This is a genomic window from Prosthecodimorpha staleyi, from assembly GCF_018729455.1.
Classification (GTDB): Bacteria; Pseudomonadota; Alphaproteobacteria; order Rhizobiales; family Ancalomicrobiaceae; genus Prosthecodimorpha; species Prosthecodimorpha staleyi.
This window is the reverse complement of sequence record NZ_JAHHZF010000002.1, coordinates 496,605-610,999: the sequence shown is the minus strand read 5'-3', so window position 1 is coordinate 610,999 and position 114,395 is coordinate 496,605. Positions and strand designations below refer to the sequence as shown.

96 protein-coding genes and 1 tRNA gene (1 of these 97 only partly in view) are annotated in these 114,395 nt (G+C 69.1%); 63 read left to right on the top strand and 34 right to left on the bottom strand.

Annotation, left to right across the window (positions count from 1 at the left end):
• Both hemF and KL771_RS05795 read right to left on the bottom strand, forming a co-directional pair.
• On the bottom strand, nt 1-583 hold the 5' portion of the coding sequence (gene hemF / locus KL771_RS05800) for an oxygen-dependent coproporphyrinogen oxidase (protein ID WP_261967587.1). It extends 311 nt beyond the left edge of the window; the window shows 583 of its 894 coding nt (coding positions 1-583); the start codon lies at nt 581-583; the stop codon falls past the left edge of the window.
• A 58-nt stretch (nt 584-641) separates the two neighbouring features.
• Complete coding sequence (locus KL771_RS05795; RefSeq protein ID WP_261967586.1) at nt 642-1,115, bottom strand: tRNA (cytidine(34)-2'-O)-methyltransferase; 474 nt, start codon at nt 1,113-1,115, stop codon at nt 642-644.
• Nucleotides 1,116-1,464: 349 nt separating this feature from the next.
• Here KL771_RS05795 and petA point away from each other — a divergent pair, with 349 nt between their 5' ends.
• The 7 genes from petA to KL771_RS05760 all read left to right on the top strand — a co-directional run bounded on the left by petA (nt 1,465) and on the right by KL771_RS05760 (nt 9,423).
• A complete protein-coding gene (gene petA, locus KL771_RS05790; protein ID WP_054358473.1) occupies nt 1,465-1,998 on the top strand; it encodes a ubiquinol-cytochrome c reductase iron-sulfur subunit in 534 nt (177 codons plus the stop codon).
• 24 nt (nt 1,999-2,022) lie between these two features.
• Nucleotides 2,023-3,270 carry a cytochrome b gene (locus KL771_RS05785; RefSeq protein ID WP_261967585.1) on the top strand — a complete coding sequence of 416 codons (1,248 nt, stop codon included), beginning with the start codon at nt 2,023-2,025 and terminating at the stop codon, nt 3,268-3,270.
• 26 nt (nt 3,271-3,296) lie between these two features.
• Nucleotides 3,297-4,178 (top strand): cytochrome c1, encoded by an 882-nt coding sequence (locus KL771_RS05780; protein ID WP_261967584.1) that lies wholly within the window; start codon nt 3,297-3,299, stop codon nt 4,176-4,178.
• A 274-nt stretch (nt 4,179-4,452) separates the two neighbouring features.
• Nucleotides 4,453-5,505 (top strand): hypothetical protein, encoded by a 1,053-nt coding sequence (locus tag KL771_RS05775; protein ID WP_261967583.1) that lies wholly within the window; start codon nt 4,453-4,455, stop codon nt 5,503-5,505.
• Between the two features lie 149 nt (nt 5,506-5,654).
• Nucleotides 5,655-6,530, top strand: a complete 876-nt coding sequence (locus tag KL771_RS05770) for an S-methyl-5'-thioadenosine phosphorylase (RefSeq protein WP_261967582.1) — start codon at nt 5,655-5,657, stop codon at nt 6,528-6,530.
• A 113-nt stretch (nt 6,531-6,643) separates the two neighbouring features.
• On the top strand, nt 6,644-8,764 hold the full coding sequence (locus tag KL771_RS05765; protein ID WP_261967581.1) for a methyl-accepting chemotaxis protein: 2,121 nt from the start codon (nt 6,644-6,646) through the stop codon (nt 8,762-8,764).
• 131 nt (nt 8,765-8,895) lie between these two features.
• Nucleotides 8,896-9,423: an adenine phosphoribosyltransferase gene (locus KL771_RS05760; RefSeq protein ID WP_261967580.1), complete on the top strand. Its 528-nt coding sequence runs from the start codon at nt 8,896-8,898 to the stop codon at nt 9,421-9,423.
• A gap of 28 nt (nt 9,424-9,451) precedes the next feature.
• On the opposite strand, the gene epmA is transcribed toward KL771_RS05760, so the two are convergent.
• Nucleotides 9,452-10,495 (bottom strand): EF-P lysine aminoacylase EpmA, encoded by a 1,044-nt coding sequence (gene epmA, locus KL771_RS05755; RefSeq protein ID WP_261967579.1) that lies wholly within the window; start codon nt 10,493-10,495, stop codon nt 9,452-9,454.
• 122 nt (nt 10,496-10,617) lie between these two features.
• Between epmA and efp the strand changes: the two genes are divergently transcribed.
• Nucleotides 10,618-11,184, top strand: a complete 567-nt coding sequence (gene efp, locus KL771_RS05750; RefSeq protein ID WP_261967578.1) for an elongation factor P — start codon at nt 10,618-10,620, stop codon at nt 11,182-11,184.
• A 96-nt stretch (nt 11,185-11,280) separates the two neighbouring features.
• On the opposite strand, the gene KL771_RS05745 is transcribed toward efp, so the two are convergent.
• A complete protein-coding gene (locus KL771_RS05745; protein WP_261967577.1) occupies nt 11,281-14,754 on the bottom strand; it encodes an indolepyruvate ferredoxin oxidoreductase family protein in 3,474 nt (1,157 codons plus the stop codon).
• 217 nt (nt 14,755-14,971) lie between these two features.
• Here KL771_RS05745 and KL771_RS05740 point away from each other — a divergent pair, with 217 nt between their 5' ends.
• On the top strand, nt 14,972-17,272 hold the full coding sequence (locus tag KL771_RS05740) for a heavy metal translocating P-type ATPase (RefSeq protein ID WP_261967576.1): 2,301 nt from the start codon (nt 14,972-14,974) through the stop codon (nt 17,270-17,272).
• 77 nt (nt 17,273-17,349) lie between these two features.
• On the opposite strand, the gene KL771_RS05735 is transcribed toward KL771_RS05740, so the two are convergent.
• The 7 genes from KL771_RS05735 to KL771_RS05705 form a co-directional block, all read right to left on the bottom strand.
• The gene (locus tag KL771_RS05735; RefSeq protein ID WP_261967575.1) at nt 17,350-17,931 is read right to left on the bottom strand and encodes an HXXEE domain-containing protein; all 582 of its coding nucleotides are present in this window, start codon (nt 17,929-17,931) and stop codon (nt 17,350-17,352) included.
• Between the two features lie 93 nt (nt 17,932-18,024).
• Nucleotides 18,025-19,008 carry a WD40 repeat domain-containing protein gene (locus tag KL771_RS05730; RefSeq protein ID WP_261967574.1) on the bottom strand — a complete coding sequence of 328 codons (984 nt, stop codon included), beginning with the start codon at nt 19,006-19,008 and terminating at the stop codon, nt 18,025-18,027.
• 305 nt (nt 19,009-19,313) lie between these two features.
• On the bottom strand, nt 19,314-20,306 hold the full coding sequence (locus KL771_RS05725) for a CobW family GTP-binding protein (RefSeq protein ID WP_261967573.1): 993 nt from the start codon (nt 20,304-20,306) through the stop codon (nt 19,314-19,316).
• A gap of 97 nt (nt 20,307-20,403) precedes the next feature.
• The gene (locus KL771_RS05720) at nt 20,404-21,342 is read right to left on the bottom strand and encodes a metal ABC transporter substrate-binding protein (RefSeq protein WP_261967572.1); all 939 of its coding nucleotides are present in this window, start codon (nt 21,340-21,342) and stop codon (nt 20,404-20,406) included.
• 111 nt (nt 21,343-21,453) lie between these two features.
• Nucleotides 21,454-22,323: a metal ABC transporter permease gene (locus KL771_RS05715; RefSeq protein WP_261967571.1), complete on the bottom strand. Its 870-nt coding sequence runs from the start codon at nt 22,321-22,323 to the stop codon at nt 21,454-21,456.
• Nucleotides 22,324-22,333: 10 nt separating this feature from the next.
• A complete protein-coding gene (locus KL771_RS05710; protein WP_261967570.1) occupies nt 22,334-23,080 on the bottom strand; it encodes a metal ABC transporter ATP-binding protein in 747 nt (248 codons plus the stop codon).
• A 21-nt stretch (nt 23,081-23,101) separates the two neighbouring features.
• Nucleotides 23,102-23,521: a hypothetical protein gene (locus KL771_RS05705; RefSeq protein WP_261967569.1), complete on the bottom strand. Its 420-nt coding sequence runs from the start codon at nt 23,519-23,521 to the stop codon at nt 23,102-23,104.
• Between the two features lie 361 nt (nt 23,522-23,882).
• On the opposite strand from KL771_RS05705, the gene KL771_RS05700 reads away from it, so the two are divergent.
• Nucleotides 23,883-25,268: an FAD-binding oxidoreductase gene (locus KL771_RS05700; protein ID WP_261967568.1), complete on the top strand. Its 1,386-nt coding sequence runs from the start codon at nt 23,883-23,885 to the stop codon at nt 25,266-25,268.
• A 138-nt stretch (nt 25,269-25,406) separates the two neighbouring features.
• On the opposite strand, the gene KL771_RS05695 is transcribed toward KL771_RS05700, so the two are convergent.
• Nucleotides 25,407-26,948 (bottom strand): bifunctional metallophosphatase/5'-nucleotidase, encoded by a 1,542-nt coding sequence (locus KL771_RS05695; protein WP_261967567.1) that lies wholly within the window; start codon nt 26,946-26,948, stop codon nt 25,407-25,409.
• 327 nt (nt 26,949-27,275) lie between these two features.
• Here KL771_RS05695 and hemH point away from each other — a divergent pair, with 327 nt between their 5' ends.
• The 3 genes from hemH to KL771_RS05680 all read left to right on the top strand — a co-directional run bounded on the left by hemH (nt 27,276) and on the right by KL771_RS05680 (nt 29,962).
• Nucleotides 27,276-28,298 (top strand): ferrochelatase, encoded by a 1,023-nt coding sequence (hemH, locus tag KL771_RS05690; RefSeq protein ID WP_261967640.1) that lies wholly within the window; start codon nt 27,276-27,278, stop codon nt 28,296-28,298.
• A gap of 192 nt (nt 28,299-28,490) precedes the next feature.
• Nucleotides 28,491-29,429, top strand: a complete 939-nt coding sequence (locus KL771_RS05685) for an SPFH domain-containing protein (protein WP_390866531.1) — start codon at nt 28,491-28,493, stop codon at nt 29,427-29,429.
• A 77-nt stretch (nt 29,430-29,506) separates the two neighbouring features.
• The gene (locus KL771_RS05680; protein WP_261967566.1) at nt 29,507-29,962 is read left to right on the top strand and encodes an NfeD family protein; all 456 of its coding nucleotides are present in this window, start codon (nt 29,507-29,509) and stop codon (nt 29,960-29,962) included.
• A 55-nt stretch (nt 29,963-30,017) separates the two neighbouring features.
• On the opposite strand, the gene KL771_RS05675 is transcribed toward KL771_RS05680, so the two are convergent.
• Nucleotides 30,018-31,055 (bottom strand): KpsF/GutQ family sugar-phosphate isomerase, encoded by a 1,038-nt coding sequence (locus KL771_RS05675; RefSeq protein WP_261967565.1) that lies wholly within the window; start codon nt 31,053-31,055, stop codon nt 30,018-30,020.
• A gap of 259 nt (nt 31,056-31,314) precedes the next feature.
• Between KL771_RS05675 and KL771_RS05670 the strand changes: the two genes are divergently transcribed.
• Nucleotides 31,315-33,147: an outer membrane beta-barrel protein gene (locus KL771_RS05670; RefSeq protein ID WP_261967564.1), complete on the top strand. Its 1,833-nt coding sequence runs from the start codon at nt 31,315-31,317 to the stop codon at nt 33,145-33,147.
• 94 nt (nt 33,148-33,241) lie between these two features.
• Here KL771_RS05670 and galU read toward each other — a convergent pair whose 3' ends face one another.
• Nucleotides 33,242-34,117, bottom strand: coding sequence for a UTP--glucose-1-phosphate uridylyltransferase GalU (gene galU, locus KL771_RS05665; protein ID WP_261967563.1), 876 nt, complete (start codon nt 34,115-34,117; stop codon nt 33,242-33,244).
• Nucleotides 34,118-34,534: 417 nt separating this feature from the next.
• On the opposite strand from galU, the gene KL771_RS05660 reads away from it, so the two are divergent.
• On the top strand, nt 34,535-35,773 hold the full coding sequence (locus KL771_RS05660; protein ID WP_390866539.1) for a lytic murein transglycosylase: 1,239 nt from the start codon (nt 34,535-34,537) through the stop codon (nt 35,771-35,773).
• Between the two features lie 72 nt (nt 35,774-35,845).
• A complete protein-coding gene (locus KL771_RS05655; RefSeq protein WP_261967561.1) occupies nt 35,846-37,267 on the top strand; it encodes an SGNH/GDSL hydrolase family protein in 1,422 nt (473 codons plus the stop codon).
• A 173-nt stretch (nt 37,268-37,440) separates the two neighbouring features.
• Here KL771_RS05655 and KL771_RS05650 read toward each other — a convergent pair whose 3' ends face one another.
• On the bottom strand, nt 37,441-38,859 hold the full coding sequence (locus KL771_RS05650) for a glutamate synthase subunit beta (protein ID WP_261967560.1): 1,419 nt from the start codon (nt 38,857-38,859) through the stop codon (nt 37,441-37,443).
• 89 nt (nt 38,860-38,948) lie between these two features.
• Entirely contained in the window at nt 38,949-43,721 is a 4,773-nt protein-coding gene (gene gltB / locus KL771_RS05645) for a glutamate synthase large subunit (RefSeq protein WP_261967559.1), read from the bottom strand.
• 706 nt (nt 43,722-44,427) lie between these two features.
• Here gltB and KL771_RS05640 point away from each other — a divergent pair.
• The 3 genes from KL771_RS05640 (at nt 44,428) to KL771_RS05630 (ending at nt 46,464) form a co-directional block, all read left to right on the top strand.
• Nucleotides 44,428-45,483, top strand: a complete 1,056-nt coding sequence (locus KL771_RS05640) for a threonine aldolase family protein (protein ID WP_261967558.1) — start codon at nt 44,428-44,430, stop codon at nt 45,481-45,483.
• A gap of 135 nt (nt 45,484-45,618) precedes the next feature.
• Nucleotides 45,619-46,083 carry a type III secretion system chaperone gene (locus KL771_RS05635; protein ID WP_261967557.1) on the top strand — a complete coding sequence of 155 codons (465 nt, stop codon included), beginning with the start codon at nt 45,619-45,621 and terminating at the stop codon, nt 46,081-46,083.
• A gap of 42 nt (nt 46,084-46,125) precedes the next feature.
• A complete protein-coding gene (locus KL771_RS05630; RefSeq protein WP_261967556.1) occupies nt 46,126-46,464 on the top strand; it encodes a hypothetical protein in 339 nt (112 codons plus the stop codon).
• Nucleotides 46,465-46,635: 171 nt separating this feature from the next.
• On the opposite strand, the gene KL771_RS05625 is transcribed toward KL771_RS05630, so the two are convergent.
• On the bottom strand, nt 46,636-47,091 hold the full coding sequence (locus KL771_RS05625; protein WP_261967555.1) for an Hsp20 family protein: 456 nt from the start codon (nt 47,089-47,091) through the stop codon (nt 46,636-46,638).
• A gap of 536 nt (nt 47,092-47,627) precedes the next feature.
• On the opposite strand from KL771_RS05625, the gene KL771_RS05620 reads away from it, so the two are divergent.
• Nucleotides 47,628-48,569, top strand: a complete 942-nt coding sequence (locus tag KL771_RS05620; RefSeq protein WP_261967554.1) for an alpha/beta fold hydrolase — start codon at nt 47,628-47,630, stop codon at nt 48,567-48,569.
• Nucleotides 48,570-48,581: 12 nt separating this feature from the next.
• On the opposite strand, the gene hisN is transcribed toward KL771_RS05620, so the two are convergent.
• Together hisN and KL771_RS05610 are read right to left on the bottom strand one after the other, a co-directional pair.
• Entirely contained in the window at nt 48,582-49,370 is a 789-nt protein-coding gene (hisN, locus tag KL771_RS05615; RefSeq protein ID WP_261967553.1) for a histidinol-phosphatase, read from the bottom strand.
• Between the two features lie 384 nt (nt 49,371-49,754).
• Nucleotides 49,755-50,570 carry an N-formylglutamate amidohydrolase gene (locus tag KL771_RS05610; protein WP_261967638.1) on the bottom strand — a complete coding sequence of 272 codons (816 nt, stop codon included), beginning with the start codon at nt 50,568-50,570 and terminating at the stop codon, nt 49,755-49,757.
• A gap of 272 nt (nt 50,571-50,842) precedes the next feature.
• Here KL771_RS05610 and cpdR point away from each other — a divergent pair, with 272 nt between their 5' ends.
• The 6 genes from cpdR (at nt 50,843) to KL771_RS05580 (ending at nt 56,963) form a co-directional block, all read left to right on the top strand.
• Nucleotides 50,843-51,205, top strand: coding sequence for a cell cycle two-component system response regulator CpdR (cpdR, locus tag KL771_RS05605; RefSeq protein WP_276326420.1), 363 nt, complete (start codon nt 50,843-50,845; stop codon nt 51,203-51,205).
• A gap of 208 nt (nt 51,206-51,413) precedes the next feature.
• Complete coding sequence (locus KL771_RS05600; protein WP_261967552.1) at nt 51,414-52,544, top strand: TRAP transporter substrate-binding protein; 1,131 nt, start codon at nt 51,414-51,416, stop codon at nt 52,542-52,544.
• Between the two features lie 148 nt (nt 52,545-52,692).
• A complete protein-coding gene (locus KL771_RS05595; protein WP_261967551.1) occupies nt 52,693-53,358 on the top strand; it encodes a TRAP transporter small permease subunit in 666 nt (221 codons plus the stop codon).
• Complete coding sequence (locus KL771_RS05590; protein WP_261967550.1) at nt 53,355-55,118, top strand: TRAP transporter large permease; 1,764 nt, start codon at nt 53,355-53,357, stop codon at nt 55,116-55,118. The genes KL771_RS05595 and KL771_RS05590 overlap by 4 nt, the downstream gene beginning before the upstream one ends.
• A gap of 9 nt (nt 55,119-55,127) precedes the next feature.
• The gene (locus KL771_RS05585) at nt 55,128-56,459 is read left to right on the top strand and encodes an amidase (RefSeq protein ID WP_261967549.1); all 1,332 of its coding nucleotides are present in this window, start codon (nt 55,128-55,130) and stop codon (nt 56,457-56,459) included.
• Between the two features lie 429 nt (nt 56,460-56,888).
• Nucleotides 56,889-56,963 (top strand) — tRNA-Val (locus KL771_RS05580).
• Nucleotides 56,964-57,140: 177 nt separating this feature from the next.
• On the opposite strand, the gene KL771_RS05575 is transcribed toward KL771_RS05580, so the two are convergent.
• On the bottom strand, nt 57,141-57,710 hold the full coding sequence (locus KL771_RS05575) for a TetR/AcrR family transcriptional regulator (protein WP_261967548.1): 570 nt from the start codon (nt 57,708-57,710) through the stop codon (nt 57,141-57,143).
• A 331-nt stretch (nt 57,711-58,041) separates the two neighbouring features.
• Here KL771_RS05575 and KL771_RS05570 point away from each other — a divergent pair, with 331 nt between their 5' ends.
• The 13 genes from KL771_RS05570 to KL771_RS05510 all read left to right on the top strand — a co-directional run bounded on the left by KL771_RS05570 (nt 58,042) and on the right by KL771_RS05510 (nt 73,754).
• Nucleotides 58,042-59,139 (top strand): hypothetical protein, encoded by a 1,098-nt coding sequence (locus tag KL771_RS05570; protein ID WP_261967547.1) that lies wholly within the window; start codon nt 58,042-58,044, stop codon nt 59,137-59,139.
• A gap of 58 nt (nt 59,140-59,197) precedes the next feature.
• Nucleotides 59,198-60,508: a TRAP transporter large permease gene (locus tag KL771_RS05565; protein ID WP_261967546.1), complete on the top strand. Its 1,311-nt coding sequence runs from the start codon at nt 59,198-59,200 to the stop codon at nt 60,506-60,508.
• Between the two features lie 8 nt (nt 60,509-60,516).
• The gene (locus tag KL771_RS05560) at nt 60,517-61,065 is read left to right on the top strand and encodes a TRAP transporter small permease (protein WP_261967545.1); all 549 of its coding nucleotides are present in this window, start codon (nt 60,517-60,519) and stop codon (nt 61,063-61,065) included.
• A gap of 38 nt (nt 61,066-61,103) precedes the next feature.
• Nucleotides 61,104-62,147, top strand: coding sequence for a phosphotransferase family protein (locus KL771_RS05555; protein ID WP_261967544.1), 1,044 nt, complete (start codon nt 61,104-61,106; stop codon nt 62,145-62,147).
• Nucleotides 62,144-62,620 carry a hypothetical protein gene (locus tag KL771_RS05550; RefSeq protein WP_261967543.1) on the top strand — a complete coding sequence of 159 codons (477 nt, stop codon included), beginning with the start codon at nt 62,144-62,146 and terminating at the stop codon, nt 62,618-62,620. The genes KL771_RS05555 and KL771_RS05550 overlap by 4 nt, the downstream gene beginning before the upstream one ends.
• Before the next feature lie 35 nt (nt 62,621-62,655).
• Nucleotides 62,656-64,275: an AMP-binding protein gene (locus KL771_RS05545; protein WP_261967542.1), complete on the top strand. Its 1,620-nt coding sequence runs from the start codon at nt 62,656-62,658 to the stop codon at nt 64,273-64,275.
• Between the two features lie 227 nt (nt 64,276-64,502).
• A complete protein-coding gene (locus KL771_RS05540; RefSeq protein ID WP_261967541.1) occupies nt 64,503-65,705 on the top strand; it encodes an acyl-CoA dehydrogenase family protein in 1,203 nt (400 codons plus the stop codon).
• A gap of 58 nt (nt 65,706-65,763) precedes the next feature.
• On the top strand, nt 65,764-66,768 hold the full coding sequence (locus tag KL771_RS05535; RefSeq protein ID WP_261967540.1) for a DUF7064 domain-containing protein: 1,005 nt from the start codon (nt 65,764-65,766) through the stop codon (nt 66,766-66,768).
• Between the two features lie 76 nt (nt 66,769-66,844).
• Nucleotides 66,845-67,813 (top strand): ABC transporter permease, encoded by a 969-nt coding sequence (locus KL771_RS05530; protein WP_261967539.1) that lies wholly within the window; start codon nt 66,845-66,847, stop codon nt 67,811-67,813.
• Nucleotides 67,814-67,929: 116 nt separating this feature from the next.
• Complete coding sequence (locus tag KL771_RS05525; RefSeq protein ID WP_261967538.1) at nt 67,930-68,955, top strand: sugar ABC transporter substrate-binding protein; 1,026 nt, start codon at nt 67,930-67,932, stop codon at nt 68,953-68,955.
• A 76-nt stretch (nt 68,956-69,031) separates the two neighbouring features.
• Nucleotides 69,032-71,155 carry an ABC transporter permease gene (locus tag KL771_RS05520; protein ID WP_261967537.1) on the top strand — a complete coding sequence of 708 codons (2,124 nt, stop codon included), beginning with the start codon at nt 69,032-69,034 and terminating at the stop codon, nt 71,153-71,155.
• Nucleotides 71,152-72,261 carry a strictosidine synthase gene (locus KL771_RS05515; protein WP_261967536.1) on the top strand — a complete coding sequence of 370 codons (1,110 nt, stop codon included), beginning with the start codon at nt 71,152-71,154 and terminating at the stop codon, nt 72,259-72,261. The genes KL771_RS05520 and KL771_RS05515 overlap by 4 nt, the downstream gene beginning before the upstream one ends.
• Nucleotides 72,258-73,754, top strand: a complete 1,497-nt coding sequence (locus KL771_RS05510; protein WP_261967535.1) for a sugar ABC transporter ATP-binding protein — start codon at nt 72,258-72,260, stop codon at nt 73,752-73,754. Before KL771_RS05515 ends, KL771_RS05510 begins: the two co-directional genes overlap by 4 nt.
• A 26-nt stretch (nt 73,755-73,780) precedes the next feature.
• Here the strand turns inward: KL771_RS05510 and KL771_RS05505 are convergent, their stop codons facing one another.
• Both KL771_RS05505 and KL771_RS05500 read right to left on the bottom strand, forming a co-directional pair.
• The gene (locus tag KL771_RS05505) at nt 73,781-74,431 is read right to left on the bottom strand and encodes a response regulator (protein WP_261967534.1); all 651 of its coding nucleotides are present in this window, start codon (nt 74,429-74,431) and stop codon (nt 73,781-73,783) included.
• On the bottom strand, nt 74,428-75,828 hold the full coding sequence (locus KL771_RS05500) for an ATP-binding protein (protein ID WP_261967533.1): 1,401 nt from the start codon (nt 75,826-75,828) through the stop codon (nt 74,428-74,430). Before KL771_RS05500 ends, KL771_RS05505 begins: the two co-directional genes overlap by 4 nt.
• 306 nt (nt 75,829-76,134) lie before the next feature.
• On the opposite strand from KL771_RS05500, the gene KL771_RS05495 reads away from it, so the two are divergent.
• The 7 genes from KL771_RS05495 to KL771_RS05465 are packed head-to-tail and all read left to right on the top strand — an operon-like array spanning nt 76,135 to nt 82,730.
• Entirely contained in the window at nt 76,135-77,148 is a 1,014-nt protein-coding gene (locus KL771_RS05495) for an AAA family ATPase (RefSeq protein ID WP_390866537.1), read from the top strand.
• Nucleotides 77,145-78,095: a DUF58 domain-containing protein gene (locus tag KL771_RS05490; RefSeq protein WP_261967531.1), complete on the top strand. Its 951-nt coding sequence runs from the start codon at nt 77,145-77,147 to the stop codon at nt 78,093-78,095. The genes KL771_RS05495 and KL771_RS05490 overlap by 4 nt, the downstream gene beginning before the upstream one ends.
• Entirely contained in the window at nt 78,082-78,573 is a 492-nt protein-coding gene (locus KL771_RS05485; RefSeq protein ID WP_261967530.1) for a hypothetical protein, read from the top strand. The genes KL771_RS05490 and KL771_RS05485 overlap by 14 nt, the downstream gene beginning before the upstream one ends.
• On the top strand, nt 78,570-79,691 hold the full coding sequence (locus KL771_RS05480) for a VWA domain-containing protein (protein WP_261967529.1): 1,122 nt from the start codon (nt 78,570-78,572) through the stop codon (nt 79,689-79,691). The genes KL771_RS05485 and KL771_RS05480 overlap by 4 nt, the downstream gene beginning before the upstream one ends.
• Entirely contained in the window at nt 79,688-80,605 is a 918-nt protein-coding gene (locus KL771_RS05475) for a VWA domain-containing protein (protein WP_261967528.1), read from the top strand. Before KL771_RS05480 ends, KL771_RS05475 begins: the two co-directional genes overlap by 4 nt.
• On the top strand, nt 80,602-81,462 hold the full coding sequence (locus KL771_RS05470; RefSeq protein WP_261967527.1) for a hypothetical protein: 861 nt from the start codon (nt 80,602-80,604) through the stop codon (nt 81,460-81,462). Before KL771_RS05475 ends, KL771_RS05470 begins: the two co-directional genes overlap by 4 nt.
• Before the next feature lie 20 nt (nt 81,463-81,482).
• Nucleotides 81,483-82,730 carry a hypothetical protein gene (locus KL771_RS05465; RefSeq protein ID WP_261967526.1) on the top strand — a complete coding sequence of 416 codons (1,248 nt, stop codon included), beginning with the start codon at nt 81,483-81,485 and terminating at the stop codon, nt 82,728-82,730.
• A gap of 40 nt (nt 82,731-82,770) precedes the next feature.
• Here KL771_RS05465 and KL771_RS05460 read toward each other — a convergent pair whose 3' ends face one another.
• Nucleotides 82,771-83,400 carry a nucleoside/nucleotide kinase family protein gene (locus KL771_RS05460; RefSeq protein ID WP_261967525.1) on the bottom strand — a complete coding sequence of 210 codons (630 nt, stop codon included), beginning with the start codon at nt 83,398-83,400 and terminating at the stop codon, nt 82,771-82,773.
• Nucleotides 83,397-84,005 (bottom strand): TolB family protein, encoded by a 609-nt coding sequence (locus KL771_RS05455; RefSeq protein WP_261967524.1) that lies wholly within the window; start codon nt 84,003-84,005, stop codon nt 83,397-83,399. Before KL771_RS05455 ends, KL771_RS05460 begins: the two co-directional genes overlap by 4 nt.
• 155 nt (nt 84,006-84,160) lie before the next feature.
• Between KL771_RS05455 and tal the strand changes: the two genes are divergently transcribed.
• Nucleotides 84,161-85,114 carry a transaldolase gene (tal, locus tag KL771_RS05450; RefSeq protein ID WP_261967523.1) on the top strand — a complete coding sequence of 318 codons (954 nt, stop codon included), beginning with the start codon at nt 84,161-84,163 and terminating at the stop codon, nt 85,112-85,114.
• Nucleotides 85,115-85,203: 89 nt separating this feature from the next.
• On the opposite strand, the gene KL771_RS05445 is transcribed toward tal, so the two are convergent.
• Nucleotides 85,204-87,927: a hypothetical protein gene (locus KL771_RS05445; RefSeq protein ID WP_261967522.1), complete on the bottom strand. Its 2,724-nt coding sequence runs from the start codon at nt 87,925-87,927 to the stop codon at nt 85,204-85,206.
• Nucleotides 87,928-88,362: 435 nt separating this feature from the next.
• Here KL771_RS05445 and KL771_RS05440 point away from each other — a divergent pair, with 435 nt between their 5' ends.
• The 3 genes from KL771_RS05440 to KL771_RS05430 all read left to right on the top strand — a co-directional run bounded on the left by KL771_RS05440 (nt 88,363) and on the right by KL771_RS05430 (nt 91,231).
• Nucleotides 88,363-89,406, top strand: coding sequence for a DUF4399 domain-containing protein (locus tag KL771_RS05440; protein WP_261967521.1), 1,044 nt, complete (start codon nt 88,363-88,365; stop codon nt 89,404-89,406).
• A complete protein-coding gene (locus KL771_RS05435; RefSeq protein WP_261967520.1) occupies nt 89,403-89,885 on the top strand; it encodes a DUF4399 domain-containing protein in 483 nt (160 codons plus the stop codon). The genes KL771_RS05440 and KL771_RS05435 overlap by 4 nt, the downstream gene beginning before the upstream one ends.
• Nucleotides 89,886-89,956: 71 nt before the next feature.
• Entirely contained in the window at nt 89,957-91,231 is a 1,275-nt protein-coding gene (locus tag KL771_RS05430) for an SUMF1/EgtB/PvdO family nonheme iron enzyme (RefSeq protein ID WP_261967519.1), read from the top strand.
• A gap of 55 nt (nt 91,232-91,286) precedes the next feature.
• On the opposite strand, the gene KL771_RS05425 is transcribed toward KL771_RS05430, so the two are convergent.
• Both KL771_RS05425 and KL771_RS05420 read right to left on the bottom strand, forming a co-directional pair.
• Entirely contained in the window at nt 91,287-92,435 is a 1,149-nt protein-coding gene (locus KL771_RS05425; RefSeq protein ID WP_261967518.1) for a PQQ-dependent sugar dehydrogenase, read from the bottom strand.
• Nucleotides 92,436-92,639: 204 nt separating this feature from the next.
• Nucleotides 92,640-93,218 (bottom strand): thermonuclease family protein, encoded by a 579-nt coding sequence (locus KL771_RS05420; RefSeq protein WP_261967517.1) that lies wholly within the window; start codon nt 93,216-93,218, stop codon nt 92,640-92,642.
• Nucleotides 93,219-93,462: 244 nt separating this feature from the next.
• On the opposite strand from KL771_RS05420, the gene ykgO reads away from it, so the two are divergent.
• The 3 genes from ykgO (at nt 93,463) to KL771_RS05405 (ending at nt 95,499) form a co-directional block, all read left to right on the top strand.
• The gene (gene ykgO, locus KL771_RS05415; RefSeq protein ID WP_054358400.1) at nt 93,463-93,588 is read left to right on the top strand and encodes a type B 50S ribosomal protein L36; all 126 of its coding nucleotides are present in this window, start codon (nt 93,463-93,465) and stop codon (nt 93,586-93,588) included.
• Nucleotides 93,589-93,716: 128 nt separating this feature from the next.
• Nucleotides 93,717-94,496 carry a tetratricopeptide repeat protein gene (locus KL771_RS05410; protein ID WP_261967516.1) on the top strand — a complete coding sequence of 260 codons (780 nt, stop codon included), beginning with the start codon at nt 93,717-93,719 and terminating at the stop codon, nt 94,494-94,496.
• A 10-nt stretch (nt 94,497-94,506) separates the two neighbouring features.
• Nucleotides 94,507-95,499, top strand: coding sequence for an alpha/beta fold hydrolase (locus tag KL771_RS05405; protein WP_261967515.1), 993 nt, complete (start codon nt 94,507-94,509; stop codon nt 95,497-95,499).
• 68 nt (nt 95,500-95,567) lie between these two features.
• Here KL771_RS05405 and KL771_RS05400 read toward each other — a convergent pair whose 3' ends face one another.
• From KL771_RS05400 to KL771_RS05385, 4 genes are all read right to left on the bottom strand, one after another.
• Nucleotides 95,568-96,644 (bottom strand): DUF2336 domain-containing protein, encoded by a 1,077-nt coding sequence (locus KL771_RS05400; RefSeq protein ID WP_261967514.1) that lies wholly within the window; start codon nt 96,642-96,644, stop codon nt 95,568-95,570.
• Between the two features lie 153 nt (nt 96,645-96,797).
• A complete protein-coding gene (locus KL771_RS05395) occupies nt 96,798-97,067 on the bottom strand; it encodes a DUF2312 domain-containing protein (protein ID WP_054358396.1) in 270 nt (89 codons plus the stop codon).
• A gap of 187 nt (nt 97,068-97,254) precedes the next feature.
• Complete coding sequence (locus tag KL771_RS05390) at nt 97,255-97,560, bottom strand: DUF1244 domain-containing protein (RefSeq protein WP_054358395.1); 306 nt, start codon at nt 97,558-97,560, stop codon at nt 97,255-97,257.
• Nucleotides 97,561-97,625: 65 nt separating this feature from the next.
• Complete coding sequence (locus KL771_RS05385) at nt 97,626-98,510, bottom strand: N-formylglutamate amidohydrolase (RefSeq protein WP_261967513.1); 885 nt, start codon at nt 98,508-98,510, stop codon at nt 97,626-97,628.
• 110 nt (nt 98,511-98,620) lie between these two features.
• Between KL771_RS05385 and KL771_RS05380 the strand changes: the two genes are divergently transcribed.
• The 4 genes from KL771_RS05380 (at nt 98,621) to pyk (ending at nt 102,597) form a co-directional block, all read left to right on the top strand.
• Complete coding sequence (locus KL771_RS05380; RefSeq protein ID WP_261967512.1) at nt 98,621-99,520, top strand: DMT family transporter; 900 nt, start codon at nt 98,621-98,623, stop codon at nt 99,518-99,520.
• A gap of 236 nt (nt 99,521-99,756) precedes the next feature.
• Entirely contained in the window at nt 99,757-100,254 is a 498-nt protein-coding gene (locus tag KL771_RS05375; protein WP_261967511.1) for a DUF1036 domain-containing protein, read from the top strand.
• Between the two features lie 219 nt (nt 100,255-100,473).
• On the top strand, nt 100,474-100,860 hold the full coding sequence (locus KL771_RS05370; RefSeq protein ID WP_261967510.1) for a hypothetical protein: 387 nt from the start codon (nt 100,474-100,476) through the stop codon (nt 100,858-100,860).
• Nucleotides 100,861-101,157: 297 nt separating this feature from the next.
• Nucleotides 101,158-102,597: a pyruvate kinase gene (pyk, locus tag KL771_RS05365; RefSeq protein WP_261967509.1), complete on the top strand. Its 1,440-nt coding sequence runs from the start codon at nt 101,158-101,160 to the stop codon at nt 102,595-102,597.
• A gap of 102 nt (nt 102,598-102,699) precedes the next feature.
• Here the strand turns inward: pyk and KL771_RS05360 are convergent, their stop codons facing one another.
• From KL771_RS05360 to KL771_RS05350, 3 genes are all read right to left on the bottom strand, one after another.
• Nucleotides 102,700-104,484, bottom strand: coding sequence for a DUF882 domain-containing protein (locus KL771_RS05360; protein WP_261967508.1), 1,785 nt, complete (start codon nt 104,482-104,484; stop codon nt 102,700-102,702).
• 324 nt (nt 104,485-104,808) lie between these two features.
• Nucleotides 104,809-106,776 carry a L,D-transpeptidase family protein gene (locus KL771_RS05355; protein ID WP_261967507.1) on the bottom strand — a complete coding sequence of 656 codons (1,968 nt, stop codon included), beginning with the start codon at nt 106,774-106,776 and terminating at the stop codon, nt 104,809-104,811.
• Between the two features lie 102 nt (nt 106,777-106,878).
• Nucleotides 106,879-108,489, bottom strand: coding sequence for a sigma-54-dependent transcriptional regulator (locus KL771_RS05350; protein WP_261967506.1), 1,611 nt, complete (start codon nt 108,487-108,489; stop codon nt 106,879-106,881).
• Between the two features lie 238 nt (nt 108,490-108,727).
• Here KL771_RS05350 and KL771_RS05345 point away from each other — a divergent pair, with 238 nt between their 5' ends.
• The 6 genes from KL771_RS05345 (at nt 108,728) to KL771_RS05320 (ending at nt 114,345) form a co-directional block, all read left to right on the top strand.
• Entirely contained in the window at nt 108,728-110,575 is a 1,848-nt protein-coding gene (locus tag KL771_RS05345; protein WP_261967505.1) for a M3 family oligoendopeptidase, read from the top strand.
• A 55-nt stretch (nt 110,576-110,630) separates the two neighbouring features.
• Nucleotides 110,631-111,104: a hypothetical protein gene (locus KL771_RS05340; protein ID WP_261967504.1), complete on the top strand. Its 474-nt coding sequence runs from the start codon at nt 110,631-110,633 to the stop codon at nt 111,102-111,104.
• A gap of 109 nt (nt 111,105-111,213) precedes the next feature.
• Nucleotides 111,214-112,104 (top strand): heme-dependent oxidative N-demethylase family protein, encoded by an 891-nt coding sequence (locus KL771_RS05335; protein ID WP_261967503.1) that lies wholly within the window; start codon nt 111,214-111,216, stop codon nt 112,102-112,104.
• Nucleotides 112,105-112,205: 101 nt separating this feature from the next.
• A complete protein-coding gene (locus KL771_RS05330; protein ID WP_261967502.1) occupies nt 112,206-112,430 on the top strand; it encodes an AbrB/MazE/SpoVT family DNA-binding domain-containing protein in 225 nt (74 codons plus the stop codon).
• Nucleotides 112,427-112,867: a type II toxin-antitoxin system death-on-curing family toxin gene (locus KL771_RS05325; protein WP_261967501.1), complete on the top strand. Its 441-nt coding sequence runs from the start codon at nt 112,427-112,429 to the stop codon at nt 112,865-112,867. Before KL771_RS05330 ends, KL771_RS05325 begins: the two co-directional genes overlap by 4 nt.
• 98 nt (nt 112,868-112,965) lie before the next feature.
• Nucleotides 112,966-114,345 carry an ABC1 kinase family protein gene (locus KL771_RS05320; RefSeq protein WP_261967500.1) on the top strand — a complete coding sequence of 460 codons (1,380 nt, stop codon included), beginning with the start codon at nt 112,966-112,968 and terminating at the stop codon, nt 114,343-114,345.
• Nucleotides 114,346-114,395: the final 50 nt, after the last annotated feature.

Here is a 114,395-nt window from a genome sequence, read left to right as displayed (position 1 = left end):
GGAAGAAGTATTCGTCGCACCAGGCCTTGTAGCGCGGATAGTCGGCGCCGTGGGCCTGGCAGGCGGCCTCCATGGCGGCATGGAAGGCGATCGTGTCGGGATCGTCCTGGGTCCGCCGCCGGTCGAGCACCGGCGTCAGATCCGCGCCGCCGCCGAACCAGCGCCGGGTCGTCACGACCATGCGGGTGTTCATGTGGACGGCCGGGACATTCGGGTTGTGCAGATGCGCGATCAGCGAGATGCCGCTGGCCCAGAAGCGCGGGTCCTCGGCGGCACCGGGGACCTGGCTGCGGAATTCCGGGCTGAACTCGCCATGCACGGTCGAGCAGTGCACGCCGACCTTTTCGAAGACGCGGCCCTTCATGATCGACATCACGCCGCCGCCGCCGTCCTGGCCGCTGTGGTCGGTGCGCTGCCAGGGCGTGCGCTCGAAGCGGCCGGCCGGCGCGTGCGCGCCAGCGGCGAACGGGCCGTCGAATGTGTCCTCGATCTCTTCGAAGGCCGCGCAAATGCGGTCGCGCAGGGTCTCGAACCAGGCGCGGGCAATCGTTTTTTCGGTCTCGATAGTGGCGGGCAGGGACAAGGACGACCTCTTGCGGGCTCGGGCGGGAACGGCGCGCGACGGCGGGCCGCCGCCGACACTACTCCGCCGGGCCGGTTGCGGGAAAGCCGCCTGTCTGGCGCAGGGCCTCGCTCAGAATCATGCCGGCAGCCACCGCGACATTGACCGAGCGCATGCCGGGGATCATCGGGATGACGACCCGCGCCTCGGCCAGATCGTGCACGGCATCCGGCACCCCGGCCGATTCCCGGCCGAGCATGAGCCAATCGCCGGGCCGATACGCGAATTCGGTATAGGGCATGGCGGCGCGGGTGGTGACCAGGACGAGGCGTCCGCCGGCCTGCCGGCGCCAGGCCTCGAAGGCTGCAAAGCTGTCGTGGCGGGTCAACGTCGCGGCCGGCAGATAGTCCAGCCCGGCGCGACGCAAGCCCTTGTCGGTAATGACGAAGCCGGCCGGCTCGATGAGATCCACCGCAACGCCGAGACAGGCGGCGAGGCGCAGAATCGAACCCGTATTCTGTGGGATGTCGGGCTGGTAGAGGACAAGGCGCATGGGGTCGTCTCCGAATGCGGACAGGCATGCCGATGTCCTGGCATTCGTCAATGGCTGTCGGGATTTAGGCTTTCATGTTGCGGTGCCGCGACGTGGTCGTAAATCCGGCCGATTGCTGCTTTCGGCGTGCTGGACAATCTTCGGAAGTAGTGCCAAAACACCGCGCGACCGGCCGAAGCTGCGCCAAGGCACGCCGTTTCCTGCCGATCTCGGCGCCCGCCTGCGCCCGTCCGCCTTCTTCCGAAGAACCGCCTTCCGGGCACCCGGTCGCGCGGTTGTCGCGGCAGAGGCGGGTCGAACGGGGCGGAACGGCGAGACGGGTCGGCCGCATGTTCGAGAGGATCCGATCTTGGCTAACACCCACACGGCAGAACCGACCCGCCGCGACTTTCTCTACATCGCGACCGGCGCCGCCGGCGCGGTCGGCGCCGCGTCGCTGGCCTGGCCCTTCATCGCCCAGATGAACCCCGACGCCTCCGCCCTGGCGCTGGCCTCCCTGGAGGTCGATGTCTCGGCGATCAAGCCGGGCCAGATCGTCACGGTGAAATGGCGCGGCAAGCCGGTCTTCATCCGCAATCGCACGCCGGAGGAGATCGAGGCGGCCCGCAAGGTTCCGCTCGGCGAACTCAAGGATCCGCAGACCGACGAGGCGCGCGTCCAGAAGGGCCGCGACAATTGGCTGATCGTGGTCGGCGTCTGCACCCATCTCGGCTGCGTGCCGCTCGGCGGCGTCGGACAGCGCGGCGAATATAATGGCTGGTTCTGTCCCTGCCATGGCTCGTCCTACGACACGTCCGGCCGTATTCGTAAGGGCCCGGCGCCGTATAACCTGCCCGTTCCCTCCGTCCAGTTTCTGTCCGACAAGGTCGTCAAGATCGGCTGATCGCCGGCTTCGGGAGACGAGATCATGCAGGGTCATTCGACCTATACTCCGAACAACGGCTTCACGCGCTGGCTCGAGCGGCGGCTGCCGATCATCAGCTTGGCGCACGGCCAGGCGATTGCCTTTCCGGTTCCGAAGAATCTCAACTACTTCTGGACCTTCGGCGCGATCCTGATGGTCATGCTGGTCTGCCAGCTTCTGACCGGCATCGTGCTGGTGATGCACTACACGCCGCACACCTCCCTGGCTTTCGCCTCCGTCGAGCACATCATGCGCGACGTGAACTGGGGCTGGCTGCTGCGCTACATGCATGCCAACGGCGCGTCGATGTTCTTCATCGCCGTCTACATCCACATGTTCCGCGGCTTCTACTACGGTTCCTACAAGGAGCCGCGCGAAGTCCTCTGGATCCTGGGCGTGCTGATCTTCCTGGTCATGATGGCGACCGCCTTCATGGGCTACGTGCTGCCGTGGGGCCAGATGAGCTTCTGGGGCGCCACCGTCATCACCAACCTGTTCTCGGCCTTCCCGTTCGTCGGTGAGCCGATCGTGACCTGGCTCTGGGGCGGCTTCTCGGTCGACAATCCGACCCTCAACCGCTTCTTCTCGCTGCACTACCTGCTGCCCTTCGTGATCGTCGGCATCGTCATCCTGCACATCTGGGCGCTGCATGTGGTCGGGCAGAACAATCCGGCCGGCGTCGAAGTCAAGTCGCTGCAGGATACCGTGCCCTTCACCCCCTATGCGACGCTGAAGGACAGCTTCGCGGTGGTGTGCTTCCTGATCGTGTTCGCCTGGTTCCTGTTCTACGTGCCCAACTTCATGGGTCACCCGGACAACTACATCGAGGCGAACCCGATGGTGACGCCGGCTCATATCGTGCCGGAATGGTACTTCCTGCCCTTCTACGCGATCCTGCGCGCCATCCCGTCCAAGCTCGGCGGCGTGCTGTGCATGTTCGGCGCCATCGCGGTGATGTTCATCGTGCCCTGGCTCGACACCTCGCGCGTCAAGTCGGGCGCCTACCGGCCGCTGTTCAAGCAGTTCTTCTGGGTGTTCGCGATCGTCTGCGTCGGCCTGGGCTATCTCGGCTCGCTGCCGGCGGAAGGGACCTACGTGCTGTGGGCGCGCGTGCTCACCGCCTACTACTTCCTGCACTTCCTGGTGATCCTGCCGGTTCTGGGCCTGATCGAGACCCCGAAGCCGCTGCCTGCCTCCATCAGCGAGGCGGTGCTCGGCAAGGCGGGTGCCGCGGCGGCGCACAAGGCCTGACACGAGCGATCACGGAGACGAGACCCATGAACATCCATCCTCGTATCGCTCGCTCCCCGATCGCCGGCGCCCTGCGCGCCGTCGCGATCGTGGCCGGCCTCGCGCTGATGTCCGGAACCGTGATCGCCGCGGAAGAAGGCGCGGCGGTGCATCATCCGGAGATCACGGCGCAGAAATGGTCCTTCGCCGGGCCGTTCGGCCGGTTCGACAAGGGCCAGCTGCAACGCGGCTACAAGGTCTACAAGAACGTCTGCGCCAACTGCCACTCGATGAAGTATGTCGCCTTCCGCAACCTCTCGGACGAGGGCGGCCCCGGCTTCACCGAGGAGCAGGTCAAGGCGATCGCTGCGGAATACAAGGTCACCGACGGCCCGAACGACGACGGCGAGATGTTCCAGCGTCCCGCCCGCCCGGCAGACCGCTTCCCGTCGCCCTTCCCGAACGAGCAGGCCGCGCGTGTCGCCAACGGCAACGCGCTGCCGCCGGACCTGTCGCTGATGGGCAAGGCCCGCGCCGCCCATCGCGGCTTCCCGGGCTTTGTCTTCGACATCTTCACGCAGTACCAGGAGTCCGGTCCGGACTACGTCTACAGCCTGCTGACCGGCTACGGCGATGCCCCGCACGGTCAGGAATGCGGCGCGGGTCTGAACTACAACAAGGCCTTCCTGGCGGGCGCCTGCATCGCCATGGCCAAGCCGATCGAGGACGGCGTCGTCGACTACACCGACGGCACCCCGGCGACGGTCGAGAACTATGCCCGCGACGTGTCGGCCTTCCTGATGTGGACCGCCGAGCCCAAGCTCGAGGACCGCAAGCGGACCGGCTTCAAGGTCATGGCCTTCCTGCTCGTCTTCGCGGGCCTGCTGTGGTTCACCAAGCGCAAGATCTGGGCGGACGTGGCGCACTGATCGCCCGCCATCCTGCCGACATGGGAACGGGGCCTTCGGGCCCCGTTCTGCGTTTCCGGGGTCCGATCGGGCGGGCAGGGGGGCCGGTCGCCACTTAGCGCCCCGCGCGGTCCGGTTTCGGGGCGGTCCGCCGAGTTTATTTTTGAATGTGTTTCGTTGCTGTCGTCTCGTTGAAACATTGAAATGAAGACGTAGCGATACTGAAACTCGATAGTGATAGACTTTCTCATCGGCAAGACTAAAAGGCTCTCAACCAATCACGGAGCCAGTCTCGATGTTCGTCCGGTCTCTTGGTCTTTCCTGTTCCTTTCTGTCGTCTCTCCTCATCGTCGTCACCGGTGCGCGGGCAGCGGAAGTCCGCCATGCCGCGCCCGAGCCGGCGGAGACGCTGACCATCCCGGACGTGGTTCCGGCCCTGCCGACCAAGGTCAGCTTCCAGAGCAAGCTGTCGACCGACAGCTACAACCTGATCGATGGCTATCTGTGGAAGCCGGTCGGCGCCTCGGCGCAGGCCAAGGTGCCGCTGGTCATCGTGGCCCATGGTCACACCGGCATGTTCTACTGCGGTTCCAACGCCGCCTATGCGGTCGAGGTGTCGGGCAACTGCAACGTCACGATCCAGTCGCAGTATACCAGTCTTGCTCGTGAGCTGACCGCGGCCGGTATCGGCATGATGCTGGTCAACAGCTTCACGCCGGCGCGCAACGACCGCATCCTGCAGCTGCATGTCAACCAGACCGGATGGGACATCTATCCGCTGGGCCTGAACGAGGACAAGACCAAGCGCGATCCGCTGATCTCCGATCACGCCTCGCGGCCCTACGATCTGGCCGGTGCGGCGGCGGCGGTGGCCACCGTGGCGCCCTGGGCGAACAGCACCAAGCTGGTCGCGCTCGGCTATTCCCACGGCGGCAGCGCCGCCATGGCGCTCGCCCTCAGCAATCATCCGGTCAATACCAGCCCGCTGAACGGTGGCCGCCAGTTCCTGCGCATCTTCGCCACCTATCCGGGCTGCGCGCTGGGCGGCACCAACACCTACTACAAGGCTTCCGCCGCGGTGACGCCGCTCAGCATCGGCACGGGCAGCGCCGACACCTCCGTGCCGCCGGGGACCATGCCCGGCACGCCGTCCGACAAGGGCGCCTGCCGCGAGCGCTACGAGGCTGCCAAGACGGCCGCGGTCGCCGGTAGCGGCCTGTTCAAGATCGACTGGTGGAACTACACCGGCGCGACCCATTCCTGGGAGACCGCGCAGGGCCCCGAGAACGAGGCGGCCCGCGCCCACTGGCGCGCCAAGGTGATCGCCTATGCGGTCTCGGTGAAGTGAGGCAGAGACGGCCGTCCCGTCGCCCCTTGCGCGGGGTGACGGGATGGTCGGCCTTAAGCCTTTGAATCCGCGGCCGTCCGATCGGCGGGCCGGCTTCCGCTGCGCGCCGAAACGCTCTAACCTCGCGGTCTCGACGACGGGAGGGCGCGATGGCGAGGTCTGTGATCGGGGTGATCGGCGGCTCGGGGCTCTACGACCTGCCCGGGCTGGAGGATGCGCACTGGCAGCGGGTCGAAAGTCCCTGGGGCGAGCCGTCCGACGAGCTGCGCTTCGGCACCATCGCCGGGCGGCCGATCGTGTTCCTGCCCCGGCACGGGCGCGGCCACCGCGTCTCGCCCTCCGACATCGACTACCGCGCCAATATCGACGCCCTGAAACGCGCCGGCGTGACCGACATCGTCTCCGTCTCCGCGGTCGGCTCCTATCGCGAGGACCTGTCGCCCGGCACCTTCGTGCTGGTCGACCAGTTCGTCGACCGCACGGTGCGGCGGGCCTCGTCCTTCTTCGGCAAGGGCTGCGTCGCCCATGTCGCCTTCGGCCATCCGACCAGTCCCGGTCTGATGGACCGGCTGGCGGCGGCGGCCGAGGCAGAGGCGATTCCGGTGGTGCGCGGCGGCACCTATGTCTGCATGGAGGGGCCGCAATTCTCGACGCTGGCCGAAAGCCGCGCCTACAAGGCGCAGGGCTTCGACGTGATCGGCATGACCAACATGCCCGAGGCCAAGCTCGCCCGCGAGGCTGAGATCCCCTACGCCACCGTCGCCATGGTCACCGACTACGATTGCTGGCACCCGGACCACGATCACGTCGACGTGGCGCAGGTGATCAAGGTGCTGACCGACAATGCCGACAAGGCGCGCCGCCTGGTCGCCCGCTTCGCCGCGGACTTCCCGCTCGAGCACCCGCCCTGTCCGGTCGGCGCCGACCATGCGCTCGATTTCGCCGTCATGACCGCGCCGGACAGGCGCGACCCCGCCCTGGTCGCGCGCCTCGACGCCGTCGCCGGTCGCGTCCTCGGCCGTTGACGGCAGGCGCCGGCCGGACCCGCAAGACGAGAAAAATCGAACGGAATTGTGGTTTTTACCGATTTGGAAACGACCTCTCTGCAACCTTGGCGACGGGACAGAGGGGGTATCGCATGGTGGATCGCGGTCACGGCACGCGCCGGGGAATCGGGCTCAAGGTCAAGCTGCCGCTGGTGATCGTCGGCCTCGGCCTGTTGGCCTCGGCGACGATCGGAGCGATCGGCTATTTCGAGGCTCGCCAGGGGCTGACGGATGCGGCCGAACGCAATCTCGCCTTCGTGGCCGAGACCCGCGCCAAGGCACTCGACAGTCGGCTCTCCACCATCGTCGGTACCGCCGGCGCGATGGCCGACAGTTCCGCGGCCCACCATGCCGCCGGCAAGCTGGCCGACGCCTTCTCGGTCGCCTCCGTCGACCTGGAGAAGGTTCTGAAATACTACCAGACGCCGGGTACCAAATCGGCGCGCGCGGCACTGGACGGCGCCGACAACCCGACCATCTATTCCTGGAACCACAAGGAGGTGCACGGCACCTTCAAGGCGCAGCGCGACCAGCTCGATCTCGACGACATTTTCGTGGTCTCGCCAAAGGGACAGGTCGCCTATTCGGTGACCAAGTCGACCGAGTTCACCCGCAACGTCAATGAACCGGGCTTTCCGAATGCCGGATTGCGCCGCGCCGTCGAGGCCGCCCTGGCCGCCAAAGGCAAGCCGGTGCTGAGCGACATCGATGCCAGCCTGCCGGAGCCGGAGCGCATGGTCTATGCCGCCCGGGGGATCGGCGAAACCGCCGAAGAGGGGGTGCTGGTCGTCTCTTTTCCGGCCTCGAAACTGCTGGCCGATGCGGTCAATCGTGGGGTCTCGAGCGCCGTGCTCGGTCCGGACGGCAAGCTGAGGCTCGGTGTCGGCGTCGCTGCCCTGGACGGCGCGGTCGCCGAGACCGTCGCGGCGGCCCGGACGGCGGGTCGACCGATCGGCTTTGCTACGGTGGCAGGCACCGGAGCCTCGGGTTTCGCGGCCTGGCGTGCGGCCGAGACGCCCGGCGTCGCCTGGACGCTGGTCTCCGTCCAGGACGCCGAGACGGCGCTGGCCGCGGTCACCACGATCCGGGATCGGATGATGGTTGCGGCCGCGATCGTGCTCGGAATCCTGGCCCTGGTCGGCCTCTTCGCGGCGCGCATGGTCACCGGGCCACTCGGCGGACTGGTCGGCACGCTCGACCGGATGGCGGCCGGTGAACTCGACATCGAGGTCGCGGCCTCGCGCCGGCGCGACGAGATCGGCGATATCGGCCGTGCCGTGGAAGGCATCCGCACGCGCCTGGCGACGGATGCCCGCGAGCGCGAGCGGATGGCCGCGGAGGCCGCGCGGCAGGAGGATGAGGTTCGCCGGCGCATGCTCGGCGGGCTCGCCGAGGATTTCGAACGGGCCGTCGGGCGCGCCATTGCGGAGGTTTCGGACGGCGTGCGCGGCATCGGCCGTTCCGCCGACGCGATGGCCCGGCTCGCCCAGGCGGCGCGCGGCCGCTCCGAGACCGTCGTCTCGGCCGCCGATCAGGCCGGCCGCGAGGTCGAATCGGTCGCCGCCTCGACCGGCGAGCTGGATCGCGCCATCCGCGAGATCGCCGAACTGATCCACAGCACCAACCGGATCGCCGAGGAGGCGGGCCGGCGCACGGTCGAAACCAACGGCATCGTCGGTTCGCTGTCCGGCTGCGCGGTCAAGATCGGCGAAGTCGTCACCCTGATCGAATCGATCGCCAGCCAGACCAACCTGCTCGCCCTCAACGCCACCATCGAGGCCGCACGCGCCGGCGAGGCGGGACGCGGCTTCGCGGTCGTCGCCTCGGAGGTCAAGGCGCTGGCCGGCCAGACCTCCAAGGCGACCGAGGAGATCGCCCGCCAGGTCGCCGAGATCACTTCCGCGGCCAATGCGGCCGCCGGTGCGATCACCGACATCCAGGGACGGGTCGGTGCCATCACCGAGGCGGTATTGCGGGTTGCCGGTGCGGTCGAGGAGCAGTCGGCCGCGACCAGCGCGATCGCCACCGGCGCAGCCGGTGCGCGCACCGGCACCGGAGCAGTCGGCCGCGAGGTCGAGGCGGTTCGTACCGATGCGACCGAGACCGACAAGGCGTCGAGCCTGCTCGTCGAAGGCGTCGAGACGCTCGACCGGCAGACGCAGGGCCTGCAGACGCGGGTGCGGTCCTTCGTCGAGCAGATTCGCGCCGCTTGATCCGACCGCGCCGGCCGGGGACAATCCGCCCCGATCCAACCGCCTGAGTCTGGAGCCCTTGCCTGCCGACCGGAGGGTTCCGGCCGGCGGGACGGGCTTCGGGCCGCGCCCTCGGCCGAACGGGACTGTTCATGGACCTCCGCGACGCGATCCGCACCATCCCCGACTATCCCAAGCCCGGCATCCTGTTCCGGGACATCACGACCCTACTCGGCGATGCGCGCGCCTTCCGGCGCAGCGTCGACCAGCTGGTCGCCCCCTGGGCCGGCGGCAAGATCGACAAGATCGCCGGGATCGAGGCGCGCGGATTCATCCTCGGCGGCGCCGTCGCCCACCAGCTCTCATCCGGCTTCGTCCCGATCCGCAAGAAGGGCAAGCTGCCGCACACCACCGTCCGGATCGCCTATTCGCTGGAATATGGCCTCGACGAGATGGAGATGCACGAGGACGCCGTCGCCGCGGGCGAACGGGTCATCCTGGTCGACGACCTGATCGCCACCGGCGGCACCGCCACCGCCGCCGTCCAGCTCCTGCGCCAGATGGGCGCGGAGGTCGTCGCCGCTTGCTTCGTGATCGACCTGCCGGATCTTGGCGGGGCCGACAGGCTGCGCGCCATGGGTGTGGACGTGCGCACCCTGGTTGCCTTCGAGGGGCATTGAGCGGGGGCGGCCTCCGCCTGCCTTATGTTCAATCCGACACCGGCACCCACATCACGTCCTCGACCCGGTTCGCCCCGGTCGCCAGCATGACCAGACGGTCGAAGCCGAGGGCTATGCCGCTGGTGTCGGGCATGGCGGCGAGGGCGGCGAGGAAGCCCTCGTCGATCGGATAGCGCTCGCCGTAGAGCCGCTGCTTCTCGTCCATGTCGGCCTCGAAGCGGGCGCGCTGCTCGGCCGGATCGGTCAGTTCGCCGAAGGCGTTGGCGAGTTCGACGCCGCAGACATAGAGCTCGAAGCGCTCGGCAACGCGCGGATCGCCGGGCTTGCGGCGGGCGAGCGCGGCCTCGCTGGCCGGATACTCGCACAGAATGGTCGGTCGGCCGATGCCGAGATGCGGCTCGATGCGGCTGACCAGAATGCGGGAATGGATGTCGGTCCAGCTGTCGTCGGCGGCGATGCGGATACCGGCGGCCTCGGCCGCGGCGGCCAGTGCCGGCCGGTCCGGCTCGCCGTCCGGCGCGATGGTCGCGAGGAGATCGATGCCGGCATGGCGCGCGAAGGCGTCGGCGACGGTCAGCCGCTCGGGCTCCGCGGCCGGATCGGCCTCGCGCCCCCGATAGCTCCAGTTACGCAAGCCAGTGATGCCGGCGGCGAGCCTCAGGAGCGCCGCGCAATCCTCCATCAACCGCGTGTAGGGCACGCCGGCGCGGTACCATTCCAGCATCACGAATTCCGGGTGGTGCAGGGCGGTGCGCTCCCGGTTGCGCCAGACCCGGGCGAAATCGAAGATGCGGGCCTCGCCGGCGGCGACCAGCTTCTTCATGGCGAATTCGGGCGAGGTGTGCAGGTAGCGGCGATGCGGGGCGCCGTCCGGGCCGATCAGGTCGGTGGCGAAGCCGTGCAGATGGGTCTCGTTGCCGGGTGAGACCTGCAAGGCCGCGCATTCGACCTCGGTGAAATCCTCGGCCGCGAACCAGTCACGGACCGCCGCCGTGATCCGGTTGCGCGCCAGGAGACGCGGCCGGCGGTCGGCATGGCGGGCTTTCTGCCACCAAGGCGAGGCGTCTTCCATCGAACCACTTCCCTTCTCGGCGCGAAAATGTCAGAGAAACGCCCGAAAGACCCGCTCGCCCGGCGAGACCGGGGTCTCCGGCTATTGTCCGGACCTAACCGAAACCATTCCGAGGTCGCCCCGTGAAGGTCAATGCTCAAGCGCTCCGCCGCGGCAATGTCGTCGAACTCGACGGCAAGCTCTATGTCGTTCTCTCCGCCGAGAGCTTCCATCCCGGCAAGGGCACCCCGACGACGCAGGTCGACATGCGCCGGATCGCCGACGGCGTGAAGGTGTCCGAACGCTGGAAGACCACCGAGCAGGTCGAGCGCGCCTTCCTGGACGAGCGTCCCTTCACGTATCTCTACGAGGACGCCGAAGGCTACACCTTCATGAACATGGAGAGCTTCGAGCAGATCGCCGTGCCGAAGGACGTGATTGGTGACGGCGCGGTCTATCTGCACGAGAACATGGAAGTCCAGCTGTCGCTCTATCAGGGCGTCCCGGTTTCGATCGAACTGCCGCAGCGCGTGACCCTCGAGATCGTCGACACCGAGCCGACCATGAAGGGCCAGACGGCCTCGTCCTCCTACAAGCCCGCGACCCTGTCGAACGGCGTGCGCACCATGGTGCCGCCGCACATCTCGACCGGTACCCGCGTGGTCGTGATGACCGAGGACGGTTCCTACGTGGAACGCGCCAAGGACTGATCGGCCGCGCCGCCGCCGTCCTGCCGATCCCGGATTCGTGTCTTCGATCCGGTCCTGCCGACGCGGGACCGGATCGATTGCATTCGGCCGGCGCCGCTACTCGGCGGCCGCCGTCAGGGGCGTCGGGGCGGGATTGCGGAAGGCCGAAAGACGCGCCGCCTGCCCGTCCTCGAACTGCCTGACGTTGGCCGCCTTGACCGGGCCGAAGCCACGGATCGTCGCGGTCGCCTCCAGGAGCGCGACGGCGGCGGCGTGGTTCGCCGGCGTCAGAGTGCGGGCGATCTCGTCAAGGAGCGCCTCGTGCTCGGCGAGCAGCCGGCGTTCCATGCGCCGCTCCTCGGTCCAGCGGAACGGGTCGAGGAGCCCGCCGCGCAGCGATCGGGCGACGGCGAGCAGCCCGAACACCCGGAACATCCAGGCGCCGAAGCGCATCTTCGCCGGCCGGCCGGTGGCCGGATCGGTTCGGGCGAGAAGCGGCGGTGCCAGATGCACCTCCAGCCGGTCCCAGCTCTCGAAGGCGGCGCCGAGCTGTTCGACGAGCCGGCCGTCGGCATGCAGCCGGGCCACCTCGTACTCGTCCTTGACCGCCATCAGACGGAACAGCGACACGGTCGCGGCCTCGGCGAGGCTCGTGCGGCCGGGCATAACTCGGGCCTCGGCGGCCCGGATCGCTTCGATCCGCTGCCGGTAGCGCGCCGCATAGGCGGCGTCCTGGTAGGCGGTCAGATGGTCGACGCGGCGCGCGATGCGCTCGTCGAGGCTTTCCGACAGCCGCCGGTGATCGAGGCTGCCGGCGGCGGGCCGCATCTGGGCCTCCAACGCGCCCGCATCGACGGCGGCCTGCCGGCCGAGCCGGAAGGCCGCCAGGTTGAAGGCGACGGCGGCCCCGTTCAGGGCGATCGCCTCCTCGATCGCCTGCCGGCCGAGCGGCACGCGGCCCATCTGCCAGGCGAGGCCGAGCATGAACAGGTTGGCGCCGATGCTGTCGCCGAGCAGCGCGGTGGCGAGCCGCGTCGCCTCGGTGAAGCGGCTGAGGCCCGGCCCGGCGCGCTCGCGGATCGCGCGGATCAGCCGTTCGGTCGGCAGCGAGAAGTCGGCCCGCCGGGTCGCGTCGCCGGTGGTGGTCTCATGCGTGTTGACCACGACCGCCGTCCGCGCGGGGGCGATCGCCGCCAGCACCTTGGGCGAGGCGGTGACGACCAGATCGCAGCCGATGATCAGGTCGGCGCCGCCGGCGGCGATGCGGATGGTGGTGATGTCCCCGGGCGTCGGGGCGAGGCGGATATGGCTCGTCACCGCGCCGCCCTTCTGGGCGAGGCCGGCCATGTCGATGATGCCGATGCCGCGGCCCTCCAGATGCGCCGCCATGCCGAGGATCGCCCCGACCGTGACCACGCCGGTGCCGCCGACGCCGGTGACGATCACCGCATAGGTGCGGTCGAGCGTCGGCAGGTCCGGCTCGGGCAGGTCTGGCCCGTTGGCTCCCGTCGTCGCCAGCGCCCGCTTCGGCTTGGCGCCGTGGACGGTGACGAAGCTCGGGCAGAAGCCCTTCACGCAGGAGAAGTCCTTGTTGCAGCTCGACTGGTCGATCTGCCGCTTGCGGCCGAACTCGGTCTCGACCGGCGCGACCGCGACGCAGTTCGACTGCACGCCGCAATCGCCGCAGCCCTCGCAGACCAGTTCGTTGATGAACACGCGCTTGTCGGGATCCGGGAAGGTGCCGCGCTTGCGCCGGCGCCGCTTCTCGGCCGCGCAGGTCTGGTCGTAGAGCAGCACGGTCAGCCCCGGCATCGCGGCCAGCTCGCGCTGCACGCGGTCGAGCGCATCGCGGTGGTCGATCGTCGTGAAGGGCGGGAAGCCGGTATCCGGCGGATACTTGTCCGGCTCGTCGGTGACCACCGCGACCCGGACGGCGCCCTCGGCGGCGACCTGGCGGGCGATGTCGGCGATCGTCAGGCCACCGTCATGGGCCTGGCCGCCGGTCATCGCGACGGCGTCGTTGTAGAGGATCTTGTAGGTGATGTTGACGCCGGCGGCCTTGGCGGCCCTGAGTGCCATCGAGCCGGAATGGTTGTAGGTGCCGTCGCCGAGATTCTGGAAGATATGGGTTTCCTTCGAGAAGGGCGCCTCGCCGATCCAGTTGGCGCCTTCCCCGCCCATGTGGGTGTAGCCCTCGGTGGCGCGGTCCATCCACTGGGCCATGAAATGGCAGCCGATGCCCGCATAGGCGCGATGGCCCTCGGGCACCCGGGTGGAGGTGGAATGCGGGCAGCCGGCGCAGAAATAGGGCGTGCGCAGCGCGACCGGCTCGATCGCCGCCAGCACGCGTTGCGCCTCGGCGAGCCGGGCGACGCGGGCGCGGATGTCGGCATCGTCGGCATGGCACAGGATGCGTTCGCCGATCGCCACCGCGATGTCGTTGGTGTCGAGCGCACCCTTGGACGGGAACAGCCAGTGCCCGGCCTCGTCGCGCTTGCCGACGATCTGGGGCGCGGCGCGACGGCCGTAGAGCTGGTCCTTGATCTGGGTTTCGATCAGCGCGCGCTTTTCCTCGACCACGATGATCAGGTCGAGCCCCTCGGCGAAGCGGGCGAGGCCGGTCGGCTCCAGCGGCCAGGTGCAGGCGACCTTGTAGAGCCGCAGGCCGAGTTCGCCGGCGCGGACCTCGTCGATGCCGAGATCGTCGAGCGCCTGCAGCACGTCGAGCCAGCTCTTGCCGGCCGCCACCACGCCGATGCGCGGCGCCCGGCCGCCGGCCATCACGATCCGGTCGAGCCGGTTGGCGGCGAGCCAGGCGAGCACCGCCGGCATCTTGTCCTCGTGCAGCCGCGCCTCCTGGGCGAGCGGATGGTCCTGCGGCCGCAGATGCAATCCGCCCGGCGGCAGGGCGTGGCCGGCCGGTACCACGGGGGCGACGCGGTCGACGCGGCCGTCGACGACCGCGGTCGATTCGACCGTGTCCTTGACGCATTTCAGCCCGACCCAGACGCCGGCATAACGCGACAGCGCCCAGCCATAGAGGCCGAAATCCAGGATCTCCTGCACGCCGGCCGGGTTGAGCACCGGCATCATGGCGTCGACCATGGCGTATTCGGAATGATGCGCCGTGGTCGAGCTCTCGCAGGTGTGGTCGTCGCCCATTAGGGCGATGACGCCGCCATGCGGCGAGGTGCCGGCCAGATTGGCGTGGCGGAACACGTCGCCGGACCGGTCGACGCCCGGTCCCTTGCCGTACCAGATGCCGAAGACGCCATCGAAGCGGCCCTGGCCGCGCACTTCCAACTGCTGCGAACCCCACAGCGCGGTGGCGGCAAGGTCCTCGTTGATGGCGGCCTCGAACTTCACGTCGGCGGGGGCCAGCACCTTGACGGCGCGGGCGAATTGCTGGTCGAGCCCGCCGAGCGGCGAGCCGCGGTAGCCGGTCACGTAGCCGGCGGTGTTCAGCCCGGCGCGGCGGTCGCGTTCCTTCTGCATCAGCGTCAGGCGGACGAGCGCCTGCGTGCCCGAGACGAAGACCCGCTCGGCCGAGAGGTCGTATTTGTCGTCGAGTGTGACCGCATTGCGCGGCATGCTGTTTCCTCCCGGAACGTTGCCGGCAGCCCGGGCGTTTTGCTCAGGCTGTCATGCGTGGTAGCCGGGCGTCAACGCGCACCAGACGCGGGGCGGTCGCGCGCATGAGGACAATCCCGCATGGGTCTCGTGCGGAGGCGACGCTTGCCCCTTGACCTTGCCCCGAGGGGAAACCTTACCTGGGTGAGCGGACCCGAAGACCAGACAGGAACCGTCCATGACCGCGCCCGCCCCAGCCCCCGCCGTCGTCCCGCCGTCCGGTGCCGGCGCGCGCGACCGGTCCGCCGACCCGGTCGTGCTCGACCTGACCGGCATGACCTGCTCGGCCTGCGCGGTGCGCATCGAGAAGGTGCTGTCGCGCGTGCCCGGCGTCAAACAGGCGACCGTCAACCTCGCCCTTGAGACGGCCGAGGTGCGGGCACCGGGTGTCGAGGGGGCCGCGCTGGTGGCGGCGGTGGAGCGGGCCGGCTATGGCGCGACGCTGCGCGCCGAGGCCGCCCGGGCGCGGCGGCAGGCCCTGGAGGCGGCGACCGCCGAGCGGCGCGCGGAGGAGCGGCGCACGCTCGTGGTCTTCGCCATCTCCGCGGTGCTGACGCTGCCTTTCGTGGTCGGCATGGTGCCGATGGCCTGGGGGGCGCATGCCCACTGGCTGACCCCGACCCTGCAGCTGGCACTCGCCACGCCGGTCCAGATCATTGCCGGCTGGCGCTTCTATGTCGGCGCCTTCAAGGCCCTGCGCGGCTTCTCCGCCAACATGGACGTGCTGGTCGCGCTCGGTACCACGGCCGCCTATCTGTTCTCCGTCGCCATGATCGCCACCCATGGCGAGCACGCGGCCGGCCATCTCTATTTCGAGGGTTCGGCCACCATCCTGACCCTGATCCTGGCCGGCAAGCTGATGGAGGCGCGCGCCCGGCGTGCGGCCTCGGCCGCCGTTGCCAGCCTGATGGCCCTGCGGCCCGATACCGCCATCCGGCTCGCCGGCGATGTGCAGGAAACCGTCTCGATCGACGATCTCCGCGCCGGCGACCGCATCCTGGTCAAGCCGGGCGAGCGGGTCGCCGCCGACGGCCTGGTCGAGGAGGGGGCGAGCGAGCTCGACGAATCGCTGGTCACGGGCGAGAGCCTGCCGGTCGCCAAGGGGCCCGGCGACAAGGTCACGGCCGGCACCATCAACGGCTCGGGCGCCCTGACCGTGACGGTGCGCGCGGTCGGCGAGGACACCGTGCTGGCACGCATCGCCCGGCTGGTCGAGCAGGCGCAGATCGCCAAGGCGCCGGTGCAGAAGCTGGTCGACCGGGTCGCGGCGCTGTTCGTGCCGGTGATCGTGGCGGTCGCACTCGCCACCTTCGCCGGCTGGGTGCTGGTCGGCGCCGACACGGAGGCCGCCTTCGTGGCCGCCGTCTCGGTGCTGGTCATCGCCTGCCCGTGTGCGCTCGGTCTCGCCACCCCGGCCGCTCTGGTCGCCGGCACCGGGGCCGCTGCCAAGGCCGGCATCCTGATCAAGGATATCGAGGCGCTGGAACGGGCCCATGCGGTCGATGTGGTGGTGTTCGACAAGACCGGCACGCTGACCGCCGGGCATCCGGCCGTGACCGATGTGGTCGTGTTCGGCGGACGGGGCGACGACATGCTGCGGCTGGCCGCCAGCGTCCAGGCGGCGAGCGAGCATCCGCTCGCCAAGGCCATGGTGGCGGCGGCCTTCTTCAAAGGCCTCGTGCTGTCGCCGGCGCGTGAGGCCCGGGCGGTGACCGGGCGCGGCGTGACGGCGGTTGTCGACGGCCGCCGCGTCGCGATCGGCAATGCCGCCCTGATGGCCGAACTGGCCGTCGACACGCGCCTCTATGCCAAGGAGTTGGCCCGGCTCGAGGCCGAGGCCAAGACGGTGGTGACGGTCGCGCGCGACGGCGAGGCGGTCGGGCTGATCGCCATGGCCGACCCGATCCGCCCGGACTCGCGCGCCGCCGTGGCCGCCCTGCAGGCGCGCGGCATCGCCTGCCGCATGCTGACCGGCGACGCCGCCCCGGTCGCCGCCGCGGTCGGTGCGGCGCTCGGCCTGGACGGTGTCGAAGGCCCGGTGCCGCCCGAGCGCAAGGCCGCGGCGATCGGGGCGATGCGCCGGGACGGGCGGATCGTCGCCATGGTCGGAGACGGCATCAACGATGCGCCCGCGCTCGCCGCCGCCGATGTCGGCATCGCCATCGGTACCGGCGCCGACGTGGCCCTGGAGACCGCCGGCATCACCCTGATGCGGCCCGATCCGCGCCTCGTGCCGGCCGCCTTGGAGATCGCGCGGGCGACCTGGGCCAAGATCCGGCAGAACCTGTTCTGGGCCTTCGCCTACAATGTCGTCGGCGTGCCGCTCGCCGCCCTCGGCTATCTGACCCCGGCACTGGCCGGCGCCGCCATGGCGCTGAGCTCCGTCTCGGTGGTCACCAATGCGCTGACGCTGACGCGCTGGAAGCCGACCTTGACGGATGGCGACCCGGCGAAGGGCCCGCGGCCCGTCGCAGACTGAGCGGGCTGTGCCGGCCGACGCGCAGCGTTGCGTGTCCGGGGGGAGCGGCGTTCAGGGCTGGCGCGCAAGGCGCGCTGTCAGGGATTGCGCGCCTTGCGGGCGCGGCGCAGCGCGTTGAGGGCGATTGCGGCATGGATGGCGAGCGCGATGCCGAGGCCGGCGAGATGTTCGCCGATCCCGGCCGGCGTGCGGAACAGGGCGAGGCCACCGATCGGCAGGAACAAGAGGATCGCGGTGACCAGGCCCGGATTGTAGGCCTTGAGCCGGACCGCCATGGCGATGTGGCTGACGGCGTTGACCACCATCAGATAGGCCGCCGCCAGGCCCCAGCCGGGTGCCGCCAGCACGGCCCCGTAGAGCGCCGCCAGATTGATCCCCCAGACGCCGGGCAGGTTGATGACCAGTACGTCGGTTGTGGTCAGCGCCTCGACGCCGCCGAACACCCGCTCGTTGACGAAGCGGCGGAACCGGTCGCCGGCATGTTCCTCGACCTGATGCAGCATGTAGGCCGGCCCGGCCAGCAGCACGAGCCCGATCGCCGCGGGCAGCAGCGGCTGCAGCACCAGCGCGGACAGCCCGAAGATCACGCCCGAGGCCAAGGCGGCGGCGACCCAGTGGGCGGCGATCCGATCGACGAGGCGTGACGCGACATCCGGCATGGGTGGCTCCCGACGCAGGCGTCCAGACGCGAAATCCGGGACGGACCGTCATGCTGCCGCAAAGCCGTTACGGAATGGTACCGAGCGCGAGCGTCACGCGGCGCCGATGTCGACCAGCCCGGCCGCGCCGCTCTCCGTGCCGATGGCGAGCGTCATGCCGTCCGGGCTCCAGGCGAGTGCGGAGACCGGCTCGCCGCTCGGGTGGCGCATGGCGACCTCGGCCTGGTCGCCGAAGCGGACCGCTAGCACCATGCCGTCCTGGTAGCCGATCGCGACGACCTCCTCGGTCGGGTGGCAGGCGACCTGGGTGGCGAGCTTCGGATAGGGGCCGAGCTGCAGGGGCGGCTTGCCCATCGGCCCGTCCTTGGCGCTGAACGGCCAGAGGATGGCCGCATTGGCGCCGGCAGTGGCGAGCCAGCGGCCCTTCGGGCTCCAGGAGACCGACTTCACCTTGGCCGGATAGCCGGTCATGCGCATGTGCTTGCCGTCCTCGATGCGCCAGCCGTGCAGGGCCATCTCCTGCATGGTGGTGACCAGGAAGCGGCCGTCCGGCGAGACCGTGATGCCGGTATGGGCGCCCTTCCAGCCGAGTTCGGCCGGGGCGCCCTTGGCGGTCACCCAATGCAGGATCGCCTTGTCGACCGTCGCGGTCGCCAGCCGCAAACCCTTGGGCAGGAAGGCGACGCCGCCGACCGCCTTTTCGTGCGGGAACTCGACCACCTTGCCGTCGGACAGCCGCACCCAGGCCATCCGTCCGCTGGCGAAGGCGACCGCGCCCTGCGGCCCGCAGGCGAGCTGGTCGATCCACTTGCCCTTCTTCTCGAACAGAAGCGTGGTCGCGCCCTCGGCATCGGTCGCCATCACGCGGCCGTCGTCGCCGGCGGTGATCAGCGATTTGCCGTCGGGCGCCGGCACGGCCGCCAGGATGCCGCCGTCATGGACCTGGACGGCGCGCAGATCCGCCGCGTCGTTGCCGAGATGGACGGAACCGTCACCAAGCGCGAAGGCCGTGCGCCCGCCGAGAGGGGTGACGGCAACCACATAGGCGGGGAGGGCAAGAGGGGTCAGACGGGGCAAGGCGGGGATCCGGGCGGTGGGGGATGCGGTTGGGTCGGGGGGAGGCTGGCGGGTCGGCGGAGGCTGGTAGGTCGGCAGCGGCGGATGGAATCCGGCGGGCGGATGATGCCGCGCCGGCCCGTGCCGTCTGCCATCCCCTTTTGGCCTCTTCGGGGCGTCAGGACAACGCCCGGCAGCGGCATGGCGGCACCGGATCTCGTCTTTTCGCGCCGGCCGTCCCGATCCGACCCCGTCCGGCGCGAACCGATCCGGGGCGGAGGAGTGGCCGTCGCGAGCCGAATGCCGGCGTCAGTGGGGCCGACACGTCAGGCGGCGATCCGGCAGGCTTCGAAGCCGGTCCGCAGGCCGGCCCAGTCCAGATCGCGACCGATGAACACCAGCCGGCTCTCGCGCGGCTCGTCGGCCTTCCAGGGGCGCTGGTGGTCGCCCTCGACGATCATGTGCACGCCCTGCACGACATAGCGGTCCGGATCGTCCTTGAAGGCCAGGATGCCCTTGAGCCGCAGGATGTTGGGGCCCTGCGCCTGGGTCTCGCGGTTGACGAAGTCGAAGAACTTTTCCGGGTCCAGGTCGCCCGCCTTGAGCGAGATGGAGCGGACGTCCTCGTTGTGGTGGTGATGGTCGTCGACCAGGAAGTCCGGATCGACCGACAGGATGCGGGTGAGGTCGAAGGCGCCCTTGTCGAGGATCTCGCCGAGATCGACCTTGCAGCGCTCGGTCTCGATGACGCGCGCATAGGGGTTGATGGCGCGGATGTCGCTGCGCACGCGGGCGAGCTGCTCGGGCGTGACCAGATCGACCTTGTTGAGCAGGATCACGTCCGCGAAGGCGACCTGGTCCTCGGCCTCCGGCGCATCGTCGAGCCGGCTGGCAAGGTTCAGCGCATCGACCACGGTGACGATGGCGTCGAGCCGGGTGCGGGCGCGCACGTCGTCGTCCATGAAGAAGGTCTGCGCCACCGGCGCCGGGTCGGCGAGACCGGTCGTCTCGATCAGGATGCCGTCGAAGCTGCCCTTGCGCTTCATCAGGCCTTCGATGATGCGGATCAGGTCGCCGCGCACGGTGCAGCAGATGCAGCCGTTGTTCATCTCGAAGACTTCCTCGTCGGTGTCCACGACGAGGTCGTTGTCGATGCCCACTTCGCCGAACTCGTTGACGATCACGGCGTATTTCTTGCCGTGGTCCTCGGTCAGGATTCGGTTGAGGAGCGTCGTCTTGCCGGCGCCGAGATAGCCGGTCAGCACGGTGACGGGGATGGGGGCGGTCGCGGTTGCGGAGGAGATGGGCGCAGCAGACATGAGCTTTGGCCTCTTCGGCAAATGGAGCGAGCCCCGGACGGGCCGGGGCTCGAAGGTCGGTCATGCGAAGCGTCCGGCGTACCGGTCCGGTCGGGCCTCAGGCCCCGGCCATGGCGGCAGTCAGGAGCTTCACGTTGTGGCGGACCATATCGATATAGGTGGCCGCCGGTCCAGTTTCAGGGGAGAGCGAGTCGGAGTAGATCGACCCGCCGAGCCGGATGCCGGTCTCCTTGGCGATGCGCTCCACGATGCGGCCGTCGGTCATGTTCTCGATGAACACGGCCTTGACCTTCTCCTTCTTGATCTGGCGGATCAGCTTGGCCACGTCCTTGGCAGTCGCCTCGGCTTCGGTCGAGATGCCCTGCGGCGCCAGGAAGGTGATGCCGTAGGCGCCGGAGAAATAGCCAAAGGCGTCATGCGAGGTCAGCACGCGGCGCTCGGAGGCGGGGATCTTCTCGATCGCGCCTTTCACGTCGGCCTCGAGGGTCTCGAGCTTGGCCAGATAGGCGCCGGCATTGGCCTCGTAGGTCGCCTTGCCGTCCGGATCGGCCGCGATCAGGCCGTCGCGGACATTGGCGATATAGGTCTTGGCATTGGCGACCGACTGCCAGGCATGCGGGTCGGTGGCGCCGTGGTCGTGCCCGGCATGGGCGTCCTTGCCCTTGGCCTTGGCCTTTGGGTCGTGATCGTGATCGTCGTCGTCATCGGCCATCTCGCGCGGTGTGATGCCGGTGGTGGCAGTGACGATCGGGGCCTTGGTGCCGGAGGCCTTGACCAGGCGCTGCATCCAGCCTTCGAAGCCGAGGCCGTTGACGAAGACGACCTTGGCGCCGGCGACCGACTTGGCGTCGGCCGGAGTCGGGTTGTATACATGGGCGTCGCCGTTCGGACCGACCAGGATCTTGACGGCGACCCGGTCGCCGCCGACCTGGCGCACGAAATCGCCGAGGATCGAGAAGGTGGCGACGACGGGGATCGGATCGGCGGCGCGGGTCGGGCCGGCGCCGAGCGGCAGGACGACGAGGGCAGCAGCCATCGAGGCCGCTGCGCCGAGGACGGAGCGACGAACAATTCCAGTCATGGGTACCTCCGATATGCGAAGCGCCTGGGCGTCCGGGCGGGGCCTTCGGGCGGGCCCGGAGGGGTGTCAGGCTTCCAGATGCCGGGCCGGCAGAAGGTGACGGATCGCCCCGCCGGCACGGCCGAAGACGAGCGACAGGGCATAGGCCCCGCCGGCGACGAGGATGATGGCCGGCCCGGAGGGCAGGCTGAGGTGATAGGACAGCAGCAGCCCGCCGATGCTCGACAGTCCCGCGATGACGACCGAAATGCCGATCAGGCCGCTCAGGTCGTTGGTCCAGAGCCGCGCGGCGGCGGCGGGCAGCATCATGATGCCGACGGCGAGCAGGGTTCCGAGGGCGTGGAAGCCGCCGACCAAGTTCATGACGACGAGCGCCATGAAGGTGAAATGGACGCGCGCCCCGGCATGTGAGACCGAGCGCAGGAAGGCCGGGTCGACGCATTCCAGCACCAGCGGGCGCAGGATGACGGCGAGCGCGATCAGGGTGCCGGTGCCGACGCCGGCGAGCAGCAGCAGCGTCTGGTCGTCGAGCGCCAGCACCGAGCCGAACAGGACGTGCAGCAGGTCGACATTCGAGCCCCGGGCCGAGACGATGACCACGCCGAGGGCGAGCGAGATCAGATAGAAGGCGGCGAGCGTCGCATCCTCCTTGAGCACCGTCGCCCGGGCGACCGCCCCGGCGCCGAGCGCCACGGCGAGGCCGGCGACCAGGCCGCCGATGGTCATGGCGGGCAGCGACAGGCCGGCGAGCAGGTAGCCGATCGCCGCGCCGGGCAGGATGGCGTGCGCCATCGCGTCTCCGGTCAGCGACATGCGGCGCAGCATCAGGAAGACGCCGATCGGCGCGGCGCCGAGCGACAGGGCGAGGCTGCCGACCAGCGCCCGGCGCATGAACTCGAACTCGGCGAAGGGCTCGATCAGGAGGTCGTACAGCATCGCGGTTCCCTCAGGCCGCCGTGTCGCGGGCGCAGATATGCGCCGCGTCGTCGAAGGCCTCGATCATGCGGCGCGCCGCGAGCAGGTTTCTCGGCGTCAGCACCTCCGCGGTCGGTCCCCAGGCGACCACCTCGCGGGCGATCAGGACGGTCTCCGGGAAGCTGCGCCGGACGGTGTCCATGTCGTGCAGCACGGCCGCGACGGTACGCTTCTCGTCGTGCCAGCGGCGGATCAGGTCGAGCAGGTCGGCGGCGGTCTTGGCATCGACCGCATTGAAGGGCTCGTCGAGCAGGATCAGGGACGAGTCCTGCAGGAGGAGGCGGGCGAACAGGCAGCGCTGCATCTGCCCGCCCGACAGCGTGCCGATGGCGCGGCGCTCGAAGCCCTCCAGACCGACCGCCCGGATGGCATCCTCGATCCGGCCGCGCTCGCCCCGGCCGATCTGCCCGAAGGCGCCGACCTTGCGCCACAGGCCCATCGAGACGAAATCGTAGACGCAGAGCGGGAAGCTGCGGTCGACCTCGGCCAGTTGCGGCAGGTAGGCGATGTCGTGCGGGGCGATGCCGTCGAGCCGCATGCGACCGCCGAGCGGTTGCAGCATGCCGACGATGCCCTTAAGGAGCGTCGACTTGCCGGCGCCGTTCGGTCCGACCACGGCGATCAGCGCACCGGATTCGATCGCGCCGGTCAGGTGGTGCACGGCCGGATGGCGATCGTAGCCGAGCGTCAGGTCCTGGAATTCGATACGGGCGGCCAAGGCGGTTCTCCGCGGCTGCGATCAGGAAAGGGCCCAGGCCACGCCGGCCCAGATCAGGACGGAGAGGGCCAGCGCCACCGCCAGGCGGATGCCGAGCGACAGGCGCAGGAGCGAAAGAGACGGAACCGCCGCATGGGCATGGCGGGCGCCGAGCGCGACCGGCGTGCCGTCGGGCCCATGCCGATGGGACTGGTGGCTGCTGTGATCGTGAGCGGTGGCATCATGGCCTTCTTGGCCCGCGTGATCGTGGCCGGCATGGCCATGGGCGGCATGCCCGTGCCCTGCGTGGCCATGCCCGGAATGGTCGTGGGTTGCGTGATCATGGTCGCCGTGGCCGGCCCGCGTATGCGAATGGGCGTCGTGTGGCTGGCTGGGAGGGGCATGTCCGGCGTGATCGTGCCGGGCATGCCCCCCATGCGCGGTCCCCGTCGCCGCGGGCATCGGCGAGGCGCCGGCATCTTCCGCCGGGAGAGGCGTGAACGGGGAGGGGGATGAGGTCACGGGCTACTCACGGCGATCCGGTGCGGAACGTGCGGATGTTATACTGTAACACTTTGGTTCTGCCAAGGGCTGAGCCATGCGTGCCGGGCCGGTCGGCCCGCCGCGCCCGGCACGCTTCGCTAAGCTGACTGACAGACTTTGCGAAGTTCCAAAGACGCGGCAGGGGGTCAGTCGCAAGCTCCGTTGCCGCCGGCCGCGTCGGTCCGACGCGGCGCGCGGGGAGTGGGGTTGCGCTCGCGGCGCTATCGCTGTGGCAGATGGCATGCCACCATCGCGCCGATCAGCATCGGAGCGACGGAACATGGCGGGACGCAAGGCGGGCATCTGGGCCGAGGTCAAGGCGGCGTTGGGCGACGTGCCCCATGCCGACGATGCCGCGACGCTGAAACTGAAGAGCCGCGACTTCTTCTGGTTCTCGCCGATCCTGAAGCCGCAACTGGAGCATTGCCGCGCCGATCTGGTCGTCGCCCCACGCAACCGCGACGAGGTCATCCGGGCGGCGGCGGTCGCGGCGCGGCTGCGGGTGCCGATCACGGTCCGCGCCGGCGGCACCGGCAATTACGGCCAGGCGGTACCGCTGGAAGGCGGCATGCTGCTCGATGTCTCGGCACTCGACCGGACGCTCTGGGTCAAGCCCGGCGCCGGCCGCTTCGAGGCGGGCGCGCGGCTGCTCGACATGGACCGTGGCCTCTTCGCCGAAGGCCAGGAGGTGCGGCTCTATCCCTCGACCCGAAAGCAGGCGACCATCGGCGGGCTGATCGCCGGCGGCGCGGGCGGGGCGGGGTCCTGCAGCTGGGGTCAGATCTCCGATCCGGGCGCCGTGCTGGCGCTTCAGGTGGTGACCGTCGAGGAGAGCCCGCGGATCGTCGAATTGCGCGGGCCGGACGTGCTCAAGGTGCTGCATGCCTATGGGGTCAACGGCGTCATCACGGAGACCGAGATCCCGCTGGCGCCGCGCCATGACTGGGCCGAGCGCATCGTCGCCTTTCCGGATCTCGCCGCCGCCGCCCGCTTCGGCCAGGCCTTCACGGAGGCCGACGGCATCGCCAAGCGGCTGGTCTCGATCCACGAGCCGCGCATCCCGGCGGCGATCAAGCGGCTGAAACCCTATGCGCCGGACGGGGCGGCGATCGCGATCCTGATGGTCAGCGAGCCGCAGGCGGAGGCCTGCGAGGCGATCGCGGCGGCCCATGGCGGCACGGTGACGTTCCGCCGCACCGCGGAGGCGGCGCGCGCGGCGGCCTTCGACGGCCATGGTGCGATCGCGCCTCTCTACGAATATACCTGGAACCACACCACGCTGCACATGCTGAAGGTCGACCCGACCATCACCTATCTGCAGCTCCGGTTTCCGCCCGGCCGCAATCTCGATCTGGTCGCCTGGGTCGGCGAGCGCTTCCGCGACGAGATCTGGCTGCATCTCGAATTCCAGCGCCGCTTCGGCCGGGTGACCAATTCGGCCCTGCCGATCGTCAAGTTCACCAGCCCGGAACGGCTCTACGCCATCGTCGACGAACTGAATGCCAACGAGGTGGCGGTCAGCGATCCGCACAGCTATGCGCTCGACGATGCCGGCTGGAAGCGCGTCGACAGCGGCGCGGCCCAGTTCAAGTCGCTCGCCGACCCGCATGGTCTGATGAATCCCGGCAAGCTGCGCGCCTGGCCGCCGGCCGAGGCAGCCGAATAGGGATTTCCGAATAGGAATTTCCGGCTGCGGCGACGGGGCAGGGATGCCCCCGACGGGTCCCCTCCGCCAGACGAGATCCGGACCGCCCGACCCGTCGGGTGCCTCGCACCCGTCAGGCTTGCCGCCGAACGCTCCGCTTCACTTGATGACGATGCGGCCCTGCACGGTCTGGTCGATGGTGCCGCGTTCCTTGACGTAGGCCATCACGTCGTTGGCCATCAGCTTGGAGTCGCGCTCGCCGAGCAGGGGCTTCGATTTGATGAACATGCGATAGTTGTCGCCGCCGCGGCCCATGAAATCGTTGATGGCGATCTTGTAGGTCTTCTTCGGGTCGAGCGGCTCGCCGCCGATCCTGACCGAGACGACCCGGCTTCCGACCGGCTTCGACTTGTCGACCTCGACGGTCGCGCCGGAAATCTGCGGGAAGCGGCCGCCGGTCTCGCCGAGCTGGGACAGGCCGTTTTCGAGCGCCGCCAGGATGGTGTCGCCGGTATCGGCGAGGAGCAGGGTGCGGTTGCCGAAGGGCAGCTCGACCAGCACGTCGCGCCGCGAGAAGGGGGCGCCGGCGACATACTGCTTGTTGCCGCGGATGCCGCCGCCATTGGTGATGGCGATGTCGGCCCCGGTCGCCCAGCGCATGCCGTCGGCGATCAGGTTGCCGATCGCGGCCTCGCCGGTACGCACCGTCGTCGAGCGGCTGTCCAGCGGCACGGCGAGCTTGGCGATCTCGACATCGAGTTCGCGCGACAGGTCCTTCCGATAGGTCTCGACGCGCGCCTCCGTCTCCGGATCCGGCTCGACGGTGGCACTGTCGATGATGCGGAAATTCGGCCACCAGGTCACCGCGCGCCGGCCGCTGCGCTCCTCCGCCTTGATGGACAGGTCGACGGCCGTGACATACTCGCCTTCTTCCTTGGACTCGACCATGGCGGTGCGCCCGTCGAACATCAGTGCCAAGTCATGGTCGTCGCCCGACAGGATCAGGTCGAAAGCGCCCGACTGGATCAGCGCGAAATCCTGCACGCGATTGGCATGGGCGACCAGCACGACGAAGTCGACCCCGCCGCTCTTCAGCTTGCGCGCCTCGGCCGACGCCGTCCGGATCAGGTCGGTGAACTTCAGATCGCCCGGCGAGGACTTGTTCGGGCTGTCGTCCGCGGTCACGCCGACGATGCCGATCTTGACCCCGTCGACCTCGATCACGGAGGAATCCTTGAAGCCGGCGACCGGCTCGCCGTTCGGCTCGCGCAGGTTGGCGGCGAGCTTCAGGGGCGATTTCAGCGCCGCCATGCGTTCGCGGAAGATCTGCGGACCGAAGTCGAATTCGTGATTGCCGGGCACGAAGACATCCGGCGGCACCATGTTGAGGATCTCGACGATATGGGCGCCGCGGTCGAAGCCGGACATCAACGACGGCGAGATCGTATCGCCGCCATGGACATAGACCACCGTGCCGCCCTTGGCTTTCTCCGCCCGTACGATCGCCGCCAGCCGCGAGAATCCGCCGCGCTTTTTGTCGCCGTCGATCTTGTAGATATCGTTGACCAGCAGGAAGGTCAGCTTTGCTTCGGCCGCCCGCGCAAGGCCCGGCACCACCGCGACGAGGCCGAAGGCTGCGACGAGCAGGGCGGCGGCGGCCTGAATGAACGGGCGGCGGATACGGTGCGACAGCGGCTGCATGGTCCCTCACATTCCGAAGAACGCAATAGATAACCGGAACTATTCATGAACATCAGTGTGGCAAAGCCATGTTGGCTTGTCCATAGGACTTGTCGCAGGCAACGGGTATGATCGGCCGATGATCGGATCGCACCCTCGGGGCGTATTTCCGGCAGCGGTGCCGCAGCCGCCGTCGCCCCGACTGCGCTTTGAAAGGACCTGACGTTGAATTCCAATCCCGGCCCCGTCGCCGCTTCCGATGTCGCCTCCGATCTCGCCCCCGGGGCTCCCCCGGCGGCCGCCCCTCCGTCCGCCCCGGCGTCGGATCGCGTCGCCCAGTATCGGGCCATCCGGCTTCCCTCCGACCATCCGCCGGTCAGGGCCGGCCGCATCGGCGTGCTGATCGTCGCGCTCGGCACGCCGGACGCCACCGACTACTGGTCCATGCGGCGCTACCTGAAGGAATTCCTGTCCGACCGGCGCGTTATCGAGACGCCGCGCTGGCTGTGGTGGCCGCTGCTCAACCTGATCATCCTGACCACCCGGCCGGGCCGCAAGGGCCGCGACTACGACACGATCTGGAACAAGGAGCGCAACGAGGGGCCGCTCAGGACCATCACCCGGTCGCAGTCGGACAAGCTGCAGGCTTCTCTCGGCGCCGTGTCCGACCGTGCGGTGGTCGACTGGGCGATGCGCTACGGCAATCCGTCGATCGCCAGCCGCCTGGCCCATCTACAGGCCGAAGGCTGCGAACGCATCCTGGTCTTTCCGCTCTATCCGCAATATGCGGCGGCCACGACCGCGACCGTCAACGACGTGGTCTTCGACGTGCTGAAGACCATGCGCTGGCAGCCGGCCGTCCGGACCGTGCCGCCCTATCACGACGACCCGGTCTATATCGACGCGCTCGCCGAGAGCCTGACGGCCAGCCTGTCCGGGCTCGACTGGACGCCGGACGTCGTGTTGTCGTCCTTTCACGGCATCCCGAAGAGCTATTTCGAGAAGGGCGATCCCTATCATTGCCATTGTGCCAAGACGGCGCGACTTCTGCGCGAGGCGCTCGGCTGGGAAAAGGACAAGCTCCGCATGACCTTCCAGTCGCGCTTCGGGCCGGAGGAATGGCTGCAGCCCTATACCGACAAGACGGTCGAGGCGTTGGCCAAGTCCGGCGTCAAGAATCTCGCGGTCATCACGCCGGGTTTCACGGCCGATTGCCTGGAGACGCTGGAAGAGATCGCAGGCGAGAATGCCGAGATCTTCCATCATGCCGGCGGCGTCAATTTCCATGCGGTGCCGTGCCTGAACGACAGCGATCTCGGCATGCGGGTGATCGAGGCGGTCGCACGGCGCGAATTGTCGGGCTGGATCTGAACGGGCGACGGCAAGCGGTCCGCGCCGAGGCCTGCCTCCCAAGCGATTGGAGGCCGGGCTCGGCCTGATCGGGCGTCGCCACGGCCTGCCGCCACGGTGGCGACATGATCGGTTCATGAATGTTGCGATGCTGGACGGGTCCGCATACCTTCCATGTCGGAGGGGCGCGGCCGGGCGTTCGGGGGATCGCACATGAATTTCGTCATTTCGGGCAGCGACATGGTCATCATCGCGATCGTCGCGGTGCTGATCGTCACCGTGTTCGCGGGCGTCAAGACCGTGCCGCAGGGCTCCAATTGGACCGTGGAGCGATTCGGCCGCTATACGCGCACGCTGAAGCCGGGCCTCAACATCATCACGCCCTTCGTCGAGCAGATCGGCGCCAAGCTTTCCATGATGGAGCAGGTGCTCGACGTGCCGACGCAGGAGGTCATCACCAAGGACAATGCGACGGTTTCGGTCGACGGCGTGGCCTTCTTCCAGGTGCTCGACGCCGCCAAGGCGGCCTACGAGGTGCAGAGCCTGGAAACCGCGATCCTCAATCTGGTCATGACCAATATCCGCACCGTCATGGGCTCGATGGATCTCGACCAGCTCCTGTCGCATCGCGACGAGATCAACGTCCGCCTGCTCTCGGTGGTCGATGCCGCAGCGGCCTCCTGGGGCGTCAAGGCCAACCGCATCGAGATCAAGGACATCATCCCGCCGGCCGATCTGGTCGCCTCGATGGGCCGGCAGATGAAGGCCGAGCGCGACAAGCGCGCCGCCGTGCTGGAGGCCGAAGGCTCGCGCCAGTCCGAAATCCTGCGTGCCGAAGGCCAGAAGCAGGCGCAGATCCTGGAGGCCGAAGGCCGCCGCGAGGCCGCCTTCCGGGACGCCGAGGCCCGCGAGCGCCTCGCGGAAGCCGAAGCCAAGGCGACGCTGATGGTCTCCGAGGCGATCGCCAAGGGCGACCTGCAGGCGATCAACTACTTCGTGGCGCAGAAATATATCGAGGCCTTCAAGGAGATGGCGTCCGCGCCGAACCAGAAGGTGGTGCTGATCCCGATGGAGGCGACCTCGATCATCGGCTCTATCGCGGGCATCGCCGAAATCGCCAAGAGCGCGCTCGCCCACGACCGCAAGGCGTGACCCCGCCGTCGGGCGCGCCGGGATCCGTTCCGAGTGCCCGCGCGTCCGCCGGCTTCGTCGTCTGAGGAGAATCCGCCATGGATCTGACCGGCATGTTGATCGGATGGGCCTCCACCGCCTGGTTCTGGCTGATGTTCGGCCTGGTGCTCCTGCTGCTCGAAGTTTTCGCGCCCGGGACCTTCTTCCTGTGGCTGGGCGTGGCCGCCCTGGTGGTCGGCGGTCTCGATCTGGCCTTCGACTTGACCTGGCAGGTCCAGGCAATCGCCTGGGGCGTGCTGTCGCTGGTGCTGCTTCTGGCCGGCCGGCGCTATTTCAATGCACGCGACCTGCAGACCGAGGACCCGCATCTGAACGAGCGCGCGTCGCGCTATCTCGGCCGGGTCTTCACCCTCGCCACGCCGCTTGTCGAAGACCACGGCTCGCTCAAGGTCGACGACACGATCTGGCGCATCTCGGGGCCGGACATGAGCGCAGGAACCCGCATCAAGGTGATCGGCGTCGACGGCCCGATCCTGAAGGTGGATCGGGCCTGATCGGACCGGCCAGGCAAAGGCGCGGCGCGACCAAGTCGTCTCGCGCCCGCCGTCCTCAGGCGACGCCGATGCGCAGCAGGTCGTGCATGTGGACGATGCCGACCGGGCGCTCGTCGTCGACCACCAGAAGCGCGGTGATCGAGGCGGCGTTGAGCATCTCGATGGCGGTGGCGAGCAGCGCGTCCGGGCGGATGGTCTTCGGGCGGCGGGTCATCACTTCGTCGACTGAGCGCACCAGCAGGTCATCGGCGATGTGGCGGCGCAGGTCGCCGTCGGTGACGATGCCGGCGAGGCGACCGTCCTCGGACAGGACGCCCAGGCAGCCGAAGCCGCGCTGGTTCATCAGGAGGATCGCCTCCTTCATGGAGGTGCCGAGCGGGGCGAGCGGTACGGCCGCGCCCTGGTGCATCACGTCGCGGACATGCTTCAGGCTGGCGCCGAGCTTGCCGCCCGGGTGGAAGACCTTGAAGTCCTGCGCGGTGAAGCCACGGCTTTCGAGCAGCGCGATCGCCAGCACGTCGCCGATGGCCAGCTGCAGCATGGTCGAGGAGGTCGGGGCGAGACCGTGCGGGCAGGCTTCCTGCACCTTCGGCAGTTCGAGCACGATGTCGGCCGCCTTGCCGAGCGTCGAGGCGGCGTTCCAGGTGACGGCGATCAGCGGCACGCGGAAGCGGCGGGTATAGGCGAGGATCGAGGCCAGTTCGCTGGACTCGCCCGACCATGACAGCGCGATCACGGCGTCGTCGGCGGTGACCATGCCGAGGTCGCCGTGGCTCGCCTCGCTCGGATGGACGAAATAGGCCGGCGTGCCGGTCGACGCCATGGTGGCGGCGATCTTGCGCCCGATATGGCCGCTCTTGCCGATGCCGGAGATGATGACGCGGCCGCGTGCGGCGCGGATGGTGGCGACCGCCTCCATGATCGCGCGGCCGAGCGGACCGTCGAGCGCGGCGGCGAGCATGTGCATGCTCTCGATCTGGATGCCGAGCGTGCGGCGCGCGGAGGTGAGGTCGGAGGCCTGGTTGCCTTCGCCGGCGAGCCCCGAGATGCCGCGATCCGCCTTCGAGACGATATCGGCGTTGATGAAGCGCATCCCCGTTCTCCTGGCACCTGGGCCGGGTCGGGTTCCGCCCGCCGGGCGGTCCCGATCCCCGGCGACCTCAGCCGGCCTTTTAGCACGTTTGCCGGCTGCGCCAACCCCGCCGATCCGGCCGCCGCGGGAGCGCGTCTCTCTGGCCGGCCGGGCGGCCGGCAAGGAAACCTTAACCATGTCCCTTTACGGTCCGGTAAGGAAGGCGCCCGGCAAGCGCCCGGCGCCCGGCGCCGAAAGGGAAAGAGGGCGGATTTCCGCGATGTTGCGCCGATCCGTTCCGGTCATCTGGGTGCTGGTCGGCGCGGCCGGCGCCGCCGCCGCACAGGGGGCGCCACCCTTGCGCGGATCGGACGGAGCGTTGCCGCCCGGCCTGCAGCAGCTCCGCAGCGATACGGACCCGGTTGCGGCGCGGACGCCGGCCGTCGCGCGCCCGCGCGGTCGCGAATCAACTGCGCCGGCCGGCCGGCGCCCCCCGACCGTTGGCACCAATCCGCCGGGGTCGACGATCGACTGGCTCGGCCCCCCGATCGATCCGCCGGGCCTCGTACCCGCCGATCCGCTGTCCCCCGGCCCCGGCGCGCCGGGCGCTTCCGATGCGCGCGCCGCGGTGCCGGCGGCCGGCGGCGGTACCGCGGCACCGATTTCAGGCACGGGAGCCGGTCCGGCCGCAGCGGGCCCCGGCTCGGCCCGCACCGATACTGCCGGCCCGAACGCGACCGCCGCGAACTTGGCGGGCTTGCCCGTTTCGGGCTCGAACTCGTCCGGCGTCGCCGGGCCCGGAGCGCAACGCGGTCGAGACGGACGCCTGGCAACGACGACCCGGGCCGTTGACCGGCGGGCCCCGACAACGGGCGCGCTGCGGCCGGCGACGCCTGCGCGCGCCGCCGAACCGGCCGCCCCGGCCGATCCGGTTCCGCCCGGCCTGCGCCGGACCGGCGAGGATCCGCTCGCCGACACGGACGAGCCCTATGCCCAGCAGGGCTTCCGCGCCGGCGGCTTCCTGCTCCGGCCGGCGCTGGAGATCGGCGTCGGCCGCACCAGCAACGCCGCAGCCTCCACCACCGGCCGGCCCGGCTCCGTGCTGTCCGTGGCGCCGGAACTGCGGGCGGCGTCGGACTGGTCGCGCCATGCGCTCGAATTCGATCTGCGCGGCAGCTATCTGGCCTATCCGGCCGACCGCAGCCTCGACCAGCCGAGCGCCAATCTGAAGGCGGCCGGCCGGGTCGACCTGGCCGACGGCATGCGGCTCGATCTGAAGGCCGGCTACGCGGTCTCGCGCCAGTCCTCCGGCAGCGCGGAGAACCCGTCCGGGACGGCGGTTCCGTCGACCGCCACGACCGTCACCGGGTCGGCAGGCTTCACCCGCGATGCCGGCCTGATCTTCCTGACCCTGCGGACGGATCTGGAATCGACCCGGTACAGCGGCGGCACGCTGGAGGGCGGCGGCCCGATCGCCGACGCCGCCTCGCGCGACAACGACCGCGTCATCGCCGCGCTCCGGACCGGGTTCCATCTGTCGCCGGCGGTGACGCCCTATGTCGAGGTCCAGGCCAGCCGGCGCAGCTATGTCGAGCCGGCGGCAGCCAAGCTGCGTGACGCCGACGGGCGCGCCGTCAAGGCGGGTGCCGAGCTCGATTTCGGGCCGATCCTGCGCGGCGACCTCTCGGCCGGATGGGCGAGCGAAAGCCCGGCGGGACCGAAGCTCGGCGATCTCGCGGGGGCGACCCTCGACGGCTCGCTGATCTGGTCGCCGACCCGGCTGACGCGGGTGACGCTGACCGCCAAGACCGCGTTCGAGCCGACCACGCTGGCCGGGTCGCCGGGCTCGATCGCGCGCACGCTGGGCGTCACGGTCAACCAGCAGCTCGGTCGCCAGATGGCGGCGGAGGCCGGACTTTCGGCGACCGACCGCCGCTATCAGGGCCTGCCCCTGGAGGAGCGCAGTTCGACCGCCAAGGCCGCGCTGACCTGGAGCTTCAATCCGAACGTCCAGGCCTTCCTGCGCACGCAGTATGACCGGTTCCATTCCACGACGGCCGGCTCCGACTACGATGTCGGCACCGTCACCATCGGACTGCGGCTGCAGAAGTAGCGATCGCGTGCCGATTGGTTTGCGGCTCCGGACATGACAACGCCGCTCCCGAGGTCCGGAAGCGGCGCGTCGAGGGTCGTGCGGCGCCGGGCGGTCAGCCGAGCAGGCGCGCGATCTCCTTGCGGAAATCGGCGTTCAGCTCCGGCCGATCCAGCCCGAAGGCGACATTGGCGGCCAGGAAGCCGATCTTGGAGCCGCAATCGTAGGTCTCGCCGTTGAAGCGCGTGCCCCAGAAGGGCTGGTCGGCCATCAGGCGGATCATCGCGTCGGTCAGCTGGATCTCGCCGCCGGCGCCCTTCTCGTGGCGCGAGAGGTGGTCGAAGATCTCGGGCTGCAGGATGTAGCGGCCGGAGATGAAGCGGTTGGACGGCGCGGTGCCCTTCGGCGGCTTCTCGACCATGCTGGTGATCGCGAAGGCATCGGCGCCCTTGCTCTCGCCGACGCCGACGATGCCGTACTGGTGGGCGAGGGCGGGGTCGCATTCCTCGACCGCGATGACGTTGCCGCCGGTCTCGGCATAGACCTGCATCATCTGCGCGAGGCAGCCGGTCTCCGCCTTCATGATCATGTCGGGCAGCAGGACCGCGAAGGGCTCGTTGCCGACGATGTCGCGCGCGCACCAGACCGCATGGCCGAGGCCGAGCGGCAGTTGCTGGCGGGTGAAGCTGGTCTGGCCGGCGGGCGGCTGATAGCGCGACAGAAGCTCCAGTTCGGCGGTCTTGTTGCGGCTTTTCAGCGTCGCCTCGAGCTCGTAGGCGATATCGAAATGATCCTCGATGACGGCCTTGTTGCGGCCGGTGACGAAGATGAAATGTTCGATGCCGGCGGCGCTGGCCTCGTCGACGATGTATTGGATGACCGGGCGGTCGACGACGGTCAGCATCTCCTTCGGCACGGCCTTGGTGGCCGGCAGGAAGCGCGTGCCGAGACCGGCGACGGGAAATACGGCTTTGCGAATCGGTTTGGACATGGAGCCTGCTTTCGAATGGCCGCCCGAACGTGCAGCGACGGTGCACTAGCCGCCGCTTGCGGCACGAACATGACCGTCATCCTGCCCTATTCGATCGTTCGAAGACCTGCAAGAGCAGCCACGCCCGACGGAAACGCGCAAGCCGGCACTGCGGTTTGCCCGATCCGGGCGCGTCAGACATCCGGGCCTTTTCGAGCGCGCGGGTGCGCATTACATTCATCATTAGGACGACGTTAACCGTATCCGGCCCTAGCTTCGACGGAAGATGCGGGGATCCGATCCGGGTGCCCCGCCGCGCCCCGCCGCTGCGAGGAGATGACCATGACCGCCAACCGCCCACCGCTCGGTGCCTTGCGCCCGATGGACGACGCGAATTCCTTTGACGCCGATGCCATGGCGCCCTCCTTGGGTGTCCGCATGGGCGCGCCGTCGCGGCGCACCGTGCTGGCCGGCGGCTTCGGCGCGGTGGCCGCGGCCGGTTTTGGTGGCCCGGCATGGGGCCAGACGTCGAACTATGAATTCGCCCAGTGGGTTCAGGTGTTCAAGTCGCGGGCGACCGCCAAGGGCGTGCGCGGGGAAATGTACGATTGGGTCATGAGCCAGACCCAGCCGGACACCAAGGTGTTCGAGTTCGACAAGTCCCAGCCCGAGGTGCAGGAGCCGATCTGGCGCTACCTGAACCGCCGGGTCAACGAATGGCGCATCAATACCGGCCGCGAGCGGGTCAAGCAGTATGCGGAGCTGTTCGGCCGCATCGAGCAGGTCTACGGCGTCGACCGCTTCATGCTGTGCGCGCTGTGGGGCATGGAATCGGCCTTCGGCGACGTGGCCGTGAACACCAAATGGATGCGCCCGGTGATCCCCTGCCTCGCCGCGCTGGCCTGGGGCGACGCGCGCCGGCGCAGCTACTGGGAACAGGAGCTGATCAACGCGCTGATCATCGTCGATCGCGGCTGGGCGACGCCGGCCGACATGGTCGGGTCCTGGGCCGGCGCCATGGGGCATACCCAGTGGATGCCCGAGGTGTGGCTCAACATGGGCGTCGATTTCGATCGCGATGGCCGGATCAGTCCGTTCGGCAAGCCCGACGACGCGCTGGCGGGCACGGCGCGCTATCTGGTCGAGCGCGGCAAGTTCCGGCGCGGCGAGACCTGGGGTTACGAGGTCAAGCTGCCGCCGACCTTCAATGCCGGTCTCGCCGACGGCAAGCTGATCAAGACGGTCGCCCAGTGGAAGGCGCTCGGCGTGACGCGCGTTTCCGGCGAACCCTTCCCGCGCGAAGACGACAAGGCCCGCCTCGCCGTGCCGGCGGGGGTCAACGGACCGGCCTTCATGTATCTGCAGAATCTCTACGCACTGCGCTCCTACAATCCGTCGACCAAATACGCGCTGGCGATCGGCCATCTGGCCGACCGGATTCGCGGCGGCGGTCCCTTCGTGCAGCCATGGCCGACCGACGAGCGCCAGTTGAGCCTGGAGGAGGCGCAGGAACTGCAGACCCGCCTGACCCAGCTCGGCTTCGACACGGGCGGAACGGACGGCCGCGTCGGCGACAAGACCCAGGCCGCCGTCCAGGCCTGGCAGCGCTCGGTCGGCATGACGCCCGCCGACGGCTTCCCCTCCGACAAGGTTCTCAAACGGCTCCGCGGCGGCTAGACTGGTGCCTGTTGGGGGGAGGAGGCGCGCCGCCGGTTCGGCCGCGTCCGCTGCTGCCCGGAGGTCCGCCCGATGCCGATCCTGCCCGAGACGATGCCTGCGGCACCCGTGACCGCTGCGCTGCGGTTGCGCGTGGCCGGGTGCGCCGCCGGCCGTCCGGCGACCCGCGCGTGGCGTACGGGCGGCCTGTTCCGGCTTGCCGCCGTTCTCCTGTTCGCAATCGTCTCGGTGCTCGCCTCGCCGCCGCCCGCCGCGGCGCAGAACGACGGCGGCGGCTTCTTCCGCTTCCTGTTCGGCGGGGGCCGGCAGCAAGCCCCGACGCCGCCCGGCGGCATCGGCAACCGGCCGCCGGCCGGACAGTATCCGGCCCCGCCCGGCGGTTTCGGCTATCCCGGCCAGCCGGAGACCGCTGCACCGCCGCCGCGGCCGCGCGTGTCCAATCCGGAACCGCGCATCATCGAGCAACCCAAGGATGCGGATGCCCAGGTGGTGCTGGTGCTCGGCGACAGCCAGGCGGCCGGCCTCGCGCTCGGACTTCAGGTCGCTTTTGCGGATACGCCCTCCGTCAAGGTCGTCTCGAAGGCGCGGCCTTCGCTGAGCCTGGTGCGCGACGACGAATATGATTTCCTCGCCCAGCTGCCGACCATGCTGCAGGAGGGGCGCTTCGACTTCCTGGTCGTGATGAGCGGCATCAACGATCGCCAGTCCTTCTACGACCGCAAGACCGGCCAGAAGACCGACGACCTGAAGACCGACAAGTGGGAGGTCGCCTACCGGGCGCGTATCGGCGCCGTCCTGAAGGCCCTGCGCGAGACCGGCAAGCCGATCTACTGGGTCGGCCAGCCGCCGGTGGAGCGGCCGACCCTGTCGGCCTTTCTGAGCGTCACCAACGGCATCGTCAAACAACTGGTCGAGGCGAACGGGGCGACCTTCATCGACATCTGGCCGGGCTTCACCGACGACGAGGGCAACTTCACCTATTCGGGTCCCGACGTGGACGGCAAGGAAAAGAAGCTCAGGGCCGGCGACGGCACGCATTTCAACCGCGCCGGCCAGCGCAAGCTCGCCTTCTTCGTCGAGCAGTCGATCCGCGATCAGCTGAAGGGCGTGGCCCCGGCCCCCGAGCCCGCGTTGCCGGAAGCGCCTGCCGCGCCGGTGCTGCCGCAGGAGGTCATCCTCGCCGCGCCGCCGCCGCTGCCGCCGGCGCCGTGGAAGAAGATCGGCCCGGTGGTCAGCCTGAGCGGCCAGGTCGCAGCCGACGCCGAGACGGAGCTTGCCGGCGGTCCGCCGCCGACGACGCCCGGCGCGCGCGCGACCGGCAGCATCGTCACTGTCGCGCCGACACCGACGCCCGCGCTGGTGAAGCCCGCCGACGTGATGCCGGGTGGCTTCCCGATCACCGAGACGCCGCTCTATCGCCGCTTCGTGCGCGGCGAGAGCATCGAGGCGCCGACCGGCCGGATCGACGATTTCCGCTGGCGCCGCCCGCGCTGAGGCTGCGGCGGACCAGGCCGGACCGGTTCGGCGGAAACGCGCCATCCGATCCCTGCCGCCCGACCTTTGCAGCCCCGGCATGACAAAGGCCCCGCTGGGGAGCGGGGCCTTGATGATATCTTCCAACTTACTCCGCGACCCGCCGGGGACTTGCCGGCCGGTCGGCAGCGGGATCAGCGTGGCAGTTCGGACTTGCCCATCAGGGCGAGGTCGATCGAGCGGGCGGCCTGCCGACCCTCGCGGATCGCCCAGACGACCAGCGACTGGCCGCGCCGCATGTCGCCGGCGGCCCAGACCTTGTCGACCGAAGTCTTGTAGTCCTCTTCGGTCGCCTGCACGTTGCCGCGGCCGTCGCGGGCGACGCCGATCTCGGTGACCAGCCCCTCCGCCACCGGCGCGACGAAGCCCATGGCGAGCAGGACGAGGTCGGCCTTGAGCACGAACTCGCTGCCCGGAACCTTCTGCATCTTGGCGTCGACCTCGATGCAGTGCAGCGCCTTGACGCGGCCGTTCTCGCCCTCGAAGCGTTCGGTCAGCACCGAGAACTGCCGCTCGGCGCCCTCCTCATGCGAGGAGGAGGTGCGCAGCTTCAGAGGCCAGTTCGGCCAGTTCAGGAGCTTGTTCTCCTTCTCGGGCGGCTTCGGCATGATTTCGAGCTGGGTCACCGACAGGGCGCCCTGGCGCACCGAGGTGCCGATGCAGTCCGAGCCGGTATCGCCGCCGCCGATCACCACCACATGCTTGCCGCCGGCCAGGATCTGCTCGACATTGCCGACCGGCTCGTGGGAGACGCGGCGGTTCTGCTGCGGCAGGAACTCCATGGCGAAATGCACGCCGTCGAGCTCGCGGCCCGGGATCGGCAGGTCGCGCGGCTTCTCGGCGCCGCCGGTCAGCAGCACGGCATCGTGGGTTGCCTTCAGCTCGTCGACCTTCAGGTCGACGCCGACATTGACGTTGTAGTGGAAGACGACGCCCTCGGCCTCCATCTGGGTCACGCGGCGGTCGATCACGGTCTTCTCGAGCTTGAAGTCCGGGATACCGTAGCGCAGCAAACCGCCGGCCTTGGCGTTCTTCTCGTAGAGATGGACCTCGTGGCCGGCGCGGGCGAGCTGCTGGGCGGCGGCGAGGCCGGCCGGGCCGGAGCCGATCACGGCGACCTTCTTGCCGGTCTTGCGCTTCGGCAGTTCCGGCTTGACCCAGCCTTCTTCCCAGGCGCGGTCGGCGACCGAGCACTCGATCGTCTTGATGGTCACGGGCGTGTCCATCAGGTTGAGCGTGCAGGAGGCCTCGCACGGGGCCGGGCAGACGCGGCCGGTGAATTCCGGGAAGTTGTTGGTCGAGTGGAGGTTGCGCGCCGCGGCCTCCCAGTCGCCGTGATAGACGAGGTCGTTCCAGTCCGGGATCTGGTTGTTGACCGGGCAACCCGTGTGGCAATAGGGGATGCCGCAATTCATGCAGCGCGCCGCCTGATCGCGCGTTCCCTGCTCGCTCAGCGGGATCACGAATTCCTGGTAGTTGCGGATGCGATCATGCGCCGGCCGATACTTGCGGTCCTGGCGATCGATCTCGAGAAACCCCGTAACCTTGCCCATCAGTCAGTCCCCGTCGCGCCCGCTCATCAAGGCGGCGCTGGTCAAATTCGGGATGCCGGAGGGAGCCGGCGAACGGCTCCCTCGTCTGATCACTCCGCCGCGACGGCCGTGCGCATGCGCTCCATTTCCTGCAGCGCGCGGCGGTACTCGACCGGCATGACCTTGCGGAATTTCGGCAGATACTCGCCCCAGTTGGCGAGGATCGTCTTGGCCCGCTCGGACCCGGTATAGTGCGCGTGGTTCTCGATCAGCTGGCGCAGGCGCTCGCCGTCGTGACGGGTCATGTCGCTCATCACGTCGACCAGGCCATGGGCCTCCAGGTCGCCGACCGCATGGTGGCGGCGGGCGGCCAGTTCCTCTTCCTCGATGACCGGTTCCAGCTCGACCATGGACAGGTTGCAGGCCTTGGCGAAATCGCCGGCCTCGTCGAGCACATAGGCGATGCCGCCCGACATGCCGGCCGCGAAGTTGCGGCCCGTCTTGCCGAGCACGACCACGACGCCACCGGTCATGTATTCGCAGCAATGGTCGCCCGCGCCCTCGACCACCGCGACGGCGCCGGAGTTGCGCACCGCGAAGCGCTCGCCGGCGACGCCCCGGAAATAGCCTTCGCCCTCGATGGCACCGTACATCACCGTGTTGCCGATGATGATCGACTTCTCGGGCGTCAGCTTGGTCGCTTCCTTGGCCGGATAGATGATCAGGCGGCCGCCGGACAGGCCCTTGCCGACATAATCGTTGGCCGCGCCTTCCAGTTCCAATGTCACGCCATGGGCGAGCCAGGCGCCGAAGCTTTGGCCGGCGATGCCCTTCAGCTTGACGTGGATCGTGTCGACCGGCAGGCCGGCATGACCGTAGCGCTTGGCGACCTCGCCCGACAGCATGGCGCCGGCGGTGCGGTCGGTGTTGCCGATCCGGTGCTCGAGGCGGACCTTCTCCTTGCGCTCCAGGGCCGGCATGGCCTCGGCGATCAGGGTGCGGTCGAGCACCTTGCCGAGCTGGTGGTCCTGCCGCTCGGTGTGATGGGTGGCGACGCCGGCCGGCACCTTCGGACGGTAGAAGAGCCGCGAGAAGTCGAGCCCCTTGGCCTTCCAATGGCTGACGGCCTCGGCACGATCGAGATACTCGATCTGGCCGACCATCTCGGCGAAGGTGCGGAAGCCGAGCGATGCCATGATCTCGCGCACCTCTTCCGCCAGGAAGAAGAAGAAGTTGATCACGTGCTCCGGCTTGCCGACGAAGCGCTTGCGCAGCACCGGGTCCTGGGTGGCGACGCCGACCGGGCAGGTGTTCAGGTGGCACTTGCGCATCATGATGCAGCCGGCCGCGATCAGCGGCGCGGTCGCGAAGCCGAACTCGTCGGCGCCGAGCAGGGCGCCGATGATCACGTCACGACCCGTGCGCACGCCGCCGTCGACCTGCACGGCGATGCGGCCGCGCAGATGGTTGGCGACCAGCGTCTGATGCGTCTCGGCGAGGCCGATCTCCCAGGGGCTGCCGGCATGCTTGATCGAGGTCAGCGGGGCGGCACCCGTGCCGCCTTCGAAGCCCGCGATGGTGACATGGTCGGCGCGCGCCTTGGAGACGCCGGCCGCGACCGTGCCGACGCCGATCTCCGAGCCGAGCTTCACCGACACGTCGGCGTCCGGGTTGACGTTCTTCAGGTCGTAGATGAGCTGCGCCAGATCCTCGATCGAATAGATGTCGTGATGCGGCGGCGGCGAGATCAGGCCGACACCCGGCGTCGAGTGCCGGACCTTGGCCACCACCGCGTCGACCTTGTGGCCGGGCAGCTGGCCGCCTTCGCCGGGCTTGGCGCCCTGGATGATCTTGATCTGCATCATGTCGGAGTTGACGAGATACTCCGTCGTGACGCCGAACCGGCCCGAGGCGACCTGCTTGATCGCCGAGCGCATGCTGTCGCCGTTCGGCAGCGGCTTGAAGCGATCCACCTCCTCGCCGCCCTCGCCGGTGTTCGACTTGCCGCCGATTCGGTTCATCGCGATGGCCAGCGTGGTATGCGCCTCGCGGCTGATCGAGCCGAACGACATCGCGCCGGTGGAGAAGCGCTTGACGATCTCCTTGGCGGGCTCGACCTCGTCCAGGGGAACCGGCGTGCGGCCGATCTCCTCGGCCGTGCGGATGCGGAACAGGCCGCGGATGGTCAAGAGACGCCGCGACTGGTCGTCGAGCAGCCGGGTATATTCGCGGAACTTCTCCGGCACATTGCCGCGCACCGCATGCTGCAGGGCGGTGACGATCGGCGCCGTCCAGGCATGCGCCTCGCCGCGCATGCGCACGGCATATTCGCCGCCGACATCGAGCATGGTGCGCAGCGCCGGCGCGTCGCCGAAGGCTTCGCGATGACGCCGCACGGTCTCCTCGGCGATCTCGGCCAACCCGACGCCCTCGATCGAGGTGCGGGTGCCGAAGAAGTAGCGCTGCACGAAGTCACTCGCCAGGCCGACCGCGTCGAAGATCTGGGCGCCGCAATAGGATTGGTAGGTCGAGATGCCCATCTTGGACATGACCTTCAGGATACCCTTGTCGATCGACTTGATGAATCGATAGACGATCTCCTTCTCGGTCAGCGGGTCGGGGAACTCCTCCCGCATCGCGATCAGGGTCTCGAAGGCCAGATAGGGGTTGATCGCCTCCGCGCCGTAGCCGGCGAGCAGGCAGAAATGATGCACCTCGCGCGGCTCGCCGGATTCCACGACCAGGCCGGCCCGGGTCCGGAGGCCCTGGCGGATCAGGTGATGGTGGACGGCCGCGGTGGCGAGCAGCGACGGGATGGCGATCCGGCCCGAGCCGACCGCGCGGTCGCTCAGGATGATGATGTTGTAGACCTGACCGGTCGCCGAGATGCGCACGGCCGCTTCCGCCTGCACGCAGATCGCGTCCAGCGCCGGGCGCATGCCGGCGGCGCCATTGGCGGCCGGATAGGTCGTGTCGATGGTGATGGTGCGGAAGCCCGAGCCCTCGACCGCCTCGATCGCCCGGATCTTCTCCAGGTCCTCGTTGGTCAGGATCGGCTGGCGCACTTCAAGCCGCTTCTGCGCGCTCTCGCCTTCGAGGTCGAACAGGTTCGGCCGCGGGCCGATGAAGCTGACCAGGCTCATCACCAATTCCTCGCGGATCGGGTCGATCGGCGGGTTGGTGACCTGGGCGAAGTTCTGCTTGAAGTAGGTGTAGAGCAGCTTCGACTTGTCGGACAGCGCCGAGATCGGCGTGTCGGTGCCCATCGAGCCGACGGCTTCCTGGCCGGTGGTCGCCATCGGCGCCATCAGGAGCGTCACGTCCTCCTGGGTGTAGCCAAAGGCCTGCTGCAGATCGAGCAGCGACTCGAGCGTCTTCGGGGCCTGGGCCGGCACTTCCGGCAGGTCCTCGGCGACGATCTGGGTCTTCTCGATCCAGTCCCGGTAGGGATGGGCCGAGGCGATCTGGTGCTTGATCTCCTCGTCGGAGACGATGCGGCCGTTCTCGAGGTCGAGCAGCAGCATCTTGCCGGGCTGCAGGCGCCACTTGGAGACGATGGTCTCCTCGGCGATCGGCAGCACGCCCTCCTCCGACGACAGGATGATGCGGTCGTCGTCGGTGACGACATAGCGCGCCGGCCGGAGGCCGTTGCGGTCGAGTGTCGCGCCGATCGAGCGGCCGTCGGTGAAGCAGATCGCGGCCGGTCCGTCCCACGGCTCCATGATGGCGGCGTGGTACTCGTAGAAGGCCTTGCGCTCCTCATCCATCAGGGCGTTGCCGGCCCAGGCTTCCGGGATCAGCGTCATCACCGCATGGGTCAGCGAATAGCCGCCCATGACCAGGAATTCGAGCGCATTGTCGAAGCAGGCGGTGTCGGACTGGCCCTCGTAGGAGATCGGCCAGATCTTCTCGATCTCGTCGCCGAACAGCTTCGAGGTCGTCGAGGCCTGGCGGGCATACATCCAGTTGACGTTGCCGCGCAGGGTGTTGATCTCGCCGTTATGGGCGACCATCCGGTACGGATGGGCGAGCTTCCAGGACGGGAAGGTGTTGGTCGAAAAGCGCTGGTGGACCAGCGCCAGGGCCGAGATGAAGCGCTCGTCATGCAGGTCGCGATAATAGGCACCGACCTGATAGGACAGGAACATGCCCTTGTAGACCATCGTGCGCGACGAGAAGGACACCACGTAGAAGGAGTCCTGGTCGCGCTTGGTCTGGCCGTTCCAGTCCGCGTCGTAGACGAGGCCCGAAATGGTCTTGCGGGTGATGTAGAGCCGACGCTCCAGGTCGTCCTGGTCGGCAAGGCGGGCGGTCGTGGTGACGAAGACCTGCTTCTGAACCGGCTCGGTGGCGCGGACGCCGTCGGACAGGCAGGAATTGTCGACCGGCACGTCGCGCCAGCCGAGGACCTTCAGGCCAGACTCGCGCAGCACCTTCTGGATGATGGTCACGGCGCGGTCGCTATCGGCGGCGTCGCGCGGCAGGAAGATCTGGCCGATGCCGTACTGGCCGGCTTCGGGCAGCGCAAAGCCGAGCTTCGCGCATTCCTGCTGGAAGAAGAGGTGCGGGATCTGGACCAGGATGCCGGCGCCGTCGCCCATCAGCGGATCGGCGCCGACCGCGCCGCGATGCTCGAGATTCTCGAGGATCTTCAGCGCGTCGGTGACGATCGCGTGGCTCTTGACGCCCTTCAGGTTGGCGATGAAGCCGACCCCGCAGGCGTCGCGCCCGCGCGGATCGACGAACAGGCCGCCGGGTTCCGGCAATCCGTTCGGGCCGAGAGACGGGGTTTTGGTAGCGGTGGACGCGCCCGCGGCCGCCGTGGCGGTCGGGGTCCCGGCTCGAGCGGCACCGAAGGGTCCTTCAGCTTCGATCCTGGCCATGGAAACGTCCTCGTCTCTCTTGTCTGCCGCGCGGCCGTCGGCCGGTGGCGGCGTCGTCTCACACCATGCAAGTTCCGGGCACACTCCTTCGCGGTCGGCGTCTCCGCCCGCCGCCGGTCCGTCGAGGGACCCGAGCGTCTGGCGGTCGATGCCGGCCGCGCCGGTATTTCGGAAGGTCGACGGTATCCGGCGCGCAGGCAGTCCCGCATCGGCCGGACTGGTCGCGTCCCCGCTCTTGACGGCGTCTTCGCGCGACCGAACCACCGGCAACCCGATAGCAGGGTTTCCGGTGGAGTTGAATGCCCCACTTCCGGCCGGCAGCCTGCCCCAGCTTGTCGGCCAGATTGGACAGCATTACTGTCCTATCCGCGCCGACCATGCCAGAATTCCCGGCGCCCTGCAAGGCGCAATCTCTGCCGATGCCTATCTTTCTTGCGACGACCAGCGGCTTTCGCGTCCTAAACGGAAAAATTGCCGCATCCGAACGCAAGAATATTGCCGAAACCGGCGGTCGGTTTGCAGCGCGGCGCGTACCGAGGCAGCACTCTGCCGCCAGACGATGCATCGGCGCCGATCCGAGCGGCCGGACCGCGGCGGCGAAAATCCCTGTTCCGCAGACATCCGCGGCACTTCTTTCGCCCGGGCGATTTCGCCGGCCTGGAACATGCGCTAGCTGTACCGCCGCGATCGAGACGAGGGACTGCGCATGATCTTCGCATCCGACAATTGGGCGGGAGCCTCCGAAGCCGTGATGGCGGCGCTGGTCGCCGCCAATGAGGGGCCGGCGCCGGCCTATGGCAATGACGAGATCACGCGGCGGCTGGAAGCCCGGATGTCGGACCTGTTCGAGCGCGACGTCGCGGTGTTCCTGGTCGCCACCGGGACTGCCGCCAACGCACTGGCGACGGCCGCCTTCGCGCCGCCCTGGGGGGCGATCCTGGCCCATCGCGACGCGCATCTGAATGTCGACGAATGCGGCGCGCCGGAATTCTTCGCCGGCACCAAGGTGGTCGGGCTGGCCGGAGCCCGCGGCAAGATCGATCCACGCGGCCTGATCGAGGCGCTCGACGCCATGCCGGCCGGCGTCGTCCATCATGTCCAGCCGGCGGTGTTGTCGCTGACCCAGTCGACCGAACTCGGCACAGTCTATACCGCCGACGAGGTCGCCGAACTTGCCGGCATCGTCAAGAACCGCAACATCGCCGTGCATATGGACGGCGCGCGCTTCGCCAACGCAATCTCGTCGCTGCAGGTTGCGCCTTCGACGTTGACCTGGCGGGCGGGCGTCGACGTGCTCTCCTTCGGCGCCACCAAGGGCGGGGCGCTGATGGCCGAAGCGATCGTGCTGTTCGACCGCTCCCGCCAGGAGGCGCTCGGCTATCTGCGCAAGCGCGCCGCCCAACTGGTCTCCAAGCACCGCTTCGTCGCCGCCCAGTTCGACGCCTGGCTCGACGGCGAGCACTGGCTCGATCTCGCCGACCATGCCAACGCCATGGCGGCGCGGCTGGCGGCCGGTCTCGACGGGACGGCCGCGGCCCGGCTCGCCTGGGCGCCCCAGGCCAACGAGGTGTTCGCCTTCATGGCGCCGGCCACCGCCGCCGCACTGCGCACCGAGGGCGCGACCTTCTACGAATGGCCGGCGGGCGGGCTCGCCGCCGAGGACCGCCCGCGGCCGGGCGAAGTGCTCTACCGGCTGGTGACCAGCTTCCGGACCGAGCCCGCCGAGGTGGATCGTTTCGTGGCCCTGGTCGACGCCGTCTGAACCGTGCCACGGCACAGTTTCGAATCCGGTCGAAATTGCCGGCCGATTCTGTAATTTTCGTCACCGAGGCCGATCCTGCGCCGTCGTAGCGTCAGGGGGCTCGGGTCGCTGTCTCGGCAGCCGAGGGAAACGAGAATGTCGAGCCTGTCTCATCTCCAGGATCTGATGGCGCGGGTCGGGCCGGCCGGCGACCTTCTGATCGTGAACGAATATACGGCAGAGCGCCTCTGGCATATCGGCGTCGAGGACGGCATCGAAATCTTCGCGGAACTCGACGAGGATCGCGACGTTCTCGTCCTCTCGGCCGATCTGGGGGCGCCCGGCCGCAGCGATCCGCAGGCTCTGTTCGAGCTCTGCCTGAGAACCACCTTCGCCTGGCTGGCGACCGGCGGTCTCAGGATCGGGCTCGACCGGACCAGCGGATCCCTGACGCTGCTGTGCGATTTCGGGGCGGCGAGCCTAACGCTCGACGACCTGGTCTATGCACTGAAATCCTTCGGTTCGCGCAGCGTCGCGTGGCGAGAACTCGTCGCGCGCCGCGAGGGCGAGGCCGCCTTGCCGCCGGATTCCCTGTCCGACTACACAATCCTGCGTCTCTGACGCGCGGGGTTCGAAAGCCCGAATCCCGATGGAGACCACGCCATGTCCACGGCGAGCATCAATTCCAACGCTCCCCGCCCGAGCCTGCCGCTGACCGGGCCGCAGGAGACGGCCGCGCCGACGGTCGACAGGTCGACGGTCAGCTTCTCCGACACGAAGAAGACCCTGCACACCCATGCGCGCTTCTCGCTCGCCTCGCCGGAATTCCAGGCGAAGTTCAGCGATCCCGACAGCGTTCGGCAGCGGGTGCAGGGGCAGAAGGATGCGGGCGCGGGTATGCGGCAGGCGATCGACGGCGCGTTCGGATCCGGAACGGCCGAACGGCTGATGGATTTCCAGCGTCCTTCCAACCTGCCGCGATTCGGTCAGACGATCGGCTGAGACCGGGCGTTTCCGGATCCGGGCGAGGTGGCGTGCGGGGCCGGCGCGCCGCCGATGTTCTCAGGAGCCGACGGAGGGCAGCCGACAGCGAGGCCTGCGCGGCACGAAAAAGCGCCCCGGACGGACCGGGGCGCTCTGGCAGTGCTCTGAGACGGGCGGTGGGCCGAGCCGTCAGGCGGCCTGCGCTTCGATCTGGCGCGGCTTGGACGCTCCGGCGGCGATCGGGATCTGACGGGCCTTCATGGCTTCCGGAATCTCGCGCACCAGATCGATGTGCAGCAGTCCGTTCTCCAGGCTGGCGCCCTTCACGACCACGTAGTCGGCGAGCTGGAAGCGGCGCTCGAAGGCGCGCGAGGCGATGCCGCGGTAGAGCAGTTCCTTGCCGCCGGCGTCGTCCTTCTTGTCGCCCTTCACGGTCAGACCGTTCTCCTTCGCCTCGATGGTCAGGTCGGATTCGCCGAAGCCCGCCACAGCCATGGAGATGCGGTAATCGTTCTCGCCGGTCCGCTCGATATTGTAGGGCGGATAGGTCGGCTGCCCCTGTTCGGCGCCGAGCGAGTCGATCAGGTTGAAGAGCCGGTCGAAGCCGACAGTGGAACGATAGAGCGGAGCGAAATCAACACGCATGACAAGTCCTCCAGAGTGAGCGACTGTTTCGGGATTAAGGTCCGATACTTCGGGGAACCCCCGGCATGTCCGATGGACCATGCCTCGCACCGGCCTTGCGGACCCGGTTCCGGCGTCCGCAGCGATGAAGTGGGAAGCGGCGTGCCGGCTTTCAAGGGGGGCAAGACGGCGGCGTCCGCCGCGCGACGGCCGGCCGGTTGAACGGCGGATGAACGCCCGATTCCCAAGGCATTCAGCGCGGATCGGCCATTGTCTTTTCGATCGCTGCGCCATGGCCGACCTTCGGGATACTCGGCGGAGGCTCCCTGAAGGAGGCTCTCGGTTCATGGCGCGGTGTTCGAACCGACCCGGCCCGGCTTCGGGCTAGGCTCCCGTCGCGTCGGCTCCCGCGACGAGGCCCGTTGAGCCGGCGCGCCCGGTCGGATATCTCGGAGGACGGATGTCGGCCGCTGCCGGCATCCGTCCGACCCGGGACCTCCAGTCAGACCCCGGCCCATCCCGGCACCCCAAGTGGGGGCTGCCCGTCCGGAGCCGCCATGACGATCTACGACCACGAGGCCAATCCCATCCCGGGCGGAGCGGTGAGCGGCGAGATCGCGACATCCGACGGAACCCGTCTGCGCTTCGCCCGCTGGCCGGCGCTGGCCGGCACGCCCAAGGGCACCGTCGTCGTCGTGCAGGGCCGCGCCGAGTTCCTGGAGAAGTATTTCGAGACGGTGCGCGATCTCCAGGTTCGCGGCTTCGCGGTCGCGACCTTCGATCTGCGCGGTCAGGGCGGCTCCGGGCGCGATGCCCGCGTCGGTCCGGCCGGACATGTCGGCGATTTTCGCGACTATCAGGCCGATATCGAGGCTGTGATGGCCGAGGTCGTGATGCCGAACTGTCCGCCGCCCTATTACGGCGTCGGCCATTCCACCGGCGCCACCATCCTGATCGGCAGCGCGCCGGCCATGCGCACGCGCTTCCGGCGGCTGGTCCTGCTCTCGCCGCTCCTGGGATTCGGCGACCACGGCTGGCCGACCTCGGTGATCGGGCCGCTGGCCGGCGCCCTGGCGATGGTCGGCTTCGCCCGCACGCAGGTTCCGGGCGCGGCGCGGCATGTCCTTTATCCGCGCCCCTTCGCCGGCAACCGGCTGACCTCCGACGAGCGGCGCTTTTCCCGCGCCGCCAAGCTCGCCGAGGCCCACCCCGAATTGACCGTCGGCGCGCCGACGATCGGCTGGATTCGGGCCGCCACGGACGCCATGGTGCGGCTCGACGATATCGACTTCGTCGATCGCATCCGCATCCCGACCCTGATCGTCGCCGCCGGCGCCGACAAGGTCGTCTCCAATGCGGCGACCGAGCGCTTCGCCCGCACCCTCAAGATCGGCCACATGATCACGATCCCGGGCGCGCGGCACGAACTCCTGATGGAATCCGACATCTACCGCGAGCAGACCTTCGCGGCCTTCGACGCCTTCATTCCGGGCTCCTGAGGCCAGAGGACCTCAGGCTGAAGCAAGCAGCCGGAGCGTTTTCTCGTGCAGGCGCGGATCGCCCGAGGCGACGACCTTGCCGCCGTCGGCGGCCGAGCCGCCGGTCCAGTTGGTCACCACGCCGCCGGCGCCCTCAATGACCGGAATCAGCGCGACGATGTCATAGGCCTGCAGGCCGGCCTCGACGACCAGATCGACATGGCCGGCGGCGACCATGCAGTAGGCGTAGCAGTCGCAGCCGTAGCGGGCGAGGCGGACGCGTGCCTCGACGCGCCGGTAGGCGTCCTGATCGGGCCCCTCGAATAGCGCCGGCGTGGTGGTGAACAGGACCGCGTCGGCGAGGTCCGCGCAGGCGCGGCTCTTCAGCGTCTTCTCGCCGTCGGGTCCGCGATACCAGGCCTGCCGGGTGTCGCCGGCATAGCGCTCGCCGGTGAAGGGCTGCGCCATCATGCCGAGGCTCGGTACGCCGTTGGTCTTCAGCCCGATCAGGGTGCCCCAAACCGGCACACCGGAGATGAAGGCGCGGGTGCCGTCGATCGGGTCGAGCACCCAGACATGCTCGGCATCGGTGCGTTCCGAGCCGAATTCTTCGCCGAGGATGCCGTGCGCGGGATGGTGCAGCCCGATCAGACTGCGCATGGCGGTCTCCGCGGCGCGATCGGCGATCGTGACCGGATCGAAGCGGCGTCCGGTGCCGGCCTCGGTCTTGTCCTCGACCGCCATCGGCGTGCGGAAATGCGGCAGGATGGCCTTGCCGGCGGCGTCGGCGAGCTGGTCGAGAAAGGCGATGAGATCGGGCATGACGGATCCGGCGTTGCGAGGCTTCCCCTCCTGATAGCGCATCCGCCCGCGCTTGCCAGCAGGCCATGCCTGCCATCGGGCCACCAGGCTCTACCTGCCGGGAGGGTCACCCTGTCCGGCCGGCGCTCACCCGATCAGGTGCGACATGCCGTCCCGGTTGGACAATTGGCTTGACCTTTGTGCGCCGCACAGCCATCTTGGGTGCATTGCGATACGGGCGCCTCCCGCCCTATCGCCGCCCTCCTTGGGCGTTTCCTCCCTAGACTTGGGCCGCTGGCAGTTGTCAGCGGCCTTTTTCTTGTGCGTGTTGCCGAGACCGGGGATTGGACATGGACCGGGGATCGGACGCAAGACCCGAGGGGCAAAGCCCGCGGGGGCGGGCGGTCACTCCGCCGCGAGAGGCTCCGCGCGCAGCCCGTTGCCGCCGAGCGTGGTCAACTCGGCCACGAACAGGCCGAGATCACGGGCCAGCCGGTCGAACTGGTCGGTGCGCTCGTAGGTCTCCTCGTTCATGTAGAGACCGCGGTTGATTTCGACCTGCAGGGCATGCAGCCCCTTGCCCGGCCGGCCGTAATGCTCGGTGATGAACCCGCCGGCATAGGGCTTGTTGCGCGCCACCGCATAGCCGAGGCTGCGCAGGATCTCCACGGCACCGTCGACGAGGCTGGCGCCGCAACTCGTGCCGTAGCGATCGCCGAGCACGAAATCCGGCCGGTTCCGGTTGTCCATGCCGCGAATCAGCGACGGCATGGAATGGCAGTCGATCAGGACCGCATAGCCGAAGGTGACGTGCTGGCGCGCCAGCCAGCGCCGGAGCGTGGCGTGATAGGGCTTGTAGATCCGCTCGATCCGCTGCAGCGCCTCGTCGACATCGAGCGGACCGGCGTAGATTTCCTCATGTTCGGCGACGATCCGTGCAATGGTGCCCAGGCCGCCGGCGACCCGGAGCGAACGGATGTTGGCGTAGGAAGGCAGCCGGCCGGCGAACATCTTCGGGTCGAGCTCGTAGGGCTCGCGATTCACGTCGAGAAAGGCACGCGGAAAATTTGCCCGCATCAAGGGCGCGCCGTGGGCAAGCGCGGAGGCGAACAATTCGTCGACGAAGGCATCCTCGGAGCGACGGATACGCTGCGGATCGAGCCGGGACGCCGCCAGGAAGCTCGCCGGATAGCGGCTGCCGGAGTGGGGCGAGTTGAACATGAACGGACAGAGGACGGCCTCGGGCGCGACCACCTCGAAGGCTGTTTCGGTCTCGAAGTCCCGGACGATGCGCACCTTCCTCGTGTGCTCCCCTGGAGGACCGGCCGCCCGGCCGAAGCGGCGCGCGGTTCAGCCGGCGCAGCAACATGTTGCCCAGAAACCACCGGCCTTGTCCATGGGAAGCGATGGTCCGCCGTTTCACCGGATATTTACCCCGGCCGTCGTCTATGAGAAAGAATTGAGGCGCACAGCATGGATGGACGCGGATGGACGTGATGACCCGGATTCTGCTGGCCGAGGACGATAACGACATGCGCCGCTTCCTGGCCAAGGCGCTGCAGAACGCGGGCTACGAGGTGGTCTCGTTCGACAACGGCAAGAGCGCCTACGAGCGCTTGCGCGAGGAGCCGTTCACGCTGCTCCTGACCGATATCGTGATGCCCGAGATGGACGGCATCGAACTCGCCCGGCGCGCCACCCAGCTCGACCCGGATCTCAAGGTGATGTTCATCACCGGCTTCGCCGCCGTGGCGCTGAACCCGGATTCGAACGCCCCGAAGGACGCCAAGGTCCTTTCCAAGCCGTTCCACCTGCGCGATCTGGTGCGCGAGGTCGAGAAGCTGGTTGCCGCCTGACCGGCTGCCGTTGCGGCATCCGATCTCCATACGCGCGCGCGGTCGGGGACGGCGATCCGATCGCGGCGCGGTGCGCCCGAATGGCGCAATATTTGTGGCACGATTTGGGATACCGGATGCCTGACGGACCTTGTCGACCTGACGGATTTGAAATCTAATCCTTTCGATAACAAGGACCCAAAAGGGTCCGGTTTTCGGGAGGAACACCATGAACGAAGTGAAGGCAGTCGCACGTCGCCGATTCCTGACCGGTTCGGCGGTGGTCGCCGCCGCGGCCGTCACGGCCCCGGCGGTCGTCAAGGCCCAGGGCCCGATCAGCATGCGCTGGCAGAGCACCTGGCCGTCGAAAGACATCTTCCACGAATACGCCAACGATTTCGCCAAGAAGGTCAACGATATGACCGGCGGCGACCTGAAGATCGAGGTGCTTCCCGCGGGTGCCGTCGTGCCGGCCTTCGGCCTGCTCGAGGCCGTCTCCAAGGGCACGCTCGACGGCGGCCACGGCGTGCTCGTCTACCATTACGGCAAGCAGACCGCGCTGGCGCTGTGGGGGTCGGGTCCCGGCTTCGCCATGGACGCCAACATGCTGCTCGCCTGGCACAAGTATGGCGGCGGCAAGGAACTGCTGGCCAAGCTCTACGGTTCGATCGGCGCCAACGTCGTCTCCTTCCCGTATGGCCCGATGCCGACTCAGCCGCTCGGCTGGTTCAAGAACCCGATCGCCAAGGAAGACGATCTCAAGGGTCTGAAATACCGCACCGTCGGCATCTCGATCGACGTGTTCACCGCGCTCGGCGCCGCTGTGAACGCGCTGCCGGGCGGCGAGATCGTCTCGGCGATGGACCGCGGTCTGCTCGACGCGGCCGAGTTCAACAACGCCTCCTCGGACCGCGTGCTCGGCTTCCCGGACGTGTCCAAGGTCTGCATGCTGCAGAGCTATCACCAGAATGCCGAGCAGTTCGAAATCATGTTCAACAAGGATCGCTACAACGCGCTGCCTGAAAAGATGCGTGCGATCATCGCGAATGCGGTCGAGGCGGCCTCGGCGGACATGTCCTGGAAGGCGATCGACCGCTATTCCGGCGACTATGCCGAGATGCAGACCAAGGACAAGGTGCGCTTCTTCAAGACCCCGGACGCGATCCTGAAGCGGCAGCTCGAAGTCTACGACCAGGTGACCGCCAAGAAGTCGACCGAGAACGCGCTCTTCAAGGAAATCCTGGAGAGCCAGATCGCCTTCGCCCGCCGCGCCACGCGCTGGGAGCAGGACACCGTGGTCAACCGGCGCATGGCCTACGACCACTATTTCGGGCCTCAGGGCACCTTGCGGCGGACCTGATCCGCCGGCGCCCCACTCTCGCAGGCCCGGCCGGTCCCCCCGGCCGGGCCTGACGGTTTTGCGGGGTCATGACATTCTCCTGACCAAGTTGATCACCTGATCAAGTCACTGACCTGACGACGGGTTCCTCTGACCAACGGACGCCCCGATGACGATCGAGCGGTTCCTGCACGCGATCGACGGCATCAGTACCTGGGTCGGCAAGGCGGCGGCCTGGCTGATTGTGGGACTGATGCTGCTGGTCTGCGCCGAAGTGTTCAAGCGCTACATCCTGAACGCCCCCACGGCCTGGATCTTCGACGCCTCCAACATGTTCTACGGCACGCTGTTCATGCTCGCCGGCGCCTATGCGCTGGCCCAGAACGCGCATGTCCGCGGCGACTTCCTCTATTCGTCGATGCGCCCGCGCACCCAGGCGACGCTCGATCTGATCCTCTATGTCGTCTTCTTCGTGCCCGGCATCGGCGCCCTGGTCTATGCCGGCACGCACTATGCCGCCGACAGCTGGCGCATTGCGGAACATTCCAACGTCACCGCGGATGGGCCGCCGGTCTACCATTTCAAGACCGTGATCCCGATCGCCGGCGCGCTGGTGCTGCTGCAGGGCGTCGCCGAGATCGTGCGCTGCATCGTCTGCCTGAAGACCGGCGCATGGCCCTCGCGGCTCAGCGACGTGAACGAGATCGACGTGGTCGAGGAGCAGCTCGCCGGCAGCGAATATGTCGACGAGGAAACACGCCGGCGCGCCATCGAGCAGGCCCACGATATCGACGAAGCCGCCCGCCAGCGCGGCCGGGGAGACCACCTCACATGAGCGATCCCGCCCTCGGCCTCCTGATGCTCGCGCTGATCGTCGTGGTGATCATGCTCGGCTTCCCGACCGCCTTCACCCTGATGGGTCTCGGCATCGTCTTCGGCTTCATCGCCTATTTCAAATCCGGCCAGGCCTTCGCCGACAACCTGGTGTTCGACCTGATGGTCCAGCGGACCTACGGGGCGATGACCAACGACGTCCTCATCTCCATCCCGCTCTTCGTGCTGATGGGTTACGTGATGGAGCGCGGCGCGCTGGTCGACAAGATGTTCTATTCGATCCAGCTCGCCTTCCGGAACGTGCCGGCCTCGCTCGCCGTCGCCACCCTGGTGGTCTGCACCTTCTGGGGCATCGCCTCCGGCCTGGTCGGCGCGGTCGTGGTGCTGATGGGCGTGATCGCCTTCAACCCGATGCTGCGCGCCGGCTACGACGTGCGGCTCGCCTCGGGGGTGATCACGGCCGGCGGCACGCTCGGCATCCTGATCCCGCCCTCGGTGATGATCATCGTCTTCGCGGCGGTGGCCGGCCTGTCGGTCGTGAAGCTCTATGCCGCGGCCATGTTCCCCGGCTTCTTCCTGTCGCTGCTCTATCTCGCCTATATCGTCGGCTGGGCCCTGATCAACCCGAAGGTGGCGCCGAAGCTGCCCGAGGAACAGACCCGCGTGCCTGTGCCGGAGTGGGTTCCCCGCTTCCAGGGCTTCTACGGGCGCAACATGGCGCTCGGCCTCGCCAAAGCAGCCTTTTCGCCCGGACGGGCCCGCGGCTTGACCGTGAACGGCAAGCCGATGGGCTACGGCGGCGTGCTGCTGCACCTCTTCTACGCGCTGGTTCCGCTGATCATGACCGCCGGCACTTTCGCGCTGATCTGGTGGTATGTCGTCATCCATCAGCAGAAGAAGTCGATGGCGGTGCCGAGCGGGCTCGAAGAGCTCGGCGGCGGCCTGCAGGAACTGGGCGACCCTTCCGCCGCCGCAGAGCCGGCCGCCGCGGCAGGGCCGCCGGAGGGCTTCTACCTGTGGTTCGGCATCCTGGCCGTGCTGGCCGCGCTCTGGATGGCGCGCAGCTACGCGCGCATGGGCGCCGAGAAGTTCGAGGTGGTCAAGCTCCTGACCACCTCGATCGCGCCGCTCGGCACGCTCACCGTCGTGGTCCTGGTGGTCATCCTGTTCGGTATCACGACGGCGACCGAATCGGCCGCGGTGGGGGCCGCCGGCGCCTTCCTGCTCGCCCTTCAGGCCGGCACGCTCGACTGGAAGCGGACCAAGGAGGCGGTGTTCCTCACCGCCAAGACGACCTCCATGGTCTGCTGGCTGTTCGTCGGCTCGGCGCTCTTCTCCGGCGTCTTCGCCATCCTGGGCGGCCAGGCGCTCCTGGAGAAATGGGTGCTGGCGCTCGATTTGACACCGCTGCAGTTCATGATCCTCAGCCAGGCGATCATCTTCATCCTGGGCTGGCCGCTGGAATGGACCGAGATCATCGTGATCTTCGTGCCCATCTTCCTGCCGATGCTGAAGCACTTCAACATCGACCCGGTTCTCTGGGGCACGCTGGTCTTCGTCAACCTGCAGGCGGCCTTCCTGTCGCCGCCGGTCGCCATGTCGGCCTTCTATCTGAAGGGGGTGGCGCCGCCGCACGTCACCATCAACCAGATTTTCGCCGGCATGATGCCCTATATGCTGATCGTGATCCTGTGCATGGTGATCATGTATCTGTGGCCGGGCATGACGCTGTGGCTGCCGGAATTCCTCTACGGGAACTGAGTCGTACCGATGCAAGACCTGACTCAATGGACGGCCCGGGAGGCCGCCGCGGCGATCCGCGACGGCCTCGTCACCGCCACCGATCTCGTCGAGGCCAGCCTCGACCGGATCGCCGCCCGGGAGGGCGACATCCGCGCCTGGGCGCAGATCGATCCCGGCCTCGTTCTCGATGCGGCGGCGCGCGCCGACCGTGCCCGTGCCGAGGGCCGGCCGCTCGGTCCGCTGCATGGCGTGCCGGTCGGCCTGAAGGACGTGATCGACACGGCCGACTATCCGACCGAGCACGGCTCGCCGGCGCATCGCGGCCATCGGCCTGAGACCGATGCGGCCGCGGCGGCGGCGCTGCGTGCAGCCGGGGCGATCATCCTCGGCAAGACGGTCACCTGCGAACTGGCGACCCATATTCCGGGGTCGACCCGCAACCCGGCCGATCCGGGCCGCACGCCGGGCGGGTCCTCGTCCGGGTCGGCGGCCGCCGTCGCCGACCGCCACGTGCCCCTCGCGCTCGGCACGCAGACGCTCGGCTCGGTCATCCGCCCGGCCGCCTTCTGCGGCGTCTACGGTTTCAAGCCGAGCTTCGGCGCGATCCCGCGCCCCGGCGTGCTCGAACAGTCGGGGAGCCTCGATACGGTCGGGGTCTTCGCCCGCTCGATCGAGGATCTGGCCCTGATCGGCGACGTGCTGATCGGCTACGACCCGCGCGACGGCGCGACGCGCCCGCGCAGCCGGTCGACCCTCATGGCGACCGTCGAGGCCGACTGGACCCTGCCGCCGACTTTCGCGCTGGTGCGCTCCGACCGCTGGTCCGATCTTGCGCCCGAGCAGCGCGAGGCGATCGACGAACTGGTCGGCGAACTGGGCGCCCGCGTCACCGAGATCGCATTCGATTTCGCCTTCGAGGAGGGCATCGCGGCCGCCAAGCTGATCCGCGAGGTCGAGTTCGCCCGCGCCTTCGGTTCGCTCGCCGACCGGACGCCGGATCTGATCCATCCCGAGCTGCGTGCCGTGGTCGAGCGCGGCCGCGCCGCCTCGGCGGTGGCCTATCTGGACGCCAAGGAGACGCGCGAGCGCCTCGAACGGCTGGCGCGCGCGATCTTCCTCGATCACGGCACGATCCTGACGCCGGCGGCGCTGGGGCCGGCCCCTGTGGGCCTCGCTTCGACCGGCGACCCGCATTTCTGCAGTCTTTGGACCTTCCTGGGCACCCCGGCCGTCAGCCTGCCGCTGTTCGAAGCCGACGGCCTGCCGATGGCGGTGCAACTGGTCGGCGCCCGAGACGACGACGCCCGGCTGCTGCGCACGGCCCGTCTCCTGGTGCGCAGCCTGGCGGCGGCCGAATAGCCGCCTGGCCGGCACGCCCCCGGGCGGGGCCTGGACGACCGGGCCTCGATGCCTGGTCGCGCGGCGACCAGGCGACCGCGGACCGACAAGCGGGCGACCGGCGACCGGGCAAGCGGCTCTCGGCACCGCCGGCGGTGAAAAAGAGAGGCGCGCGGCTTCGGCGCGGAGACCGCGGGCAGAGCCGGAGCAGAGGCCGGCGCCGGACTTTTCCACACCCGGCATGCCGCCAAGGCGTCGCCAAAGTCCCGTTGCGGTCGGCCCACCGCAGCCAAAACGGCGCAAGCGGCCGGTTTCGGCCGCATCGAGCGAAGGCGGCGTCCGCACGCTCGCCAGCATCGGGTTTGAAGCCAGCTTTCCGCTTGCACCCCCGAACGAGGTTGGCTATAGACCACCTCGCCGACGGCATCCCGAACCGACGGCTCATGGAATGGGCGTGTAGCTCAGCGGGAGAGCACTACGTTGACATCGTAGGGGTCACAGGTTCGATCCCTGTCACGCCCACCATTCCTCCGATCCCTCCGCGCTTTCGAAATCCGAACCGATCATCCGTGCCGCTGGGCACGGAATGGCGCCTCGTCGGTCCGAACCTGCGCCGTGACAGAGCGGGTTGTGCGGCGCCGATCGCAGCTCGGCGTGATCGCGCGGTGCGGACGGGTCCGGTACGACGGCTCCGGGCCGGCTTCAGGCGAAGATCCGGCCGGTCAGCAGCTTGACATAGGTCTCCACGACCAGCTCCGACGGCCGCACGAACTGGCCGTCGACATAGCAGAAGCGGCCGCTCAGATATTCGCGCGTCGACAGCAGCATCTGCGTCAGAATGTCGATCTCGCGCGGGTCGCTGATGCGCAGGTTGCCGCGCCGCAATTCGTATTCCATGGCGCGCCGGTAGCTTTCCGACTGCATTTCGAGATGCCGGCGGAAGCCGACCGGCGCCTGCACCATGCCTTCGCTCAGGATCTTGAACAGGTGCGGCGACTGTTCGAGGAAATCGAAGAAGCCGCACAGGCGTGCGCGCTCGCGCTCGATCGGATCGTCCGGCGCGGCTCTGACCCGGTCGCGGATCAGCTCATGCAGCTGTTCGCTGATCGCCGGCAACAGCTGATCGAGCAGATCCTGCCGCGATTCGAAGTAATTGTAGAAGGTGCCCTGCGCCACGCCGGCCCGCGCGGTGATCAGCGCCACCGAGGCCCCCGCATAGCCCTGTTCGCCGACGATCTGGATCGCGGCCTCGAACAGGCGCGTCCGCGTCACCTCCGCCTTCTCAGCGCGACTGAGGCGTGTCCGGCTCGGCCGGACCGGGGTGGAGACGGATTTGGGAGCCACGGCAGGAGAGTCGGTCATGATGTCAATAACCCTAGAGGACGCCATCCGGGCCGTCAATTTGGATGAATTGTGACTCGTGGTTCATTTCTCTTTACAAGGCCGGAAATCGGACTAGCATGACGATCACCGCGTTGCCCGTGGGAGGTTCCGGACGGAACGGCAGGGCGGTCGGGCCGGACAATCCCGGACGAAACAAAGCAAAGCCTGCCAATCGGGATGCAAGTCTCGAAACGAGTATGGCTGCCTTGGGGAGGAATTCATGATCCGACATGTCAAAACGCTTCTGGCCGCGACGGCGATGCTTGGTTTCGCTCTTGCCGAAACCGCTGCGGCGGCCGACCTGATCATTTCGAGCGGCCTCGGCAAGCCGCATCTCTGGGTCGGCGCCCATATGGACCCCTTCGCCGACGCGATCGAGAAGGGCAGCGGCGGCAAGGTCAAGTTCACGCGCTTCTATGCGGGCGAATTGAGCGCGGTCGGCCGCGAACTCGACAGCCTGAACGGCGGCGTGATCGGCGTCGCCGCGCCGCTGCTGGCGCCCTATCACGAAGGCCGGTTCCCGCTCTCGGACGTGTCGCAACTGCCGACCTACGGCACCACCTCGCCGATGGTCACCCGGGCCTACCAGAAGCTGCTCGATTCCGACGTGAAGCTCAAGGACGGCAAGACCTTCTATCAGTACGAGATCGGCGGCAAGGGCATCCGCGTCTGGGCGCTCGGTGCGACGGCTCCCTATTCGATCTCGACGGTGAAGAAGGTCCTGAAGGAACCGCAGGACTTCAACGGGACGCCGCTGCGCGCCGGTTCGGCCCTGCACACGATCATGCTCGGCAAGCTCGGCGCCACGCCGGTGACCATTCCGGGTCCGCAGGCCTTCGAGGCCGCTTCGCGCGGGACGATCGAAGGCCTGGTGATCGCCATTTCCGACTGGCCGTCCTATTCGCTGCAGCAGGTGCTGCGCCATTCCATCGTCGATGTCTCGATCGGCCATTGGGAAAGCTATCTCGCGATCAGCGACGCCGCCTGGGCCCAACTGACCGACGAGCAGAAGCAACTGTTCGACAAGACGGCGCGCGAGATCGCCCTGAAGAATGCCGAGCAGTGGGAATCCCGTGTCGGCACCGTCCGCGAGGATTCGATCAAGAAGTATGGCGGCTCCTTCGTTTCGATCAACACCCTGCCGGCGGCCATGAAGGGCCATATCGAGACCGCGGCGGCGAATACCTGGACGGCCTGGATCGAGAAGACCGAGGCGGCCGGCCATCCGGCCAAGGCGGCGGCGCGGCTCTATGCCGAACTGATCCAGGCGGAGGGCGGCAAGCTGCCGGCCGGCGTCGCGGAATATCTCGCAAAGTGATCCGTGGTCGGCGTCGCCGCGGCGGCGCCATTCCCTTCACCCGAACCACGGAACTCCCATGAGCAAGGACTGGATCATCTGGGCGGTCACGGCCTGGATCGTCGTCTTCATGCTGGCCGGGCAGGCGGTCGCGACCTGCCTGCTCGGCGCCGGGCTCCTCGGCGTGGCCCTTTGGATGGGCCCCGCCGTGCTCAACGGCATCGTCGGCCAGGACACCTTCTACACCGCCTCGGCCTATACGCTGTCGATCATCCCGCTCTATCTCCTGATGGCCCAGCTACTGCTCAAGGGCGGCGTGATCGTCGACCTGTTCCGGGTCGGCCATCGGCTCGCCGGCTACAAGCGCTTTCCGCTAGGCATCGCCACCATCGTCACCGGCGGCCTGCTGGGTGCGGTCTCCGGTTCCGGCACCGCCAGCGCGGCCGCGCTCGCCACCTTGGCCGGGCCTGAACTGCAGAAGGTCGGCTACACGCGCAGCTTCTCGGTTGCCCTGACGGCGATCTCGGGCTCGCTCTCGGTGATCATCCCGCCGAGCCTGCTGATCATGATCTACGGCTCGCTGACCGAGGTGCCGATCGGGCATCTGTTCATCGGTTCGATCGGGCCCGGCCTGCTCTGCATCCTGGTCTATATCGGCTGCCTCTATTTCCTGGGCGAGGTCGAGCCGGGTGCGATCGACGGCTCGCGCGTCGAACTCGACGAGGATCCGCGCCAGGCCCGCCGGTCGGTGCAGGCCTTCACCTTCGTGGTGGTGCTGATGGTCGTCGTCTTCGGCGGCATCTATGGCGGCATCGTCACGGTCGGCGAGGCCGGCGCGCTCGGCGCCTTCGCGGCCTTCGTCGGCATGATCGTGATGGGGCGGGTCGGGCCGAAGCAGATCGCCGCGGCGCTGGTCGATTCCGTGAAGGTCTCCGCCATGCTGCTGATGCTGCTGATCGGTGCGCAGATCTTCTCCCGCTTCATGTCCTTCTCGCGCCTGCCGACCGAGCTTCTGGAATTCGCCCAGCCGCTGGTCGCCAATCCGACCGTGCTGGTGCTGGTGCTGATGGGCGGATTGTTCGCGGCCGGCATGTTCATGGAGGAGGTCACCACCATCGTGCTCGCCGTGCCGCTGATCGAACCGATGATCGGCGCTGCCGGCATCGACACGATCTGGTTCGGCGTGATGGCCTGCTTCGTCATCTCGCTCGGCCTGCTGACGCCGCCGGTCGGTCTCGTCGCCTTCTCGGCCGCGACCGCCGCCCGAACGCCGGTCGGGCCGGTGTTCCGGCCCTGCCTCGTCTTCTCGACCTTTGCCGCCGTCATTGTAGTCGGTGCCATGATGCTTTTCCCCGGCATCGCCACCTGGCTGCCGAGCCATCTGAACTGAGGACCGCCATGCGTTTCTGGAGAGCCGTCTGGGCCCTGGAATGGGGTCTCGCCGCCATCGGCGCCGGGTCGATGCTGTTCATCATGATGATGGTCACGGTGATCAGCGTCGCCGGCCGCTATTTCCTGCAGGTCGACCTGATCCCGGGCGCCTACAACATCGTCGAGCGGATCCTGTTTCCGCTGCTGGTCTTCTGGGCGCTGCCGATCGCCCACCGCGAGGGCATGTTCCCGCGCCTGGAAACCATCGCCGACGCGCAGCCGCCGCGCCGGCGCGCCCTGATCGGAGCGGTGGCGACGATCGTGGAGATCGTCGTCTACGGTCTCTTCTTCTGGTTCGTCGCCCGCTTCGTCTGGCAGAGCGTCGAGACCAACCGGACCATGCAGATCGGCACCACCTTCCTGCCGGTCTGGCCGATCCTTCTGACCATGCCGCTCGCCTTCGGGCTGATGCTCCTGGAAATGGGGCGCCTGCTCCACCGCGACGTGCGCCGCGCGCTCGGTCTCGATACGAGCGTCGACGAACCGGCCCAGCAGCAGGGGAGCCTCGTCGTATGAGTGTCGCGGCACGCCAACCGGTCGCCGGTGAGCCGCCCGTGCGGAGCTTCGATCCGACCGATACCGAGGCGGTCCGCGCCGCCCTGACCGAATTCGTCGCGGCGGAGACCGGCGGCCCGGTCGAGATCGGCTCCCTGCGCCGGTTCACGGTCGGCTTCTCCTGGGTCACCTACGGCTTCCACGCCATCTGGTCGGCCGGCGGGCGCACGGTCTCGCGTGACCTGATCCTGCGCGCCGGTCCGCCGACCGGCATCTTCAGCCCCTACAGTGCCTTCCCGGAATTCGTCACCCTGCAGGCCCTGGAGGCGAGCGCCGTGCCGGTGCCGCGCGTCTACTGGCATTCCGACGACCCGTCGATCCTGGGGGCGCCCTTCTTCATCTGCGACCTGGTCGCCGGCGAGGCCCCGATTCCCTGGACCCGCGACGGCGGTCCGGCCTTCGACGACGAGCGCCGGGTCCGGCTCGGCGAGCAGTTCGTCGCGGCCCTGGCGGCGCTGCACAATTTCGCCTGGCAGGGCACGCCGGTCGCCGCGATCGACGGTACCACCGATCCGCGCCGGACGGCGGCGGCGCAGGTCGACCTGTGGATGGGCTATCTTGCCCGCTGGTCCGAGGACCGGGTGCCGATGCTCGACCTGGCCGCCGCGTGGCTGCGCGAGAAGGCGCCGGTCGCCCGGCGGGTGACCATCACGCATGGCGACTTCCGGATCGGCAATTTCCTGGAACAGGACGGCCGTATCACCGCGATCCTCGACTGGGAACTGGTCCGGCTCGGCAATCCGGTCGAGGATCTCGGCTGGATCTGCCTGCAGGCCTGGCGCGGCCGCTCGCCCTACATGTGCCATTTCTTCGAGCGCGAGGACCTGCGCGACCGCTATGCCGCGCTGACCGGGCACGAGCCGACGCTCGCCGAGATGGCCTACTGGGAAGCCTTCGGCACGTTCAAGCTCGCCATCATGCATTACGGCGCCACCGACTGCTTCGCGCGCCGCGGCTTCAACGACCTGCGCATGGCCGGGATGGGGGCGCAGATCCCCCGCGTCCTGCTGCAGGTGGAATCGGCCATGGAGCGCGCATCGTGAATATCCCGCTGACCCGGCTGATCGACGGCATCATCGCGACGATGCGCGCCGACGTCATCCCGAACGTCACCGATCCCTATGCGCGCGGCCAAGCGGTCGGGGTGATCGACTTGCTCAACAACATCGCCCCGCGCGTGGAATGGGCGCATGCCCCGCAACTGCGCCGCATCGAGGCCAAGCGCGCCTTGCTCGACCGGATCTGCGATCTCGTCCCCGAATTGTCGCCGGCTTGCGCCGAACTGCTGCAGCCGGCCCCGGCGGAGGAGCCGGGCGGCATGGCGCGCCGGCTCGACGCGGCCATCAGCGATGCCATCGCGCTGCTCTGGCCGCGCCGGCACGAGGCGCACTGCGCTGAGGCCGCATCCCTGATCAAGCTGCATCTGCATGACGAACTGACGGCCGAAATGAAGATCACGCGCAAGCCGCTCTTCGCCGAGATCGCCGGCGGAGCGGACGGCGCCAAGAACGCCTGAAGGCAAGAACGACGGCTCCACTGGGAGGGTGGACTATGGTGTATCATCTCGATCCGCGCATGCCCCCGCGCGAAGCCTGCGTCCAGCGGCATCAATTGGAGCGCTGGGCGGCCGAACAGCCGGACAAGGTCTTCGCCATCTTCATGGACGGGACGAGCTGGACCTATGCGGAGACGCTGCGCCAGGCGATCCTGACCGCCAACGCGCTCCGCGCGCTCGGCGTCCGCCAGGGCGAGCGGGTGCTGTGCTGGCTGCCGAACAGCGCCGACTGCCTGAAGGCCTGGTTCGGGCTGAATTTCCTCGGTGCGGTCTTCGTTCCGATCAATCTCGCCTATCGCGGCAACCTCCTGCGCCACGCCGTAAGGCTGTCCGAGGCGCGGCTCGGCATCATCCATGCCGACCTGCACCAGCGCCTCGGCGAGGTCGAACTGGGCCTCCTGCAGGAGATCGTCGTCATCGGCGGCGAGGCCCGGCCGGTGCCGGGGCTGACCGTGCACGGGGCGGAGCGGTTCCAGTCCACGGATGAGACGCCGCCGGAGCTGGAGCGCCCGATCGCGCCTTGGGACATGCAGTCGATCATCTTCACCTCGGGCACGACCGGCCCGTCCAAGGGGGTGATGTCGTCCTACATGCATCTCTACAGCATGTCGAAATCGGCCCCGTTCCTGAGCGCCGACGACCGCTACATGGTCAACCTGCCGATGTTCCATTCCGGCGGCGTGATGCCGGTCACCGCCATGCTGATCCATGGCGGCTCGATCGTGGTGGTCGAAGCCTTCAACACCGAAGCCTTCTGGCCGACCGTGCGTAAGACCGGGATCACCACCGTCGTGCTGCTCGGCGTGATGGGCGGCTTCCTCCTCAAGCGCCCGCCGAGCCCGGACGACAGGAACCACACGCTGCGCACCTGCACCTATGTGCCACTCAACGAGACCGCGCCGCAGTTCCACGAGCGCTTCGGCACGGAAATCCACACCCATTTCAATATGACCGAGATCTGCATGCCGATCGTCTCGGCGCCGAATCCGACCGCGCTCGGCAGTGCCGGTCGGGTCAGGGACGGGGTCGAGGTGCGTATCGTCGACGAGAACGACTGCGAGGTACCGGTCGGGACGGTCGGCGAACTGATCCTGCGCACCGAATGTCCCTGGGCCTTGAACCACGGCTATTCGGGCAATCCGGAGGCGACCGTCAGGGCCTGGCGCAATGGCTGGTTCCATACCGGCGACGGCTTCCGCAAGGATGCCGAGGGCAACTTCTTCTTCGTCGACCGGCTCAAGGATGCGATCCGGCGGCGCGGCGAGAACATCTCGTCCTTCGAGGTCGAGTCCGAACTGCTCGCCCATCCGTCGGTTCGCGAGGCGGCGGCCGTCGCGGTCAAGAACGAAATCGCCGAGGACGAGGTGCTGGCCGTCGTCGCGCTGCGCGAGGGCATGAGCCTCGATCCGGTCGACCTGATCGAGTTCCTGCGGCCGCGCATGCCGCATTTCATGATCCCCCGCTACGTGCGCGTCGTCGACGCCCTGCCGCGCACGCCGACCTCCAAGATCGAGAAGTTCAAGCTGCGCGACGAAGGCCTCGCCGCCGACGCCTGGGACCGCGAGGCCGCGGGCATCCAGGTCAAGCGCGAGAAGATCGGGCAGCAGAACGCCTAGAGCAAGGTCCGATCCGGGCGGCCCGCTCGGATCGGAGAAGGCTTGCGCCAACAAAGGCATGCAGGAGCCGCATCCGATCCCTTCGGATCGGATGCGGCTCGAGAGCCCCGGCGGGGCGGGCCACATCGCCCCGCGGATGGTCAAGTCATTGAGATCCAATGGTTCACGCGGGCCCGTCCGGGCCGGATCGCTTCGATCCCGCCGGGACGCGCCCCAGGAGACTGGGAATGTTCGCCGAACTCTCCTCGCATGCGCGCGATCTGCGCGACCGGCTGACCGCCTTCATGGCCGAGCACATCTATCCGAACGAGCGGGCGCTCCTGGAGCCGCCGGCGGAGGCGGAGCGCTGGGCGCCGCGTCCGCTCGCCATGGCGCTGATGGCCAAGGCGCGGGCGGCCGGCCTCTGGAACCTGTTCTACAATCACGGTCCCGAAGGGCAGGGGCTGAGCAACTTCGAATATTCGCAGCTCTGCGAAATCCTCGGCCGATCGCTCGCTGCGCCCGAGATCTTCAATTGCAACGCGCCCGATGTCGGCAACATGGAGATCCTCGCCGCCTACGGGACGCCCGAGCAGAAGGCTCAATGGCTGGCGCCGCTGCTCTCCGGCGAGATCCGCTCCTGCTTCGCCATGACCGAGCCGGCGGTCGCCTCCTCGGATGCGACCAACATCGAGACCGCGATCACCCGCGACGGTGACGACTACATCGTCGAGGGGCGCAAGTGGTGGGTCACCGGGGCTCCCTCGGCGCGCTGCAAGGTCGCCGTGGTGATGGGCAAGAGCGACCCGACGGCGGCGAAGCACAAGCAGCAGTCGATGATCCTGGTGCCGATGGACGCGCCGGGCGTGCGGGTGGTGCGTCCGCTCCGGGTCTACGGCTTCGAGCATGCGCCGCTCGGCCATGCCGAGGTCGTCTTCGACCGGGTGCGGGTGCCGGCCGCCAACATGCTGCTCGGCGAGGGGCGCGGCTTCGAGATCGCGCAGGGCCGGCTCGGCCCCGGCCGCATCCACCATTGCATGCGCTTCATCGGGCTGGCCGAACGGGCGCTGGAAAGCATCTGCCTGCGCGCCAAGTCGCGCGTCGCCTTCGGCTCGGTGCTGGCCGACATGGGGGCGGTCCGCCAGGTCATCGGCCAGTCGCGCTGCGACATCGAGCAGGCCCGCCTAGTCACGCTCAAGGCGGCCTGGGCGATGGACCGGCTCGGCAACAAGGCCGCCCGCAACGACATCGCGGTCGCCAAGATCGTCGTGCCGACGATCACCGGCGCGGTCATCGACCGGGCCATCCAGATCCATGGCGGCGCCGGCGTCTCGCAGGACTTCTTCCTGGCCGAGGCCTTCGCGGAGACGCGCTTTCTGCGCATCGGCGACGGTCCCGACGAGGTCCATCGCGAGGCCCTGGCCCGCGCCGAACTGGCCCGCTGGGCGTGAACGCGGACGAAGAACGCAAGCCAAGAGACGAAACGAAACGGAACTGGGGAGGATGCTGGTGTCTGATCGGTATGTGATGCGACCCGAGCATGAATACATGCATGCGCCGGACAGCTCGCCGAATTTCAACGAGAGCGTCTACACGAACGGCTTCGACCCCGAGCGGCGGTTCGGCGGCTGGATGCGGCTCGGCAACCGCGTCAACGAGGGCTATGCCGAGCTTTCGGTCTGCCTCTACCTGCCGGACGGGCGGATCGCCTGCCAGTTCCTGCGGCCGGAGATCACCAGCAACGACCGCTTCGACGCCGGCGGGCTCCGCTACACGGTCGACGAGCCGCTGAAGAGCGTCTCGATGCACTATGACGGCGATCTGATCATCGTCGACGACCCGGACGCCCTGCGAGATCCCAAGCATCTGCTCGCCCACGGGCCGCGCCTGAAGGGGCGCGTCTCCTGGCAGCACCAGGCGGAATCGCCGGTCCACGGCGGCGAGCCGGCCCATGACGGCGTCCAAACCATGTATGGCCGCGACTTCTCGTTCGGCCATTTCAACCAGCATGGCCGGGTCCGCGGCACGATCGAGGTCGGCGACGAGCGCTGGACGCTCGACGGGCGCGGCTGGCGCGACCATTCCTGGGGCCCGCGCTACTGGCAGGTGATCTACTACTACCGGCTGTTCATCGCCAATTTCCCGAACGGCGACGCGATGATGCTGCTCAAGATCACCGACAAGACCGGCAAGGTCCGGCGCGAGGGCGTCCTGCTGGTCGACGGCGTCTACGAGGACATCCTCGATCTCGACGTGCAGACCGACTGGACCGAGAAGCAGGACCCGCGCTTCGTCCGCCTCGGCGTCATGACCGCCAACCGCAAGGTGCGCATCGACGGCGAGATCATGACGCTGGCGCCGCTGCGCAACCGCCGCAAGGCCGGCGACGAGACGCTGGTCTCGCGTATCGCCGAGGGCTTCACCCGGTTCCGCTGGGGCGACCAGGAGGGCGTCGGGATGACCGAATATATCGAGCGGATCGAGGACGGGAAGCTCGCCGGCTACCCGCTCTGACGGGGCGCCGGGGCGGGCGGGCACCTGGGTGCCGGCCCGGACGGGATGGGGACTTCGGGCAGGGGAGACGTCGGCGATGGTGCGAGGGCTCAGCCAGGAACGGATCGTTCTGACGATCGCCGTGGTGCTGTTCGTCCTGTTCTCCGTGCTCCTGCCCGGCTTCCTGTCGGCCGGCAATCTCCTGTCGCTGATCCAGAACGTGTCGATCCTCGGCATCCTGGGCGTCGCCATGGCGATCGCGATCATCGGCCGCGGCATCGATCTCTCGATCCTGTCGACCATGCCGGTCTCGGCCGCCTGGCTCCTGACGCTGGTCAATGGCGGCATGCCGATCGGACTCGCCTTCGCCTGCGCGCTCGGCTTCGTCATCGCGGTCGGGATCATCAACGGCACTCTGATCGCCTATGTGGAGATCCCGGCGATCTTCGCGACGCTCGCCATGGGCATCGTGGTCTACGGCTTCGGCAAGGCTTTCATGACGCCAATCGACGCGGTCTATACCGGCCGCGGCGAGTCCTGGTTCTACGCGATCGGCAGCGGCCGGGTGCTGGGCATCCCGGCGCCGGTCATCGTCTTCGCCCTGGTGGCGGCGGCGGCCTTCCTGTTCCTGCGCACCCTGAAGCCCGGCCGCTTCATCTACGGCATGGGCGACAACCCGCTGGCCGCCCGCGTCACCGGCATCCCGGTCCGGCCGATGATCCTGCTGCAATATGTGATCATCTCGATCATCGCCCTGATCGCCGGGATCGTCATGGCGACGGCGCTCGCCGGCATCAACACCCGGCTCGCCCTGTCGACCATGGTCTACGACGTGATCCTGGTCGTCGTGCTCGGCGGCATCGGGCTGGCCGGCGGCAAGGGCGGCATCCGCAACGTGGTCGTCGGCACGCTTCTGATCGGCATCCTGCTCAACGGGATGACGATCATGAACCTGACCTACACCGTGCAGAGCATCCTGAAGAGCGTGATCCTGCTCCTGGCCATCGTGGCCGACACCCTGCTCAACCCTCGGGACGAGCAGACGGCCCAGCATGGCGACATCTAGGGGGGATCGAGGCGGAGGAGGCCCCTCCGTCCCGTCACTCCGAACCCCCGACCTTCCGACCCCCCGGAGCCGGAAGCGGACGTGCAGACCCCAAAACGATAAACTGGAGGAATGCCATGATCGGAAAGTCATTCTGGAGGGCGGCCGCTGCCGCCGCTGTCCTGGCGAGCGTTGCCGGGACCGTCGCGGCCGGCCCCTATGACGACGGCCAGTCGAAGAAATACTACGAGACCATGAAGGGCAAGCGCGTCGCCTTCGTGCCGCTCTCGATGGGCTTCGACCTGACCGAGGGCTGGAATGCCGGCCTGCAGAACCAGGCCAAGGCGCTTGGCTATACGGTCGACGTGCGCGATCCGAACTGGAACGTCGAGGCGGCCGTGCAGGCCGTCAACGGCTTCATCGCCGACAAGCCGGACGTGCTGATCCTGCATCCGCTCGACCAGCAGGCCTATAACCGGCTGGTGCCGAAGGCCCAGAAGGAAGGCATCTACGTCGTCCAGGTGAATCTCAAGTCGGTCGTCAACGGCGACGCCTATGTGGGCACCGACTGGTACGACATGGGCGTCCGCCAGGCCCAGCTGATGGCCAAGACCTGCGGCAAGGCCGCCGGCAAGAACGGCAAGGTGGCGATCATCACCGGCCAGGCGGCGACGCCGACCGTGATCATCGGCAACCAGGGCATGGACGATGTCTTCGCCGAGAATCCGGACATCAAGATCGTCGCCAAGCAGTCGGCCGATTTCGATCCGTCCAAGGCGCAGGCGGTCACTTCGACCATCCTGAAGCAGAACCCGGACCTGTGCGGCATCATCGGCATCTGGGACGGCCAGGATACCGGCGTCGCGGCGGCAGTGCGCGAGGCCGGCATGCTCGATCAGGTCTTCTTCATCAGCCAGGGCGGAGGCAACAAGGCTGCCGCTTGCGACAACATCGCCAACGGCAATTTCGACGCCTATTTCAGCTACGACGTGCCCGGCCAGGGGCGCGATCTGAATGCGGCGGTGAAGATTCTGCTGCAGACCAAGCCGAAGCCGGGCAGCGCCTCCTTCGCGCTCTACACGCCCCTGAAGCTGATCACCAAGGACACCCTGTCGGCCTCCTCCTGCTGGACGCTCGACCAGCTGAAGCGCGACGGCGGCTGAGACCGCGGTCCCTCCGGTCCGATCTCCCGGCCGGCAGCCCATGCCGGCCGGGCCTTCCCTGGTGAGGAGTGACGAGATGGCGGCGTCGGAAGCCTGGACGCGCTGGCGGTACCGCTGGATCCCCGACAAGGTGGTCGGCGAAATCCTATCCAAGAGCTGGATCGACACCCTCATCCCGGGCGTGATCCTGGCGGCGGTGCTCGCCTTCTTCAGCCTGAAGCTGCCCGGATTCCTGAGCGGGTCCAATCTCGGCGACATCGCGCAGATCTACGGCGAGTGTCTGATCGTGATCGTCGGCATCACCTTCGTGATGATGGCCGGCGGCATCGACCTGACGGTCGGCTCGACCTTCGCCTTCTGCAATCTGGCGGCGCTGCTGCTGATCAATTCGATGGAGATGAACCTCGCCCTCGGCATTCCGCTGATCATGCTGATCGGCGGCGCCATCGGGCTGATCAACGGCCTCCTGATCGGCTATCTCGGCATGCGCGCCTTCCTGACCACGCTGGTCATGCTGATCATTGTGCGCGCGATCGTCGACCAGGGCCTGCTCGACTACGGCCAGACCATCAGCCGCGGCTTCAATGCCTCTTCGGCCTGGGAGTTCATGGGCATCGGCACGGTCTTCGGCGTGCCGTCGAGCCTCGTCGTCGCGGCCGTGATCGCGCTGGTCGGCCATGTCGTGCTGACGCGGATGCGCTTCGGCTGGCACGTGATGGCGGTCGGCGGGTCGCGGCGCTCCGCCTACAATGCCGGCATCCGGGTCAAGCGTACCGTCTGCCTGACCTATATGATCTCCGGCCTGCTGACCGGGCTGGCTGCGACCTTCTACGCCGCCCGGCTGACCAGCGCCGGCACCGATGTCGGCAAGGGCCTGGAAGTCACCATGCTGACCGCCGCGGTGCTCGGCGGCATCAGCCTTGGCGGCGGGCGCGGCTCGGTCATCAAGGCGATGCTCGGCGCGGTCATCGTGCTCCTGGTCCAGAACAGCCTGATCCGGATGGGCTTGACCAGCGGCACCAGTTCACTGGTGCTCGGGCTGATCCTGCTCGCCGCCGTCGCGATCGACGTGCGCTGGGTCAAGAACCGGCACAAGATCCTGGCGCGCGCCTATGTCTCGCCGACCTATTTCCGCCTGCCGCCGCTGCCCGCGACGGCCGAGGGCTCCGGCTCGCCCTATGCGCTCAACGACCGTCTGCGCGGCGTCGAGGCGATCGGCCTCGGCGAGCTCGACGGCCCCGAGGACGTGATCTTCGACCGCGACGACAATCTCTATTGCGGCAGCCGGCACGGCGACATCATCCGCTTCTTCGCGCCGGACCATCAGCGCTCCGAGATCTTCGCCCATATCGGCGGCCATCCGCTGGGACTGGCCTTCGATCCGGACGGCAACCTGCTGACCTGCGTCGGCGGCATGGGGCTCTACCGGGTCTCGCCGACCGGAGAGGTCACCAAGCTGTCCGACGAGACCAACCGCAGCCTGCTGTCGATCGTCGACGACAGCCGCCTGCGCCTCGCCGACGATCTCGACATCGCCCCGGACGGCCGGGTCTTCTTCAGCGAGGCGACGATCCGCTACGAGATGTATGACTGGATGGTCGACGCGCTCGAGGGCCGCGGCAACGGCCGCATCATCTGCTACGACCCGCGCACCGGGCAGTCGCGCACGGTGCTGCCGAACCTGCAATTGCCGAACGGCATCTGCGTCGAGCCGGGCGGCCAGTCGCTCCTGTTCGCGGAGACCTGGGGCTGCCGCATCACGCGCTGGCATTTCGACGGGCCCGACAAGGGCCGGCGCGAGGTGGTCATCGACAACCTGCCGGGCTATCCGGACAACATCAACCGCGCCTCGGACGGAACTTTCTGGTGCGCGCTCTGCGGCATGCGCTCGCCGGTGTTCGATCTCGCCCTGCGCATGCCGAGCTTCCGGCGCCGCATGGTGCAGAAGGTCGGCCGCGACGACTGGCTCTATCCGAACATGAATACCGGCTGCGTGATCAAGTTCGACGCCGCCGGGACGATCCTCGACGTGCTCTGGGATCTCGGCGGCGAGGCGCATCCGATGATCACCTCGATCCGCGAGCACAAGGGCCATCTCTATCTCGGCGGCATCTACAACAACCGCGTCGGCCGATACTGCATTCCGGGCGCCGACCCGACCTGGACCTCGAACGCCGCCTATTGGGGAGACCGGTCGTGATCGGTCCGCTGAAGCGCCTCTGGGACGGCTTCCGCGGCAGCGGGGACGCCGCCGTGACCGTGCCGCCGATGGACGGCGCGCTGCGCCCGAACCAGCTCCTGGAGACGGCGCGCCTCGTCGCCGCCGTGCCGTCGCCGGACGACCTCGCCACCGACGGCCGCAGTCTGTTCGTCTCGTCCGGGCCGCGCATCCTCCGGTTGGCCGATGGGGCGAGCACCGTGACGGCCGAGTATGGCGCCGAAATCACCGCGCTGGCGGCCTCGCCGGGCGGACGGATCGCGGCTGCGGTCGCTTCCGACCATCTCGTCGTGACGGAACCGGACGGGGCGTCGACGACGATCGCCCGCCTCGGCGACGGGCCGATGCGCTGCATCACCGCGCTCACCTTCGCGGGCGAGGGCGCGCTGCTGATCGCCCAGGGCTCGGCGCAGCGCGCGGCGGACGGCTGGAAGCGCGACCTGATGGAGCGCCGCAGCGACGGCGCGGTCTGGCGGCTCGATCTCGCCTCCCGGCAGGCGGAGCGCCTGGCCGGCGGGCTCGGCTGGCCGCTCGGCCTTGCACTCGACGCGGCCGGCGGCATCCTGGTCGCGGAAAGCTGGAAGCACCGCATCGTCGCGCTGGCTTCCGCCGAGGCGCCGCGGCCGGTGCTGGCCGATCTGCCGGGCTATCCGGCGCGGCTGCACCGGGACCCGGCCGGCGGCTTCTGGCTCGCCCTGTTCGCCCCGCGCAACCAGCTGATCGAGTTCGTCCAGCGCGAGCCGGCCTTCCTGGCACGCATGGTGGCGGAGATTGACGAGGCCTATTGGGCGGCGCCCTCGCTGCGCCCCTCGGCGACCTTCCTTGAACCGTTGCAGGGCGGCGCGCAGAAGCATCTCGGCATGCTCAAGCCCTGGGCGCCGACCCGCTCCTGCGGGCTGGTCGTGCGGCTCGACGACGCGCTCCGTCCGGTCGCCTCCTATCACAGCCGCGCCGACGGCCGGCGCCACGGCGTGTTCACCTGCCTGCCCTTCGGCGGCAAGGTCCATGCGGCCGCGAAGGGCGGCGACGCGGTGGTCGAGATCGATCCGGCCGTCGTGCCGGCTGCCGGACGGGGAGCCCAGCCATGACGGCCCTGATCGAGATGCGGCAGGTGACCAAGGCCTATCGCGGCGTGCCGGCGGTGACCAAGGTCGACTTCGTCCTGCGCGAGGGCGAGATCCATGCGCTGCTCGGCGAGAACGGCGCCGGCAAGTCGACGCTGACCAAGATGATGTGCGGCGTGACCCTGCCGACCAGCGGCGAGATGCTGCTGAACGGCGCGCCCGTCCGCTTCGAGACGCCGGCCGAGGCGCTGGACAACGGCATCGCCATGGTGTTCCAGGAAACCAGCCTGGTGCCGTCAATGACGGTCGCGCAGAACCTCTATCTGGGCGACGAGCGCCTGTTCAACCGCATCCGCGGCCTGAACATCGCCGCGCAGACCTTCCTGCAGTCGCTGAATTTCAACGTCAATCCGACCCAGCTGGTCTCGGCGCTGGGTGCGGCCCACAAGCAGATGGTCGAGATCGCCCGCGCGGTGCGCAAGAAGGTGCGGGTGATCATCTTCGACGAACCGACCGCCTCGCTGACCCCTGAGGAGAAGCACCATTTCTTCGCCCTGGTGCGGCGGCTGAAGCAGAGCGGCGTCTCGATCATCTTCATCTCGCACGCGCTTGAGGAGGCGCTGGCCATTGCCGACCGCATCACGGTGCTGCGCGACGGCGAGATCGTGGCCAGCGACGACGCCGGTGCCTTCGACCGCGACCGGATCATCCGCGCCATGGTCGGCCGGTCGCTGTCCGGCTCGCTCTACCGGCGCGAGGCCGGCCAGGCGGCGCGGCCGGTCGGCGAGAAGGTGCTGAGCGTGCAGAACGTGTCGATGGGCAGCATCGTGCGCAACACGTCCTTCTCGGTCTATAGCGGCCAGATCACCGGCATGTTCGGCCTGATCGGCTCCGGGCGCACCGAATCGGCCAAGATCATCGCGGGCGTCGCCAAGCGGAACTTCTTCAACGGCGGCGAGGTGCGCCTGCACGACCGCTCGGTCCGCTACCGGGTGCCGCGCCAGGCGGTCGCCGACGGGATCGTCTACGTGACGGAGGATCGCAAGCTCGAAGGCTTCTTCGAGACCATGACCATCCCGGAAAATCTCTATCTGGGCGCGCTGGCGGCCGGCACGGCGGGCGGAATGCTCGTCGACATGGCCGAGATGCGGGCGCTGGCGGCGGAATGGACGCGGACGCTGAATGTCCGCGCGATCAACCCGAATGCGCGCGTGATCGAGCTGTCGGGCGGCAACCAGCAGAAGGTCGTGATCGCCAAGTCGCTGGTGCAGAAGCCGAAGATCATCATCTTCGACGAGCCGACCCGCGGCGTCGATGTCGGTGCGATCGCCGAGATCCACCAGTTCATCAACGGCCTCGCCGACCAGGGGCTGGCCGTGGTGGTGATCTCTTCCTACCTGCCGGAGATCATGAACCTGTCCGACCGCATCCTGGTCTGCCGGTCCGGCCGCGTCGTCGAGGAGTTCGGCCCGGACGAGGCGACCGAGGAGAAGATCATGTACGCGGCTGTGCACTGACGAGGCTGTGGGTGTGATTTAGCCGGCTAAGGCTCCCGTCCATCGAGCACGAGGCCCTCGGCGATCGCCAGCCAGACCAGGTGGGCGTCGGTGCGGGCGCCGAGCTTGGCCTTGATCTGGGAATGGTAGTTCTGGATCGTCTTCAGGCTGAGGCAGAGCGCGTCGGCGATCTCCTCTGCGGCCTGTCCGGACGCGAACATGCGCAGGATCTCGGCCTCGCGCGGGGCCAGCTCGTCGAGCGGTCCGCCGCGCCGGGTCAGCCGCTCGGCGGCGAGATCGGCGGCGATGTCGGCGCTGAGCGCCCGGCCGCCGCGCGCCACCGTGTCGATCGCCCGGATCAGCTCCTCCGGCGGGCTGGTCTTGGTGACGTAGCCGCTGGCGCCGGCCTCGAAGGCCTTGAGGGCGAAGGGCGCGCTCTGGTGCATGGTGAAGACAAGGATGCGGGCGGTCCGGTCCCATTGCCGGATGTGACGGATCGCCTCCAGCCCGCCGGCGCCGGGCAGCGACAGGTCCATCACGGTGAGGTCCGGCGTCGCGCTCTTGAACAGCCGGTAGGCCTCCGCGGCGGTCTCGGCCTCGGCGACGACCCGGTGGCCGGGCTGGCGCTCGATCAGCCGGCGGTAGCCCTCGCGCACGATCGGATGATCATCGACCAGCATGATCGAGAGCGCCGTCATGACGCCACCGCCGCGGCCAGGGTGGATGGGGCGGTCGAAGCGACCGGGATCTCCGCCGAGATCGACAGGCCGCCGGCCGACCGGCCGATCGACAATCGCCCGCCCAGCGCGCGGATGCGTTCGCGCATGCCGGTGACGCCGAGGCCGGGGCTGTCGGACAGCCGCTCGGGCGCGCCGCCGCCGTCATCCTCGACCGTCACCGTCAGGGCCCCGGTCGGCCCGGGGCCGCGGCGGATGCGCACCAGCACGGTCGCGGGATCGCCATGGCGGGCGGCATTGGTCAGGCATTCCTGAACCAACCGGTAGATGCCGAGGGCCTCGGCCGGCGGCGTCGCGCCGAGATCGCCCTCCACGTCGAGCAGGAAGCGGGTGCGGCTGCCGCGATGGCTGTTCCACGATCCGACCAGGCTGCGCAGCGAGGCGGCGAGGCCGACCTCCTCCAGATCCGGCACGCGCAGTCGCGCCAGGGCCCCGCGCAGGGTCGCCTGCATGTCGGCGATCAACCGGCCGATCGAGCGGGCGTCGCGCGGGATGTCGGGCCGTTCGGGCGGAGCGTCGGAGGCGATCGAGGCGGCGAGCGCGCCGCCCGCGGTCAGGCACTGGCCGAATTCGTCGTGGAGTTCGCGCGCCAGCATGCGCCGTTCCTCCTCCTGCACCTCGAACAGGCGCCGCGTCAGCCGGCCGCGCTCCTCGGTCGTGCGTTCGAGCCGCGCGGCCAGGTCGTTGAAGGCGCGGGCGATGCCGTCGAATTCGGCGGTGCCGGAGGCCGGCAGCCGTGCGGCGGCCGCGCCGGATCCGTCGGCGCCGTCCTCGAGATCGCGCAGCGCCCGCACGATGCCGCCGACCGGCCTGAGCGCATGAGCGACCGCGAGCCAGGCGAGCAGGCACATGCCGGCCGCCATCCCGGCCGCCGCCCCGGCGACCAGGCTGACCTGCTGCCAGGCCTGCTCGGTCGCCGCCTGGGTATCGACGCTCGCCCGGATGGTGCCGAGCCGGTGGCCGCGGAACACCACCTCCCGCACCACCGCCTCGCGCGGGGCGGCGAAACGTTCGAACAGCGTCGCGAACCAGGCCGGAACCGTGCCGCCGAGCCCGTCGCGGGCATTGCACAGGCTGCTGTCCGGATCGGTCGGGGTCGAGACCACGATGCACACGCCGGGCAGCACGACGCTGCCGCTCGCCCGCGCGGTCCAGCCCGACAGCAGTTCGGTGCTGGTGACGCCGAGGCTGCCGAGGCCGGGCCGATACATCCAATGCCGCTCCAGCCGGTCGACCGAGATCTCCGCCCCGCGCTGCAGCCGGGCATCGGTGGCGTGCAGCACCCACAGGATGGTTCCGGCGAGCGCGATCAGCGCCACCGCGGCGAGACGGACGGTGATCCGGGCGATCAGGCTCATGGGTTCGAACGCGCTCCCTGCGGGTCGGCCGCGGCACCCGCAGGTGGCCGTGGCGATGCCCGAACGCCAGCGTGATCGGACGGACCCGACCGCACAATCTGCCACGGCCGCCCCCGGTGCGACATGGCGTCTCGCCGGATCGGGAAGAATTCCCAGGGATGGCAGGGCGTCCGGCTCTGGCATCCGCCGCGCGTCGGTGGCCGTATGGAGCGAGGGACGTGCGGAGACGCGTTCGCCGGGAGGGATGGAGACAGCATGGATGCCTTGCCGAGGGCCGAGGGGCCTTTTGCCGATGCGGCGGCGCGGATGCCGACCGCCGCGGCGTCCGTGGGGGTGGCCGGGGCGGCCGATGCGGCGGCGGCCGACGACGCGGCTTCCGCGATCGGCCGGCTGGTCGCGAGCCTTCAAGGCGGGCTGATCGGTCTGGACAGCTTGGTCGAGCGCCTGATCGTCGCGCTGATCGCGGGCGGGCATGTCCTGCTCGAAGGGGCGCCGGGCCTCGCCAAGACGCGGGCCGTCAAGCAGCTCGCCGACGGGCTCGCGGTCGGCTTCGCGCGCGTCCAATGCACGCCGGACCTGATGCCGGCCGACATCACCGGCACCCAGGTCTGGCGGCCCGACCGCGGCGCCTTCGAATTCGTCGCCGGGCCGGTGTTCCAGTCGCTGGTCCTGGTCGACGAGATCAACCGCGCGCCGCCGAAGGTGCAGTCGGCCCTGCTCGAAGCCATGGCGGAGCGCCAGGTGACCGCCGGCGGGCACACCTATCCGCTGCCCGAGACCTTCATGGTCGTCGCGACCCAGAACCCGATCGAGCATGAAGGCACCTTCCCGCTGCCCGAGGCGCAGATCGACCGCTTCCTGCTGCATGTCATGCTGACGCTGCCGGATGCCGGTGCTGAACGTGCGATCCTCGATCTGGTCGAGCGCGAGGGCCGGGCCGGCGCGGAAGCCGCGCCGCACCGGCTCGATGCCGCGACCCTGCTGGCGGCCCGCCGGGCCGCAGGCGCCGTGCATCTCGCTCCGGCTTTGAAGGACTATATCGTCCGCCTGGTCATGGCGACGCGCGACGGCGGTGCCGCCCCCGAGCTGCGCAAGGCGATCGAGCACCCGATCTCGCCGCGCGGCACCCTCGCCCTGGCGGCGGTCGCCCGGGCCCGCGCCTTCCTGCGCGGTCGCGACCATGCATTGCCCGAGGATGTCGCCGAGATGGCGGTCGATGCGCTGGCGCACCGGCTGGGGCTGACCTGGCGGGCGAGCGCGGAGGGCGAGACCGCGCGCGGCCTGATCGGCCGGCTCCTCGAAACCGTCGCGCCGCTGTGACGGCGACCGCTCTTGCCGATCTCGGCCCCGGCGTGGCGCCGGATGCGGAGCATCTGCTCCGGCTGCGCCACTGGGTCCGTGCCGACCGCGCCGCGCCGCGCGCCGCGACCGCTCTCCCAGGCGGCTTCGTGGTGCGCCGGCGCGGGCGCGGCCTGGAGGTCGACGACATCCGCCTCTTCGCCGAGGGCGACGACCTGCGCCATCTCGACCGCAACGCCACCGCCCGCACCGGCGAGCCGCATGTGCGCACCTTCCGCGACGAGCGCGAGCGGACGCTGCTGCTGCTGGTCGACCTGCGCCCGGCGATGCTGTGGGGCACGCGGCGGGCGCTGCGCTCCGCCGCTGCCGTCGAGGCTGCGGCGCTCGCCGGCTGGCGGGCGCTGGAGACCGGCGGGCGGATCGGGCTCCTCGCCTTCGGGGCCGGCGAGCCGGTCTTGGTTCCGGCGCGCGGGCGGGTGCGCGGCATGATCGCCGTCGCCGGCGGACTGGCGCTGGCGCACGACGCCGCGCTGGCCGGGGCGCTCGGGGCCGGCCCGCGGGGCGGGGCCGCGCAGGGGGACGACCGGGCCGACGAACCCAGTCTCGCCGCCGGCCTCAGGATCGCCGCGCGGCTGGCCCCCAAAGGTGCCACCGTGCTGCTGGTCTCGGGCTTCGATCACCCGGGCGCGGATTTCGACGAGGCCGCCGGCCTCATGATGCGCCGCAGCGACCTCGCCGCCCTCGTGGTGGTCGACGCCCTGGAGGCCCGCGCCGACGGCGTGGTCTATCCCTTTCTCGGCACGGCCGGCGCGATCCGGCGCGGCCGGATCGCCGCGCCGTTCGACCGGGCGACCGATCCGCGCTTCCTCACGCTCGACCGGCTCGCCGTCGCGGCGGCGCCGATCCGGGCGGAGGCCGGGCCGGCCGCGATGGTCGAAGCCCTGGAGGCGCTCGATGGCCGCTGCTGAGCCCGCCCCCGGGGCCGTCGTCCCGCTTCCGCCCGGCGCGCTCGCCGGTCTGGTCGACATCCGCGGCCCGCAGCCGACGCTCGAAAGCCTGGCGGCCGACACGGCGATCGCGATCGCGCTCGGGATCTCCCTGGCGATCGTCGCGGGGCTGGTGGCGCGTCCCTTCGTCGTCGCCCGGACGAGCCCGCGGGCACGCGCCCTGGCGGCCTTGCGCGCCGCCGCGGCGCTTCCGCCCGACGAGGCTGCTCCTGCGCTCGCCCGCGCGCTCGCCGACCATGTCGCGGCCCACGGCGGCCCGTCCGGTTCGCTGGCCGATCCCGCGACCCGCGCGGCGCTCGACCGCTTCTTCACCACCGACTGGTTCTCCGGCCCGGAGGCGCAACGCTTCGCCGCCGCGCTCTACCGGCCCGACACGCGTCTCGACGGCCGCGCGATCGCCGACCGGCTCGCCGGCCTTGTCGGAGGGCGGCGGCCATGATCGGCGACTTTTTCGCGAGCCCGCTCGCCCTGCTGCTGCTGCCCCTGCCGCTCGCCGCGCTCCTCCTCCTGCCGCCGGCGGTGGGCGAGGAGGGCGGCGCGATGCGGGTGCCCGAGACCATCGCGGCGCGGCTCGCCGCCGGCATCGGCGCGCGCGTCGCCGGCCGGTCGCGCCTCGGCCTGGCGGGTCTGCTCTGGATCGCGCTGGTCCTGGCCCTGGCCGGGCCGCAGCGGCTGGAGCCGAGCGCGGCGCTGCCGGTCTCGGGGCGCGATCTGGTGCTGGTGCTGGACCTCTCCGGCAGCATGGACCGCAAGGATTTCGAGATCGACGGCACGCCCGCGCGCCGGCTCGATGCGGTCAAGAAGGTCGCGGCCGCCTTCGTCCGCGGCCGCACCGGCGACCGGATCGGCCTCGTCATCTTCGCCGAACGCGCCTTCTTCGCCGCACCGCCGACCTTCGACACCGAGAGCGTCGCGCGCACCATCGAGGCCGCGACCATCGGCATTGCCGGCCGTTCGACCGCGATCGGCGAAGGGCTCGGGCTCGGCCTGAAGCGGCTCGCCAAATCCTCGGCGCCGTCGCGCGTGGTCATCCTGTTGTCCGACGGCGCCAACAATGCCGGCACGGTCGGTCCGCGCGACGTGGCGCTGCTGGCGCGCGATCTCGGCATCCGCGTCCACACCATCGCGCTCGGCGCCAACGAGCTCGGCATGGCCGGCGACGACCCGGATGCGGTCGACGCGGCGACGCTGCGGCGGGTCGCCGAACTGTCCGGCGGCACGGCCTTCCGGGTCCGCTCGACCGGCGATCTCGAAGCCGTCTCGGCTTCGCTCGACGCCATGGAGGCCAACCGCGGCCGGGCCGCGGCCGCGCAGGTGTTCCGCACCTATTGGGTCTATCCGGCCGTGGCGGCGCTGCTCCTGGCGCTCGCGCTCGCGGGGTCGGATGCCGGTCTTCTGACGCGTGCCGGCCTGGCGCAGGCTCGCGGGCCGGTCGTCGGCCGGAGGATGCGGCGCCGGAGCACGGGATCGGCGCCCGATCGGGTCGGCGGTTCGGAAGCCGTGCCGGCCGGCGCGCCCGGGACGGCCCGGCCGGATCGCCATCGGGAGGCGGCATGATCGAGCTCGTCGGACTGATCCTGTTGCGGCCGTTCTGGCTGCTGGCTGTGCCGGCACTGGCGCTGGCCGCCTGGCTGTTGCGCCGGCGGCGGCGCCGGATCGCCGCCGCCTGGACGGAGGCGATCGACCCGCCGCTGCGCGCCGCGCTCGAAGCCCTCGGCCGCGTCGAAGCTGGGGCGCCGCTCCGGGCCTTCGGACCGCCCGGCCTCGCGCTGGCGGTCGCAGCGATCCTCGCCGTAGCGCTGGCCGGGCCGGCGCGCGAGACCCGGGCCGGGGCCAGCTTCCGCAATCTCGACGGCGTCGTGCTGATGGTCGATCTTGGCACCCGGGCAAGCACGCCGGAGCGCCTGCCGGCGGCGCTGATGGCCGCGCGCCTGCTGGCCGAGGCGGCCGGCTCGCGCCCCGTCGCGCTGGTGGTCTATGCCGGCGACGCCTATCTGGCGTCCGGCTTCACGACCGACGCCGACGCGCTCGGCACCACCATCGCGGTGCTCGACGGCGAGACGGTGCCGGATCGCGGCGACCGGCCCGATCTCGCCCTGGCGCTGGGCCGGCGGCTGGTCGCGGAGGCTGGCATTCTGGCCGCCGATTTCGTGCTGGTCGCGCCGGATGTGCCGCCGCGGCCGGCGCTTCTCGCCGGTGCGCGCGCGGCCGCGGCCGGCGGCCATCGACTGTCCATCCTTGTCTCGGCGCCTTCGAGCCTCGGCGCTGCTCTCGAACCGGTCGCCCAACTCGGCGGCGGACGGGCGGCCAGCGTCGCCGATCCGTCGCCGCTGGCGGCGCTGCTCGCCGACCGCCCAGCCAGCCGGCTGGCCGCGACCGGTCTTTCGGCCCTGGTGGTCGAAGACCTCGGACGCTTCGTCCTGATCGCGGCGCTGTTTCCGGCGCTGCTCCTGTTCCGGAGGCGCGGATGATCCGGCTCGCCGTTGCGATCCTGGCCCTGGCGGGCGTTCTGGCGGTCGCGGCGATCGCCGACGGGCGCGCCGCCCTCGGACGGTTGCTGTTGGTCGTCGGCTGGCCCGAGCCTGCGGTCGGCCTGTTCGACCGGCCGGAGGCGATCGGCGCCGCGCTCTACCGGGCGGGCCACTACGGCGAGGCGGCGGACGCCTTCCGCCGGGCGGGCGCGGCCTTTGCCTTCGACCGCGGCGACGCGCTGGCCCGTGCCGGCCGGCTGGCCGAGGCGGTCGAGGCCTTCGACGCGGTGCTGGCCGGCCGGCCGGACGACCGCGATGCGGCCGCCAATCGGGCCCTGGTCGCGGCACTGATCGCCGGTCGCGAGGCCTTGCCGCCGGAAGGGACGATCGACGGCGGGGCGGCGCTGACGGAGAAGAAGTCCCGTGCCGGCGAGGCGCGCAGCGAAGGCGACGAGCAGCCATCCGGCGGCGACGGCATGGCCGGCGATCAGCAGGCCGCTTCGTCGAGCTCGGCCGAGGGCGGCTCGCGGGTGGCGCGCAAGGGGGCGACCGACACCAAGGCGCAGGCGGCGGGCGAGGGGCGTGCCACCGGGGCGGCCACCGACAGCGATGGCGTCGGCAAGGCCAGCGTGACCGATGCGGTCATCGCCAAGGCGTTCGAGGACGTCCGCAAGCGCGAGATGGGCAAAAGCTTCGACGCCCAGGCGATGGCGGCCAACCGCGAGTGGCTGGAGACACTGGCCGATGATCCCGGCCGCTACCTGAAGCTGATCATCGCGGCCGAGCAGACGCGACGGCGCGAGGCCGGTCCGATCCCGACCGAATTGGACGTTCTTTCCGGAAAGGCTTCGCGATGATCCCGGGCCGGATCTCGGTTTTGCAGGCATGCCGTCTGGCCGTCGTGGCCGGAGCGGCATTCGTCCTGGTCTCCGCCGTCGCAACATCCGCGATCCGGGCCGAAACAGCGGACTTCGTCGGGCCCGACGATGCCCGCCTGACCGTGACGATCGATGCGACGGCGCCGGAGCCCTATGCGCGTGAAATGATCCTGGTGCGCATCCGCGGGCTCTATACCGTACAGATGACGCTCGAGACGCTCGACCAGCCCGATCTGACCGACTTCGCCTGGATGCAGCTCGGCCGGGACCGCTGGACCAGCACCACGGCCGAGGGCCGGCCGGCGCGCAGCTTCGAACGCATCATGGCGTTGTTTCCCAAACGGGCGGGCGTCCTGACCGTGCCGTCGTTCCGCCATCACTTGACGTTGCTGGCGCCGGACGGGGCGCGCGTGCCGCACGACGTGGTCTCCGCACCGGTCGCCGTCACCGTGCAGGCCCCGCCCGCGGGCAGCTGGTGGCTGCCGGCGCGCGCCTTGCGGCTGACCGACCGCTTCGATCGCGATCCGACCGCCTTGCCGCCGGGCGAAACCGCGCGGCGGACGGTCACGATCGAGGCTGAAGGCATCTCTGCCGACCAGTTGCCGCCGATCCCCAGCCTCAGGGCGCCGGGCGTGATCGCCTTTCCGGAACCGGAAATGCGCACCAGCCGGCTGACCCGCGAGGGGCCGGTCGCGACCGTCGTCTGGCACTGGACATTGCGGTCGATGACCGGGGAGCCGGCCACCGTGCCGGAAGTGGCCATCCGGTGGTTCGACACGCAGACGCGCAGAAGCGAAGCGGCCATCATGGCCGCCACCACCGTGGCCGCACCGGGCCGGTTCGGCGCGGCGGTCGCCGGAACGGGCGAGAGACTGGCGGCGCTGCGTGCGTTCGCGGTGCCGGGCGGAGTGGCTGCCGGCTTCGCGCTCGGCCTCGGCCTGCTGCTGGCCGGCCGGCGGCTCGATCGGGCGGGGCTTCGCCGGGCGCTGTCCCGGCTGGCGCCCGATCCCGACCGCAACGCCATGCGCCGCGCCGTGCGCGCCGGCGATGCCGCGGCCTTCCGGGCGGCCGCATTGCGCTGGGCGGGCCGGACCGGCTGCGCGCAGGACGCTGAGGTTGTCGAAGCCCTCGCCGGGCTCGGCGTGGCAGTCTTCGGCCGATACGGGCAGGCGGCGGCCCCCGGCGACCTGCGCCGCCGGTTGGGCGCCGTCGATCGCCTGTTGGTCCGGCGCCGTCGCCGGAGGTGACGATCACGGCCGCCACCGTCCCTTGCGGTGGGGACGGGCGTCACAGCACCAGGTCGGCCGCCGCGCTGGCCTCCAGCACCCGCCGGGCGTTCGGCAGGTCGTTGCCGTCGACCTTGGCGGCGATCGCGGCCTCGTCGAAGCCGAGGTCGCGCCAGCGGGCTTCCAGCCGTTCGCGCAGCACGGCTTCTGGAACCTGCAGCATCGCGGTCAGGTCGAGCCAGGGGCGCACCGCGCGCCACGGCGCTTCGTCGAGCAGCAGCCAGTTGCCCTCGACGACGACGATCTCGGCCGCCGGCTCGATCAGTCGGGCGCCGGCGCGGGCGATTTCTATGGCGCGATCGAAGACCGGCACGGCGACCGCAGCCTCGTCGCGTGCTGCCAGGCGCTTCAGGCATTGCACCAGGCCGGCCACGTCGAAGGTCTCCGGGGCGCCCTTGCGCGGGCGCATGCCGGCCGGGTCGAGCACCGCGTCGTCATAGTGGAAGCCGTCCTGGGAGAGCAGCGCAGCGCGACCCGGGCGGGTGGCCTGGAGACGGGCGACCAGGGCCTCCGCAAGGGTCGACTTGCCTGAACCCGGCGGCCCGACGATGCCGACCAGAAGGCGCCGTCCGGTCGCCCGGGTTTCGATGGCGGCGGCCAGCGTGGTCACGCGATCGGCAAGGTCCGTCATGGCGCCCGGCCGCCCTGCCGCGCGAGCCAAGCCCGCGCCTTCGATCCGCTCTGCGTGATCGACGCCGCCGGCCGGGAGAAGCTGTGCCGGGAGACCAGGAGGTCGCCGGTCAACCGTCCGGAGCGGATCGCCTCGACGCTGTTGCCGTCGACCACGAAGGTCGGGCGCCCCCCGGCCAGGGCGACCCGGTGCACGGCATCGGAGACCGCCCAGGCCCTGGCCAGGAAATAGACGGACTTGCCGTCCGCAGCGAAGGCCGGGTTGTTGATGCCGAGGAGGTTGGTCTTCGGCTCGGCCCCGCGCTCGGGGGCGACCAGACGGCGCTCCGGTCCGCCCTCCGCGGCGACCAGCATCAGCGCCACCGGCTGGCCTTCGTCTTCGTCCGCGTCGGGCTTGCCTTCGGGGCGCAGGAAGGCGACCTGCCGACCGTCCGGCGACAGAACCGGATCGCGGTCCCCCGGTCCGGCCGAGACCACGCGCCGGCTGCCATCGGCGGCGATGACGACGATGCGGCCGTCTTCCGCCGCGAGGCGAATGGGATCGGCCAGGGCGGCGCCGTTGAGAAGGATCAGGAGGGCGACGGCGTATCCGGGCAGGGCGGTCATGACAGTCTCCGACGGCATCGCGCCAGCATGACGGCCGGGCCGGGCGTCGGCAACCGCCTGATGACTGCGGCCGACGCGGGGGGCCTCGGCGCGTCAGCGGCCTTGTCCCGCTTCGCGCCTGCGGCTATGCGGAAGGCTGTCCAGGAGAGGTCCCCATGGTGTCGAAGCTCGATCAACTGCGCAGCATGACCACCGTCGTCGCCGATACCGGCGATATCGGCGCGATCCGCGCGCTCCGGCCGGTCGATTGCACCACCAACCCGACACTGGTCCTGAAGGCGGTCGACACCGACGCCGGCCGGGCGCTGCTCGACGAGGCCCTGGCCTGGTCGGCCGGGCTTGGCCTGGCCGGCGAGGCGCGGATCACGGCGGTGGCGGACCGCCTGGCCGTGTCGATCGGCGCCGAATTGGCCGCGCTGGTTCCCGGGCGCGTCTCGACCGAGGTCGATGCCGATCTCTCCTTCGACACCGATGCCACCGTCGCCAAGGCGCGCGCCATCGTCGCCGCCTATGCGGAGCGCGGCATCGGCCGCGACCGCATCCTGATCAAGATCGCCGCCACCTGGGAGGGGATCCGGGCCGCCGAGATCCTGCAGCGCGAGGGCATCGACTGCAACCTGACCCTGATCTTCTCGCTGGTCCAGGCGGTCGCCTGCGCGGATGCGGGCGCCTATCTGATCTCGCCCTTCGTCGGCCGGATCCTCGATTGGCACGTCAAGGCGGCGGGACGCAGCTTCGGGTTGGAGGAGCATCCCGGCGTGCAGTCGGTGCGCGCGATCTACCGCTATTTCAAGGCCTACGGCATTGCCACCGTGGTGATGGGCGCCTCGTTCCGGTTGATCGGCGAGGTCGAGGCTCTGGCCGGCTGCGACCGGCTGACGATTTCGCCCGCCCTGCTCGACGCGCTCGCCGCCGACCAGGGCACGCTGACGCGCCAGCTCGATCCGGCCGCGGTCGGCGAGGCGCCGGAGCGGTTGACGCTCGACGAGCGCGCCTTCCGCTGGCGGATGAACGAGGACGCCATGGCGAGCGAGAAACTCGCCGAGGGCATCCGGCTCTTCGCCGCCGACCTGCGCAAGTTGCGCAGTCTGGTCGCCGCCCGGCTATAGGATCGTCTGGCGGGCCGGTCGAGAGCTCGGGGCCGGCAACGCGGCCCCGCAGGGCCGCGACCATCGGCGAGGCGGTCGCCCGCTAAGGCTCAGACCGCACCCAGAATCAGGCGGAATTCCTTGACGAAGCGCTCGGCGGACGAGCGTTCCGCCACGCGGGCCATGATGGCCAGAACATCGTCCCACAGCGGCGTACCCCAGGCCGCGTGAACGCGGTCGATCGCCGCCAGGATGTCGTCCGGCGCCAGGGACGCTGCCGTGAACGGATAGTCGGCGCCCAGATAGTATTGCGCCTCCCGATTTGCGGCGTCGACGATCACCGCCGCGCCCAGATGGGCGGCCGTGAAGCCCTTCAGGAACGGTTTGCAGCTTTCGTCCTTGCGCGGCAGGCGGACGGCATAGTGGCACTCGAAGTCGCCGATCCTGTCCAGCCAATCCGTACCGGAGCGCTGCGTGTCGATGGGCACGATGGTGACGCGCTCGGCGATGCCGGGCGTCAGCACCGTGTTGGGAAGCTCGCCGAAATAGCCGATCCGCGGCGCGGCGGATGGAGCCCTGCCGTGGCCGGCGGGCAGGCGAGGATCGACGGTGTGGGTCAGATGATAGCGCGGCGTTGCCGGAAACTGCTCGGCCAACTCGCAATAGCCTTCGATCGACGAGGCGATCAGCCCGTCGAGCAGAGGGACCAATTCGGGCCGCGCCGGCAGGTCGACGAAATCGGCCAGGACCCGGTTGCCGCGCTCGGCGAGGGCGGCGATGCGCTCCGGCGTGATCGTCTGCAGCAACCCCTTGGTCAGGATGACCACCTCGTCGGCCATCTCGAAATCCGACCGGATCGCCACGTCGACGCCGTGCGCGCGCAGGATGTCGACGGCCTGGAAGCCGCGCATCACCGTCGTGCCGGTCGTCCGCCTGTCCTGCGCAAATAGGATGCTGCACCGGCGGTCTCCGGCCGCCAGCGCGGGACGGCTGGCGGCGCCCGGGATCGCATGGGCGATCTTGCGGATCCAGGCGTTGCCGCGGGCATTGCCGTAGACCGGCGGCATGATGGCCGGCCGCTGGGCCTCGAGATGGAACAGGGCACCGAGGCTGATCTGGTCGCGCGTTGTGGTGCATTCGATTTCCGCCCACCAGGCGGCCATCAAGCGGCGGACATCGGTACTTTCGTGGCGACGCCACAGGATCGACGCTTCGATCAGTCCGGTGCGCGGCGGCACGCCGGAGTTGAGATAGCGCGCTGCCTGGGCGTAGAGCGGTTCGGGCTGGTACTTGCCGGCGATGTGGACCGCGAAGCATTCGTCGATGAGGCTGGCCCGCTCGGGATGGGCCCAGGCGACGAAATCACAGCCGATCAGGAAGCGGTCGAACCACGGCCCGAGTTCGCCGGCCAGCACCGAGCAGGCATCGACATGGAGCGAGTAGTCGTAGCCGTGAAGCGCTTCCCACGGAAACAGCTTGTAGCGCTTGGCTTCGAGATTGTCGTTGTCGGTCCGCCGCGGGACCGTGCGGACCTGCCAGCCGTCGGCATCCACCGGTTGGTCCGTGAAGCAGATGTAGTCGATGCCCGGGGTCGGCGCCAGAACCGGCGGCAGGCGGTCGTAGGGACCGAACAGCGCCGTATAGACGGCGATGCGCGGCCGATCGGGGGCCGGCCCGGGCGGCCTCGGCGCGACGGTCTCGAACAGGGCTTCGTTGTGATCGCCGTCCAGGGTCAGGACGTGTTGGCGCAGGGAGCGCACCCCGAGATCGCCGGAGAGGTCCGCCGGCAGTTCGGAGGCGAGGACGAGGGCTTCGTCGACCAGGCCGACATGGAACAGGCATAGGGCGCGCGCCATGGTGCGCCAGACCGAATAGCCCTGCCCGCGGGGCTCGGTCGGAGCCTCGAATTCGAGCTCGGCCAGGGCGGCCGCATAGCCGTCGAGCCGGATCCGGGCTGCAAGCGCGACGATGCGCTGGTCCCAATCGTCGAGCGCCCTCATGATGGCGACCGGATCGAGCCCCTCGGTCAGCCAGAAGGAGACGATGTCGAGATCCGCCGGCGCCGGACCGGGCAGCATGCGGCGCAGCCGGCCCAGATCGAAATCCGGCAACGGCAGCCGACCCTCGCGGTGCCCGGCGGTGAGATAGTGGGCGAGCGGATTCCAGCCCGTTTCGGCGACATCCGGATTGGCGTGCAGATAGTAGATCTGGTCGAAGCACGGATGCGGCTGCACCTCTTTCCAGCCGTGCCCGGTCAGGTAGTGAAGGACCGGATCGCAGTCCGTCTCGCCCCTCTCGGCGAACCGCCTGGCCAGAAGCGCGGGGTCGACCATCGGGTGCGGAGGAATCTGCGCTCGTTCCGGCAGGGCGAGATATTGGGCGAGCGGTTCGCGGTCGGGCGAGATCAGGCCTGCCTTGATCAGATGGACCGGATTGAACAGAGGATGGGCGGTGACGCCGTCGCGCCAGGCGCCGGCCAGATAGCGGGCGAGCGGCGGCTGATCCGTTCCGAGCTGACGCGCAAGATGTTCCAGGTCGACGTAGGGATGCGGCGAGCGCCGCTCGAAATGACCGTGGAACAGGAAATGCTCGATCGCGTCGAGATCCGAATGGGTCACGTCGGGGTTGCGGCGGCGATACCAAACGGGGTCGAACAGCGGATGCGGCGACAATTCCTTCTGCCGGCCGACGGTCTCGAAGTGATGCCGCTCGCGACCGGGGGGGATCGGCTCGGATATCTGGGCGCGGTACCAGTCGGCATCGAACAGTTCGAAGGCCGCGGCGCTCAGCGGCCTGCGTTTGCGCCGGAACAGTTTGGAAATGTCGAATGCCATAGGTTCGCAATCTCGGGTTGCCGAATCCGGGGTGCGGTAGAGTCCTCTAACTCTGAGTGGCAAATCCTCCCTGCCTGCGATAGCGGCCGCGGGCGCCGATGGCAAGCATGCCGGAACTTTGGATACAGGATGTTACGGAGATCGTGCCCCGCGATCCGGAGCTATGCCTGAAAGTATCGCCGCAACACGGCACGATGGCGACATCCTGACCGGTTCGGCAGATCGCTCAAATTGGGCGTCGCAGCCCATACAAAGGCCTTTGATGCCTGGCCTCGCGGCCGCCGGAGTCCCGGCAGGCGCCAATCCGCCGGGACGCGGTGGCGGGAACCGGGCGTCGATGCAGATCGAATCGCGAGTTCGGCTTGCCGCCACAGGCCCCGGGCGATAGCATCCGATCCAGTGCATAGGTCCGGGGTCGCCCGAGGGAGGTGATCGATGTTCCGGCGCCGTTTCGACGATTCTGCACTCCGGCGCCGCCTGCGGGCCGCGGGCGAGCTCCTGCGGTGCGGCGCCGTGTCGGTCTGCCTCGCCGGGCTGACGGCCCTGTCGGGGGCGGCCGTTCTGGTGGGAGTGCTCGGGGCAGCCGAGGCGCAGGCGCCCAGGCCGCGAACCAAGTCGCCGCCGGGTGCCAGCGTCTATTTTCTGGAGCCGCAACCCGGCGCCACCGTCGGAACCCGCTTCAAGGTCCGCTTCGGGCTGTCCGGCATGGAGGTTTCGCCGTCGGGATCGCCGAAGCCGAACAGCGGCCATCACCACGTCATCATCGACACCGACCTGCCGCCCTTCGACGAACGCATTCCGGCGGATTTCAACAATGTCCATTTCGGCGGCGGCCAAACCGAGGCGGAACTGACGCTGCCGCCGGGCGAGCACACGCTGCAGCTCCTGTTCGCCGATCACGACCACATTCCGCACGATCCGCCGCTCGTCTCCAAGGAGTTGCGCATTCGCGTGGTCGAGGATGCGGCGACCCCGCCGTCGGGGCAGGCCCAGGGCGGCCACATGCACCACGGCGATGGCGATGCCGGGAGCGTGGCAGGGGTGCCGGCGGGGGCCGGTCGCCGACCGTCTCCACCCGGTGCGTCGGTCTATTTCGTCTATCCGCCGGACGGCGCCGTGATCCGGCCGCGGACCACGATCCGCTTCGGCCTCAAGGGCATGGGCGTCGCGCCCGCCGGCATCGAGAAGGCCAATACCGGCCACCACCATCTGCTGGTCGATGTCGAGACCCCGCCGCTCGACGGACCGCTGCCCAACGACTTCAATCACATCCATCTCGGCAAGGGACAGACCGAGCGCCGGCTCGACCTGAAGCCCGGGGAGCACACGCTGCAACTCGTCTTCGCCGACGAACGCCATATACCGCATGATCCGCCGGTCCTGTCGGAGCGCATCCGAGTCACCGTCAAGCTGCCGCCGAAGCCCGTCAAGGCGAAAGCGAAGGGGAAGCCCAAGCCGAAGGCGCGGAGGGTTCGATGAGACGGAAAGGTGTGAGGGAAGCCGTGACGGGAATCGCCTTGGCGGTCGGCATCACCGTGGCGAGCGGCATCGGACTGCCGGTCGGCGCCGGGCTGCGGGCCGATGCGGCGATCGCCGCCGAGGGCACGACGCCGGCGCCGAAGGGGGCTGCGGTCTATTTCCAGGCGCCGCAGGACGGCCAGCGCGTGCCGCGCCGCTTCACCGTGCGGATCGGGCTGCGCGACATGGGCGTCGCGCCGGCCGGGGTGGCGATCGCCGGAACCGGACACCACCATGTTCTGATCGACGCCGAGGCTCCGGCGGCCGGCGAGCCGATCCCGGCGGACTTCAACCATATCCATCTCGGTAACGGCCAGACCGAGGTGGAGTTGACGCTCACCCCCGGTCGTCACACCCTGCAGCTCGTCGTCGGCGATCATCGCCATATGCCGCATCAGCCGCCGGTCCAGTCGCCGAAGATCACCGTCACCGTCTATTGAAGCCCGGAGGGATGTCGCGCGCGATGGCAGGAGCGGAAGCAGGAACAGCGGCGACGGCAGCGGGCTGTTCCGTGCGCCTTGTCACGGCGTATCTCGGCTGTCTCCTTCTGCTCGGCGTTCTGGCCCCGGGTCCGGCGGCGCGTCCGGCCGCGGCCCAGTCGGCCCCGCCGGCCGAGACCGTATCGCCCGACGCCTTCGAACTGACCTTCTGGGACACGATCCGCAACAGCCGGAATCCCGACGACTTCCGGGCCTACCTGGAAGCCTTTCCGAAGGGACGCTTCGCGCCGCTGGCGCGCATCCGCTTGCGTCAGAACGGCGGCGATGGACCCGGCTCTACCGATCCCGAGGCGCTGGAGGCGATTTCGGGCGACTTCGTCGCCAGCGAAGCGACCCCGGTTCTGGCGCGTCCGGCGCCCGATGGGCCTCGCCTCGGCAGTCTGCGGGCGGGCGAGGCCGTCCGCGTGACCGGTCGGCATGCCGCAACGGGCCTGGTGCGGGTCGAACGGCGCGACGGCAAGCCGGGCTTCGTCGCTGCCGAGCGCCTGAAGCCGGCCGGCGGGACGCCGGCCGCCGGCTCCGGCCAGGATGGGCAGTCCCCGGATTCGTCAGGGGCTGCGGTGGCTGCCGGACGGCCCGGCGAGCCCGTCACTGACTGCGCCGACTGCCCTGAAATGGTGCGCATTCCGGCCGGCAGCTTCGAGATGGGGGCGAACGAGCTGTCCGACTTCGAGAAGCCCGTGCATCGGGTCACCCTGGCGCGGCCATTCCTGATCGGACGCTACGAGGTCACCGTCCGGCAATGGGAGGTCTGCTCCGGCGAGGGTGCCTGTCCGGCCAAGGTCGGTCCGGCCATGGACGGGTCGCTGCCGGTCACCGACGTGACCTGGGGCGAGGCGCGCGGCTACGCCACCTGGCTGGCGCGCAAGACCGGGCGGCGCTATCGGCTGCCCAGCGAGGCGGAATGGGAGTATGCCGCCCGCGGCGGCGGCAAGACGACCTATCCGTGGGGGGCGCAACTGATCCGCGAGCGGGCCAACTGCCTCGGCTGCAACGCCACGTCGCTGCGCCGCGCTCTGCCGGTCGGACGCTTCCCGCCGAACGAGTTCGGGCTGCACGACATGGCCGGCAACGCGGCCGAATGGGTCGAGGATTGCTGGTTCGACAACTATCGCGGCGCGCCGTCGGACGGGTCCGTGCGCGATTCGGCCAATTGCCGCGAGCGTGTCCTGCGCGGCGGCTCGTTCGGCAACGATCCGCGCTATCTGCGCTCCGCCGCCCGGTTCAAATACGATGCCGAGGTCCGCTACTACGGCAACGGCTTCCGGGTGCTGCGCGAGGAGTGAGCCCGTGATCGAGGGGTGCCACCCCTTCTGCTTCGCAGGCGGAGGCGGCACGGGTTCAGAGGGCCGGCTTGACGCGCACCAGCTTGCCGTTCGAATCGTCGGTGATGATCCAGAGATGGCCGTCCGCGCCCTCGGCCACGTCGCGGATGCGGGCGCCGAGTTCGCCGAGGATGCGCTCCTCCTTGACGACCGCGTTGCCGCTCAGTTCCAGCCGCACCAGCACCCTGGTCTTCAGCCCGCCGACGAACAGGTTGCCCTTCCAGCCCGGAAAGGCACGGCCGGAATGGAACAGCATGCCGGATGGCGCGATGACCGGCGTCCACTGATAGATCGGCGCCGTCATGCCGGGCGCCTCGGTCAGGCCGGTGCCGACCGGAGTGCCGTCGTAGTTCTTGCCGAACGAAACGACCGGCCAACCGAAATTGAGCCCCGCCTTGGCGACGTTGATCTCGTCGCCGCCGAGCGGGCCATGCTCGATCACCCAAAGATCGCCGGTATTCGGATTGAGGGCCGCGGCCTGCGGGTTGCGGTGGCCGAGGCTCCAGATTTCCGGCAGAGCGCCGGGTTGGGAGACGAAGGGATTGCCGTTCGGAATGGCGCCCGCCGGCGTGATGCGCACCACCTTGCCGATGTCGGAATCGAGCGTCTGGGCCTTCTCGCGGATGGTGTAGTCGAAGCGCTCGCCGAGCGTGACGAACAGGGCGCCGGTCCGGTCGAAGACCAGGCGCGAGCCGAAATGCAGGGTGCTGGCGACTTTCGGCTTCTGCGAGAAGATCACCTCGACATTGTCGAGTCTGGCCTTCTTGGCGTTCAGGCGGCCGCGCGCCACCGCAGTCGAGTTGCCGCCCTGACCGGCCTGGGCGTAGCTCCAGTAGACGAGATTGTTGCGGGCGAAATCCGGATCGATCGCGACGTCGAGCAGGCCGCCCTGGTCGCGCGCGTCGACTTTCGGCAGGCCGGAGATCGCCTTGGAGGGTTTGCCGTTTTGCTCGAAGATGCGCATGCGGCCGCTGCGTTCGGTGATCAGCATCCGGCCGTCGGGCAGGATGGCGATGCCCCAGGGATGGTCGAGGCCCGAGGCGACCACAGTCGTGGTAATGGTGGCCTTCTCGGTCGTGACGCGCGGGGCGTCGGTCGGCGTTGCGGCCGTGACGGTGGTGGCGATCAGCATCGCCGCAAGGCTCAGGGTCGTGGTCGCGCGCATGGCGGCTGCTCCGGCAACGGACGGATCGGAATCGGATCCGCGCTCATGACCATTCTCGCATCTTGCGGCGAAGCCTGGAAGAAAACGGCCCGCTTGAATCGCCTCGGCCTCGGCCGCGGCGCCTCGATCGGACCAGACGGTTGGCATCCGGTGCACGATGCCGCTCGACTTCGCTTCAAGATCGATCTTTCGGGGGGCCGCCGGTCACGGCGGGCTGTCGGCATGAACGCCGCGTCGATCGCGCTTGGCCGCCTGCGCGGCCGGACCCAGAACGGCATCGGCGGGATCCTCGGGTTCGGCCCAGCCCTCGCGGACGAGCCGCAGGGCGAGTGGGTCCTTGTCGAGATCACAGGCCGCCGGCACGATCGGCGGACGCGGCAGGGCGGTCTGGACTGACGGCTTGGTCTCCTCCGGTCCGAGCGCGCGGCACCCGACCACGCGGCCCGCGATCCAACCCGAGAGGGCGGTCGCCGACCGAATGCCGCAGGCCCAGCGCAGGCCAGCCGGCGTTCGGCAGATCAGCGTGCGCTCGAACGGCCGGATGCCGGCCAGCCGGAACGCCCTGTCCTCGCCCACGAAGGTGACCGCATCGACCATGCGGGCCGGGCTGTCGACCCGGACATAGATGCGGTCGTCGATCATGCGGGCGGGCGCGTCGATTCGCTGGCGCGTCTCCTGGCTGCGATCGATCCGGGTCGGTACCTGGGTCCAGATCGGCTGCCCCGGCGGCGCCTCGGCAGCCAGAACGGTCGGGCCGCCGAGCAGCGGCGGAAGCGTCATCATCAAGACCGCCACAGCGCGGCCGGGACCCGCGAAGGCGCCCGAAAAGGCACCGATCCGGTCGTGGGCAGGGCCGGATCCGCCGTTGACAGGGGCAGGGCGCTTGCCTATGGTCCCGCCCGAATTCGTCGCGAGCGCGGACAAAACCGCGCTCGATTTCGTATCAACCCGTCGTGACGGACAGGTGTCGACTGCGCGCTTCGCGGTGCGATCGATCCTTACGCGCTCGACAGCCCGGTGCCCGGTCATGAAGATCAAGAACTCGCTCAAGTCGCTCCGCGGTCGCCATCGCGACAACCGCCTGGTTCGCCGCAAAGGGCGCGTCTATATCATCAACAAGACCAATCCGCGCTACAAGGCGCGTCAGGGCTGATCCGATCGCTCCGTCGCCGACGCGCGAGGCCTGTCCCGGCGTCTGCGGCGGATTTCCGGGCTCTCGGCATCGCGATGCCGCCCGGCCACGATCGCGTGATGTCTGAAAGGCCGGCTTTGACGAGCCGCATGATCGGTCCCTATGATCCGGTCATGCGGTTTTTCATGTCGCCACGGTTTCCCCTCCTGCCTGCCGGCCCGGCGCTGCTGCCGGTGGCTGTCCTCATCGTGTCGCTGGCCGGTGCAGTGCTGCCGGCCGGTGCCCAGGGCGTCCCGCGCGACCATCCGCCGCTGACCCCCGACCGCAAGGCGCCGTCTGATCGTGTGCCGGCGGAGCCGGGGCCGAATCGCGGCAGTCGCACCGAAAAGCCGTTGCCGGGCGGCGGCGTCGGCGTCGATCTGACCGCGCCGCCGGCCGGTCCGCAGGCGACCATCACCCTGGATCAGCTGTTCGAACGCCTGAAGGCGGCGAAGCGGCCCGAGGCGGGTCAGCGCATCGCGCGCGAAATCGAGGGGCGCTGGCTGCAATCGGGCAGCGATACCGTCGATCTCCTGATGGCGCGGGCGCTCGCCGCCATCAAGGCCAACGAGACGGCCCTGGCGCTCGACCTGCTCGATGCCATCGTCACGCTGAAGCCCGACTATGCCGAGGGCTGGAACAAGCGCGCGACGGTGCATTTCGTGCGCAAGGACATCGGCCGCTCGGTCGCCGACATCGAGGCCGTGCTCCGGCTGGAGCCGCGCCACTACGGAGCGCTCTACGGGCTCGCCACCTTGATGAAGGAACTCGGCGACAAGAAGCGGGCGCTGGCCGCCTACCGGCAGGCGCTCGAGCTCAACCCGTTCCTGTCCGAGGTCGAGAAGCAGGTGAAGGACCTGTCGCTCGAGGTCGACGGGCGCGATCTCTGAGACCGGACCCATGGTGTTGCGTGTGATCGGGCTCGCCGTCGGCGGGGCCGTGGTTCTTGGCTTCCTGCTCGCCGCCTATGCGTCGGTGAAGTCCTCCCGGATCGAGGCGGAGCATCCGCCGACCGGGCGCTTCGTCGAGGTCGCGGGGTTGCGGCTGCACTATGTCGACCTGCCCGCGACGGTGCCGCAGGCCGACGATGCCCCGGCCATCCTGTTCGTGCACGGGGCGAGCGCCAATCTCAACGACAGCCTGCTGGCCTTCCGGACGAGCCTGGAGGGGCGCCATCGGCTGATCTTCGTCGACCGTCCGGGGCACGGCTATTCCGAGCGCGGCACCAATCCAGGCATCGCCGCGCCGGCCGCCCAGGCCGCCGTGTTGGCCGCCTTGCTCGACAGGGTCGGGGTCCGGCGTGCGGTCGTGGTCGGCCACAGCTGGGGTGGGGCGGTCGCCGCGGCCATGGGCGTGCTGCGCCCGGACCGCGTCGCCGGCCTGGTCTTCGTCGCTGCCGCGACCCATCCCTGGCCGGGCGGGGTCGAGTGGTACTATCGCGTGGCGGCGCAGCCGATCGTCGGCTCGCTGTTCGCCCGCACTCTGGTCATGCCGATCGGCATGGCGTCGCGCGACGCCGGCCTGAAGGGCGTGTTCGATCCCAATCCGGAACCGGATGGCTATACCGGCAAGGTCGCCGTGGACCTGCTGTTCCGTCCGCCGGAATTCGTCGCCAATGCCGAGGATGTCTTCGGCCTCAACGCCAATCTGGCGATCCAGTCGCGCCGCTATGGCGAGATCCGCGTGCCGACCACGATCCTGTCGGGCAACAAAGATTCTGTCGTCTATGAGGAACTGCATTCCGGCGGGCTGGCCCGCGACATTCCCGGATCGCGCCTGATCTGGCTCGACGGGGTCGGCCACATGCCCCATCACGCCGCGGGCGAACGGGTCGTCACCGCGATCGAGGAGGTGGTCGACCTCGCGCGCGGACGGGCTCTGGCGTCGCGTTGAGGCCCGGCAGTGCGGGCGGGCGCCGGGGCGGCGGCCGGTCTCAGCCTGCGGCAGCGGCGTAAAGCCGTTCAGCCGGCGCGGCCGACCGTGCTGCGCACCTTGTGAAACCGGAGGGCGCGGTCGGCGGTCTGCCTGTCGATCTGGCGATACTCAGTGACCATCGGCATCACCTGGGCCTTGTTCAGCCGCAGGCGTTCGCAGCGCAGGGCGCTCAGCCGCTGGTAGACCGTGTCGGACATGTCGAGCGATCGGCAGATCACCGCGATACCCATCGCGTTGACCTTGTGCAGCACGTTGTTGACATGGGCCTCGGGGACGGAGGCCAGCTCCGACAGGACGAAAGCCACGTCCATGATCCGCTTCTTGAAAATCAGCTGGTCGACGACCTCGTCCAGCGGGCGTCGACCCTCCCGGATGTCGGCGATGGCGAGCTTGGCGTCGAGCCGGTTGCGCCGGTTGGTGTGGCGCGCCTGATCCAACTCGCGCCGCGCCTCGTTCATCAGCGCGTCCAACTGCTCGTGATCCTGGGCCATCAGATGTTCGAGCCGCTGGCGGGCGGCCGGACTGAGATGGGCGACCAACGCCTTGGCGATCAGCGGGGGCATGTCGGCGCGGAACGACAGCGCATCGCCCAGTTCAGGGTCACTGCCGGCCTTCTCGGCAAGGCTGTTGAAGCTCCGCTCGGAGAATTGCGCGCCGAGATTGCGGGTGACGGCCTTCAGAACGTCGCCTGAGCCGCGCTCGACGATGACGTCCGTGACGCGCGTGCCGAGTTCGGCACGCTGCGCGATCGCGTGCAGGTGAGCCTGGCCCTGGCTCGTGGCCAGGCCGACCAGATCGTCCTCGGTCAGTACCGGCGAATGACGCAGGATCGGCGCCGCGACCCGGGCATCGTCCCGGGCGAGCTTCAGGGCCAGGTCGCGCGGCGTGCGATCCAGGCCGGAGACCTTGTCGGCGACCTTGACGCGATCGTCGAGCGGTACCTGATCGAGCAGGCGACCGAGCACCTCGCCGAACAGCAGGGTCTCCCGATCGGTATGGAGTTCCGAGCCGTCGACGAAGAGATTCGAAACCTGCTGCAGCAATTCGCGCCGCTTCTCGCTCGACCCTTCGCGAGCCAGATCGACGAGCATGGAGTTCGGCACGGACAATTTCCGGATCCCGTGAGAGAGCGAGACCGCACCGTAGACCGCAAAATCCTAAAAAAGGATCCACGCAAACGATCTGAATGCACAGGCCGGCATCCCGAACCCGGGTCCGGAGGGTCACGGCCGGATGCCGGTCGCCCGGCCGTCGGCCTATTCTTCGGTCGGCTCGCCGCCGAAGACCATGCCGAGCGCCTGCAAGTAGAGGTCGAGAACGGCTTCCTGTTCTTCGCGCTCCGATTTGTCCTGCTTGCGGATGCGGATCACCTGACGCAGGATCTTGATATCGAAGCCGGTGCCCTTGGCCTCGGCATAGACATCCTTGATGTCGTCCTGAATGGTCTGCTTTTCCTCTTCGAGACGCTCGATGCGCTCGACGAAGGACTTCAACTGGTCGGCGGCAAAGCCCGCGGGTCCGGACAAGGCTGTCTCCTCGGCAACGGGGGGTGAACGGATCAGCGCGGGTTAGAGCCCGACTCTGGGGGCCGGGTCAAGCGTTCCGCGCGGCGGCGGGGAAGGACGGTCCGCAAGGACCCAGTGCCCGGCCGCCGACCGCCGCCGATCCCGGCCGGCGGCGCGGCTCCAGTCCCGGTCGCGCAGCCCCGATCGCTCAATGCTGCGGGCGGTTCTTCTCGAAGGCGGCCAACTGGTCGCCGGAGGCGTCCCGCTGGTGCTTCGCCTTCCACTCGTCGTAGGGCATGCCGTAGACGGCGACGCGGCTGTCGGCCTTGCTGACCGGCATGCCGCGCGCCTCGGCGGCCTCCAGGTACCAGTTGGCGAGGCAGTTCCGGCAGAAACCCGCCAGATTCATGAGGTCGATATTCTGCACGTCGCTGCGCTTGTCGAGATGCTCGAGCAGGCGGCGGAAGGCTGCGGCTTCCAGTTCGGTGCGTGATTTTTCGTCGAGATCGCTCATGCTAGGGTCTCCGCTGCAACGCCGGCACCGGTCGGGACGGCCGGGCGCCTGTTCGGTGGGGACTGTCAGGCCGGCATGGGTGCCGGTCGTTCGAATGGGTATGCCGCATCCGCCAGCGGTAGCGGCAAGGGCGCGACCGGCCCGGCATCCGAACCGAAATACTCGATCCGGTGCAGGTCGGGGCGGCCGGCGAGATCGTCCATGATCCGCGTCAGCCGCCCGGCCCAGGCGAGAATCCCGGCCGCGTCGGCGATCAGGTCCTGGCGTACCTCCAGGATGGCATGGGCGAGGCCGCGACGGGTGGCGTGACGGAACATGGTATCGCCGTGCAACGCACCGCCATAGGGCTCGTTGTCGCCGACGACCAGGGCCGTGTCGGCTGAGAGCGCGTCGTGCAGCAGGCGCGGCAGGCGCGGATCGCGATCCCACAGGATGCCCACATGCCAGGGTCTCGGCACGCCGCGCCAGACGGGCGTGAAACTGTGCAGCGACAGGATGACGGGCGGAACCCCGCTCGCTCGCGCCGCCGTTTCGATCACGGCCGCGACCGCTTCGTCATACGGGCGCCAGAAGCGCCCGATCCGCCGGGCCCTTTCGTCCGCATCGATGCGCGCATTGCCCGGCACCACGGCGCCGTCGGACAGCCGCATGATCAGCGTCGGGTCGTCGTCGCCGCGATTCGGGTCGATCAGCAGGCGCGAGAATCGCGACAGCACCGCCGGAGCGCCGGTCCGCCGCGCCAATTCGCGCGTCAGACCGTCGATGCCGATATCGTAGCCGATATGGCGTTCCAGCTGGCCTGCGGGCAGGCCGAGGCCGGCATATTCGGCCGGCACGATATTGGTGGCGTGGTCGGCGAGAATCACGAGGCCGCGGGCCGGATCGCCGGCAAGAATTTCGCGGGCCTCGTCGCGAAAGGGCGAACGGGCATCGAGTTCGGGGCTTGGCATCGAAAGACCATAGGCGGAAGCGTCTGCGGAATGATAGTGACGCGCAGCCCGTGCCGCCAGAGCCCGCGCCTCGAGCATCCTCCCCCGGTTCGTCGGAAGCCTGCCCCGCCATGACCATCACCGCCCGCCCGGGCCGACCCTCGACGGTCGTTCTCATCGCCGTGGCCGCCCTCGTCGCCGGCGCCGTCGCCATGGCGATCTCGCCGGTCTTCGTCCGCGTCGCCGGCGCCGCCGATGTCGGTCCCTTCACCAGTGCCTTCTACCGCGTCTTCCTGGCCCTGCCGCTGTTGTGGATCTGGGCTCGCCTCGAACTCAGTCGCTCAGGCCAGCCGGATCCGGGCTGGACCTGGCAGATGGTGGTGGTCGGCCTGCTCTTCGCCGGCGACCTGTTCTTCTGGCATCTGGCCGTCCTGAAGACGACCATCACCAACGCCACGCTGCTGGCCACCATGGCGCCGATCTGGGTGGCGGCCTTCTCCAGCCTGTTCATCGGCGAGCCGGTCACGCGTCCGACCATCCTCGGCCTGGCGATCTGCGTCGCCGGCGGCGCCGTGCTGGTCGGGTCGAGTTCCAGCTATGCGCCGGAGCGATTCCTCGGCGATCTCTTCGGCATCGGCACCTCGTTCTTCTTCGGGCTCTATTTCCTGGCGGTCCGTGTCGCCCGTCGTACAGCGCCCGCCGGCGCCGTGCTCTTCCGGTCGACGATCGTGACCGCGGCCGCCCTCGCCGTGGTCGCCGGCGTGATGGAGAACAGCTGGCTGCCCGCCGGCTGGCTCGGCGCCGGCGCCCTGGTGCTGATGGCCTGGGTCAGCCATGCCGGCGGGCAGGGGCTCTTGGCCTTCGCGCTCGGCCACCTGTCGGCGGCCTTCTCGTCGCTGGTCATCTTCCTGGAGGCGGTCGCCGGGGCGCTGTTCGGCTGGCTGATCTACGGCGAGGCGCTGGGGCCGCTCGAACTGCTCGGCGGCGCCGGGATTCTCGCCGGGATCTGGATCGCGAGGCCGAGAACCTGAGGCCCGCGCGTCGGCCGTCCGCCGGCTCGCGACCGGCCGGGCGGCGCTGACCGTTCGGTCGGCCGATTTTCTGCCGCAATTGTCCCGCCCTTTCGTCAGCCTCGCCATGGGGGAAGCCGTTCGTCTGGACAAGACCGGGACGAGCAGGCATCCTCCGCACCCGAAATCGACTGGTCACCGGACGAGACGCTTTGACTTCTGTCCCCTCCGTGATGAACCCCTCCGATCCGGACGCGATGCGAAGCTTCCTGTCATCTGCCTGTCTCCGTCCGCGCTTCGGCCGGAGGTCCTTCCTTACGGTTTCGACCATCGCTGCAGCGATCGTCGCCGCTTCCGCATTGTCCGCAACGGAAGCAAAGGCTGATCTGCGCATCTGCAACAAGACCTCGAGCCGGATCGGCATCGCCGTCGGCTACAAGGATCAAACCGCCTGGGCGACGGAAGGCTGGTGGAACCTGCCGGCTTCATCCTGCGAGACCTTGCTCGCCGGACCACTCGTTTCGCGGTATTATTATATCTATGCGATCGATTACGATCGGGGCGGCGAATGGAGCGGCCGCTCCTTCATGTGCACCCAGGAAAAGACCTTCACGATCCGCGGTATCGAAGACTGCCTGAAGCGCGGCTTCGAGCGCACCGGCTTCTTCGAGATCGACACCGGCGAGCAGCGCAGCTGGACCGTCCAGTTGACCGAGCCGGGCCGTGCCGGCCTCGGCACGGCCGGCAGCCAGTAGCGCGACGGATGCTGCGACCGGCGGCCGAGTATCCTTCTCGAGTCGGTCACAATCCCCGAGGCTTGGCTATCTCCCGAATCACCCTGTGCCGTCATGCGGTCGCGATATGGGCGGAGGCTCCGAAAGTCGACGCTGCCCGTGATGACCAGGCCTCGGGCCGCCCCGCAGACCATGCGGGGGAGGGCCGCTAGAGGCAGGCGTAAGGGAAGGACAAAGTCCGTGCGCTACATCCTGTCTCTGGCCGTGCTCTCCATCCTGCTTCTTCAATGGACCCGCTCGATCCCGATGGCCAGCGTCGGCGGGTCCCTGGCGATTGCGGTTGTCTTCGTCGCCGCAGCCCTGGCTGTGGGCATCCACGAGGCCTGGATGCACAAGCGCCGTGTCGCCGGCTGGATCGTGAATATCGTCGTCTCTTTCTTCGGTGCGGTCCTGGCCGCTCAAATCGGTGGCTTCCTGGTGGTCATGCTGCTCGGCAGCGTTGCGACCGTGGAGAGCTCGGTGGCCAAGTCGGGCGAGCCCTTGATGTCGCTGGCGCTCGCCGGTGGCATGGTGGCGACCGTCCTCGGAGCGTGGGCCGCGCTCCGGATCGTCGAACGCTGGCGCTGAGCCGCCTTCGACCATCGTCGCAGGCGGGCATCCCCGGACACCGGCCGGCAATCCCTTCGGCTCCGGCCGTTCTGCCGAACCCAGGACTGAAAATCTCGACTTTCGAGGCGGTTGACGGATCCGTGACCGACTTTCGGCGGCGAGGCTTGGCCGGACCGGACGTCGCGGCGGACGGTCGCGGCGACACCGAAAGGCGTCGCGGGCTCTTGCATTATCTTGCATCGCAGGGTCTTCCTGCCGCATCACTCGGATAACCGGCGATGAAGCGCCGGACCGGCAGGGGAGGCGGCGGCGGCCATGCGGCGCAAGAGACGTGTGAAGATCGTGGCCACGCTGGGCCCGGCCTCGAGCGACAGTGCCACGATCGAACGGCTGTTCATGGCCGGAGCCGATGTCTTCCGCATCAACATGAGCCATACCAGCCACGATCGCCTGCGCGAGCTGGTCGGCATCATTCGTGCGCTCGACGTGAAGACCGGCCGGCCGATCGGCATCCTGGCCGACCTGCAGGGTCCGAAGCTGCGCCTCGGCACCTTCGCGGGTGGGCCGCAGGAATTGAAGATCGGCGACGAGTTCACGCTCGATGCCGATCCGACGCCGGGCGACCGGACGCGGGTCTACCTGCCGCATCCCGAGATCCTGTCGGCGGTCGAGCCGGGCCACCGGCTGCTGGTCGACGACGGCAAGGTGCTGCTGCGCTGCACGGCCAAGGACGGCGAACGGGCGATCCATGCCCGCGTCGAGGTCGCCGGCCGCGTCTCCGACCGCAAGGGCGTCAGCCTGCCCGACACCACCATTCCGATCGGTGCCATGACCGAGAAGGACCGCGCCGATCTCGACGCGGCGCTCGATATCGGCGTCGACTGGATCGCGCTGTCCTTCGTGCAGCGGCCCGAGGATCTCGCCGAAGCGCGCAAGGTGACGCGCAACCGTGCGGGCATCATGGCGAAGATCGAAAAGCCGCAGGCGATCGACCGGCTCACGGAGATCGTCGAATTGTCCGACGCCATCATGGTGGCACGCGGCGATCTCGGCGTGGAACTGCCGATCGAGCGCGTCCCGGGCCTGCAGAAGCAGATGACGCGTGCCTGCCGTCGCGCTGGCAAGCCCGTGGTGGTCGCGACCCAGATGCTCGAAAGCATGATCGCCTCGCCGGTTCCGACCCGCGCGGAGGTCTCGGATGTGTCGATCGCGGTGTTCGAGGGCGCCGACGCGATCATGCTGTCCGCCGAATCGGCGGCCGGCAAGTATCCGGTCGAGGCGGTCGCCATGATGGATGCGATCGCGCGTGAGGTGGAGAAGGATCCGACCTATCGCGGCATCATCGCCGCGCAGCGTTCCGAGCCGGAAGCGACCGGGGCCGACGCCATCGCGGCGGCGGCCCGCCAGATCGCCGAGACGCTGAACCTGTCGGCCATCGTCTGCTTCACCATGTCGGGCTCCACGGGCCTGCGCATCGCCCGCGAGCGGCCGTTCCCGCCGCTGGTCGCCATCTCGCCCGATCCGGACATGGCCCGTCGCCTGTCGCTGGTCTGGGGGCTGCATTCGGTCATCTCCGAGGATGCGCGCGATTTCGACGACATGGTCTCGCGTGCGACCGGGCTCGCCTTCCGGGAGGGCTTCTCGAAGCCCGGCCAGCGCATCATCATTTCCGGCGGCGTGCCGTTCGGGACGCCCGGGTCGACCAACATGCTGCGCATCGCGTTCGTCGGCGCCGACCACTACGCCGACCTCTGATCACCGCTCGTCGTCGAGGTGCCGACAGAGAAAGGCCCGGCGGGGGAACCCGCCGGGCCTTTCTGGTCATCGCATCGGGCGCGCCCTGGCCGGGCGGCGCGGTCAATCGGTCTTGACGATCGACAGCGCCGCGACCGCCGGGCCGCTGAAGCGGTCGCTGCGCAGGTCGCCCGAGCCGTTGCCGAAGTGGGACACGACCAGCAGCGCCGGCTTGGTCAACAATTGCGGCAGATGCTCCTGGTCCGGATGGCGCAATTCGCCGAACGCGGCCATCCGGGTCGTTGCGCTGTCGAGCAGTTTCGGTTCCGTCCGCTCGCCGGTCCGACCGACCAGACGCGCGAGCGGATCGGCGCGATCGCCCTTGGCGGCCGGGCGGCTGGCCGGCGCCGGCGGCACTGCGAGCCGGGCTGCGCCGGCATCCGTCGCCGAGATCGCACCGGTCGTCGCCGCCGGCAGGGCCGCCAGGACGACACCGCCGCCGGCCTGCGGGCGCGGTGCGGTTGACTGAGCGAAGGTGGCAGCCTGGACCGACGAACCGCCACCGCCGGAGCGGATTTCGGCGACCGGCATCGGCTCGTAGGCGGGCTTGGGCGTCGGCAGGATCGGCGCATAGCCGAGCGCGGAGGCGGCGATGGTTGGATCCTGGGCGCCGGTGGCCATCGCGATGGCTTGGCTCGCCGGCGCGGCGGACGGCGGCAGCGCGGCGTAGTTGGTGCCGGGCTTGCCGCGCGGCTGGGCATATCCTGCGGGCAGCGGCGTCCCGATGGTCGGCGCGGCGGCGGCCAGTTGCGTTCCCGGCTTCGGCGCCGGCACGGGCATGTCGACGGACTGGACGGCGCCGGCGGTTGCCGGGACGATCCCGGCCGGCCCCTGTATCCAGCCCACCGGCGTGCCGTTCGGGCCCTGATTTCCGGCGACCAGGGAACCCGGTGCGCGCGGCGCCGGAACCGGCAGGGGCAGGGCGACCAGCGAACCCGGCGCGGTGCTGCCAGCAGTGCCCGCAGCGCCGGACTTGGTCGCCGTCGACGGGCTGAAGCTCTCGCCGGCGTCCGCGACGGCGCGCGAACCGGGCGGCGGCGGCCCCTGGCGCAGGGTCTGGACCCGGGCCGGTGCTGCGCCCTCTTCATCGTCGTCGCCGGCCTCTGCGGCCTTGTTGCCGCCACCGAAGAAGGAGGCCAGGAAACTGCGTCCGCCGGAACCGCCGGCGGAGGCCACGGCCGTCTCGCCGCGCCCCTTGCGCGCCTGAACCTCGGCGAGCGCCTCCGAGTAGCGCGGCAGCGGATTGCCGTCGGCGGGCAGGTGGGCGGTCTTGCCGTCCGGGAACAGCGCAACCAGCTGCTCGCGCGTCATGCGCGGCCAGGCGCGCACGCTGCCGGTATCCATGTGGACGAAGGGCGAGCCCGAGGTCGGATAGAAGCCGACGCCGCCGAACTGCTTGCGCATGCCGACCGCGCGGAGCTTGTCCAGCGGCACGTCGGGCAAATAGAAGTCCATCGCCTTGCCGAGCGTGTGCTGGCTGAACTTGGCGACGCCGCGCGAGCGGGAACGCAGCATGTTGTTGGTGGTGGGCGAACGGTAGCCGCAGACGATGTGGATCGGGTCGCGCGCGCCGGTGTCGCGATAGACCTCCCAGATCAGGTCGAACAGCTGCGGGTCCATCTTGGTGGACTCGTTGCGCCGCCAATCCCTAAGCAGGCGGTTCAGCTCCTGCAGTCCGGCCTGATCGTACGATCCGTCGCGCTTGAAGACGATCGTCGCGCGTTCCTGGGTGTGGGTGTTGTAGAGGCTGAGCGCGCGCGTCTCGGCCTTGGCGACCGCGGCGGAGCCAATCAGCACCGCGGCTGCGACGCCAAGCCCGGTGCGGTGGAGGCGATAACCGTTCGACATGCGCCCCGTTCGACCACTCTGTTCAGCCTGCTACCCCGAGGTAGGCGAGGGTTCCTGACCCCGCAACTTGGTACCACCCCGATCGGCCCACATTCGCTGCGACTGGTTAATGAAGCATTTACCCTAGAACCGAATGCGCTGAAAAGATGACGAACGCCCCGATCGCAGTTTTCCGATCCCCATTGCGGGCTCCGGACCCCATCCGGCTCGGTCTCGATTCATCTGGTCATGAACGTAAAGGGGGCATCGGACCCCCTTGAAACCGCCCGGCGCATCGCCGGCCGGCTTCCCTTTGCAGTCCGACCCGACCCGGAGCGGCACCGGTCAGATGCCGAGCAGCCGCTTGGTCCGGGCATTGTGGCCATAAATGTCGGCGCGGCTTTCGAGCTTGCCGTCCGGGCCGACGAAGGCCGTGAAGTAGGCGAGATGCACCTCGAGCTTGCGCTTCAGCCAGAGATACTTTTCGCCGCCGCCGATCATGCCCTTCAACTGCTTGCCGTCGAGGCCGCCCGGCTCCTCGGCGAGGAGCGCGTCGGCGAAGGCGAAGGGCTCGTGCACGCGCACGCAGCCATGCGACAGCGCCCGGTAGGTCTGGGTGAACAGGCCGCGCGACGAAGTGTCGTGCAGGTAGACGGAATGCTGGTTCGGGAACATGAACTTGATGTTGCCGAGGGCATTCCCGCCACCCGGGCGCTGGCGGACCGAGACGGCATTCGGATTGACGTTGGCCCAGTCGACCTCGCTCGCGCTGACGACCCGCTTGCCGACGACGACCTCGTAATTGCCGCGGTCGAGATAGCTGCCGGCCGTCTCCTGAATCTTGCCCAGCATCTCCTTCTTGAGGATCGAGACGGGCACGTTCCAGTAGGGATTGACGATGATGTGGGTCATCGTCTCCGAGAAGACCGGCGTCTGGTTGGCGACGCGGCCGACGATCACCCGGGTGCGGTGGACTTCCTTCCCGTCGCGCACGATCGCGAGCTGATAATCCGGAATGTTGACGAAGACATGCAGCGAGCCGAGCTCGCGCGGCAGCCAGCGCCAGCGTTCCATGTTGGCGACGATGTCGGCCGGCTTCAGATCGACCGCCTTGGTCTCACCGCCCGCGCCGGGATCGTTCAGGAGCGAGACGGTTGCCGGGCCGACCAAGCCGGTCGGCTTCAGCCCCTTCTCCTTCTGGAAAGCCTTGACGGCCTCGACCAGCGGATCGTCGTAAAGCTCGCCGTCCGACGCGGTCGTACCGATGCCGAGCCGCTCTCGCAGCGCCGCGACGCGGCCGTCCTTCTGGCCGGGCCGCAGGGTGGGGCCGTTCGGGACCTGCACCACCGGCGGCGGCGGCGTATAGCCGCCCATCTCGGCCAGCTTGGCCTTCAGGCGGCGGTAGCCCTCGTGCGGCGGATTGTAGGCTTCGAGCGTCGCGGAAAGATCGGACGATGCCGCAAACTCCGCCAACGCGGCGGCCGGATCGACCTGCGGCGGCTTGGCGGTGGCCAGTTCGCTGAGGCGCGTCGGCTCGAAGCGGCCCGACATCGCATGCATCGCGTAGCGCAGCGTCGCGGCGGCATAGCCGACCTCGAACTCCGCAAGCGTGGTCTCGCCGGCATCGGACTTCGGCCGGCCGACCAGATAGGCGGACGGGTCGAGGCCGTCGTCGGCAGCATGGCGGAAGCGGTCGGCAGCCTGTTCGGCGCGCCGGGTCAGGCCGTTGCCGTCGACGAACAGTGGCTGCCAGTCGCGCGCCTCGTAGAAGGCCGCGATGGCACCGCGGAGGCGGCGCTCCTCGGCGCTGCCCTTGATCCGGGTCTTGTCGGTGAGATCGGCCTTCAGCACTTCGACGATGCGTTCAACCGGCACGCCCGCAACGACCGTCGGGACGACCGCCGCCGGGGCCACCACAGCGGGTGCCGGCGCCGCGGCAGGGGCGGGCGCGGCCACGGTCTGGCCGGCGGGCAGGGTGCGGAATTCGCCCGGCGGCACGCCGACCGGTCCGGGGGCGTTGCTGAAGGCGCCGGCCGGTGCCGCGCCGGCAGCCGGCGCCGTGCCTGCGGCCGGTGCGGCGGCCGTCGTCGGCGCCGCCGGTTCGATCACGATCGGGGGCGCCTCCGTCGGCATGCTGATCGGGTTCTGCAGTCGCCCGGCGATGTCCTGCGCGTCGTTGGCCGGCGCTGCGCCCAAGCCCGAGCCGGTTCCCTGGCCCGGGGCGACGCCCGTCAGTTCCGCAGCAGCGCTCCCGGCGAGCAGCAGGAGGAGGGCGGTACCGGAGAAGAGATGCGACCACGAGCGGCGGATCATGCCTGGCTCCCGAACGAGGACCGAAACTAATGGATGTCCCCGGCATCAGCAGAAACCCGAGCCGGCGATTCCTTTCAACAGCCATCGCACCGGGGCGCGGCTTCACTCGGCCGCTTCGACATCCGGTGTGTCATCGAAACCATATTCCTTGAGCTTGCGATAGAGGGTCGACCGGCCGATGCCCAGCCGTCGCGCGACTTCTGACATGCGACCGCCATAGTGTTCGATGGCGATCCGGATCATTTCGGCCTCGATCGCGGCCAGGTCCCGGACATGCCCGTTCTGGTCGAGACTGCGCAGAAAACCGAAGGGCGCCGGGCCGGTTCCGCTCGCGAACGCGCCCGGCGCCGGCGACCATCCGGACATCGGCGACGCCGTCCCGGCCGAGGTCGGAACGGGGGCGGCGGGCGGTGCGGAGGGCGGAGTCAAAATGACGTGAGCGGGGCTATCGGGCGGCGGATTCGAGGCGGCGGTGTCCCGAAGCGGCGGCGCCGCGCCGAGAATCGGCGGCAGCCGGGGCTCGCCGACCAGGGCGGCGATCTGCGGGAATTCGTCGATGCCGAGATGGCTGGCGTCGTCGGCCAGCACCACGGCGCGGAACACCGCATTCTCCAACTGACGGATGTTGCCGGGCCAGTCGTAGCGCTGCAGCAGGCCGATCGCCTCGGCGGTCACGCCGACCAGCCGTCGCTTCTTCTCCTCTGCGGCGAAGCGGGCGACGAAGTGCCGGACCAGGTCGGGGATATCCTCCTTGCGCTCGCGCAGGGGCGGCACCCAGACCGGGAAGACGTTGAGCCGATAGTAGAGATCCTCGCGGAACCGACCCTGCCGGGTCATGTCGAGCAGGCTGCGGTTTGTCGCCGAGATCAGGCGGAAGTCGACCTTGACGGTGCGCCGCCCGCCGACCGGCTCGACCTCGCCCTCCTGGATCGCGCGCAGCAGCTTGACCTGCACGTCGGCCGGCAACTCGCCGACCTCGTCGAGAAACAGGGTGCCGCCGTGGGCCTCCTGAAACTTGCCGGCATGCCGCTCCAGCGCGCCGGTGAAGGACCCCTTCTCGTGGCCGAACAGGATCGATTCGACGAGATTTTCGGGGATGGCGCCGCAATTGACCGTGACGAAGGGCTTCGAGCGGCGGTCGGACGAGCCCTGAATGGCGCGCGCGATCAGTTCCTTGCCGACGCCCGATTCGCCTTCGATCAGGATCGGGATGTTGGAGGCTGCGGCGCGCTCGCCGAGCCGCAGCACGCGCGCCATGGCGGGGCTGCGGGTGACCAGGTCGGAGAAGCCGAGGGTTCCCTGTTCGACCCGCCGGATGCGGCCGACCTCGTCCTCAAGGCTGGCGACCCTCAGCGCATTCTGGATCGAGACCTGCAGGCGTTCGGGACCGACCGGCTTGACGACGAAGTCGACCGCGCCGGCCCGCATCGCCGAGACGACCACATCGATGCCGCCCTGGCTGGTCTGCACGATGACCGGAATGCTGATGCCGGCCTTGCCGAGACGGGTCAGGACCGTCATGCCATCCAGGTCCGGCATGACCAGATCGAGGATGACCAGCGAAATGTCGGCAGCCTCCGGCCCGGTCAGAATGCGCAATGCCTCCAAGCCGTTGTCGACGCTGCGCGAGGTATGACCGAGGCGGCGGACGGCCTCCTCCAGCAGGCGCCGCTGGATGGGATCGTCGTCGACGATGAGAATGCGCTCGGCCATGGGACCCTGGAATCTGTTTCGAAACGGGACCGATCCTGGGGGCGAAGAGTTAACGGTTCGTTTGCCTTGGCGGGTCGTTTCGTAACGGACTGCAAACGGCGGGAGCTGGGTTGGGTTCCGCCGGCCTCCAAACACTTGGCCAGCGAAGCCGCCCGGCGACGTTGATCGGGAGGCGGCGAAAGGCCATATAGTCCGGCGAGGCCGACGGGATCGGCCGGTCATTTCGGTCGGGGTTGCCATGAAGAACGGGTCTTGCCGCGCTGCGCCTGCCATCGAGGGGGGACGCAAGCCCGCCGCCGATCTCGGTGCGTTGCCGGAATGGAACCTTGCCGATCTCTACCCGTCGATGGATGGGCCGGAGGTGAAGGGTGATCTCGACAAGGCGCTCGGCTGGTCGAGGACCTTCGAGGAGAATGCCAAGGGAAAGCTGGCGGGACTGGCCGAGGCCGGGGCCGGGCACCGGCTGGCCGAACTGCTGCGGGAATACGAGGCGCTGCAGGAACTGCTCGGCCGCCTCGTCTCCTATGCGGGCCTCGTCTATTCGGGCGACACCACCGACCCGAAGCGGGCCAAGTTCTATTCCGACCTGCAGGACAAGATCACTCAGGCCTCGACGCACCTGATCTTCTTCGAACTCGAACTGAACCGCCTTGAGGATGCCGCCGTCGATGCCCTGATCGACGGGGATGCGGGCCTGCGTCACTATCGGCCGTGGCTGGAGGACATCCGCAAGGAGAAGCCGCACCAACTCGCCGACCAGATCGAGCAGCTGTTCCACGAGAAGTCGACCACCGGCCGCGGCGCCTGGAACCGGCTCTTCGACGAGACCATCGCCAGCCTGCGCTTCCGGGTCGCCGGCGAGGACGAGGATCTGGCGATCGAGCCGACCCTGAACCTCTTCCAGGACCCCGACGAATCCCGCCGCAAGGCGGCCTCCGATGCGCTTGCCGAGACCTTCAAGGCGAACCTGCGCACCTTTGCCCTGGTCACCAACGTGCTCGCCAAGGACAAGGAAATCTCCGATCGCTGGCGCGGCTTCGGCGACGTGGCCGATTCGCGCCATCTCGCCAACCGGGTCGAGCGCGAGGTTGTCGACGCCCTGGTGGCGGCCGTGCGCAGCGCCTTCCCGCAGCTGTCGCACCGCTACTACGCTCTGAAGGCCAAGTGGCTCGGCAAGGACCAGCTCGACCACTGGGACCGCAACGCCCCGCTGCCGAAGTCGGACACCCGCTCGATCCCGTGGAGCGAGGCGCGCGAGACCGTGCTCGGCGCCTATTCGCGCTTCTCGCCGCGCATGTCGGAGATTGCCGGACGCTTCTTCGAGCGTGGCTGGATCGACGCGCCGGTCCGTCCCGGCAAGGCGCCGGGCGCTTTCGCGCATCCGACCGTGCCCTCCGCACACCCCTATGTGCTGCTCAACTACCAGGGCAAGACGCGCGACGTGATGACGCTCGCCCACGAGCTCGGCCATGGCGTGCATCAGGTGCTGGCCGGCCCGAACGGCGCCCTGATGGCACCGACACCCTTGACGCTGGCCGAGACGGCGTCGGTCTTCGGCGAGATGCTGACCTTCAAGGCCTTGCTCGCCAAGGCCGAGAGCCCGGCCCAGAAGCATGCCATGCTGGCCTCGAAAGTCGAGGACATGCTGAATACGGTCGTGCGCCAGATCGCCTTCTATACCTTCGAGCGCAAGGTCCATACCGAGCGGCGCGAGGGCGAGCTGACCGCCGACCGGCTGTGCGAGATCTGGATGGAGGTGCAGGCGGAGAGCCTCGGTCCGTCGATCCGCCTCGGGCCCGGCTACGAGACCTTCTGGACTTATATTCCGCACTTCATCCACTCGCCCTTCTACGTCTACGCCTACGCCTTCGGCGACTGCCTCGTGAATTCGCTCTACGCGGTCTACGAGAACGCCGCCGAGGGCTTCCAGGACAAGTATTTCGCCCTCCTGGAAGCCGGCGGCACCAAGCATCACAAGGAACTGCTCGCCCCCTTCGGTCTCGATGCCTCCGACCCCGGCTTCTGGTCGCTCGGCCTCGGCGTGGTCGAGCGGATGATCGGCGAACTGGAAGCCATGGAGGCTTGACCGCGGAGCGGCGCCAAGTGGGGCTCCGCAAACGGGTGGGGGAGGCTGAGATCGGATGCGCCAGGTCCTGATGCTTGTCGGCGGCGTATTGGCCGGGTTCGTGCTCGCCAATGTGGCGATCTCGGCGCTCTATTGGTGGCATGAACGCAACGAGGTGCCGCCGCCACCGCATTTGGCCTTTTTGCGTGGGGCTCTGCAGGTCAAGGCCGACCGGATCGACTTCGCCTCGCTCAACAACGGCAACTGGAGTTGGCTCTGCCTGTTCGGTCCCGGCACGCGGCCGGTCGATTTCGTGCGCACCGAATCGGCGCGGCGCGGCGAGACGGCCGACATTCAGATCCGCGATGCCCGGCCCGGCCCGGCGCGCGAGATCGGCGCGCTCGGCGCCCAGGACGGTGCCCTCTCGGTGGTCGATCCGCTCGGCTATGTCGCGATCGTCCTGTTCGCGGGGCTCGAGCCGATCTCCGGACTGAAGGGGCCGGTCTGCGCGGAGCGCAAGGATCCCGTGATCAGCCTTGCCGGAAAGTAGGGGCAGGGACTTGAATCGCCCCCTAGTGCAGTGCAGCACGGCTCGCTAAGGTCGGCGCGTCGGCCTGCCGGACCCTGCGGCAGGCGCCTCGGCAGGATCCGATCTCTCGATGCCGCAACTTGCCCGCACGCCCTATGACGGTTCCAAGCAGCCCTTTTCCATCGGTCTCGCCCCGATCGACGAAGGCCGTTGGTTCGAGCCCGACGAACACCTGATCGGCGAACTCGACGAGAAGAACGCACTCCTGCGCGACAGGACCGATCTCGTCTTCCGGGCCGAACCGGGGACCGAGGACGCGCAAGCCGAGGTGCTGGACCGGGTTTCGACGTTTCTCGTCGACCGCTACCCGGAGCGCTTCCGGCGCGACGGTGACGGCATCGTGATCGCCGACGACGGACGTCGCATCGTGGGCGGCGGCGAGCCCCCGCTGATGACCGCCGCGCGCCTCGTTCAGGACGATCTGGTTGTCATGCGGCCCGCCGGTCCGGAGGGCTACCGGCTGGTCGCCGCCGCGCTCTGTTTCCCCTCGTCCTGGTCGCTCGCCGAGCGTTTCGGCGCCTCGCTCGATGCGCTGCATCACAATGTGCCGGGCTATGGCGAGCGGTTGGCCGTGCGCATGAAGCGCATCTTCGACGGCCTCAAGGCTGGCGTGATCGTCGAGCGGCTGAACTGGTCGATCTATCCGGACGACGAACTGCATCACCCGGAATCCAAGGAGCGCCCCCGCGACTGGTTCGGGCGCGATCGGAACGCCTTCGTCCGGGTCGAACGCCAGACGCTGCGCCGGCTCCCGGTCTCGGGCGACATGCTCTTCACCATCCGCATCCTGGTCGATCCCTTCGCGGCCTTCGAGCGCAACCCCGACGGCGCGCGCCTGGCCGCTTCGCTGCGCGACCAGATCCTGAGCCTCGACCCCGATCAGCTCCGCTACAAGAACCTGCACGAGCACCGCGATCTGGTCGCCGGCGAGCTGGCGCGGATCGCCGAACTCGCGCGGTAGGGTGGGCGAACCTGAAGGATCGCGCCGGCCGCGTTCGTCATGGTGCCGAGCCCGCAGGTGTGTTGTACGTTTCGTATAACGCCGGAGCGGAGTGACGAGCCATGAAGTTGGAGATCAAGAAGATCGGCAATTCGACGGGCCTGATCCTGCCGCGCAATGCTCTGGCGCACCTGGGACTGAAACTCGGCGATGTGGTCTTCGCGGTGCCGGACGGTGACGGCGGATTGCGTCTGACGCCCTACGATCCGGAATTCGAGGCGAGCATGCGGCTCGTCGACGGAATCATGGACGAATACAAGGATACGCTGAAGGAACTCGCCAAATGACCGGGCCGGTCGAGACCGGCTTCGGCCAATGGACGCAGGCCGGTTTCGGTCCGCGTTGGGTGGAGAAGGCCGAGGTTCTCGCCCTTCATGAGAAGCAGATCGACCGTTTCGGTGGGGCTGCCGGAATCCGGGACGAAGGCGCGCTCGAATCCGCGCTGGGGCGACCGCGCAACAAGTGGGAATACGAGCGCGGCGGTCTGGCCGTTCTGGCGGCCGCCTACGCCTTCGGAATCGCCCGCAACCGTCCCTTCGTCGAGGGCAGCACGCGGGCCGCTTTTGTGACCCTGATGTTGTTCCTGCGCGAGAACGCCATGATATTCCGGCCACCGCAGATCGAGGCGGCGCGGATCATGTTGGATCTCGCTGCCGGATCGGTTTCGGAGGAAGGTCTCGCCCGCTGGATCGAAAATCGGTCCGATGGCGCGGGGAATCCGTAAACGGGCCATGATGCCGGTCGGGGGCGATCGTCGCTGCCGACCAACAAGGCAGCGACGATCGGGCGGACGTGCACTGCCTGAGGACTCAGCAGGAACAGATGACCTCATCCCAGGACGATGAAAAGAACCGCCTCTCGGGCCGCGTCTCGCGCTATGCGCGGGTCGGCACCGGGATCGGGTCGGCGGCGGCGCGGATTGCCGGGGCGCGGCTGTTCGGCGGCGATCCGGACTTGCGGCGTGAGGGCGAACTGCTCGCTGCCGCGCTTGGCCAGCTGAAGGGGCCGCTGATGAAGGTCGCCCAATTGCTGGCGACCATCCCGGATGCTATCCCGCCCGAATGGGCGGCGGAGCTGATGCGCCTGCAGGCCGATGCGCCGGCCATGGGCTGGGCCTTCGTCAAGCGGCGCATGACCGCCGAACTCGGGCTCGGCTGGGAGCGCCGGTTCGCCGATTTCGAGCACCAGCCGGCCCATGCCGCCTCGCTCGGGCAGGTGCATCGGGCGACCGGCCATGACGGGGCGCGGCTGGCCGTCAAGCTTCAGTATCCGGACATGGAATCGGCGGTAGAGGCGGACCTGAAGCAGCTCGGCGTCATCTTCGCGCTGCATGCGCGGATGCGGCCGGCCATCGACACGACCGAGATCCGTCAGGAGATCGCTGCGCGTATCCGCGAGGAACTCGACTATGGCCGCGAGGCCCGTCACATGGGTCTCTATGCGGGCATCTTCGACGGCGACCCGGACATTCGCGTGCCGGCTCCGGTCCCCGCCCTGTCGACCCGCCGCCTCCTGACCATGAACTGGCTCGACGGCCGGCCGATCCTCAGCCATCGCGAGGCCGGGCAGGACACCCGCAACCGTCTGGCCACCGCCATGTTCAAGGCTTGGTGGTATCCGTTCAGCCATTTCGGCGTGATCCATGGCGATCCGCATCTCGGCAACTACACGGTCTTCGACGATGCCGACGGGACGCCGACCGGGATCAACCTGCTCGACTACGGCTGCATCCGCATCTTCCCGCCGCGCTTCGTGGAGGGCGTGATCGATCTCTATCGCGGCCTGATGGCGGAGGATCGCGACCGGATCGTCTCGGCCTATGAAAGCTGGGGCTTCCGCGGCCTCGACACGGAACTGATCGAGATCCTCAACATCTGGGCGCGCTTCATCTACGGGCCGCTCCTGACCGACCGGGTGCGCCGCATCGCCGATGGCGTCTCGCCGGCCGAGTATGGCCGGCGCGAGGCCATGCGGGTGGCGCAGGCGCTCAAGGCGAGGGGGCCGGTGACGGTGCCGCGCGAATTCGTGTTCATGGACCGCGCCGCCATCGGTCTCGGCGGCGTGTTCCTGCATCTCGATGCGGAGCTGAATTTCTATCGGCTGTTCAACGAGCAGATCGAGGGCTTCGACCGCGCCGCGATGGGCCGCCGCCAGGCGGACGCCCTGGCGGCCCGGGGGCTGGCATCGGCGGATGCGGCATAGGCGGTTCGCCTGGCCCCCGGGAGCACGGCGGGGGGCCCGGGCGGGCCGGG

Excerpts from the sequence above, each read along its gene's own strand:
- KL771_RS05650 (WP_261967560.1), bottom strand. The coding sequence starts at position 38,859 with ATGGGCAAGGTTACGGGGTTTCTCGAGATCGATCGCCAGGACCGCAAG.
- KL771_RS05655 (WP_261967561.1), top strand. The coding sequence starts at position 35,846 with ATGCCGATCCTGCCCGAGACGATGCCTGCGGCACCCGTGACCGCTGCG.
- KL771_RS05440 (WP_261967521.1), top strand. The coding sequence starts at position 88,363 with ATGTTCCGGCGCCGTTTCGACGATTCTGCACTCCGGCGCCGCCTGCGG.
- KL771_RS05795 (WP_261967586.1), bottom strand. The coding sequence starts at position 1,115 with ATGCGCCTTGTCCTCTACCAGCCCGACATCCCACAGAATACGGGTTCG.
- KL771_RS05335 (WP_261967503.1), top strand. The coding sequence starts at position 111,214 with ATGCCGCAACTTGCCCGCACGCCCTATGACGGTTCCAAGCAGCCCTTT.
- KL771_RS05470 (WP_261967527.1), top strand. The coding sequence starts at position 80,602 with ATGATCCGGCTCGCCGTTGCGATCCTGGCCCTGGCGGGCGTTCTGGCG.
- KL771_RS05475 (WP_261967528.1), top strand. The coding sequence starts at position 79,688 with ATGATCGAGCTCGTCGGACTGATCCTGTTGCGGCCGTTCTGGCTGCTG.
- KL771_RS05540 (WP_261967541.1), top strand. The coding sequence starts at position 64,503 with ATGTTCGCCGAACTCTCCTCGCATGCGCGCGATCTGCGCGACCGGCTG.
- pyk (WP_261967509.1), top strand. The coding sequence starts at position 101,158 with ATGCGGCGCAAGAGACGTGTGAAGATCGTGGCCACGCTGGGCCCGGCC.
- KL771_RS05600 (WP_261967552.1), top strand. The coding sequence starts at position 51,414 with ATGAACGAAGTGAAGGCAGTCGCACGTCGCCGATTCCTGACCGGTTCG.
- KL771_RS05700 (WP_261967568.1), top strand. The coding sequence starts at position 23,883 with ATGGCGGGACGCAAGGCGGGCATCTGGGCCGAGGTCAAGGCGGCGTTG.
- KL771_RS05420 (WP_261967517.1), bottom strand. The coding sequence starts at position 93,218 with ATGATGACGCTTCCGCCGCTGCTCGGCGGCCCGACCGTTCTGGCTGCC.
- KL771_RS05785 (WP_261967585.1), top strand. The coding sequence starts at position 2,023 with ATGCAGGGTCATTCGACCTATACTCCGAACAACGGCTTCACGCGCTGG.
- KL771_RS05610 (WP_261967638.1), bottom strand. The coding sequence starts at position 50,570 with ATGTTCAACTCGCCCCACTCCGGCAGCCGCTATCCGGCGAGCTTCCTG.
- KL771_RS05675 (WP_261967565.1), bottom strand. The coding sequence starts at position 31,055 with ATGCGCTTCATCAACGCCGATATCGTCTCGAAGGCGGATCGCGGCATC.
- KL771_RS05735 (WP_261967575.1), bottom strand. The coding sequence starts at position 17,931 with ATGCCGGATGTCGCGTCACGCCTCGTCGATCGGATCGCCGCCCACTGG.
- KL771_RS05590 (WP_261967550.1), top strand. The coding sequence starts at position 53,355 with ATGAGCGATCCCGCCCTCGGCCTCCTGATGCTCGCGCTGATCGTCGTG.
- KL771_RS05525 (WP_261967538.1), top strand. The coding sequence starts at position 67,930 with ATGATCGGAAAGTCATTCTGGAGGGCGGCCGCTGCCGCCGCTGTCCTG.
- KL771_RS05345 (WP_261967505.1), top strand. The coding sequence starts at position 108,728 with ATGAAGAACGGGTCTTGCCGCGCTGCGCCTGCCATCGAGGGGGGACGC.
- KL771_RS05425 (WP_261967518.1), bottom strand. The coding sequence starts at position 92,435 with ATGCGCGCGACCACGACCCTGAGCCTTGCGGCGATGCTGATCGCCACC.
- KL771_RS05715 (WP_261967571.1), bottom strand. The coding sequence starts at position 22,323 with ATGCTGTACGACCTCCTGATCGAGCCCTTCGCCGAGTTCGAGTTCATG.
- KL771_RS05340 (WP_261967504.1), top strand. The coding sequence starts at position 110,631 with ATGCGCCAGGTCCTGATGCTTGTCGGCGGCGTATTGGCCGGGTTCGTG.
- KL771_RS05375 (WP_261967511.1), top strand. The coding sequence starts at position 99,757 with ATGCGAAGCTTCCTGTCATCTGCCTGTCTCCGTCCGCGCTTCGGCCGG.
- KL771_RS05660 (WP_390866539.1), top strand. The coding sequence starts at position 34,535 with ATGGGCGCGCCGTCGCGGCGCACCGTGCTGGCCGGCGGCTTCGGCGCG.
- KL771_RS05680 (WP_261967566.1), top strand. The coding sequence starts at position 29,507 with ATGGATCTGACCGGCATGTTGATCGGATGGGCCTCCACCGCCTGGTTC.
- KL771_RS05505 (WP_261967534.1), bottom strand. The coding sequence starts at position 74,431 with ATGACGGCGCTCTCGATCATGCTGGTCGATGATCATCCGATCGTGCGC.
- epmA (WP_261967579.1), bottom strand. The coding sequence starts at position 10,495 with ATGGAAGACGCCTCGCCTTGGTGGCAGAAAGCCCGCCATGCCGACCGC.
- KL771_RS05530 (WP_261967539.1), top strand. The coding sequence starts at position 66,845 with ATGGTGCGAGGGCTCAGCCAGGAACGGATCGTTCTGACGATCGCCGTG.
- KL771_RS05495 (WP_390866537.1), top strand. The coding sequence starts at position 76,135 with ATGCCGACCGCCGCGGCGTCCGTGGGGGTGGCCGGGGCGGCCGATGCG.
- KL771_RS05485 (WP_261967530.1), top strand. The coding sequence starts at position 78,082 with ATGGCCGCTGCTGAGCCCGCCCCCGGGGCCGTCGTCCCGCTTCCGCCC.
- KL771_RS05725 (WP_261967573.1), bottom strand. The coding sequence starts at position 20,306 with ATGTCTGCTGCGCCCATCTCCTCCGCAACCGCGACCGCCCCCATCCCC.
- KL771_RS05775 (WP_261967583.1), top strand. The coding sequence starts at position 4,453 with ATGTTCGTCCGGTCTCTTGGTCTTTCCTGTTCCTTTCTGTCGTCTCTC.
- KL771_RS05630 (WP_261967556.1), top strand. The coding sequence starts at position 46,126 with ATGTCCACGGCGAGCATCAATTCCAACGCTCCCCGCCCGAGCCTGCCG.
- KL771_RS05720 (WP_261967572.1), bottom strand. The coding sequence starts at position 21,342 with ATGGCTGCTGCCCTCGTCGTCCTGCCGCTCGGCGCCGGCCCGACCCGC.
- KL771_RS05640 (WP_261967558.1), top strand. The coding sequence starts at position 44,428 with ATGATCTTCGCATCCGACAATTGGGCGGGAGCCTCCGAAGCCGTGATG.
- KL771_RS05780 (WP_261967584.1), top strand. The coding sequence starts at position 3,297 with ATGAACATCCATCCTCGTATCGCTCGCTCCCCGATCGCCGGCGCCCTG.
- KL771_RS05455 (WP_261967524.1), bottom strand. The coding sequence starts at position 84,005 with ATGACCGCCCTGCCCGGATACGCCGTCGCCCTCCTGATCCTTCTCAAC.
- tal (WP_261967523.1), top strand. The coding sequence starts at position 84,161 with ATGGTGTCGAAGCTCGATCAACTGCGCAGCATGACCACCGTCGTCGCC.
- gltB (WP_261967559.1), bottom strand. The coding sequence starts at position 43,721 with ATGGCCAGGATCGAAGCTGAAGGACCCTTCGGTGCCGCTCGAGCCGGG.
- KL771_RS05620 (WP_261967554.1), top strand. The coding sequence starts at position 47,628 with ATGACGATCTACGACCACGAGGCCAATCCCATCCCGGGCGGAGCGGTG.
- KL771_RS05380 (WP_261967512.1), top strand. The coding sequence starts at position 98,621 with ATGACCATCACCGCCCGCCCGGGCCGACCCTCGACGGTCGTTCTCATC.
- KL771_RS05330 (WP_261967502.1), top strand. The coding sequence starts at position 112,206 with ATGAAGTTGGAGATCAAGAAGATCGGCAATTCGACGGGCCTGATCCTG.
- KL771_RS05390 (WP_054358395.1), bottom strand. The coding sequence starts at position 97,560 with ATGAGCGATCTCGACGAAAAATCACGCACCGAACTGGAAGCCGCAGCC.
- KL771_RS05405 (WP_261967515.1), top strand. The coding sequence starts at position 94,507 with ATGGTGTTGCGTGTGATCGGGCTCGCCGTCGGCGGGGCCGTGGTTCTT.
- KL771_RS05350 (WP_261967506.1), bottom strand. The coding sequence starts at position 108,489 with ATGGCCGAGCGCATTCTCATCGTCGACGACGATCCCATCCAGCGGCGC.
- KL771_RS05670 (WP_261967564.1), top strand. The coding sequence starts at position 31,315 with ATGTTGCGCCGATCCGTTCCGGTCATCTGGGTGCTGGTCGGCGCGGCC.
- KL771_RS05410 (WP_261967516.1), top strand. The coding sequence starts at position 93,717 with ATGATCGGTCCCTATGATCCGGTCATGCGGTTTTTCATGTCGCCACGG.
- KL771_RS05635 (WP_261967557.1), top strand. The coding sequence starts at position 45,619 with ATGTCGAGCCTGTCTCATCTCCAGGATCTGATGGCGCGGGTCGGGCCG.
- KL771_RS05480 (WP_261967529.1), top strand. The coding sequence starts at position 78,570 with ATGATCGGCGACTTTTTCGCGAGCCCGCTCGCCCTGCTGCTGCTGCCC.
- KL771_RS05510 (WP_261967535.1), top strand. The coding sequence starts at position 72,258 with ATGACGGCCCTGATCGAGATGCGGCAGGTGACCAAGGCCTATCGCGGC.
- KL771_RS05360 (WP_261967508.1), bottom strand. The coding sequence starts at position 104,484 with ATGTCGAACGGTTATCGCCTCCACCGCACCGGGCTTGGCGTCGCAGCC.
- KL771_RS05320 (WP_261967500.1), top strand. The coding sequence starts at position 112,966 with ATGACCTCATCCCAGGACGATGAAAAGAACCGCCTCTCGGGCCGCGTC.
- KL771_RS05520 (WP_261967537.1), top strand. The coding sequence starts at position 69,032 with ATGGCGGCGTCGGAAGCCTGGACGCGCTGGCGGTACCGCTGGATCCCC.
- KL771_RS05705 (WP_261967569.1), bottom strand. The coding sequence starts at position 23,521 with ATGCCCGCGGCGACGGGGACCGCGCATGGGGGGCATGCCCGGCACGAT.
- KL771_RS05435 (WP_261967520.1), top strand. The coding sequence starts at position 89,403 with ATGAGACGGAAAGGTGTGAGGGAAGCCGTGACGGGAATCGCCTTGGCG.
- KL771_RS05695 (WP_261967567.1), bottom strand. The coding sequence starts at position 26,948 with ATGCAGCCGCTGTCGCACCGTATCCGCCGCCCGTTCATTCAGGCCGCC.
- KL771_RS05685 (WP_390866531.1), top strand. The coding sequence starts at position 28,491 with ATGAATTTCGTCATTTCGGGCAGCGACATGGTCATCATCGCGATCGTC.
- KL771_RS05385 (WP_261967513.1), bottom strand. The coding sequence starts at position 98,510 with ATGCCAAGCCCCGAACTCGATGCCCGTTCGCCCTTTCGCGACGAGGCC.
- KL771_RS05770 (WP_261967582.1), top strand. The coding sequence starts at position 5,655 with ATGGCGAGGTCTGTGATCGGGGTGATCGGCGGCTCGGGGCTCTACGAC.
- KL771_RS05460 (WP_261967525.1), bottom strand. The coding sequence starts at position 83,400 with ATGACGGACCTTGCCGATCGCGTGACCACGCTGGCCGCCGCCATCGAA.
- KL771_RS05625 (WP_261967555.1), bottom strand. The coding sequence starts at position 47,091 with ATGCGTGTTGATTTCGCTCCGCTCTATCGTTCCACTGTCGGCTTCGAC.
- KL771_RS05355 (WP_261967507.1), bottom strand. The coding sequence starts at position 106,776 with ATGATCCGCCGCTCGTGGTCGCATCTCTTCTCCGGTACCGCCCTCCTC.
- KL771_RS05445 (WP_261967522.1), bottom strand. The coding sequence starts at position 87,927 with ATGGCATTCGACATTTCCAAACTGTTCCGGCGCAAACGCAGGCCGCTG.
- hisN (WP_261967553.1), bottom strand. The coding sequence starts at position 49,370 with ATGCCCGATCTCATCGCCTTTCTCGACCAGCTCGCCGACGCCGCCGGC.
- ykgO (WP_054358400.1), top strand. The coding sequence starts at position 93,463 with ATGAAGATCAAGAACTCGCTCAAGTCGCTCCGCGGTCGCCATCGCGAC.
- KL771_RS05595 (WP_261967551.1), top strand. The coding sequence starts at position 52,693 with ATGACGATCGAGCGGTTCCTGCACGCGATCGACGGCATCAGTACCTGG.
- KL771_RS05740 (WP_261967576.1), top strand. The coding sequence starts at position 14,972 with ATGACCGCGCCCGCCCCAGCCCCCGCCGTCGTCCCGCCGTCCGGTGCC.
- KL771_RS05745 (WP_261967577.1), bottom strand. The coding sequence starts at position 14,754 with ATGCCGCGCAATGCGGTCACACTCGACGACAAATACGACCTCTCGGCC.
- KL771_RS05570 (WP_261967547.1), top strand. The coding sequence starts at position 58,042 with ATGATCCGACATGTCAAAACGCTTCTGGCCGCGACGGCGATGCTTGGT.
- KL771_RS05565 (WP_261967546.1), top strand. The coding sequence starts at position 59,198 with ATGAGCAAGGACTGGATCATCTGGGCGGTCACGGCCTGGATCGTCGTC.
- KL771_RS05500 (WP_261967533.1), bottom strand. The coding sequence starts at position 75,828 with ATGAGCCTGATCGCCCGGATCACCGTCCGTCTCGCCGCGGTGGCGCTG.
- KL771_RS05585 (WP_261967549.1), top strand. The coding sequence starts at position 55,128 with ATGCAAGACCTGACTCAATGGACGGCCCGGGAGGCCGCCGCGGCGATC.
- KL771_RS05545 (WP_261967542.1), top strand. The coding sequence starts at position 62,656 with ATGGTGTATCATCTCGATCCGCGCATGCCCCCGCGCGAAGCCTGCGTC.
- KL771_RS05325 (WP_261967501.1), top strand. The coding sequence starts at position 112,427 with ATGACCGGGCCGGTCGAGACCGGCTTCGGCCAATGGACGCAGGCCGGT.
- KL771_RS05765 (WP_261967581.1), top strand. The coding sequence starts at position 6,644 with ATGGTGGATCGCGGTCACGGCACGCGCCGGGGAATCGGGCTCAAGGTC.
- KL771_RS05760 (WP_261967580.1), top strand. The coding sequence starts at position 8,896 with ATGGACCTCCGCGACGCGATCCGCACCATCCCCGACTATCCCAAGCCC.
- KL771_RS05560 (WP_261967545.1), top strand. The coding sequence starts at position 60,517 with ATGCGTTTCTGGAGAGCCGTCTGGGCCCTGGAATGGGGTCTCGCCGCC.
- galU (WP_261967563.1), bottom strand. The coding sequence starts at position 34,117 with ATGTCCAAACCGATTCGCAAAGCCGTATTTCCCGTCGCCGGTCTCGGC.